This window comes from Microvirga pudoricolor (genome assembly GCF_016892705.1).
Lineage (GTDB): Bacteria > Pseudomonadota > Alphaproteobacteria > Rhizobiales > Beijerinckiaceae > Microvirga > Microvirga pudoricolor.
Genome location: NZ_JAFEMB010000008.1, coordinates 1 through 114,297, shown reverse-complemented (window position 1 = coordinate 114,297; position 114,297 = coordinate 1). Strand labels below are relative to the sequence as shown.

Genomic DNA, 114,297 nt, shown 5'->3' with positions numbered 1-114,297 from the left:
TGCGGGCCATCGGGGCGTCGAACTTCACGCGGGAGCGGCTCGCCTCAGCGCAGCAGATCAGCGCGAAGGAAGGATTGCCGCGTTACGAGAGCCTCCAACCTCTCTACAATCTGTATGACAGGTCCGAATACGAAGCGGACCTCGAGGGCTATTGCCGGGAAAACGAGATCGGGGTCATTCCCTATTACGGCCTCGCGAGTGGCTTTCTCACAGGCAAATACCGTTCGGAAGCGGATTTCGGCAAGAGCCAGCGCGGCGGACGGATGGAAAAGTACCTGAACGACCGGGGGCGTCGGATCCTGGCAGCGTTGGATGCGGTCTCGCGGAAGCATGGAGCGAACCCAGCCCAGGTCGCCCTCGCCTGGCTCATGGCCCGGCCGGGCCTGACGGCCCCGATCGCCAGCGCGACGTCGGTGGAGCAGACCCGGGACCTGATCGCATCAACGCAGCTCAAGCTAGACGGCGAAGACGTCGAGGCCCTCAACCGCGCGTCCTCCTGAGGCCTACAACGAAGCGGGGCCATCAGCCCCGCTCCGGCACTGGTGAGCCGTTATTTCTGGTGCTGGCCAGGATCGCGTTGGCCCTGCTGGGACTGCTTGTTAGCGTCCTGCTGACGGCCTTGCGGGTTGCCCATCGGCTTGTTGGGCTGATTCCCCTGCTGCTGCTGGCTGCCTTTGTTCTTCTGGGTCTGATCGTTTTGATGCTGAGCCATGACGGTTCCTTTCGTCTGTGGACCCAACCCCAGTTACCAACAGCCTTCGGGTTCGGAGGTTCAAGCTTCGCCAGAAATTTAACCTCTAAGCGCCTCAGGAATATCGCTTAACATCCCTGACAAATGCCGCGGCGCACCTTCTCGTCGATCCGCCGCGCCTGGCGGTCCAATTCGCGCTCCCGATCCGTCTTCTGGGGCTCCAGCGTCGCGCCGCCTGTTGCCCGCCCACCACCGCCCGGACCGACGCCTCCCGCAGCATCCGACCCGCCGGCCCGGTTGACGGCACCGGTGGCGGAATTGCCCGTCGCGGGGCTGCCGCTGCTCCCTTCCGTGCCGGGCGGAGGGGTCGGCGCCGACAATGTGCTCGGGGCAGAACCCGGAGAACCCACCCCAGAACCTCCTGGCGTTCCCGAAGTGGCGCCCGCCGAACCGGGTGACCCTACGGAACTTGAAGAGCCGGAAGACCCACCAGAAGACCCGCCCGAGCCGCCAGAACTGGAGCCTCCGCTCTGGGCCAGAGCCGACCCGGCCAGGGCCAGCGTGGCGATCATGGCTGTCGTCGCAAACAGGCGCATCGTTCTCAATCCCGGAAATCCATCGATGACCGTCAACGTCTTGGCTGGCCCAGAGTTGCAGGCCGCCAAACAGCCAAGGTCACTGGGCCGTCGGGATCCAGGACCTGCGGCGGCCCTTGATCGAGGCCATGGGAGGCAAGGACCTCCTCGGCGCTCATCCCCCGGTCGCAAGCTTCGAACAGGGCAATGCCCCCGCGCAGGCGTGAACCATGGGCGCGGGATAGGTGGAATGCGTCGTATCCGATGGCGAGAAAGAGATCGAACACTCTCTTGCCGCCCGGCACCGCCACCCGCCCTCCTTGGGGCAGGACCGTCTCGGCCACGCTGTCCCAGGACAGGGCCGATGGGTTCCACCACCAAGCGTCTGGCCGTTTCTCCAGGCCAGTGGCGGCAGAGGACAGGACGAGCCTGGGGCGGTTGCGTCGGTTGGGATTGGCCTCATGCCCAAGACGTCCGAGCGCGCTCAGGTCGGCTTCGTCGAGCCCGGCCTGGAAATAGGCCCAATCGGCTTCGTTGCGCAGGACGTCCGGCATCCGGCCCCCTTCATCCGCGATCCGGTCGTCATCCGTCACGATGGCATAGCCATGAATCTCGATACCGCTCACCTGGGCTCCTTCATGCGGGACTGTTCCGGCCCCCATAGAGGATGGCGGCTCGCATGAGAACGTAGAGAACACAAGCATTCAGCCCATGCCACAGGAAGTGGGTGCCGATGGGGATGGCCGCACAGGCTGCGGCGTCAGCGGACCGGAAGGCGAGAGACACCGCGAAGACGGAACCCGCGCCTGCGAGCGCAAGCCCAGGTCCTCGCCGGTCGAGGGCCAGACAGGCGAGCCCGACGCCGAAGAGCGCCAGGACGGCGGGAATGTACCCAACCGAGCCGTTCAGTCCCGGGCCTGACAAGAGCCCGAACCAGAGGCGGCCGAAGTTCATGTTGAAGATGACGAACGAACCGGTCGCGAGGCCTGCTCCTACCCGTCCGAGGCCGAGGTAGCGCCGCATCGCCAGGTAGAAATAGCCGTAGATGAACAGCCCGATGGGCACGACGTCAGCGAGCAGCGACCACCGGTTGGCCAAGGTGTGAAACAGAAAACTGCCGATCCCGACGCTGAAGGCGACTGCGATCAGGCACAGGCCGGGCCAGTCCCGCTCCTCCCTGCCCCGCCAGAGCAGGAAGGCGGCCAGTGCCGCCAGGATGAATGCCGCGTTGGATATTGCATTGAGTGGCTCGGCCCAGAACCCGACGCCGGCTCGCTCGCAGTAGTGATCGACAGGGGTAAGCCAGGATTCGGACATGACGGGGCAACCGTGGGGATGAAGGCGCGTTCCACCTTGCCAGCCCGCGATGAAAATCCCATGAAACGTGTGGAAGCCCAGCAGAGACAGAGCCAATGCGGATCGCCACCTGGAACGTGAACTCCATCAAGCAGCGCCTGGAGCATCTTGCAACCTTCGTGCGGAGCGCCGAGCCGGACGTGCTGTGCTTGCAAGAGCTGAAATGCATGGACGAGGCCTTCCCGCGGGCAGAAGTGGAGGGCCTGGGTTACAATGTCGTCACCCATGGCCAGAAGGCCTATAACGGCGTGGCGATCCTCTCGAAGAAGCCTCTAGAGGAGATCCGCCGGGGTCTTCCGGGAGACGAAACGGACGAGCAGGCCCGCTATCTCGAGGGCGTGGTCTCGACCGACGACGGCCGGGTCCTCCGGGTCGCGTCCATCTACCTCCCCAACGGCAACCCCATCGGCACGCCGAAATTCGACTACAAGCTCTCCTGGTTCGACCGCCTGACCCGGCACGCGGAGGGTCTCCTGACGCTCGAGGAGCCGCTGGTTCTGTGCGGGGACTACAATGTGATTCCCGAGCCCAAGGACGCCGCCAATCCGGATGGCTGGACCGGTGACGCGCTGTTCCAGCCCGAGAGCCGCGCCAAGCTGCGAACGCTGACGAGCCTGGGCCTGACCGACGCCGTCCGGGCCTGCAGCGACGGAGAGGGGCTCTATACCTTCTGGGACTATCAGGCGGGCGCATTCCAGCGGAATAACGGCATCCGCATCGACCACCTGCTTCTCTCGCCTCAGGCGGCCGACAGGCTCAGGACCGCTTCGATCCGCAAGGAAGTGCGCGGCTGGGACAAGCCGTCCGACCACGTGCCCGTGATGGTGGACCTCGATATCGACTGAAATCCGGGTTCAGCGCCGCTGCATGTATTGCTCGAGCATCGCCAGCGCGAGCTTGCGGTCGCTTTCTCCTGAGGCCGCGAAGGCCTGCTCGTACAGGTCCGAGATCCACTGCTCCTTGACCGGATCAGCGGCCTCGCGGGCGAGCGTCAGCCACATGAGGCCCCGCGCCCGCTGGCGGGAGACGCCCTGGCCGTTGAACAGCAGCCGCCCGAGCATGGCCTGCGAGGCGTGATGCCCCTTCTCGGCCGCGAGGTTGAACCACCGCGCCGCCATGCGGGAATCCTTCTCGACGCCCGTGCCCTCCATGTAGAGCCGCGCCAGGTTATACTGGGCGTTCGAGTCGCTGTAATACGTGGCCGCGTAGCTGAACATCTCCACGGCGCGGGTCGGATTGGCGCTCACGTAGGTGTTGCTGATGCCGTCGAGGAAATAGGTGCCGAGCGCCACGAACGCGCTCGCGACCACGGGGGCGTTGGGAGAATCCGGGCTCTCGTCGGCGTTCTGGTCCGCCAGCTTGGAAAAGAACTCGAACGCCTTCAGGTCGTCGTGCTGGACGCCGTCACCGTCCGCATACATGCGCCCGAGCTTCCAGAGCGCGAGGGTATGCCCCTGGCCAGCCGCATATTCCAGCGCCTGGGCGGCGCCGCGCTTGTCGCCCGCATTGTAGTCGCGGATGCCGTCGCGAACCGCCTCGCGGGCCGAGCTGTACTTGGAATTGGGCGCGAGCGGCGTCGGACGCGGGGCCGCGTCGAGGGCAAGGGCCGCCCCGGATCCGACCAAGGTGATGCCGAGCGCGGCGGCGATGAGACTAAACGTCCGCATAGGTTTCTTTTTCTGCGGCGCCGCCCGGATGGGTTACGGCCCCATCCCGCGCGGAACCGACGGTTTGTGCATATTTCCAGAGATAGCCGGAGGTCGCGGTCGTCTCGCGCGGGGACCACTCGGCCCGGCGGCGCGCCAGCTCCTCGTCGGACAACTCCACCTCGATAGTGCCCTCGATGGCGTCGAGAACGATCATGTCGCCGTCGCGGATCAGCCCGATCGGACCGCCCACCGCCGCTTCCGGCCCTACATGGCCGATGCAGAAGCCCCGCGTCGCCCCAGAGAATCGCCCGTCCGTGATGAGCGCGACCTTGTCGCCCATGCCCTGACCGTAGAGGGCGGCCGTGGTCGACAGCATCTCGCGCATGCCGGGGCCGCCGCGTGGACCCTCGTAGCGGATCACAAGCACGTCGCCTTCCTTGTAGGTGCGGCTGCTCACGGCCTCGAAGCAGGCCTCCTCGCCGTCGAAGCAGCGGGCCGGACCCCGGAATACCTGCTTCTCCACAGGCATGCCGGCCACCTTCACGATGGCGCCCTCGGGCGCGAGATTGCCGCGCAGTCCGACGACGCCGCCGGTCGGCGTGATGGGCCGGTCGGCGGGCCGGACCACGTCCTGGTCCGGGTTCCATTTCACGCCGGCGAGGTTCTCGGCCATCGTGCGGCCGGTCACGGTCATCTCGTCGCCGTGCATGTAGCCGTGGTCGAGGAGGGTCTTCATGAGGAGCGGGATGCCGCCGACCTCGAACATGTCCTTGGCCACGTAGCGGCCGCCGGGCTTCAGGTCGGCGATATAGGGCGTGCGCCGGAAGATCTCGGCCACGTCGAACAGGTCGAACTTGATGCCGATTTCATGGGCGATGGCAGGCAGGTGCAAGGCCGCGTTGGTCGAGCCCCCGGAGGCCGCCACCACGGTCGCGGCGTTCTCCAGCGCCTTGCGGGTGACGATATCCCGAGGGCGGATGTTTTGGCGGATGAGTTCCACCACCATCTCGCCCGCCATGGCGCAGAACCGGTCGCGGATCTCGTACGGGGCCGGGGCGCCGGCCGAATAGGGCAGCGCGAGGCCGATGGCCTCGGACACGGTCGCCATGGTGTTGGCGGTGAACTGGGCGCCGCAGGCTCCGGCCGACGGGCAGGCCACCTGCTCCAGCTCGGTCAGGTCCTCGTCGGACATCTCGCCGACGGAATGCTTGCCCACGGCCTCGAACAGATCCTGTACCGTCACCTGCTTGCCCCGGAAGGAACCCGGGAGGATCGAGCCGCCATAGATGAAGATCGACGGCACGTTGAGGCGGACCATCGCCATCATCATGCCGGGCAGGGACTTGTCGCAGCCCGCCATGCCCACGAGTGCATCGTAGGAATGGCCGCGCATGGTCAGCTCGACCGAATCGGCGATCACCTCCCGCGACGGGAGCGAGGCCTTCATGCCTTGATGGCCCATGGCGATGCCGTCCGTCACCGTGATGGTGCAGAACTCGCGGGGCGTGCCGCCTGCGGCCGCGACACCCTTCTTCACGGATTGGGCCTGGCGCATGAGGGAGATGTTGCAGGGAGCGGCCTCGTTCCAGCAGGTCGCGACGCCTACGAGCGGCTGGGCGATCTGCTCGCGAGTCAGGCCCATGGCATAGAGGTAGGAGCGGTGCGGGGCGCGTGCCGGTCCCTCCGTCACGTGACGGCTGGGCAACCTCGATTTGTCGATCAGGCGCGCATCCATGGACTCGTACTCTTCCCCAAGCACCCCTCACCCGGAGGACCCTCGGCGGCATATCTCTCTAGTTCCAAAAGGTTAGGAACCGGTGTGATCTGCCACGCACGACGCCGAACACGCAACGATCCTGAAGGGTGAGACAGGGCGGTCTCGGGGCCCGCATTCCTCAGGGGACGGATTGCCGTAAAGCGTTAGGTTTGAAGCACTTAATCCTGCCGTCCCAGGTGCTCCCGGTTTATGGCGGGATCGCGGCGGAGCTTGGGCCAAGAACGGCAAGATCAGGAAGGTTTGAGGGTGTTGCGCCGCAGCAACATTTTTCCGAGCGGCTGGGGGTGCCACGTATCCTCCGCCCCAGCGGGGAAGGTCGGATCGCACGAGCGACCGGGATGGGGGTTGAGACGTCGAAGCGCTCCATCGGTCGCGGGAGCACAAACCTCCTGACCGTCATGGCCGGGCTTGACCCGGCCCACTGGGCCACACGTCACAAGACGTGGATACGTGGCTCAAGGCCGCGCATGACGGCAGTACGAGCGATGTCATCGCTCAGCGGGGTCCCACCCTCATCCGAACGCTATCGCGCCCATCTTCCCGCAAGGGGGAAGGAACAAGGGCATCTATGAATTCGTGAAAGTCTCCGCGGCGGAGCGAGACTCAGCCCTTCGCGCGGATGACCGTGACCTCACGGACCGTGCCTGAGCCGCAGCGATAGGCGATGCCGCGGGTCAGCGCCCAATCTTCGGAGCGCTTTTCGAGGTAGAGGTGCGTACCGCCCATGGCCAGGGTCTGCTCCTGCATGCCGGCCAAGGGCGAGGCGAAACCGGGGCCTGTGGCCAGGATGGGGCTCACCTCGGCAAGGCGCGTGCAGTAGCGGATATCAGCTGGCGAATCGACGGTGTGGATCTGCTCGTCCGGCGACGGGCTGTAGGCGCAAGCCGAGGCCGAAAGAGCAATCAGGGTGGCGAAAAGGGCGCGCTGCATAGGTCCGTGATCCGCTGGTGACCGGTATTCAGCTTAAGCTTAGAGCATGAAGTGCCTCCGGCGAGAAGCCTCCCCGGCCCGACGGGCCGCTTTCCTGAGAGGGTGGTTCTAACCGGCCACAGGTCCGGCTGTTCATCGAGCAGGGTCGCGCACCGTCTCGGTGAGGCCGAAGATCTCCTCGAAAGCGGCGCGCAGGGCCAAATCCACCTCCGGCATCGACACGAGACGGCCGAGGTCGACGAAGCTCGTGACCCCGTGCTGGGAGACGCCGCAGGGCACGATTCCGGAGAAGTGCGATAGGTCCGGGTCCACGTTGAGGCTGATTCCGTGGAAGGTCACCCACCGGCGCACGCGGATCCCCATCGCGGCGATCTTGTCCTCGACGCCCGCACCTTTCTCGGGCCGCGCCACCCAGACGCCAACCCGGTCCTCCCGTCGCTCGCCTTTGACGTTGAAGGCGTCGAGGGTCCGGATGAGCCAAGCCTCCAGTGCCGCCACGTAGCGGCGCAGGTCGGGCGTGCGACGCTTTAGGTCGAGCATCGCATAGGCGACCCGCTGGCCGGGCCCGTGGTAGGTGAACTGCCCGCCTCGGCCGGTCTGGAAGACCGGGAAGCGGTCCGGCTCGATGAGGTCGGCGGACTGGGCCGAGGTGCCGGCGGTGTAGAGCGGCGGATGCTCGACGAGCCAGACCAACTCCCGCGCCGTGCCGTCCGCGATGGCGGCGGCGCGCGCTTCCATGAACGCGACGGCTTGCTCGTAAGGCGTCAGGCCGTCGGAGATCAGCCATTCGACCGGCGCGGCGCCCGCCGCCGCCCGGAGGGCCGTGTCGAGCTGATCGCGGTTTTGTGCCAAGGTCACTCTCGCTCGATGCCGGAGCGAAAAAATTCTGCCCCGATCCAAAAGAAAATATGAGCCGATTTTCGGTCCCGGAGGCCCCTGGCGCATCGTCCGCGCCACCTCCAGGTCCGGTTAAGCTCTTGTCCGCTCTTTCATTTATAACCGATTCAGCCGGGCGCAAGCGCATCCTGCAGGGGATTCAACACCGGGCTTGTGGCGGCCGGATCGATCTGCTAAAGCCCTCGCCTCGTCAGGGGAAACACCCTGATTTCAAAGTTCCGCGGCCATGGCGGAATTGGTAGACGCACTACCTTGAGGTGGTAGCGGGGAGACCCGTGGAGGTTCGAGTCCTCTTGGCCGCACCAAACTTTAGAGAGCGCCCGCAAGGGTGCTGCAAGCAAGGCTCCTTCGGGAGCCTTTTTTGTTGCCCGCACCGTTCGTGAGCCGGAAAACCAGCCTTGTTTCCTGGGCCTGGACAGGGCAGCTAGGCAGCGTTCGCGATTCCCTTCCGCCGCATCGCTCCCGCAAGGGTCCGCCCTAAAAGCCCCGTGGTCTCACCGTTCAAGGACAGGCTCATGCAGGACGTCAACGACCAGACGCCGCCCGAGGGTGCGGTCGCCGAGCCCATGGTCTTCCGCGACGAGAGCGGCGAATTGAACCGGGTCTACGTAGACACCGTCGCGGAGGCCATCGAGGCCTCCGACGCCGCGCGCCTGCGCGAACTCCTGGACGATGTGCACGAGGCCGATCTCGGCGACCTCATCGAGGCGCTGGCGCCCGACGAGCGGCCCCGCCTGATCGAACTCCTGGGGGCCGACTTCGATTTCACGGCCCTGACGGAGGTCGACGACGCGGTTCGCGAGGAGATCCTGGAGGAGCTGGAGACCTCCACCGTCGCGGAAGGCGTGCGAGACCTCGATTCGGACGACGCGGTCCGAATCCTGGAGAGCCTGGACGAGCAGGAGAAAGCCGAGGTTCTCGACCAGCTTCCGGCCCTCGAACGCGTGGCCCTGCAGCGCTCCCTCGACTATCCCGAGGAGAGCGCCGGGCGGCGGATGCAGACCAAGTTCATCGCCGTGCCGCCGTTCTGGACCGTCGGACAGACCATCGACTTCATGCGCGAGACTGACGACCTGCCGGAGACCTTCTACGAGATCTTCGTCATCGATCCCGCCGCCCGCCTTCTGGGCGCCGTGTCCCTGGACCGGCTCCTGCGCTCCAAGCGCCCGGTGACGATCCAGGAGATCATGGACGACGAGCCCGACCGCGTGGTGGCCACCCAGAACCAGGAGGAGGTCGCCCGCCTGTTCGAGCGCTACAACCTCGTCTCGGCTGCAGTGGTGGACGATTCGAACCGGCTCGTCGGCGCCATGATGGTGGACGACATCGTGGACGTGCTCGAGGAGGAGGCGGACGCCGACATCAAGCAGTTGGGCGGCGTCAACTCCGAGGAAGAGCTGTCGGACACGGTGCTCTACACCCAGCGCAGCCGCTTTCCCTGGCTGTTCGTGAACATGTGCACGGCGCTGGCCGCCGCGAGCGTCATCCGCTTTTTCGAAGGGGCAATCGAGCACATGGTGGCGCTGGCCATCCTGATGCCCATCGTGGCCTCCATGGGCGGCAATGCGGGCACCCAGACCATGACGGTGGCCGTGCGAGCCCTGGCGACCCGTGAGCTCGGCAAGGCCAACGCCTGGCGCATCATTCGGCGCGAGGCCATGGTCGGGGTGCTCAACGGGCTCGCCTTCGCGATCATTCTCGGGACGCTGGCGAGCCTCTGGTTCGACACGATCGACCTAGGCCTCGTCATCGGCCTGGCGCTCATGACCGTGCTGCTCTTCGCAGCGTTGGGCGGCATCTTCGTGCCGCTGACCCTCAACCGGCTCGGCGTCGACCCCGCCGTCTCGTCCGGCCCCTTCGTGACGAGCATCACGGACATCGTTGGATTCTTCTCGTTTCTGGGAATCGCGACCTTCTGGTTCGGGATCTGACTCAGATCTCGTCCTGGAACTCCCGGAGAAACCGCTCGAGCCGCTCGTGCCGCTCCCTCGCCAGGTGCGCTCCGGCCTCGGTCCGGAAGCCCGAAGCCAAGTTCAAGAGCTTCGTTCGGAAGTGGTCGACGGCGTAGCGACGGTCATCGTAGGGCCTGTTCCGGGCCTCGGGATCCTCGGGATCGTAGAGCAGGCTGTTCATCCGGCCGGCCGTGTAGAAACAACGCGCCACCCCGATCGCCCCGAGGGCGTCGAGCCGATCGGCGTCCTGCAGGATTCTGGCCTCCAAGGTCTCGGGCTCGATGCCGGCCGAGAAGCTGTGGGCCGCAATGGCATGGGCGACCTGCCCCACCCTGCCGGGCTCCCAGCCGATGGATTCCAGGACCGCCGAGGCCTTGTCGGCCGCCCGTCGCGAGGCCTCGGCTTTCAGGGAAGAGTTCTTCTCGACATGCACGCAGTCGTGGAGCAGCGCGGCCGCAAGCAGGATGACCGGGTCGCCCCCTTCCCGCGCTCGGATCCGCTGGGCACTGCGCCAGACCCTGCGGAGGTGCGCGAGGTCGTGGGACCCGTCTCCGGCGGCATCGAGGCCATGGGGCAGGAGGTTCCCGGCCAAATCCTGGTACGGGGCAAAGTCGTCGAGCGGCACGGCGGACCCTGATGTGAAGCACGGGAAGGCAGGCATCTCACTCGCGGCAGGCCCACGGGAGAGCGTCGTTTCCAACAAAAATCAATAAACTTCTTGTGACTTCTCGGCGCAAGGAAGGATTTCTCAACATCCTGTTAACGACATTCGGTCATCCCTGATGCAATAAGTATCGCGTAATTCTGGTCCCGACGATGAAGCCTCGCCGCCGCCCCGCCCGTCCGAAGAAAGCCAGCACTTTCTCGAAAGTCGTCCGCGCCGTGCGGTTCTGCGCCGTCGCGACCATCGCGGCGGGCCTGGCGTCCTGCGCCGTGGCGCCCACGAGCCGTTATCCCACCAAGGGTGATGTCCGGCCCCACCAGGGCGTGGCCTCCGCTCACGCCCTGCCGATTCACGGGGTCGATATCTCCAAGTGGCAGGGCAAGGTCGATTGGTCGGCCATGCGCAATGCCGGGACGCAATTCGCCTTCATCAAGGCCACGGAGGGCGGCGACCATATCGACGACCGCTTCCTGGAAAATTGGTTCGCGTCCAAGAAGGCCGGCATCCCGCGCGGCGCCTACCATTTCGTCTACTGGTGCCGCCCGGCCCACGAGCAGGCGGCCTGGTTCAAGCGGAACGTGCCCCAGGACCCGGATGCCCTGCCCCCCGTGCTCGACCTCGAATGGAACGGCGAGTCGGTCAACTGCCCCAAGAAAGTGCCCCGCGAGCAGGCGCTGGCCATGATCGACGTCATGCTGCGCGAGATGGAGGCCCATACGGGCAAGCGGCCGATCATCTACACCGACATCACCTTCCACAAGGATATCCTGGAAGGGGCCTATAACGATTATCCCTACTGGATCCGCAGCACCGCCGCCGAGCCGCACCACCGCTACACCGACCGCCGCTGGACCTTCTGGCAGTTCACCACGACGGGCCGCGTTCCCGGCGTGACGGGCGACGTGGACCGCAACACGTTCTACGGCACGGAGAACCAGTGGCGCATGTTCGTGCAGACGTCCTGCGAGCCGCGCGACCTGCGCCGCCTCCAGGCCGCGGGCCTGTGCAACACCGGCGACGTGACCCAGACCGCCAGCATCGACGAGTAACGGCGCGGGCCCTGCCGGGTTAGCCATACTTCGGGACGGGTTGTAGAATCGGCGGCAAGCGGAGGCTTGCCCCATGCCCATAACGCAGCCAAATCTCTGGAACAGCGGTGACGCTTACGAACGCTATATGGGCCGCTGGAGCCGCAAGGTGGCTCCGATTTTCACCGAATGGATCGCGGCCCTACCCGAATCAAGCTGGATCGATGTCGGGTGCGGCACCGGTGCGCTGACATCGGCGATCCTAAGTGCGTGCGAGCCCGCTCGCGTTGTCGCCGTCGACAGCTCCGATGCCATCCTGACGACCGCCGAGGTGGCGCTGGCCGATACCCGTGTCCATTGTAGGCTAGGCGATGCGGCTTCGATCTCGGAGCCGGATGGTCGCTTCGACGTCGCTGTCGCGGGGCTACTGCTCAACTTCGTGTCCGATAAGGAAGCCATTCTTCGCGAAATGGCCCGCGTGACGAGGCCGGGTGGCACGGTTGCGCTCTATGTCTGGGATTATGCCGGACACATGCAGCTGATGCGCACTTTCTTCGATGCTGCCATCGCCCTCGATCCAAGCGCGAGCGCCTTCGACGATGGGATGAAAGCCCCAATCTGCCGCCCTGAACCTCTCAAGTCGCTGCTGACGCAGGCTGGACTGCGGGATGTCGAGGTTCGCGCTATCGACATCCCGACGCCCTTCGACAGTTTCGACGACTATTGGACACCGTTTCTCGGCGGCACTGGTTCGGCACCCAGATATTGCATGTCGCTGAGCGAGGAGGCGCGAGAACGCTTGCGCGAAGACGTTCGCGGCAGGCTCCGGACGGGCCCCGACGGCGAGATCCTACTCGCCGCCAGGGCCTGGGCCGTGAAAGGAACGGTTGCCGAGGGCCCCGGAGTCTATTTCACCTCCGCCTCGTAGATATACAGGGTCGACTTGTCGTCTTCCGGCATGAAATAGCCGCGAAGGCCCGCGTCGCTCGCCTCCATCCAGACCGGGTTATGGGCCATGTCCATGCCGTTGGCGGTCCATAGCAGGATCGGCGTCTGGAAGACAGGGCGCCCGTCCTGGAGGTTGACCAGATCGAGCCCACCGAGGCGGAACGGGTTGGCTTCGGGCGTCAGGCGCATCTCGGTGACGCCGGAGCAGAGCATGCGGTGACCACCGGCGTATTTGCAGTCCTGATAATCGATATAATGCGAGGTGTTCAGGCGGCGGAGTTGCTCCGGGGTGTCGGACGCGTTGGTGGGCTTGCCGTCGGCGCCCAGCGGCCAGCGGTAGAAGCGCCGGGAGCCCCAGCTCACGCCGTGGAGCGAGTTGTCGTCGGTGTCGCGAACGACGCCGCCCACATGGTCGTTGAAGCGGAACATCTCCGTGGCCTCCATGGTCTCGGGGTCGACCCGGTAGACGATGGAGCGGCTGTTGGGCCGATATTCGGCGACCGGCACCCACAGGTACCGCCCGTCGTAATCGATTCCGCCGGGATGGTAGATCGCACCTTCGCCCACCGTGATGTCCTTGATCAGGTTACCCTTCATGTCGATCTTGAACAGGTGCCCAACGCCCTCCCCCGTATCGCGGTCGTAGCCGTCCACCGGCTGGGGAAAGCGCTTGGTGGGGGTCTTGATCTCGACGGACGATACGAACAGCGTGTCGCCGATCTTCACCATGCCCTGGGGGTGGTGGGTCAGGAAGTTGATGGGCACGGCGGAGACCGGCTTCCATTGGGTGCCCCTGGACAGTTTCGTCACCCGCTCGGCCGTCGCCTCCCGGCTCGGATCCGCCGCGAGTGCCGGCGTCACGGCGATCATGGCAAGCGACAGTATCAGTGTTGGCAAACGGCGCATGGGTCTTCCTCCTGGCAGAGGCGATTTGCTTCTGCGACTCTTGTGAGCGCTTCTAACGAGCGCGTGATGTCAGTTTAGTGTGTCGGGCATTTGACGCAACGTAACCCGCATGGCCGCTAGCCCTTGTGGCGACGGGAGGCTATGAGGGCACATCCGAAGCGAAGAGAGACGCCATGACCCTGGACAAAGCCCTCGCCGACGCCCTGCGCGCGACATCCACCGCCACCATCACGACGGTGCTGCTGAAGAAGGGGGTACGCCGCTGCTGGATGCAGGGGCCGATGCCGTATTTCCACGCCGATGAGCGCATCGTGGGCCGGGCCTTCACCCTTCGCTTCGTTCCTGCCCGCGAGGATCTGGCGACACCCGAATCCTGGTCGTCCCCCCGCTCCACCCGCGCCGCCATCGAGGACATGCCCGAGGGCTGCATCGCCGTCGTGGACGCCATGGGCGTGACAGATGCGGGCATCTTCGGTGACATCCTGACGGCCCGGATGAAAAAGCGCGGCGTCGCCGCCCTCGTGACCGACGGGATGGTGCGGGACGCGGCTGGCGTGGAGAGCACGGGCCTGCCGGTCTGGTGCTCCGGCGTGGCGGCCCCGGCCTCCGTTGCGGGCCTCACCTTCGTGGGCTGGCAGGAGCCCATCGGCTGCGGCGGCGTGGCGGTCTTCCCGGACGACGTGATCGTGATCGACGGCGACGGCGCCGTGGTCATCCCGGCCGCCCTCGTGGAAGAGGTGGCGAAGGCCGGAGTCGAGCAAGAGCGCCTGGAGCTGTGGATCATGCGGGAGATCGAGAAGGGCGTACCCCTGCCCGGCCTCTACCCGCCCAATGCGGAGACCAAGGCCCGCTACGAGGCCGAGATGGGCCAGGGCTGAGCCCGGCCTTCAGCACGGCATGTTTTATTACGCATCGAAGATCGGGTGGTTCTTCGCCACCCCGTCCAACCTGCTCGTGAGCCTCATCCTCCTGGGGCTGCTCGTGGCCCTGACGCAGCGTTGGCGGAGGCTCGGCATCGGCTTCGCCCTCGCGATGACCATGGCCACGTTGGCGCTGGGGCTGCTGCCGGTCGCAAACTACCTGCTCCTGCCCCTGGAACGGCGCTTCCCGGCGTTCCAGGACGATGGACAGCCCGTCACCGGCGTGATCCTGCTCGGCGGCTCCGTGGATTCCTCGGAATCCGCGGCCCTGGGCCAGCTCGTCGCCAACGAGTCGGCGGAGCGGGTGATGGACACACTGCTGCTGGCCGCCCGCTACCCCCAGGCCCGCATCCTGATCTCCGGCGGTGGCGGCAACGTGTTCGGGGAGGGCATCGCCGAGGCGCCGATCATCGCGGCCTATTTCAAGGACGTGAAGGTCGAGCCCTCGCGCATCCTGGTCGAGGACCGCTCGCGCACGACGTTCGAAAACGCCATCTTCTCACGGGAGATGGTGGAGCCGAAGCCCGGGGAGCGCTGGCTCTTGGTGACCTCGGCCTGGCACATGCCCCGTGCCGTGGGCGTCTTCCGCAAGGCGGGGTTCGAGGTGACCCCCTACCCGGTCGATTACCGGACTGGCGGCCCCTCGGAGGCCTTCAAGCCTTTCGCCTTCGTGTCCGACGGCCTGCGCCGCCTCGACGTCGCCACCAAGGAATGGGCCGGGCTGATCGGATACCATTATACGGGCCGGACGTCGGAATTGTTTCCAGGACCGTCATCTCCGGCGGATTGAAACCCGCCCCCGTGTGGACCAGAATGCGGGTCGGAGGCCCTCATGACGGCGATCGCAAGGCAACGAAAACTTCTTCAGCAGGCCGTGGCGCTCCTCGCAATCGTTCCCGTTGCCGCGGGGCTCTATGGGGTCCTTTTCGGCCCGTCCATGACGGGTGATGCCGTGAGCGTCTCGGCCGAGAGCCATTTCCGTTACCTGTCGGGCCTCCTTCTCGGCATCGGCCTCTGTTTCTGGAGCACGGTGCCGGGGATCGAACTCAAGACGGGCCGTTTTCGCCTGCTGACTCTTCTCGTGGTCATCGGCGGCCTCGCTCGGCTCCTGGGACTCGGGATGACCGGCATCCCGTCCCTGGTCATGCTCGGCGGCCTGATCCTCGAATTGATCGTCACGCCAGTCCTGTGCCTGTGGCAGGGCCGGATCGCGAATAAGTATGCGGAGATGTTCGGAGTCGCGTGAAGCGCGATCGGCCCTGACCGACAGGGCCCGGCGGTGTATGATGCGCCCATAGGCCTCATGGCCAAGCCGCGCCCCGCATCGGAGGCCGCCTCATGAGTGACGATCACGGCCTGTTCGCCATCCTCCGCCAGTCCGCCGACGGAAGCGTGGTGGATGCCATCGAGGCGTTGGTCCGGAACGCTCCGGACCACCACCTCAACCGCGTCAATGTCCTCGCCTTCGCGGCCCGCCACGGGCTCGAGGCGGAACAGACCATCGCGGCTTTCCTGCACGCGGCGCAGATCGGGATCTTCGAGATGTCCTGGAACGTGCTCTGCCCCGGCTGCGGCGGCGTGCTGGATGCGGGCACGAGCCTGAAATCCGTGAGCCGGGACGAGTACAGCTGCGCCCTTTGCGCTGCGGGTTACCAGCCGACCCTCGACGAGATGGTGGAGGTCACCTTCACAATCGGCCGGCGGGTGAGAAGAATCGCGGCCCACGACCCGGACAGCCTGTCCATGTGGGATTACGACCGGCAGTTCTTCTGGTCCTCGGGCATCGACCTGCCGGAGGATCTCGACGCGGCCTTCGACGATGTGGTGCTGGACGGCGTCGAGCTGCCTGCGGGCGAGCGGGCCCTGTTGTCGCTCCAGCTCCCCGCCGCGTTCGTGATCGTGTTCGATCCGGTCACCCACGCGGCCCTCTTCCTCGATGTCGGAGGCGAGGCGACGCGGGAGCGGCAGACCTTATCCCTCGTCCTGCATGACATCCATCCCCCGCAGCAGACCATTCCGCTGCGGCCCGGCCCCTTGCGTCTGACCGTCGAGAACCGAACCGCCAGGCGCGTGCTGCCGGCGGTTTGGCTCGCCAACGACCGGTTTCACGACATCCTGGGACGCCGTCGCCCGTTCCTGACCGCCAAGCGCCTCCTGACCAACCAGACCTTCCGGGACCTCTACCGGACGGACACCCTCGACATCGACCAGCGCCTGAAGATCACGAGCCTCACCTTCCTGTTCACCGACCTGAAGGGCTCGACGGAACTCTACGAGCGCGTGGGCGATCTCGTGGCCTACGATCTGGTGCGGGAGCATTTCCGGATCTTGAACGAGATCGTGGCGAGCGAGGCAGGCGCCGTGGTGAAGACAATCGGCGACGCCGTGATGGCCACGTTCCCGACGCCCGACCGGGCGGTTGCCGCCGCCCTGCGCATGCGCGAGGCCATGCGGAATCTCAACGAGGCCCGCGGACAGGAGGACCTTCTGCTAAAGATCGGGATCCACGAGGGCCCCTGCCTCGCCGTCATGCTCAACGACCGGCAGGACTATTTCGGTCAGACCGTCAACATCGCGTCACGGGTCCAGAACCTCGCGGTCTCCCGGTCCATCTTCGCGACTGGGCAGGTGGTCGAGAACGCCAAGGCGTCCGAGGTCTTCGAGACGGAGGGCGTGCGACCGAAGGCGCAGGTCGCCTCCCTGCGCGGGATCAACGACCATTACGCGGTCTATGAGATTCCGTGACAACTAGTCCTTGCGGTCACGGGGGCGAGTTCCGATTCAAGCCGCGCCCTTGCCGAGGATCGGTCTCGGTCGCGGCTTGGGATGCCGGGAACACCCCTTCAGTCGCGCCCGCTTTCGTCCAGGCCCATGTCCCGCAGGAGACGCGGCCCGAACTTCGAGCGCAGCTCGCCGAGCCGTTCCTCCGGCAGATCTTCGGATGGAGGATGAAGGGTGGTCTTCGGGAAGCGCCGACGCGCCGTCTGGACGACGTCAACGCGAATGGTGAACCAGACGAGAGGTAATGTGATCTGTATCATCGATACCTGCAGCATGAAGGACGGGAAGGGATGTGGCGTATGCGCATGGTGCAATTTTCAGTGCCATGGGACGCCTCCTTCGGCTGCGGGTTGACGGGTCTGGTCGGCCAGACGGACGGAATTCTACGCGATGACGGATTGATTGGCCAGATCGGGCCGCGACGGGTTCAAATCCCCTTCTCGAACAGGAACTCGTGAGAGCCCGAAATGTCGCCGAGCGGACGCGGCTCGCCGTCGGCACGCGAATATCCCATCCGCTCGTACAGCTTGTGGGCCGCCGTGAAGCGCGTGTCGGACCAGAAGACCAGGCGGTCGGCGCCTTTCGCCCGGCCATAATCCTCCACGATGCGCACGAGCGTCTCGCCGAGCCCCTGGCGGCGCTGGTCCGGGCGGACATAGAGCCGGTGCAGCTCGGCCGTTCCGGCTTCGGGAAAATCGACGGCCACGCAGGCGCGGATGCGTCCTCGTTCGTCTTCAAGGACCCAGAACTGCCCGTCGCCCCGACCGAAGGGTCTGCCTGGCTCCCGCAAGTCCCGCAGGTCGTCATGGGGGTCCACGAAGCAGCCCGGGTAATCCGCAAAGCACAGGGACAGGAGCCCGAAGAGGTCCTGCGCATCCTCGTTCCGGGCCGGCCGCAGGGCAAGGGTCGGGGCGGGGCGCGTCGGCGAGTCGGTCATGGGGTGGCTCCTGGTATGGCTCCTGGGCTTTGGCTGCCTTGCAGGATGGCTGTGGCGGCCGCCTCCAGCATGGCGTGAAGTCGCCGGTAGGACGCGGCTGAAAGATGGATGCCGTCCACCGTGGTGCCCTCCCGAGCGCCGGCGCCATCGCCCTGGAAGGCGGCATGAATGTCTACCACGGTCGCTCCGGCCGCCCGAGCGAGGCGTGCGGCGTGGCGGCTCAGGTCAGTCATGGCGTCGGGGGCATAGAAAGTGGTGAGGCGCTTGCCCAGTTCGACGGGCGGCGGCGTCACGGCGATGAGGGGCAGGCCCGTGGCCGACAGGATGGCGAGGATGCGCTCGTAGAAGCCCGCGACGGTGACCACCTCCGCCGGTCCCTGCCCCTTCTTGGCGTCGTTGGTGCCCACGAGCAGAGCGACGATCCGGGGACGCGCGTTGGCGACGAGACGCTCGACCTTGGGCTCCAGCGCCTCGCACCAGATGCCCGAGAACCCGGCATTCACCACCGGCAGGCCCGCGATGCGGCCCGGATAGAAGCCCTCGACGATGGAATCCCCGAGGAACAGCAGGCCGTCCGGTCCGGCGGCCTGCATGTGTGACCCTATGACGATATCCCGGATCAGCCAATGGGGTGCGAAGGGGTTGGGCTGGTCGGCCACGGCGGGTCCAGGCCGGGATCGATCACTCGATCCCGAGCTTGGCCTTCAGCAGGTCGTTGACGGCTCCCGGATTGGCCTTGCCGCCGGTGGCCTTCATGGTCTGGCCGACGAACCAGCCCAACAGGGTCGGCTTGGCCTTGGCCTGCTCGACCTTGTCCGGATTGGCCGCGATGATCTCGTCGATGGCCTTCTCGATAGCGCCCGTATCGGTCACCTGCTTCATGCCGTGAGCCTCCACGAGGGAGGCCGGATCGTCACCTGTCTTGATGACGAGCTGCAGCAGGTCCTTGGCGATCTTGCCCGAAATGGTCCCGTCTTGAATCAGCTTGACGATGGTGCCGATATGGACCGGGTCGACGCCCGATGACGAAACCGACAGGTTCGACGCATTGGCGTGGGCGGCCAAGTCGCCGAACACCCAGTTCCAGGCGAGCTTCGCGTTCCCGGCAGCCCCGGCGGCCTTCTCGAAATAGGCTGCGTCGTCCGAATCCGCGACGGCCACCCCAGCCTCGTAGGCCGAGACGCCCAGAGCCATGAACCGGGCCTTCTTCTCGTCCGGGAGTTCAGGAAGGTGCCGGGCGAGTTCGTCCACGTAGGCCTGGTCGAATTCCAGCGGTAGCAGGTCCGGATCCGGGAAGTAGCGGTAATCGTGAGCCTCTTCCTTGGACCGCATGGAGCGGGTTTCGCCCCGGCCCGGATCGTAGAGGCGGGTCTCCTGGTCGATGGTGCCCCCATCCTCCAGGATGCCGATCTGGCGGCGGGCCTCCACCTCGATGGCCTGTCCGATGAAGCGGATCGAGTTGACGTTCTTGATCTCGCAGCGCGTGCCCAGCTCCTCTCCGGGGCGGCGCACGGAGACGTTCACGTCGGCGCGAAGGTTTCCCTTCTCCATGTCGCCGTCGCAGGTGCCGAGATAACGCAGGATGGTGCGCAGCTTGGTCACGTAGGCGCGCGCCTCGTCGGCCGAGCGGATGTCGGGCTTCGAGACGATCTCCATGAGGGCGACGCCGGACCGGTTCAGGTCCACGAAGCTCAGGGTGGGATGCAGGTCGTGGATCGACTTGCCCGCGTCCTGCTCGAGATGAAGGCGCTCGATGCGCACCGTGATGGTCTCACCCGACTCGGGCACGTCCACGATCACTTCGCCCTCGCCCACGATGGGGCTTTTGTACTGGCTGATCTGGTAACCCTGGGGCAGGTCCGGATAGAAATAATTCTTACGGTCGAACGTGCTGCGGTGGTTGATCTCCGCCTTCAGGCCGAGCCCCGTGCGGATGGCCTGCCGGACGCATTCCTCGTTGATGACGGGCAGCATGCCCGGCATGGCCGCATCGACCAGGGAAACGTGGCTGTTCGGATCGCCGCCGAAGGCCGTGGAGGCGCCGGAAAACAGCTTGGCCTGGCTCGTCACCTGGGCATGGATCTCCATGCCGATGACGATCTCCCAATCGCCAGTGGCGCCCTTGATGAGCTTTTTCGGATTGACCGGAGCGTTCATGGAGTCCCACGCGCAAAGAAATTCATGTCCGCCCGGAGTAAGAGTCTCCGCCCTGTCCGGTCAACCCCCTCGCGAGTGCAAACCGGCGACGAGCTGGCCGCAAAACGCTGGGAGACCCTCGGGAAATGCCCGGATCGCGACCGTCCTGGGCGGGTGCGGGCTCAGACCCAACCGGCACATGACGTTAAGTAATCTTCACAATTATACACAGTTCTTGAACAGCGAACCTAAGCCTTGATGAAACCCGGTCCAGTTTTGGACGTTGAGTCCCCAGTCAAACGGTCAAGGAGTTCACAATGGCTATGGATCGTGATCCCAACACGTACAACACCGAATCTCAGGTTTACGAGCGCGAGACCCGCGGTTCGAACACCTTAGCTTATCTGATCGGCGGCCTCGTCGTCGCCCTGGGCCTTCTCGCCTTTCTGTTCTATGACGGCGGCACGAATGACGTGAGCACGACGGGCAGCACCACGGCCCCGTCCACGCAGTCGGCCCCGGCCACTCCGACGTCGCCGGCAGCCCCAGCGGCCCCCGCCGCTCCCATGAGCCCGAGCTCCCCGGCCGCGCCGGCCCCGGCTAATCCGCAGTAAAGCGTAGAGTAGAGTTGCGTCGAAGGCCCGGCTTCAAGCCGGGCCTTTTGCTTGCGTGACTGAGGTTGGACGAGTCTTCGGACGGGCCGGCACCGTGATCACGGCCACGCCTGCCACCACGCAGACGAGACCTGCCCAGATCGTGGGGCTGAGGGCCTCTCCCAGGAAGACGGCACCGATGGCCACCCCGATCGGCACGCGAAGGAACGCCTGGGACGTCACGCTCACGGATCCCAGGGTGTGGAGCAGCCGGAAATAGATCGCGAAGGCAAGAGCCGTCGAGAACACCGACAGCCCCAAAAGAGCCGCCAGGGACGCGCCGGACGGGTGGATCGTCCAGGGCCGGTCCATGAGCAGGCTGACGGGCGCCAGGATCACGGCGCCGCAGATCAGCGATCCGGCCGCCGGGGCCATGGGATCGACACCTTTGAAACCCTTCCCGAAAATGGCCGCTCCCGCGTAGCAGGCCGAGGCGACGATGATCGCAACTTGAGCCACCACCTCGCGTCCCAGGCCGTCGAGGGCCTGGACCCCGACGATGAGGCAGGCGCCCGCCAGCCCAAGGGCGACCCCGAGAAGCTTGCGGCCGGAAGTGGGCTCGTGCCGGAACCACAGGGCCGTCATCAGGAAGGCGAAGACGGGGGTCGTGGAGTTGAGGATCGTGGCCAGGCCTGCCTCCACGCTGAGTTCGGCCCAGGCGATGAGGGTGAACGGAATGGCGCTGTTCAGGATCGCCTGAATAAAGAAGCGCCGCCACAGGACCGGGTCGCGGGGCATGGCGACACCCCGCAGGGCCATGACGGCCCAGAGCAACCCACCCGCCAGGGCGGTTCGGGCCGCGATGAACGTGACTGGCGGGATCGTCTCGACCCCGATCTTGATGAAGGTGTAGGCCGCCCCCCAGAGGGTCGCGAGAAGGGCCAGGAGGGCAATCTCGAAGGCCGGGCGGCTGGCCTGGGGCTGGGAGGCATTCATGGGAGCGAGGTCCGGTCTTGGAAAAAGCGCTCGGACATTGTCACGCGGGGCAGGGCCCGTCACGCAAGGATGCTTCGGGGGCGGCCGAAGCGATGGGCCGACGCGACCGTCAGCGCCGGACGAGCCGGTGGGCCATGTAGCCGACGATCGACCAGACCAGAGCCCCGATGGCCCGGACAGGGTAGAAGGTGGGGGTGTCGTGGCTCACGGGCGCCACCCACGGAATGCCGATGGCGGTGACGAGCCAGGACATCAGCACCGCGAATAGGAACGCCGCGATGGCCGCGATGAAGACCTTGCCGAACTGATCCGCCTTCCATCCGAGGAAGAGGGCGGCCAGGATCAGGAAGGGATCGAAGGCCCCCAGCAGCCAAGTGCTTGCCGAGTAGACGGGAGGCGTCACGCTTTCCACCAAGCCTGCGGCAGGGCGATGCGGCCCGCCGCGTCCTCGATCACCTGACCGGCGGCGAAGAGGGTCTCCTCGTCGAAGGCCCGGCCGATGAGCTGGAGGCCGAGCGGCAGGCCCTGGGCGTCGAGCCCGGCCGGAACGGCGAGGCCCGGCAGGCCCGCCATGTTCACCGTCACGGTGAAGATGTCGTTCAGGTACATCTCGACCGGATCGCCCGAGCCCTTCTCGCCGATCCCGAAGGCGGCCGAGGGGGTCGCGGGGGTCAGGATCGCGTCGACGCCGCTGGCGTAAACCTCTTCGAAATCCCGCTTGATCAGGGTGCGGATCTGCTGGGCGCGCACATAATAGGCATCGTAATAGCCCGCCGAGAGCACGTAGGTGCCGATCATGATGCGGCGCTTGACCTCGCGCCCGAAGCCCGCCGCGCGGGTCTTCTCGTAGAGCTCGACGATATCCTTCCCGTTCTCACGCAGGCCGTAGCGGACGCCGTCATAGCGGGCGAGGTTCGAGGACGCCTCCGCCGGGGCCACAATGTAATAGGCCGGCAAGGCGTATTTCGTGTGCGGCAGCGAGACCTCGACGATCTCGGCGCCCGCCGCCCGCAGCCATGCCGTGCCCTGCTCCCAGAGCGTCTCGATCTCCGGCGACATGCCGTCGACCCGGTATTCCTTCGGGATGCCGATCTTGAGACCCTTCACGCCCCGCCCGACAGCGGCCTCGTAATCCGGCACCGGCATGTCCACGCAGGTCGTGTCCTTGGCGTCCGGGCTCGCCATGGAGCGCAGCATGATGGCGGCGTCGCGGACGTTGCGGGCGATGGGGCCCGCCTGGTCGAGGGAGGAGGCGAACGCCACCGTGCCCCAACGGGAGACGCGGCCATAGGTCGGCTTGATGCCCACCGTGCCCGTGAAGGCGGCGGGCTGGCGGATGGAGCCGCCCGTATCGGTGGCTGTGGCCGCGAGGCAGAGGTGAGCCGCGACTGCGGCGGCCGAGCCGCCCGACGAGCCGCCGGGAACGAGATGGGTCCCCTCGATGGACCCGGACGTGCCCGCGCCAACATTCGAGCCCTCGCGGCGCCAAGGCGACACCACCGGCTTGAACGCGCTGGTCTCGTTGGACGAGCCCATGGCGAACTCGTCCATGTTGAGCTTGCCCAGCATCACGGCGCCGTCGTTCCAGAGGTTCCGGGTGACGGTCGATTCGTAGGGAGGCTTGAAGCCCTTCAGGATGTTCGATCCCGCGGTTGTCTCGACGCCTTCGGTGCAGAACAGGTCCTTGATGCCGAGCGGGATGCCCTCGAGGGGCCGGGCCTCGCCTTTGGCGATCCGTTCCTCCGAGGCCTTCGCCATGGCCAGCGCCTGATCGGGCGTCTCCCGCACGTAGGCGTTCAGCGCCCTCGCCTGCTCGACGGCCTGGATATGGGCCTTCGTCAGCTCGGTCGCCGAGAACGTCTTGGCCTTGAGGCCGTCGCGGGCCTCGGCGAGGGTGAGATGGGTCAGTTCGGTCACGGTTCTGATCTCTGCTTCAGCGTCATGGCCGGGCTTGACCCGGCCACCCACGCTTTTTCCTGTTGGAGATCCCCGGGTCGCGCTGCCGCCTGCCCGGGGATGATCGAATAGCAGGCGCGCCGCCGCCTACTCGATCACCTTCGGCACGAGGAAGAAGTTGTCCTCCGTCGCGGGGGCGTTCTGGACGATCTTGTCGGCATAACCGCCATCGGTCACGCCGTCCTGGCGCTTCTTCATCACCAGGGGGGTCACGGACGTCATCGGCTCGACGCCCTCCACGTTCACCTCGTTGAGCTGCTCCACGAAGGACAGGATCGCGTTGAGCTCGCCCTGGAGATGCGGCACGTCCTCATCCGTCACGGCGATACGCGCCAGATGGGCGATCCGCCGGACCGTTTTCTGATCGACTGACATGAAAGCCTGTAGCCCTTTGAAATCGTTGAACGGGCCTATAACACCCGCCCGCCTCAGGTCGCAACGGCGGATGTGGGGCTGGGCCGGGGCGCGATCAGCTCTCCCCCCCACAAGGGGGAGGGAATCCGCGCAGCACCCCTCTAAATCGTCACCCCCACGGTCTTGTGCGGCACGATCACCTGGGTGCCCTTCCCGTCCATGGCGGCCACGAACCGGTCCGCCGTCGGGTCGATGATGGGGAATGAGCCGTAATGGCAGGGGATTGCCGCCTTGAGCTTGAAGAAGCGCTGGACGGCCAGCGCCGCCACCTCGCCGCCCATGGTGAACCGGTCGCCCACCGGCACCATGGCGACATCGGGCCGGTGGATCTCGTTGATGAGAGCCATGTCGCCGAAGATGTCGGTGTCGCCCATATGATAGATCGTCGGCTCCCCGGACGCCTTCACGACGACGCCGCAGGCCGGGCCGAGGGGATAGTTCACATCCATCTCCGACATGCCCGAACCGTGGTCGGCATGGACGAGGGTGACAGTGAAGCCGCCCTGATCCGTCGTGCCGCCGGTGTTCATGGGATCGAAATTCTCGATCCCCTGCTTGGCGAAGTGCATGCACAGCTCGTAATTGGTCACGACCTTGGCACCGGTTTTCTTCGCGATATCGACTGTGTCGCCCACATGGTCACTGTGGCCATGCGTCAGGAGGATGTGGGTCAGGCCGTCCGAGGCCTGCTCGATTGAGCCTTCGAAGGCCGGGTTTCCAGTGAAGAACGGGTCGATGAGGATGACCTTATCGGCGAAATCGAGACGAAAGGCCGAATGGCCGAGCCAGGTGATCTTCATGGGAATACCTCGTTCATGACCCAGGGTTTGACGCACGGGAAGATGGCGCGCCGGGCCGATCCGGCCATCCCTCCCGGAGCCTGAAAGCGCCCGACGCGGGAACCGAACGACCGGCCAAGCTTTTAAGAGGGCAAGCAACACATTTACAATCGGAGGATCGCCATGCGCCGCAGCTCCCTCGCAAGCCTGGCTTTTGTGACAGGTCTGGCCGTCACCGCAAGCGCCCATGCGGTGGAGGTCTCGATCTCCTGCAGCGCGCTGGGGCAGGAATACGAGATCTGCAAGCAGGGCGTCGACGCCTGGGCCAAGAAGACCGGCAACAATGTCAAGATCGTCTCGACCCCGAACTCCGCCACCGAGCGCCTCGCGCTCTATCAACAGCTTCTGGCGGCCAACGCGCCCGATATCGACGTCTTCCAGATCGACGTGGTCTGGTCGGGCATCCTGGGCCAGCACTTCACGGATCTGACGCCGAAGGCCGGAGCCACCATCGACCAGAATTTCCCGTCCATGATCGAGACCAGCAAGGTGGGCGGCAAGCTGGTAGCCATGCCGTGGTTCGCCGATGCGGGCCTGCTCTACTACCGCAAGGACCTCCTGGAGAAGCACAAGAAGCCCGTGCCCCAGACCTGGGCCGAGCTGAGCGAGACCGCGAAAGCCGTCCAGGACGCGGAGCGGCAGGGCGGAAAAGGCGATTTCTGGGGCTTCGTCTGGCAAGGCCGGGCCTATGAGGGCCTAACCACCAACGCGCTGGAATGGATCGCATCCAATAACGGCGGCACCATCGTGGACGCCAAGGGCGACATCACGGTGGAGAACCCGAAGGCCGCCGAGGCCCTGAAGCTCGCGGCGGGCTGGGTCGGCACCATCACGCCCGAGGGCGCGCTGAACTACACGGAAGAAGAATCCCGAGGCGTGTTCCAGGCGGGCAATGCGCTCTTCATGCGCAACTGGCCCTATGCCTGGTCCCTGGCCCAGGGCGGTGATAGCGCCATCAAGGACAAGGTCGGCATCGTGCCCTTGCCTAAGGGCGGCGCGGACGGTCGCAACGCGGGCACGCTCGGCGGCCAGCTCCTGGCGGTCTCGCGCTACTCGAAGAACGTGGACGCCGCCACCGATCTCGTCCTGTACCTGACGGGACCGGAGGAGCAGAAGCGCCGGGCGATCCAGGGCTCGTTCAACCCGACGCTGCCGGCTCTGTTCAAGGACCCGGAGGTCACCAAGGCCAACCCGTTCATGGGCGACCTGCTCACCGTGTTCACCAACGCGGTCGCGCGGCCCGCCGCCGTGACGGGCGACAATTACAACAAGGTCTCGACGGAGTTCTTCAACGCCGTGCACAATGTTCTGTCGAAGAAGGCCGAGCCCGATCAGGCGCTGTCGCGGCTCGACCGCGACCTGAAGCGGATCAAGCGCAGCGGCTGGTGAGCCCATGAGCCAAATCGTGGGTCAAGCCGCGCTCCCCGTCTCCGCTCCCGCCTTTGAAAATATGCGGGAGCGCCCTTCCCGCCTTACGCGCTCCAAGGTCCGAGCCGCCTGGATCTTCCTGGCCCCGACCCTGATCATCCTGGCCCTCATTGCGGGCTGGCCACTGGCGCGGACGATCTGGTTCAGCTTCACGGATGCCAGCCTCAACAACCTCTCGGATTACGAGTTCATCGGGTTCGAGAACTACATCGCCAATTATGACGGCGAGTGGTTCGGGATCCTCACCGATCCGGCCTGGTGGCGGTCGGTCTGGAACACCGTCTGGTTCACGCTTGTGTCCGTCTCCATCGAAACCGTGCTCGGCATTGCCGTCGCGCTCATCCTGAACGCCGCATTTCCAGGCCGCGGACTGATGAGGGCCATCATCCTGATCCCTTGGGCCATTCCCACGGTGGTGTCGGCCAAGATGTGGAACTGGATGCTGCACGATCAGTTCGGCGTCATCAACGACCTTCTCCTGCGTCTCGGCCTGATCGCCGCGCCGATCACCTGGACGGCCAATTCCGACACCGCGCTCTGGGCCGTCGTGATGGTGGACGTGTGGAAGACGACGCCCTTCATGGCGCTCCTGATCCTCGCCGCCCTCCAGATGCTGCCGGGCGACATCTACGAGGCCGCCAAGGTGGACGGGATCCATCCGGTGCGGGTCTTTTTCAAGGTGACGCTACCGCTGATCCGACCCGCTCTTCTCGTCGCCGTGATCTTCCGGGCGCTCGATGCCCTGCGGGTCTTCGACCTGATCTACGTGCTCACGTCCAACTCCAAGGATACAGCGTCGATGTCGGTCTTCGCTCGCCAGCAGCTGGTGGACTTCCAAGAGGTCGGGCTCGGATCGGCGGCGTCGACCCTGATCTTCCTCATCATCGCCCTCCTCATCGTCGTGACCATCGCGGCGGGTCGGGTGCGGCTGGGCGGAGAGACGCTATGACAATCCTGCTCCGCCTCGGCTTCTGGGCGCTCGTCCTCGCCATCGCTGTGTTCTCGCTGTTCCCGTTCTACTACGCGATCATGTCGTCGCTACGAACGGGGAGCGAGCTGTTCACGGTCGCGTATTGGCCGACGCGCCTTGATTTTTCGAACTACATCGCGGTCTTCGACCGCCAGCCCTTCGGCCGCAACATCCTCAACTCGATCATCGTGGCGGGATCGGTGGTGGCCGTCTCCCTGGCCTTGAGCCTGACGGCGGCTTACGCCTTCGGACGCGTCAACTTCCGGGGCCGCACGATCCTGCTCATGACGATCCTCGGCGTTTCCATGTTTCCGCAGGTGGCGGTCTTGTCGGGGATGTTCGAGCTGATCCGCAGCTTCGGGCTCTACAACACCCTGCCGGGGCTGATCCTGGCGAATCTCATGCTCACCCTGCCCTTCACGGTCTGGGTGCTGACCACCTTCATGCGGGAACTGCCCAAGGAGATCGAGGAAGCGGCGTACGTGGACGGCGCAACGCCCTTCATCGTCGTGCGGCGGGTCTTCCTGCCGCTCATGGCGCCCGCCGCCGTTACCACGGGGCTCCTCGCTTTCATCGTCTCGTGGAACGAGTTCCTGTTCGCTCTGACCTTCACCCTCACCAACGAGCGCCGCACGGTGCCGCCCGCCATCGCGCTCATGAGCGGTTCCAGCGCCTATGAGCTGCCCTGGGGCACCATCATGGCGGCCTCCGTCATCGTGACGGTGCCGGTCGTGGCGCTGGTGCTCGTGTTCCAGCGTAAAATCGTGGCGGGGCTGACCGCAGGCGCCGTCAAAGGCTAATCAAGGAGATCCCGATGGCCGATATCGTCCTAAAAGGGGTACGCAAATCCTTCGGCAACGCCAAGGTGATTCACGGGGTCGATCTCGACATTCGCGACGGCGAGTTCATCGTTTTCGTCGGGCCCTCAGGCTGCGGGAAATCCACGCTTTTGCGGCTGATCGCGGGACTGGAGGACATCACGGCAGGCGATCTCTTCATCGACGGCGAGCGCGTGAACGATCTCCCGCCCGCCAAGCGCGGCATCGCCATGGTGTTCCAGTCCTACGCGCTCTACCCGCACATGAATGTCTACGAGAACATGGCCTTCGGCCTGGAGCTGGCCAAAGCCTCCAAAGGCCAGATCGAAGAGCGCGTGCGCGAGGCCGCCCGGCTGCTCCAGATCGACAACCTGCTCGAGCGCAAGCCCAAGGAACTCTCGGGCGGCCAGCGCCAGCGCGTCGCCATCGGCCGCGCCATCGTGCGGGACCCGAAGGTTTTCCTGTTCGACGAGCCGCTCTCGAACCTCGACGCGGCCCTGCGCGTGAACACCCGTATCGAGATCGCCAAGCTCCACACGGATACCAGCGCCACGATGATCTACGTGACTCACGATCAGGTCGAGGCCATGACCCTCGCCGACCGGATCGTGGTGCTCAACGCGGGCCGGGTCGAGCAGGTCGGCACGCCGCTCGAATTGTATCATCGGCCCGCCAACCTATTCGTGGCCGGCTTCATCGGCTCCCCGCAGATGAACTTCCTGAAGGGGCATGTCTCGGGAGCCTCCCAAATCCGCCTGGCGGACGGCCTGACAATCGCCGCACCCTTGGCGAACGGCCTCCGCTCCGGAGACGACGTGACCCTCGGCGTGCGGCCCGACCACGTTCGCTTGAGCGAGACCGGCCTAGCGGGCCGGGTCGCCCTGGTCGAGGAGCTGGGCGAGAACCACCTGCTCTATGTGGATCTCGACGCCCTTCCGGGCTGCCGCCTCACCGCGCGGGCGCCAGGGGACGCGCGCCACAAAGCCGGTGACCGGATCGCGGTGGAGTTCGACCGCGAGGCCTGCCACCTCTTCGACTCGACGGGCCAGGCGGCTCAGCTCCGGGAGCGTTCGGCATCCGCCCCTCGTGAAGGCGCGCTGACCTAGGGCGCTTTCGCCTGTTCCATCAGGGGCGTATAAGCTCGGCTCAAGCCGAGGAGACCTTCGTGACGAACCGGGACGTGGAATTGCTGGCGTTGATCGACGGGCTGGCGCCCCGGGCGCGGCTGATGGGAGTGGATCTTGGAACCAAGACCATCGGGCTGGCGCTGTCGGACGTGGAAAAGCGTATCGCGACGCCGCTGGAAACCATCAAGCGGGTGAAGTTCACGCCCGATGCGGCCCGGATGAAGACCCTCGTGGACCAGCATGGCGTGGGCGGGCTCGTGATCGGCTTGCCCCTCAATATGGACGGCACGGAAGGCCCGCGCTCGCAGGCGACGCGCGCCTTTGCCCGTAATCTCGGCCCCATCGCCGGCTGCCCGATCCTGTTCTGGGACGAGCGCATGTCGACCATGGTGGTGACACGTACGCTTTTGGAGGCGGACGCTTCGCGCGCCAAGCGGGCGGATTCGGTGGACAAGATGGCGGCCGCCTACATCCTGCAGGGGGCACTGGACCGCTATGAGCGCGTCCTGACCGCACGGGAGGATGCGGAGGACGATGGCTCTCATGCCCCCGGCATGGATGCGCCGCCCACCGGCGGCGCTCCCGACGCCTGACCCCGCCTAGAAGCCGTTGCGCCGGTTCCAGGCCCGGATTTGGTCCTTCTGCATCTCCTTCTGGGCCTCGCGCTGGCCTTTCACGTAGTCTTTCATGGCCTCCTTTCGGCTGCCGCCGTAATAGGCGGGAGGCGGCGGCGCGGGACGATAGCCGTATTGCGGAGGCGGCGGCGGTCGATACCCAGGAGCCGGTGGCGGCCGGTAGCCCGGAGGCGGCGGGTAATACCCCCGGCGCGGGGGCGGTGCGTCGTAATAGGCGCGTGGCTGGGGCTGGTAGTAACCCCGGGGCGGCGGAGGTGGCTCGTCGTCATCGTCGAAGAAGAACTGCACCGGCGCGATCACGCTCGTGCCCGTCGCCTTCACGACAGGGAGCGGACCCGCTTGCGCCGCGCCGAGCCACAGGCCCGCAGCGACGGCTCCCAAAACCCATTTGCCCACCTTCATCGGTCTCACTCCTGCCGGTGGCTGCCTCGCCGCCGGTTCATGGTTCGAATCTGTCATAAAGTCCCGCAATTGAACAAATGCTGAATCACGCAGCGTCAGGCAAGACATAATGCAATAAAATTTCACCCATGAGGCAGCGATCCGCTTCGACACGCGTGTCGTCCTGTCCTTCCGTCATCGCCTTAACGGTTTCGATGCAAAGTTCCGCTACGTCTGGCGGACCATCCCCTCCGGCCTCGGACACCGGTGACATGCACCGGACAGGGCTTCCCGCGCAGGACCATATCGATGAGCGGCCATCACCTAGTCGTGCAACCGGACCATGGGGTCGAACCCGTCATCCGGTTCCTCAGGAGCGCCACCTCCACCGCCCTCATCAAGCAGTTCACCTTCAACCATCCCGCCCTCTTGGACGAGGTGCTGGCCCTGCACGAACGCGGCGTGAAGGTTCGGGTGCTGCTCAACGGCGCCAAGGCCACAGGGGAGCGCCTCAACGACGACTTCTTCAATAGGCTCAAGGAACGCGGAATCGACGTGGCCTGGAGCAATCCGGCCTTTCTGGTCACGCACGAGAAGACGGTCGTCGTGGATTCCGAGCGGGCCCTGATCGCGACCTTCAATTTCATGGAAAAGTACTTTTCCGAGACCCGCGATTACGGCGTGTTCGTCAGCGACCCGGCGATGGTCTCGCAGATCGTGGCCTGCTTCGAGCGCGACTGGAACCGCGAGACGTATCATCCGCATGAGGAGGCAGGTCTGGGCTGGAGCCCCGGAAACGCCCGTCACGTGATCTCCAGCCTCATCGACGGGGCCCATCACACCCTCGACATCCAGCATCCGAAATTCGCCGAGCCGCTGGTCTTCGAGCGGATCGCGGCGGCGGTCGAACGGGGCGTGAAGGTGCGCGTTCTCTGCGGCGGGAAGCACGGCCTGCACCAGCCCGACATGATGTATTCCTTCGCTTTATGGAATCTCGGCCACCGGATGGGCGCTCGCGTGCACAAGCAGAAGAACCTGCGCGTTCATGCCAAGCTGATCGTCGCCGATGGAAAGCGCGCCTTCCTGGGCTCTCAGAACCTCGACCAGCCGGCTTTCGACCTCCGGCGCGAGGTTGGCGTCCTCCTCCACGAGGCCAAGACGATCCAGGACGTCCTGGAGGTGTTCGAGACCGATTGGAGACAGTCCGTCCGGTACGAAGCGCCTTACCCACTGGATGCGGCAAGCATCGCCGAAAGCCAGGATTTCGAGCATGACCCTCTCCTTGCCCACGACTGAGCCCGCGGCGCGGCCGGGCCTCGTCGAGCTTGCCCTGGTCTTCAACAAGATGACGCTGGCCAGCTTCGGCGGAGGCCTCAGCGCCTGGGCGCAAAGGCTCATCGTGGAGGACAAGCGATGGCTGAGCGACGAGGAGTTCCTGAGCGCCTACACGCTGGCCCGCGTGATGCCGGGCGCCAATCAGATCAATTTCGCGATCTATGTGGGCAACCGCTTCCAGGGCGTACCGGGCGCCGTCGCCGCCGTGCTCGGCCTCACGGGCATCCCCTTCTGCATCATCGTGGCTTTGGGCTATGCCTATGTGCACTATCACAGCACCCCTGCCCTCCAGGACATCCTGCGCGGCATCGCGGCGGGCGCGATTGGGCTGACATTCTCCATGGGGCTGAAAACTGGAGAGAAGTTTTTCCGCCAGCCCGTCGCTCTCGTCTTCGCAGCGCTCGCCTTCGCGGGATCGATCATGCTCCGGATGCCGCTGCTCGCCGTGCTCGCGATCCTGATCCCGCCTGCCTTCCTGGTCGCCTGGCGGCGGCCGTCACGCGGATGACCCCGCCGTGAAGCCGGGCATCCTCCTCCAGCTTGTCAGTTTCTTCGGATTGCTGTCGATTCTCTCGGTCGGCGGAAGCAACAGCGTCGTCCCCGAAATGTCGCGCAAGGCCGTTCAAACCGAGCATTGGCTGAGCGCCGACCAGTTCACGGATCTTTTCGCCCTCTCCCAGGCCGCCCCAGGACCGAGCAACCTGATTGTCGCGTTGCTGGGTTACCAGGTGGCCGGCTTCTGGGGTGCCCTCGCGGCCCAGCTCGCCATGATCGTGCCGGCCGCCATCGTTATGGTGCTGGTGTCGAAAGTCTGGGTCTCCACTGCCGGCAGCCGCTGGCATCTCGCCCTTGAACAGGGCCTGACCCCGATCGCCATCGGCCTGATCATCGCGAGCGGTTGGACCATCGCCGAAGGGAGCGGCCTGGACATTCCCGGTTACGCTCTCGTAGCGGCCTGCACAGTACTCTTCTGGAAGACACGCATCAACCCGATCCCGGTCCTGGCCCTGGCGGGGGTGATCGGGTGGCTGGGGCTGGTCTAGGAGATTGCTCCCAGCAGGTAGAGCGCGACGCCGGCCGCCGAGGATCCGAGCAGGGTGACAAGCATTCCGGCCCGAAGCCAGAACACGGCGATCAAGCTGGCGGCGCTGAGCAGAAGCGCCCACAGGTCGAGGCTGGCAGGCACCGGCGCGTCGAAGCGCAATCCGAAGCCGGTTATGGAGACGGTCTGCTGGAACAAGGTGTGGACCGCGAACCAGATCGCCAGGTCCAGGATCACGCCCACGACGGCTGCGGTGATTGCCGAGAGCGCCCCATGGAGGAATCGGTTGCCCCGGAGCTTTTCGATGAATGGCGCCCCGAGGAAGATGAAAAGGAAGCACGGCAGGAACGTGACCCATGTCGCCAGCAAGCCTCCCAGGATGCCGGCGATGAGCGGGGAGAGCTCGCCAGGGTCACGGAAGGCTCCCATGAACCCGACGAATTGAAGGACCATGACAAGCGGACCGGGCGTCGTCTCAGCCATGCCGAGACCATCGAGCATCTCGCCCGGCTGGAGCCAACCATAGGTTTCGACGGCCTGCTGAGCCACGTAAGCCAGGACCGCATACGCGCCGCCGAAAGTCACGACGGCCATGGTCGAGAAGAACGTGGCGATCCGGCTGAAAACATTGTCCGGCCCCAGCATCACCAAAAGAGTGGCGACAGGGACGAGCCAGAGGCTGAGGCAGACCACGGACACGCGCACCGCCTGGGCCACATTCGGGTGGCCATGCTCGGGCATCTCTCCGCCGAGCAGCGTGTCCGCGTCCGCCACCTGCGCACCGATTTGCGCCGACCCATGCGGGCTTCGGGCCTGAAAAGCGACGTGCCCCACCCGTCCGCCAAGATATCCAATGAATCCAGCCGCCAAGATGATGGCCGGGAAGGGAACACCGAAGAAGAAGATGGCGACGAAGGCCAGTGCAGCCAACCCAATCATGGCGCTGCTTTGAAGAGCCCGGCTCCCGACCCGGATGACCGCCTGGAGAACGATGGCCAGTACGGCCGCCTTCAGGCCGAAGAACAAGGCGGAGACGATGCCGACCTCGCCGAGCACCGCATAGAGGATGCTCAAAGCCATGATCGAGACGGCACCGGGAAGGATGAAGAGACCACCCGCGATCACGCCGCCGAGGGTTCGGTGCATGAGCCAACCGACATAGGTCGCGAGCTGCTGGGCCTCAGGACCGGGTAGCAACATGCAATAGTTCAACGCGTGGAGGAACCGTCCCTCCCCCAGCCACCGCTTTTCCTCGACCAGAATGCGGTGCATGACCGCGATCTGTCCGGCCGGTCCGCCGAAGCTCAACATCGCGATGCGGGCCCAAACCTTGACCGCCGCTCCGAGGGATACCCCGTGCGGAGCCGACACATCGCGGTGTGACGAGCCCACTCTCTCCAATGGCATCTACGACTCGCTGCGCTCGAACTTGGTTCTTAAGATTTTGCGTCGGACAACGGTCTCGCTAAGGCCGCGCAACCACTACCTGCCAAATTTTGCTGGACGATTTGGATGGAGCGGAAGTGGCTGGGGGACCTGGATTCGAACCAAGACTAACGGAGTCAGAGTCCGCTGTTCTACCATTAAACTATCCCCCACCGAAGCCCTTGGAAAACTTCGCCTTTCGATGATCGTCGTTCCGATCCGAGGCAAAGATACGGCGAGGGCGGCGCGTGGTGGCGCTGAGATAGGGGGTCTTGCCCCGCGTGTCAACAGGTTTGGGAGGCCGGATAGGCATGCGTCCCGGGCCCTTTTTTCCCGCCCGACCCAAACCCGGATCCATCCGGCCCCATCATCCGGAAAGCGGCTCTCGCTCGAAGAGACGAGCCTCTCGGCAGGTCGCCGGCGTCACTCAGAGGCTCCAGAACCTTCCTTCAGACCTGAATGTCACAACGATTCAGTTCTACCTATTTGTGGCTAAACGCCAGGTTATTGCATGGATTTGCGGGAGTTCCGAGAAGTCGACGGAGTTTTCTAACCAGAACGCGAGTTTCATAAGTATCTGACAAAAATGAATTTTATCGACTTCAGCCAAGCTCGGAAATGGCGAACATTCGAGAAGACCGGACGGGTTGAATGATCCGTCCCTGCAAGCCCGATCGATCGCTACAACTTTCGCACTGGTGCTCAAACGCTAACAAATGCGTAGTCTCGACGCCAAGTTGCATTGGAAGGATTGGTCACGTCTGAAGTCCGGCAGCCCCTCTGAGCTGTGATATCTGCGAAAGCGGGCAGCATCACCCTCTCAGAGCGTCAGCGAACCGAACCTTTACGGGACCTGTCCCGACACCCATCCAGTGAGCCGGAGCGGCCCCGTGTTCCCCAAGATCCGAGTCGGTATCGTCGACGATCATCCTCTGTTCCGAGAGGGCCTTGCCCATACGCTGGAACGATACGGGGATTTCGAGATCGTCGGGACCGGCGGCTCCGCCGACGAGGCGGTTCGGATGGCCCAGAGCCTCCGGCCGGACGTTATGGTCTGCGACATCTGCATGCCGGGAGGAGGCTTGGCGGCCGTCGAGGAGATCGCCGCGACGGGGTCCGGCAAGGTCCTGGTTCTGTCCATGAAGGACGATACCGAAACGGTCAGCGCTGCGCTCGGCAAGGGCGCCTTCGGATACCTGCTGAAAGGGAGTGGCGGCGTGGAGCTCGCGTCGGCCATTCGCGCGATCCACCAGGGCGACCGGTACCTCACGCCCTCCCTTGCGGTGCAATTGCTCAGCCGGAGCGCCATCCGGACGGCGGAGCCTCCGGTCCGCGATCCCCTGGCGGGCCTCACTCAGCGCGAGAGCCAGGTCCTGTCCATCATGGTCGAAGGACGCAGTAACAAGGAGATCGGCAATAAGTTGGCCTTGAGCGAGAAAACCATCAAGCACCACGTGACCCGAATCCTCCAGAAGCTCTCGGTCCGCAACCGGGTGGAGGCCGTTCTGATGGCCTCGCGGCGGCGGCAGAACGAGAACCGCGTGAACTGATCGTCAGTTCGACGCCCGCTCCAGCCCCTGGATCGCCCCATCGAGAATGAGCTGCCGCAAGCCGTCACGGTGCTCGCGAAAAGCGCCGACGATCATGTCGTCGAACCCGAGACTGACTCCTATTTCGTCGTGGACGACATCCAGGACCCGCAGAAGTCCCGCCGACGACAGAACACCCTGCTCGAGGCTGAGGACATGAACGAGGGAATCGACCACGAGCCTCTGGGCCGTGAGCATGGCTGATAGCCGCTCGACCAATCCATGGATGGACTCTTCGTCCCAGTCGCATGGGGCTCGCCTCTCCGACATGTTCACGGCCTTCCTGGTGGTCCGAGAGGTGAATGCGAGGTTCCGAAGAACCTCGCACGACAGACATCATGTCACGGCCTCCCGTGGCCGGGCGGGCTATTCCTCGCGGAATGCTCGCATGGCATTGTCGGTCAACGGCTTGGTCAAGTAGGAGAGAACGGTGCGATATCCGGTCTGGATGAAGCCTTCCACCGGCATTCCCGGGAGCAGCTTCGAGCCCCCCAGTTTGCTCCACTCGCCATCCGCGATCGTGATCCGCACGGGATAATGCGACAGGCCGCTGCGCTCGTCCGTTACGAGATCGGCCGCGATGCGCGTCACGCGTCCCATGATCTCCGGCGTCGTGCGCTGATTGAAGGCGGACAGGCGAAGCACCGTATCGAGACCCTGGCGAAGCTGATCGATATCCTGAGGCGCGACCTTGACTTCGATCGACAGCGCGTCACCCTCGGGCATGACTAGCATGATCGTATCGCCGGGCGCAATGACGCCGCCCACCGTATGAACTACTGACTGGTGAACGATCCCGTCCTGCGGCGCCCGAATGTCGATCCGCTTCAATTGATCGTCAGCCGCAACCTTGCGCTCCACCAGCTCCGCGACCTTCGCCTGCAACTCGCGAAGTTCAGTCGAAACCTCGCTGCGCAGGTCCTGCTCGATCTGCATGACCTGCAGCTCGGTTTCGCTGATACGGCCCTTGGCTTGAGCAATGGACGAAATCAAGGCGCCTCGCTCGCCCCGTAGGCGGGTCTCCTCGCGTTTGAGGGAGTTGAGACGCGTGATTGGCACCAGGTTCTTGCGCCACAGTTCCTGCACGCCGGTCAGCTCGTCCTGGATCAGCTTAATCTCGTCTGCCTTGGCGGCTGCCTGCAACTGTGTCCCGTCAATCTGCTCCTGAAGCTGCGCGATCCTCTCCTTGAGCTGGGATTTCTGACCGCTGCGGGCCAAGTGGCGGTTGTCGAACAGGCGGCGTTCGCCACTGATCAGGCCCGCGAGCTCAGGATCGGCGGCGCGGACCATCAGATCTGCCGGGAAGCGGACCTGATCCTGACCATCGCGTTCCGCCTCGAGCCTTGCTCTGCGGATGGTCATTTCGTCGATGCTTTTGGTGACCATGGCACGGTTTGCACGCGCTACCGTCTCGTCCAGGCGAACAATAACGTCACCAGCTTGAACGTGGTCGCCATCGCGGGCGAGGATCTCGCCGACCACACCGCCCGTGGGGTGCTGCACCTTCTTGACGTGGCTGTCCACGACGACCGTCCCTGGCGCCATGACGGCTCCCGACAGCTCGGTGACGCAGGCCCATCCTCCCAACCCGCCGACGAGAGCGACGGCGCCACCGAGGGCGAGGCGTGTGTGCCGGCGGATCGATGCGCGGGCGGGGGATGGAGAGGACTTGATCATGACACGGCCTCACGAATTGACGCGACATGCGTCGCCGGATTGGGTTGCTGAGGGTCACCGGACGGCACCGGACGAATGACCTTGCCGATCACCTCGTCCTTCGGACCGAAGCTGCGCACGCGGCCCTCGTCCATGATGAGAAGATGATCCAGCCCGGCGAGGGCGCTTGGTCTGTGGGCGATGACCACGACGACGCCGCCGCGCGCCCGGATCCCTAGAATGGCTTGAGTGAGGGCATGTTCGCCTTCGCTGTCCAGGTTCGAATTCGGCTCGTCGAGAACGACCAGGAACGGGTTGCCGTACAGCGCCCGTGCCAGCCCGATCCGTTGACGCTGGCCGCCGGACAGACCCCCTCCCCCCTCCCCGATCTGCGTCTCGTATCCGTCGGGCAGTCGCAAGATCATGTCGTGCACGTCCGCGGCCCTGGCGGCCGCGATGACGGTCTCGGGCTTCGGGTTCGGGTGGAAACGGGCGATGTTTTGGGCCACCGTCCCGGCAAACAGAGCGACGTCCTGCGGGAGATACCCGACATGAGCTCCCAGATCTTCCGCACTCCACTGTTCGAGCGCTGCGCCGTCGAGGCGGACCTTTCCACGCCACGTCGGCCAAACGCCCACCAGCATGCGGGCAAGCGACGACTTGCCGGATGCGCTTGGGCCGATGATGCCAAGACCCATGCTGGCTTTGAGCTCGAAACTCACATCCTGGACGGCAAAACGTTGGCTCTTGGGGGCGCCCGAGCCCGCGCTCTCGACTGACAGGCTGCCCCTGGGCGCCGGAAGCTTGATCGCTTCCGCGCCTTGCGGGGCGTCTGCCAGCAGCTGGCCCAGGCGGGCCCATCCCTGACGCGCGGAAACGAACCCCTTCCAGTTGGCGATGGACAGTTCCACGGGTGCGAGCGCTCGCGAAACCAGGATCGATGAAGCGATCATGATACCGCCGGTCGCCTGGCCGTCGATCACCAAATAGGCGCCGACACCAAGGACGGCGGATTGCAGCAGCATGCGCAGAACCTTCGAAAACGCCCCAAGCCCGCCCGACACGTCCGAGGCGCGCTGCTGGTGCGCGAGATACCGCGCGTTCGCATCGGCCCAGAGCGCTCCGATCCGGCCGGCCATCCCCAAAGCCCGCACGACCTCGGCATTGCGGCGCGCGCCGTCACCGATGCCGTTCCGCACGGAGGCTGCGCCCACGGCATTCTTGGTCGCGTGTCGGGTCATGACGTCGGTGGCGACTGTGATGGCGACCAGAACTGAGGCACCCGCGACCGTCACCCAACCGAGCAAGGGATGAAATGCGAAGCAGATGAACAGGTACAGCGGAATCCACGGCAGATCGAACAATGCGGATGGGCCGCCCCCGGCCAGGAAAGCGCGAACCTGATCGAGATCGCGCAGCGGCTGCTGGCCATCGCCCTCGCTTTTCCCACTGAGCGGAGCGGCGACTTGGCACTGGAAGACACGCTGGCTCAACTCTTCGTCGAGAGATGCGCCGACTCGGGCGAAGATGCGGCCACGCACCATGTCGAACAGGCCTTGGAAGGCGTAGAGAACGACGATGATGACCGATAGGCCGATGAGAGTGGGGATGCTGCGGCTCGGCAGAACTCTGTCATAGACCTCCATCATGTACAGGGAGCCCGACAGGTAGAGAATGTTGATGAGGCCGCTGAGAAGGGCGACGCTGAGAATGGCCCCGCGGCAGGAAGCGAAAAGACTGGGACGCTGCCCCTGTGTGGATCGTGTCATCGTCGCGGCCCTGACGTTGATGGTGGTGATTGTGGAGAAACTTTTTCTGAGACCCCATATCGGTAGCGAGGAAAGGACCCGCCGGGAGCGCGGGGTCTGATGTCCCGGCGGGTCTCTGTCAGTGGCTCAGAACGCGAAGTCCTTGCTGTCGAGCTGGGCGATCGACACACCCTCCAGCACAAGCACATCGCTACCGTGACGGATCTCCACGTCGTTGCCGACTTGGTCCAGGGCCAGGTCCGAGATCCCATTCACTTTCCCGAGGCCACTCACATCGATCATGTCTTCGCCGTTGCGGAAGTCGGTAACGAAGTCGCGTCCCATGCCCTTCTGGAACACGAAAGTGTCTTCGCCCGATCCTCCCGTCATCCGGTCGCCGCTACCGGATCCACCGGCCAGCCGGTCGTCGCCCAACCCACCGAACAGACGGTCTTGGCCCCCACCGCCTTTTAGGACATCGTCGCCAGCGCCGCCGCGAAGGACGTCGTTACCGCCGTTGCCTGCCATGCGGTCGTCACCGGCTCCGCCATCGAGACGGTCATTGCCTTGGCCGCCAGAGAGACGGTCGTCACCCTGGCCACCCTTGAGACGGTCGTTGCCGGATCCTCCCCAGAGCTTGTCGTGACCGTCATGACCATGCAGACGGTCATCCCCGGCACGCCCAACGAGGCTGTCGTTGCCGTCCCCGCCCGAGAGGCGGTTGTGACGGGCGTTGCCTTGCAGAACCAGATCCTCGACCACGGAAGCCATGGGCGGACGCACTGGGTCAGGCCCCGCCTGCTCGGGGATGCTTGGAGCCGGTCCTGGCTCCACTGGATCCGGAGTGACGACCCCTTCCTCCACCGAGACCGAGGCTTCCGCGAGGGTCGGACGGCCATCGCACTTGAACGTCACCGTATGGGCGCCGCATGCGATTGTCGTCGTTCCATCACCGTTTTCGGTCCACGTATAGTCATCCGCCTTCCTGCCAGGCTCCAGTTCGATCACATCCTGGGGCCTGAGCGTCCCGACGATGGTGTCGCTGCCGCCCTTGGACCGGAACACGACCCGGTGAGCGGACGTCAGTTCGGAGATGTCCACCGTGTCAGAGCCCTCGTCGCCGAGGATCGTGATGGTATTCAGGCGCAGGTTCGTCCCGGAGAAATCGCCGAAGATCTGGAAAGTGTCGCCTCCCGCTGCGCCCCCCGCACCGGCAGGGTCGAAGCCGTTGATCCTGATCTCCTCGATTTCGGCCAGCTCGGCGATGACGGATGCGCCGTTCGTGCCGTTTCGCGTGACAATAATCTCGGTCGAAGCCGCGATCCCGAAGAGCGTGTTGCCCGGTACCGCATCGAAAGCCGCCCGTGTGTAGATCCGGTACGTCTCCGCCGTGGCGTTGCCATTGATCACGAACGTGTCTCCGGCCGAGCCTTCCGTCCCGCCATTGACCACGTCGCGGCCGTCCGTCGCACCTGTCGTGTTGGCGTTCCAGATGATCGTATCATCACCGCCGGAGGCGTTGATCGTGTCGTTCCCGAGGTTCCCGTCGATAATGTCGGCGCCGTTGGTGCCGTTGATGGTCGTGCCGGTGTTGCTACCAGAGATCACTGTCGGGGCGTTCGGGGCAAGCAGGAAGTCACTGACGGTGATGCCTGTGACATCGAGCTCCTCCAGACGGATCGTCCCCATGATGTTGTTCTCGGCGTCCCGAACCGTGATTAGGGTGTCGTCGACGGTCCCGTCTTCGATGTCCTGAAGTTGAACTCTGGTGCTGAAGTTCGCCGCCGTCACGCCAAGTGCGCTCAGGTCGATCAGATCCTGTCCTCCCTGGGCATTGGCGTCGAAGCCGTTGATGATGTCATTGCTGAAGCCGCTTGCCGTGTACCGGACGACGTCATTCCCATTACTGACGTCGATCGTGTCATTACCGGCGCCTCCGATGATCGTGTCGGTATCGTTCCCGGTGCCGCCGCTCAGGACGTCGTCCCCGGTTCCACCATCGATGAGGTCACTGCTGTCGCCGCCATTGACGGTATCGTTGCCGCCGCCGCCGAAGAGCTGGTTCGATGCGTTGTTACCGTTGATGACGTTGGCCAGATCGTTTCCGATACCATTGACGGCGTTGGCTCCGGTCAGGGTCAGGTTCTCGAGATTGGCTCCCAAGGTGTAACTCTGATCGGACTCCACCGTGTCGGTGCCGCCACCGGCGACCTCGACGATCACGTCCCCTGCCGTGACCACATACGTGTCGTTACCTGCACCTCCCGCGAGGGTGTCGATGCCGGCACCGCCTTGCATGCGGTTGCCCAGGTCGTTGCCGGTTCCATTGAAGGTGCCTGCTCCCGTGTAGGTCAGGTTCTCCACGTTGGCGCCGAGGGTGTAGATCGCGAGGTCGGTCTGGACTTCGTCCGTGCCACCGTTCGCCACTTCGACTACCACATCATCGGCGTCGTCGACGGAATAGGTGTCGTTTCCAGACCCGCCGACCATGACGTCGGCACCCAGGCCGCCGACGAGCGTATCGTTCCCTGCGCCGCCGACAAGAAGGTCGTCGCCGTCGCCGCCGTCGAGGTTGTCACTGCTGTCATGACCGAAGAGCAGGTCATCTCCCGCGTCCCCCGCCAGGGCGTTGGCGCCAGCAGATCCGGCAAGAAGAGTGTTCTCTCCCGCATTGGCGGTTCGTGTACCGGTGTCGTCCTGGCTCACAACGTAGTCTCCGTCGAAAGCATAGCCTTCGTAGGATGCGCCGTTGAGGTTGATGCGCTCGACCGCTTCGCCCGCCGTCTCGAAATGATCGGCGACCGTGACCTGTTGGCCGTTGAACTGGAGCACGAGGTCTCCACCCGCTCCCTCGAAGACGTTGAGCCCGGTCAGGGTGCCAGCTCCAATAACGATCCGGTCGTTGCCGCTCGTTTCCTGGATGAGATCAGTGCCATCGCCGAGGTTGATTACATATGTGTCGTCACCACTGCCACCGTTGAGCACTTCCTGCGTTGTGGCAGTGATCACCAGATTGTCGATGTAGAAGTTCTCATCTCCACCGAAAATGCCCGTGTCGAAGGTGCCAACCGCCCGGAAGCGGATTGCGGTGTGAGACAGGCTCAGCGACGTCGAGAACGGGTTCGATACATCACCACCGAGAGTGGCGAGCACATCCCAACTCGTGCCATTGAAGGCTTCGACAACGACGTTCTCGCCCTGATCCAGGTCGTCGGCCTGATAGTCGAAGGACAACGTTGCTGATGTTACGCCTGCTAGGCTGAAGGATCGCTGGATAGTCTCGTTTCCGCCGGTTCCGGTCGCGAACTGCAGCCGACCACCACTGATCCGCACGTCCCCGCCAGTGGGTCCACCCGCGTCGTTCGTTTCAGTCCACCCGCCGTTGAACGAGCCGGTGCCGTTGTTGTCCGTATAGGACGCTTGGCCATCGAAGTTGTCGGCGAAGGTGACGGACGTGGCTGCCGGGTTCGTGCCGCCAATCAGAATGTCGTTTCCTGCGCCACCGTTGAGAACGTCGCTTCCGCCCTTGCCGACAATGAGGTCAGCTTGATCGGTGCCGTTGAGAACCTCAGCAGCATCGGTACCCTCGATGACATTGAGGATGCTGGTGCTGAACTGGAGCTTCTCGATGTTGCGGATGGTATCCCGGCCGTCCGAGCGCATGTTGGGCTGCGTCTCGTCCTCCGGCAGGTCGTCGTTGCCCGGGGGTTGAACAAATCCCGTATGGGAGACGAAGATGCTGCCGTCCGAGTTGGTGCCGAAGCTGTAGTTTGCCACCACATCGGTGTAGACCGCAGTGTCGATGTCGCCAGTCTTGTTCCCGCTAACGATCTCGCGGACGATCTCGAGTTGGCCCGGATTCACCGTCCGGTCGAACATGAGATCCGTCAGCAAACGACCACCGAGCTGGGGGACAGCCCCCTGGATGGGCTCTCCGTTCATATAATCGGCTTCGCGATAGACCTTCCCGGCCATCTCGTCGACCGTGTAGGCGACACCTTCTTCAACGAAGCGAATTCGGACGTTGAGCCACTTGTCGCCATCGATGATGTCGTTTCCGGCCAGTCCTTTGATGATGTCACTACCGCCGCCGCCGAGCAGAATGTCGGAGGCATCGGCAGTGCTGAGGATGACCCGCTCCTGGTTTCCGTTCTCGTCGAGCACCGGAACGGTTTGGCCGTTGACCACCCTCGTCACCGGAATGCCGGTGCCAAGATGTGCAACCAACCCGGAGAGACCGTTGATGAGCGCGACGTTCTTGGCCAGTAGGTCGTTGGAGTAGGAGCTGAGCGGCGAGTCTGGTCCTGGGATCGCGGCCGTTCCCTCCGCCTCGGCTCGCGTGTTCACCGGCACGGCGCGGCCCGTGAGGGTGTCACTGTTCTTCCAGCCAGAGAGCCCTTCGACGAGGTCGAAGCGGTCCCGCAGGATGAAAGCCTCCTGAGTGTCGAAGATCGGGATACCGAGGTCGGAGTTCGCAGCATGGCTGTCGCCCTTGTGTACGGCCCAATCGAAGCCCGCCATGCCGTTGGAACGCTGGATGCCCTCGGAATTCTGGAACATGATGTCGTCGCCGGATTCGCCGTCATAATCCGTGTCGCCACTGCCGCCGTTCAGAACGTCATGGCCGATGATCGTCGAGTTGAAGAACAGCTCTGAGTTCTCTCCAGCGAGAGTATCGAAGCGCTGCCCTCCCTCGATCCAGTCGTCGCCCTCGTTCCCAAGCAGGAAGTCGCCGCCGGTGCCGCCAAGAATAAAGTCGTTGCCTGTGCCGCCGAACGCCTCCTTGCCGTCTGGACCGGTAACGATGAAGTCGTTTCCTTGGTTGCCGAAGATCAGCGACAGGCCCGATCCGCCATGGATCACGTCGTTTCCTTCATTTCCGTGAAGGAAATCGGCCTCGCCGATATCCGTGCCGGCATTGGTGATGATGTCGTCACCTTGTCCTCCGAACACCTTGTCGACACCGTAGCCCGCCTCGATCTTGTCGTCCCCACCCTTGCCCCAAATCGCGTCGTCACCGCCGCCCGCCACGATCGTGTCGGCACCCTCGGTACCGCCGATCACGAAATGCTCGTTGCTGTTGACGCGGATATACTCGGCGATGCCGTCGTTGTTGGAGTCGATGCGCTCGACGAGCTTGCTGAATCCGCCCAGGAAAGGATCGTCCGAGGTCGGGTCAGCTCCCAACTGCTTGCTGATGTCCATCTCCAGCTGAGGCATTTGGAAGGCGGAGAACAAGTTCCCCGGCAAGGCCGTGGAGTTCTCGTCGCCGAGATCCGTATTGCGCATCACGAGTTCGGCGAAGGTGTTGTTCTCAAGCTCGTTCAGAAGATTGAGGCCCTGCGTCCGGGAAAGGTAGTAGAACCGGTCCGCGTCCTGAAGGTTTTCCATGGTCATCTGGAAGACAAAGCTGAAGGTCGATCCCAGCATGCCGCCGAAGGCCATCTTCTTCTCGGCAAGCCCGCCGATCCAGAAGTCGATGTCGTTGAGGCCGCCGAGCTTGGGATCGTTCGCGTACGCCCCGATCCCGTTGAGAAAGTCCAGTCGATCGGCCGGCGCCCCGGCGCCGCCGAGCACCAGCAAGGTGGCCGCCTCGCGGAGCTGCTCGATGGTCTTCGGGTTCGTTTGCGTGTTTTCGAGCGATGAATGGGTGCCGTAGGCCGCGATGAAGTTGATGATCGAGGCCGGATTCTTGAGGTTCAGGGCAAAATCGGCCCAGCTCTCATACGGCTTGAGCAGGGTGTCACCCGTGGCTTCGAAGAACTTGGTGCGAGCGGTCTGCAGGGATGGCATGCCGACATCACGGCCGCGGGCCAGATTGATCGTCGCTAGGTCCAGTGGAATGCCAAGAAGCTGGTTCCGAAGAACATCGGTGACGAACTCGTCGATCTCGCTGCCCGTTTGGCGGCTCATGCCCCGGATGATGGCGCCCGAAGCCGCCTCGGCATCGCCCAGGGAGTCATACATGACCGGGTTGAGGAACCCGTCGAAGAGGGACACATCGGAGACGACGGGCTTTCCGTCCACCATTTTGATGATACCGATATCCTGCCGCAGCATCGAGTGGCCGAAACGATACACCACGTGGGCGAACTCGGCTGCGATGCTCGGATTGATGTCGGCGGAGGGTTCGAAAACGAAAGCGTCGATATCCGGCTGCATCATGCGGCCGAACTCCTCGAAGACAAGGTGCTGGTACTCCATCTCGTTGGTGAAGCGGCCCACCTGGAACAGGCGCTCGCCGTCCCAGTGCAAGGTTTCGGCCAAGCTCAAGAGAGCCGTGGGGTTCCCGCTCGTCACGATCGCGTATTGACCGTCCGTCAGGTCAGTCAGGAGCCACTCGTTGATGAAGGCACGGTCCATGGACTGAAGCGCCATAGCCTTGGTCATATCGACCACGCGGTTGTGCTCGGAATGAAAGACCTGGTGGACTGCCGTCAAGGCGATGTTTTCGTTGGCGCGTCCATCACCCGCGATAAAGTGGCGATCAAGCAGCTCATTGTCATACGCAGTCGCCCCGCGCTGCCCCTGTGGACCGGCAGTGCCGTCCGCATTGAAGTAGCCGAGCCCCGTGTCACTGTCCTGCACGAGGTTGCCGGACGAATTGACGACTGGGACGGCCGCGTGAGCGATGTCGTCCAGGAAGGCGTGCCCCGTCAGAACGACGCCTTGCACACTGACTGGAGCCGCCGGATTGCCCTCCCGCAGGATGTCGTCGGCCGTGCCGAGTTTGCCGTCCGGACCCATGCCCACGACAAGCTGCGGATAGCCGTTCGGGCCCGGGATGAAGTTGCCGTAGGGGTCCGCGGCGATGAGCGGAATATTCCCGACGTTGAGATCGGTGAGCTCGATGCCCAGGACCGTTTTTGCCTGGTGTTTGAGATCCGCCCATGTCGCGAGGCCGCCCCTTTCACCCTCTAAAAGATGACCCGTGGCCATCGGCTTGCCGTCAGGGCCAAGGATGTATTCGCGCATGAAGACCTGCTTGGAGGCCGTCGATGCGTAAGTCTGATTCTGATCGACCCAAGGCGTCGTCAGGTTCTTCGGTCCAAGGCCGTCATCGGCCGTGCCCAACACTCCATCCGCTCCCGGATTGACGCTCACGCGAGTCAGCGGAATATAGTTCTGGCCTCCCGGAACATAGAGCGGGTCGTCCGGAGACAGGGGCACGTAGACCGTGCCATTTCCACCCTTTGCGACGAGATCCAGGCCATGATCGAAGAACTGGCCGAAAATGGTCATCCAGCCGTTGAAAGGCGACGATAGGCCTTCATCCGGGGAGACGTTCGGAAGGAAGACCGTGTTGCCGTCCATCTCAACGCCATAATGCGCGAGCTTGTCGGCGAGGAAGGTTTTGGCGGCTGTATGTTCGGCCGAGGGCTCTGCTCCACCGGTCGGCGCCGAAGCCTTCACGGCCTTGTGTGCGGCCACGATTTCACCCAAAGCGTTCATCAAAGCCGGCCCGGACATACCCGCATGGGTCAGCCCTGCAGCGATGGCGGCCGGGTTGTCGAGGGTCTGGTCGACCACGAGATTCGAGATGATGCGAGGATCCGCATCGATGACCGTGCCGCTGCCGGGGCCCGGCTGGGAGCCCGTACGACCGCCGGCATTCGCGTAGTCGTTGTTAGTGTACCAGCTGACGCCTGTATCGTCGGCCGTGCCCATCACGCCATCGGCTCCTGGACCGTTGGGCATGGGATTGAAGTCGTACCGGTCCCCATCGGCATCGTTCATGTATTGCGGGGTGAAGATGCCAGGGAACGCTTGATCCGACGCGCCCCAGTTCTCACGTCCGGGCAGGAGATTGTTGTAGCTCCCGTCAACGGTCCGAAGTCCATAAGGCAAGAGATGAGCCTGGGCCAAACCGTCATTGCCATTGTAGCCTGCGACCAGGGTAGCAAGATCACCGCCGGCGGCGTGCGCCTCCGCGATCTTGATCTGCTTCAGGATGAATTCGAGATCGTGCTTGATGAGTTGTACCATGGCCGTGCTCCTGCCCCGTTGGCATCCATGAGTGGATTGATAGAAGGGAACATCAGCCTCAGGCTCAGCGAAATACGGACTGTGGTCCCGGTGGCAGGTCGGGGTTAATCCGTCACTTTGGTCTGGCCTAGCATCGGACCTTGGTCGGGGGACATCGGATTAAGTCATTATAAATAAAGAACTTTATCTGCCCGCTCTCGACTTGTTTCTGACCGGACCGTCGCTTGGCCAGGGTCGGGTGCGTGAAGACCTAGTCCTTATGGATAGCGCGTTACGAGTGGTCGCCGTGCAGCTTCGCGGGTAGATTGCAAGGATCGGGCACGCGCCCTGCCAGGGCGGTCGCCATAACGAGCGTTGGATTTGAGGGCGATGGAAACTGTCGCGGCATTCCGATCGGTCACCCGTGGATTTGAGAACAATCTTGCTCGCCAGTTCATGTTGGTCGCGACCTTCGTGCTGCTGGTCGGGATGCTCGCCCAGGGATTATGGGTCACACGCAAAATCGAGGAGGGCGTCACGGATGTCGCTGCCGCATCCGCTGCTTTGCATGTGAACGGCTTTATTGCGCCCCACATCCTTGAACTGCGCGACGGCGATAGCCTGTCTCCCGCCGCGATCGACTCGCTCAATCAAGCCCTTCAGAGCATGATGGTCCGGTCGCAGATCAGCATGGTCAACATCTGGAAGCGAGGCGGACTCATCGCCTATAGCAGTCAACCCGATCTGATCGGCAGGCGCTTTCCCGACAATCCGAACCCAAGCCGGGCCTGGAAGGGAGAGGTTGTCACAGTCTTCGACGATCTCATCTACGAGGAGGATGCGCAAGAGCGCTCGCGCGGCAAGACGGTGATGGAAGTCTTCGCGCCTATAAGGGACTTCGCGTCCGGCGAGGTCATCGCGGTGCTAGAATTCCACGAGCAGGCAGATCGGCTTGAAGCCGAACTGACGCAAGCACAGTGGCACAGTTGGGCCGTGCAAGGTCTCATCACGGCTTCCATGCTGGGAGCTTTGTTCTCCATCGTCTTCGATGCCAGCAAGACTATAGATCGGCAGAGAATCGCGCTTGCAGACCGGGTCCGCCAGCTCTCGGACCTGCTTCACCAGAACGAAGCGCTGAGATACAAGGTCGAACGCGCTGCACAGAACGCCGCCGAGAATCTGGAGAGAGGCGTGCGGCGTATCGGGTACGACTTGCATGACGGCATAGCGCAACTGATCGGCACGGCGTTGCTGCGCATTGATCACGTTAAAGGGGCGGACCCCGACTCGTCTGACAACATCGCCAGGATACAGTCTATTCTCGGCGACGCGCTCAAGGATGTCCGGAACCTCTGCAAGGGGCTTCTCCTGCCGGAGATCCAGTCCCTGGGGTTGAAGGACGCCCTGGGCCACATGGTGACGACCCATGAGCGCACAACAGGATCGACGGTCCAAGCGAGCCTCGGCGCACTGCCGGAAAAGGTGCCGGATTATGTGAAAGCGTCCTTATGCCGTTTCCTGCAGGAAGCCCTGAACAATTCCTACCGTCATGCGAAAGGCATGGGACTCCGCGTCTCGGCCGCCACCGATGACAGCATGGTGGTTCTCAGCGTGTCGGACGACGGACCTGGCATGAGCTTCTCACCCAAGCAAAGCGAAGCGCGGTTCGGACTAAAGAGTTTGATGGACCGCATCGAGAGTGTGGGCGGTCACATGTCCATCGAGAGCAGGCCTGGGCTGGGCACCAGCATCACGGCAAGCCTCCCACTAACGAAGTGGACGGGGGATGAGCGATAGAATCACGCAGATCGTCGTCATTGACGACCACCCCATCTTTCGAGACGGCGTCATCTACGCGCTTTCGTGTGAAGCCGACTTTCGGGTCGTCGGCGAAGGCGAAAGCGCCGACGATGCGATCCTGCTCTGCCGGGACGCACGCCCTGACCTAGCCCTGATCGACATGACGATGCCGGGCGGCGGCGTTCAGGCCATCACGCGCATCAGGGTCGAGTACCCGTCGATCCGGATCCTCGTGCTCACCGTCGAGGACGGCGTCGGGCACGTGACCGGCGCCTTGGGCGCCGGCGCACATGGCTACCTGCTCAAAGGCGTGGGGAGTGCGGAACTCGTCGAAGCTGTAAGGCAGGTCGCCAGGGGTGGAACCTACGTGCCGCCCGTCTTCGCCGCCAAGCTGCTGCATGCCAGAACCCAGGAAGTTCCGCCGCAGCCCATGACGCCAGCAGAACCCCTCACGGAGCGCGAAGAAGAGATCCTCGATCTGCTGGGACAGGGGCGAAGCAACCGCGAGATAGGACTGAAGCTAGGGCTGGCGGAAAAGACCGTGAAATGGCATGTGACGAGTATTCTCGAGAAGCTCGGCGTCGAAAATAGGCTACAGGCGGCCATGTTCGTCTCAGGCAGGAAGAACTAGAAGACTCGGGTGGATCTGTCGTCATGACGTCTGCGCAAGTCGTTGCGGGCCGCCATCAGCCTGAACCGTCTCGAGCTTTTCCGGTTTCTGGCGTCAGGCCGGCCTTGGCAGCGAGCAAGACCAGTTCAGGCAGATTGCTCACGTTGAGCCGCTGCATCACGCGGGCTCGGTAGATCTCCACGGTCCTCGGGCTGAGTCCTAGGTCTGCTCCGATGGTTTTATTGCTTCCGCCCGCCAGCAAACGCTCCAAAACCTCCCGCTCTCGCTCGGGCAACGACTGGATGCGCGCTTTGGCCTGGTCCGTCGCCTCGTCCCGGGCTTCCGAAGCAAGGACCTGCCCGGTCACGCTCGCGACCGCCATCAGGAGATCGTGAGGCTGATAAGGAGCGTTGACGAAGTCGGCCGCCCCGGCTTTCATCGCCTTGACGCCCAGCATCGAATCGTCCCGCATGTCTCCCACGACGATGACCGGCAGGTCGGCGCGCTGAGACCGGACCTCCCGCGGAACCGACAAGCCTCCGGAACTCGCTTGGCGGATGTCGCAGACGACGCATCCGGGCGCCAGCATCGCCACGACCGACAGGAAGCTCGCACTGGACGTGAAGACTCGCACATTGTAACCCGCGTCGCGCAGGATCCCATGAAGACTGTCCGGCGATGCCTCGTCCCCATCGATCACGTAGACGAAGTGCCCACCTTGGCGGGTCACATCCTGCATGATGGCGCCGATCTGACGAACGCGGCTCTTGTCGTCCAGGATGGGGAAGAACGTGCCGCGAAGCCAGCGGATCTGATGATCCGGACGTATGATCCGATATTCCTCGACTGAGACGTCCCCGAGGCTGGTCCGATCGAGTCCCTGTCCGACACGCTCGCGATCCTCGGGATGGATCGCGTTGATCCAGTCAATGCGGGTCTGAGGCGGTTTGACCGAAGGTCCCCAAATCTGAGACGGATTCGAGCCAAGCTGTGTCAGGGTATCCGTCCCCAAATCCAGCATCCATAGGGTATGCACGGAGTGTGTGGCGAAGAGCCGAAGACGCTCTTCGCTCTCCTTGAGCCTCGTTTCGGCTTCGCGGCGCTCCGTTACATCCTGCCCGACCTTCAGGAAACGTTTCGGCTCGGTCCCACCGCCGAGGGATCGCGTCCATCCATCGATGAACACGCGCCTGCCGTCCTTGCGGATATGCCAACGCACGTTCGGGGCCTGACCCGTCTTCTGCGCCTCGGCCCGTTCCTTATCGGGTATGGAGGCGGCCCGGTCTTCCGGCGTGAAAGTCATCGCTGCGTCTTGGCCGATGGCTTCCTCTGCGGTCCAGCCATAGACCGATTCCGCTCCAGGCGACCAAGTCTGGATTCGTCCGTCAGAATCCATCGTGAAGATGGCGTAGTCGAGCGCGCCCTCCAAGATCAGCCGTTGCCGCTCCGCACTCTCGCGCAGGGCCTCTTGGGCCTTTCGGCGATCTTCTATGTCCCGGAGCGACACCGACACCCCACCGCTGGCCGTGGGTGCGAGACTCACCTCTATCCAGCGTCTAAGAACCGGCGAGACGACCTCAAGATGCTCTGCACGGCCTGTTCTCATGACCCGTACATGGGCCTCGTAAGGCTCGGAGCCGACCGCTTGGGGAAAGCATTCCAGGAAAGGGCGGCCGAGCAGGTCTTCGGCTCTCTTGCCCCACAGCTTGAGGGCCGATTGGCTGGCAAACAGGAAGTTCCAATCCCGGTCCAGCGCATAGAAAGCCTCGCCGATGCCCTCCAGTACGATGCGCAGCTTCGTCTCGCTCTCGCGAAACGCTTCCGCGCCCCGCTTGAGGGCATCGATGTCACTGATGACGACGGCAGCCCCGACAGCACCGCCGTCATGGCCCGTGAGTGGGACAGCCGAAACGCTGGTCCATATCTCGCGCCCGGTCTCATCCGTGCAAAGCATTTCCATTCCAAGAACGGCCTCGCCGCGCAGCGCGCGGGCTCCCGGGAAATCCATGGGCTCAACGGATCCTCCAGTGGGGTGCCATGCCCGCCAGCCCACAGAGCCGGATTTGTCGCAGGAGGGTATGACGCCGCTAGGGAGGAATTGGCGCAGTTGAGCGTTGGACAGGCTGAGGCGACCGTCCTTTGCGACGACTCCGACCCCCAACGGCAGCGCAGAAAAGATGCTGGTCAGCCGCTCCTGGCTTTCCCGCAGGACGGCCTCGCGTTCCTGTAGCTTTGTCTCCGCCTTATGCCTATCAGTCGTCTCGAACAGGGTAACGAGAACGCCCCTCACCTCGCCGTCATCGCTCCGGATCGGTGAGTAGGATAGGGTAAACCACGCATCCTCCACCCTGCCGTTCCGGTCGAGCGGATAGAGGGCATTTTCGAAGGAGCAGGTCTCGCCGCCCCGCACCCGCTCATAGATCGGCTCATTGATGTGCCATACTTCGGGCCAGCATTCCCTGGTCGGCTGCCCAAGACCGCCCGGATGCTTCCTGCCCATGAGGTCGCGATAGCCGTCGTTATAGATTTGGATTAGGTCTTCGCCGTACAGGAGGATCATCGGAAAGCCCGCAGACAGGGCGATCTCAACGACGCTCTTCAGCCATGAAGGCCAGGCATCACGGTTCCCAAGAGGGGTCGCGCCCCAATCAAACCCCTGGATGCGGCGAGCCATCTCTCCGTTGCCAGAGGGCCGGCCCGAAGTGAAATTAGGCAAGCCTACCTCACGAACGAAACTGTCCACGAAATAGCATGTTCGTTCGCTACGAGGCCTCCGGAGGAACCCTTAGGGTATATCCCTGCTTTGCCAAAGCCCAAGCAGGTTGTTGGCTCCACAGGCCATCGAGGCGGTTTGGAGGACTTGCGTCCCTTCACGTCGTGAAGTGGCAATCGATGAATGCCAGCCCCGGAGCGCAGAGTGTTGGAAGCGTACGTACGACCTCCAGCAAGAGACAGCGGTACGCATCCACGATGGGATTTATCTCGCTCGGAGCCGGCAAAAGACGTGCCGCCGCCGCTCGTACCTCAATGCAGTGGCTGCCGATGACTCGTCACCCTGCCTAGCTACAAGAACCCGGCAACTCCCTAAGTGACAGCCACAGCGATCGCGGTTCCAATAAATGATAAGACCATTTAAGAGAAGTGGATTGGCATAACCATGATCGCGACGCCGTCCGGCGGATCGATTGCTACGGTTGATTGCTAAACCATTCCGAGTGTTCAGTAGATTATGTCTCTTGGTCCGACTTTCAACGTTTCGAGACCACTAGGCCATGGCGACGACCGATGTTTTGATCTTTAGGAAAAGCGAGCCTGGCGAATGAGCAACATGGTCGCGCTGCTACCTCCATCGGGCAACTCCTCCCCTTCCCGCCCCCATTGCCTGATCGTCGAGGATCAAGTTCTCGTCGCCCTCTCGATCGAAGCCTACCTTGAGGAGACCGGCTTCGAGATCGAGGGGCCAATTCGATCGGGCTCGGAGGCGCTCTTCTGGCTGCGCGCTCATACCCCACAGGCCGTTATTCTCGACTACGGTTTAGCGGACGGATCATGCACGGCCCTCGCTCGCGAATTGCGCCGACGTGATATCCCGTTCCTAGTCTACTCGGGATATCGACTTGGGTCCGATCTGCCCCTGGAACTCCACGGTGTTCCATGGATCGAGAAGCCCTGCCGTCGCGAAGAACTGATGACGGCTCTCCAAACCATCCTCGTCGGCCACGTTCGGGCGAGCATCGGATTTGCCTGACCGCCCGACCCTTCAACTTTCCGGATCCTCTATCATTGTATCGCGAGACGACGCGGGATGAGTGAGACTTGCCATGCCACGGAGGAAGACACAGATGTCCAGGGAACTCGTCGCGATGCCTAAACCATTCGCCCGGAGGCAGGCGCGTGTCCTGGTGCTCTCGAGATCTCCATTAATGAGCGCGGGGCTCGAGCATGTCATCACCGGCAGCGGCTTTGAGATCATGCCATCCGGCGAGACCCACTTGGTGGGACGGGCGGAGATTGTTCTTATTGAGGCGGACGAACAGATCGAAGCAACAATGGCCGTCGTCGATCGTATCCGATCGGTCCATCCCAGCGCCAGCATCGTGACGCTCGGGGTCAACTTCGACCTGGATACCTTGGTGTCACTCCGGGACGCCGGCGTGAAGGGGTTTTGCCTTTCGTCCATGAAGCCAGAGATTCTGACCAAGGCGCTTGAAATCGTTGCAGTCGGCGGCTCCTTCCTCCCCTTCGAGCTCCTTGGAGACCTCCTCAAGCACAGACCCGCCTCTTATCCGGTTGCGCAGGGGAGCGCGAAGTGCAGCACGGAAACGCACCCTTCCATCCTTAAACTGTCCCTCCGCGAGGCCGAAATTCTCCGCATGATCATGGGAGGCGTCTCGAATAAGTTCATTGCGCGTGAGCTCGCTCTGGCGGAGGCAACGGTTAAGGTTCACATGAAGGCGATCATGCGCAAGATCGGGGCTTCCAACCGCACCCAGGCCGCCATGTGGGCGAACGAGCACCTGACCAGCCACAGTCCCGGCAAACCCTTGTTTGGGAGCTTCAGCCAGGAACATGATCTCGTCCGATAGGCCATCTGCTAAGCGATCAGAAGAATAGATGCACATATCCTGAAAACAACATTTGCATATTCAGCCCAGCTAGACACGGTTGCGTTAAATTGCCCAGATCATAGCATCACGCACAATAAGGCATCACGCTGCAAGACCATAGGATTCCGGCGCTAATGGCGTCAACGACAGTCAATCCGATGGTGTTTATTGAGGTGGCTGCTGTGCTAAACTGCATCAGATCTGGACAGGACCACCTTGTCTTCGTTACCATCGCGGATACAACTAGGGACACAGATTATCACGAAAGGCGTTCTCATTCGGTGAGTGCGCCAAGGCCTTGAAGCACATACTGCCTTGAGCAAGCAGCCAAGCGAAGGATTTGCGGCCGGTCCTCCGGTCACCACGATCAACCGTTGCTGGAGCGTCGAGATGGCAGATTTCATCGCTTGCGTTGTTGTGACGTACAACCGGAAGGAGTTGCTGGTCGAGTGCCTACAAGCACTGCGCCAACAGCTTCGCCCTGTCGATCGCATCATTATCGTCGACAATGCGAGCACTGACGGCACACGGCTGCTCCTCGCCGAAATGGGCATTCTGTCGGCGCCGGACGTAGACTACATCGAACTCTGCGACAACGAAGGCGGCGCAGGCGGCTTCTACTGGGGAATCCGGTACGCTTTCGATCTGGGGGCCGATTGGGTCTGGCTCATGGACGACGACGTCGAACCCGCACCCGACGCCCTTTCCGTTCTTGTAAGCCACACCGGTAAGCCCAATGTCGGGTATCTGTGCAGCTGTGTCCGTGCGGGAGACGGATGCACGTCGATGAACATGCCCGTTGTCGACATGAACCGGGGTGGCTCGTCCTACCCTCGATGGGACACGCACCTGGACGAGGGACTGGTTCGAATCTCGTCAGCGACTTTCGTATCGGTGCTGGTGAGCCGCAGGGCCGTGGCTCAATGCCAGTTTCCACTGCGACGCTTCTTCATTTGGGGCGACGACCTGGAATACACGCGGCGCATCCGCGAGGCCGGCTTCGACGCTTTTCTGGTTGGGGCCAGCAAAGTCCTCCACAAGCGTGCAGCGATCGGAGAGCTGTCGCTCGTGACCGAAGATAATCAGCGCCGGATCGCCATGTTCCGCTTCCTCTACCGCAATACCTTCTGGACCTCGGCCAAATACGACGGGATCGAAGGTCGATTGAAGCATATCGCGGGTGTCGGGCTGGTTGCCCTCAAGATTATCGCGCGAGCCCCGGACCGACGACTCAAGCGACTGAGCGTTCTGACGCAAGGGATCCTCCTTTCCTACACGCAAAACCTCGAAAACCAAGCCGACTGGGATTTCGATTCGGCGACGACGAACATTCGCAACCACCACAGTGACATCGCTTTCGCGCACGACTCCTTTACGGCTCAGGCTTAGCGGGCCGACTGCCGCTGTCCGGCAATCGAGGCAAGAAACATGGATATCAGCTGCGTGGTTCCTACCCATGGACGACCGGATCTCCTGCGGGTTTCCCTAGGCAGTATCCTGGCGCAAAGTAAACCCGCCGCCGAGATCGTCGTGGTGGACGACCTCGGAGACGATCGGACGGCCGCGACCGTCCACGAACTCCAGAAAACGACGCAAATCCCCCTTCACCTCGTGGTGAATCATGTCCAGCCCGGCGCCTGCGGTTCACGCAACCTGGGAGCCACCAAAGCGAGGCATGACACCATGGCATTTCTCGACGATGACGACATTTGGTACGCCGAGTACCTGGAAAGGGTGGCGGGGCGGTTTGAGCGCGGGGACGTCGACGTGGTCGTCGCAGGCCTCCTGCGCCGTGACCTTGACGGCACCCTGCAGTCTTTGACCACCCGTGAGGGGCTGACGCCCGATACCCTCTTCGATCAGCGCTCCTACATGACTGGCAGCAACGTCGCGATCCGGAAACGTGCGTTCGAAAAAGCGGGAAGGTTCGATCCGGCTGTCCCTGTCTGGAACGACTACGATCTGTTCATCCGCATTGTTAACGGCGCGATCCCTTATGCGGTCCTCCCGGAAACTCTTGTCGAGTGGCGCGAGCATCCCGGCGACCGCATCACCAGACCATCGCTGCGCAGGGCGAGCGGGCTCGAGACATTCGTGCGGAAGCACCATGATCAGATCCCTCCAGCGTTCCGGCAGGAGCTTCGGGCGATGGCCCTGGGCATTCGGCGGCGGCATACGACAAGTATCCTGCACAAGGCTGCGCTCGCACTCCAACTCGCGCGCGTCATCGGTTTCGGGGAGGCGACGAAGAGGATCGTTCGGAAGACTGCACGCTCCAAGGGCCTTTCTCCTCTATGAAGATGGATCACCACGAGGTCCATCGGCGGGCTCGCAGGGGCACCTGGTACACGCTCTCTCAGCGTGGCCTCGGAATCGTCGTCAACTTTCTGTCCAGCATCACATTCGCCCGCCTGCTGCCCCCTGCCGAGTTCGGAATTGCCGCAATGGCGACGGTTCTCTTCGGATTTCTCATCGTCTTCCGAAACTTCGGCCTCTCGTCGGTGACTGTCCAGCGCGCTGAGATATCCGACGACGAAGTCAGCTTCCTGTTCTGGGTCAACGCATTTACCACCGCTGTCCTGGCGCTCGTCGCCCTTCTGGCGTCCCCCTTCGTAGCCGAGTTTTTCGACCAGCCCCGGATCGCGGACATCATGCCGGTCGTGTGCATCGGGTTCCTGATCGGCGGATTGTCCGCGCAGCATAACGCTCTCCTGCGTAGGGAGTTGCGTTTCGACAGCGTGGTAAAGGCAGAGAGTGCCGGACTCGTCGCGGGATTCATTGCCGGGCTGATGGTTGCGCTGTGGCGACACGATGCGTGGGCGGTGGTTGCGGCGGGCCTCGTCCATTCCTTGGTGGCTTCGCTCCTGAACGTGATGGCGGCGCGATGGCGCCCGAGCCGTCCGCGCCTGGTGTCCGCTGCAGGTGAGTTTCTTCGGTTCGGCGCGAACCTGACAGTCTATTCATCCCTTTTGACGTTGTCGCAGAACGTCGCGCCGCTCGTTATCGGGCGGATCATGGGGGCGGCCACTCTCGGACTCTACAATCGTGGATATCAGTTATTTCTCATCCCCAACACTGCCCTGATCCAGCCGGTCATGTCGGTCATGATGCCTGTCTTCAGCCGGCTGCAGGATGATGAAACCGCATACCGGAACACTTACTTGCTTTTGGTGGAGCGACTGTCCTGCCTTCTCCTGCCGGCGGCCATCGGCCTCTATTTCGTGGCACCGAGCTTGACTCGCGTCCTGCTCGGTCCAGGCTGGGAGATGTCCGGCGTCGTTCTCGCTTGGCTTGCCCCCGCCTTGGCCGCGCAGAGCATCACCGGCCCGGCCGGGCCGTTGATGATCAGCCAGGGCCGGTCGAAAGACCTGCGAAGTTGGGGCATGATCGACGCAGCTCTGCGGGCAGCCGGTACGCTCATCGGGCTGCAATTCGGCATCCTGGGCGCTGCCGTTGGCTTCTCAGTAGCGGCCCTCCTGTCGATCCCGCTGATTGCGTGGCTGATCGGGCGCCAGGGTCCGGTCGCCTTCGCCGATCAGCTCAAGGCGGGAGCCAGCGCCCTGCCTGTTGCCCTTGGCGTTCTCGTTTCCTGCATTCTGGCGAGCCATGCGATCGCCGACGCCCGTTGGCCCAATGGCGTGGCGTCTCTCCTCGTGACGACGTGTGCCGGCTTCGGCGGGGGATTGGCGCTCGGTCTCTGCGTGCGCCGGACGCGAACGATCATCCTCGATCTCATTAAGCAGGTTCCCGTGAGACGTTGGCTGACCAGAGGGCGGGCTTAAAGATCTTCCTCTGGTTTGCCCTTCGATTTCATTCATCGCAAGCCGGGATTCACCTGAGGTTCAAGATCGCTCGAGGCGTGAGACGGCCTAAGAGATCGGCGCTTCGATGGTCTTCCAATTGGCCGCTAGGCGCAGCAGTTCGGGCATCGAGCCGATCAGGCTGTCGGCTCCAAGTTCATCATGAGGCTTGTGGCTGTAGCCATAGGTGACCGCAACGGCGTAAACGCCCGCCCCATGGGCCGCCTCCACATCGTGATAGTTGTCTCCGACCATGATGGCCCGCCCGGGTGCGATGCCCAATCGATCCAGCGCTGCGCGGATCGGTGCCGGATTCGGCTTTCGTTCGGCCAGCGTGTCGCCCCCGATCACGACTCCGAAATGGTCCCTCAGACCGAGATCGTGGAGGATCCTGATCGTAGCCGCGTAGGGCTTGTTGGTAACGACCGCCAGTGGGATTCCGGAACGGCGCAGCGTATCCAGGGTCTCGGCGACGCCGGGGTAAACTTCCGTATGCCGCGAGGCGCTCACTTCATAAAACGAAAGGAAGCGGGCGACCAAGTCCGGGTGATGAGACAGGTCTCCTCCCACGGCGATCACGGCTCGCTCCACGAGCTTGGCCACTCCATCGCCGATCATAGCCTTGACTTCGGCGAGGCCGAGCCCGCGAAATCCTTCCTCGGCTAGGAGTATGTTGATGGCCGCCTGGAGGTCGCGGGCGCTGTCGACGAGCGTTCCGTCCAGGTCGAATACGATAGCTCCCAAGGAGGTCATGCAGCCGTCCCAGCATTCGCGAACCGGTTGTACATGGCCCCGCCACGCGGCAGCCCGTTCCCGTGGCGCAACTGCCAGACCGTCTGCCACGGGATGGGAAGAGGGGCGACGGTGCCCCTCAGGCCGGCAGGACGATCACTTTCGTCTTGACCGGAGTCCGCTCGTACAGATCCAGCATATCCGGCGTGAGGAGACCGACGCATCCGCTGGTTATGCCCGAGCCGATAGACTCGGCGTCAAGGCTCGCATAGATCGTGTACAGCGTGTAAGCGCCATTCTGGTAAAGGTAGAGCGTGCGTGCGCCCAGCGGGTTATCGAGGCCACCCGGCATGCCCCCGGCATACTTGGCCGCCTCGGGCTGGCGCTTGATCATCTCCTTCGGAGGCGTCCAGGTCGCCCACTCCGCCTTGCGCCCGACATAGGCATCGCCGCTCCAGCGGAACCCGTCACGGCCGACATTGGCGCCATAGCGCGTGGCAGCGCCATCGCCCTCGATGCGGTAGACGTAATAATTGGCAGGATCGACGATGATCGTACCGGGTGCCTCCCGGGTGTCGTACCGGACGGTCCGACGGTAATATTTGGGGTTGACCTTGCTCACATCGATCGCTGGGACGGGAAACTTCTCATTGGGCAGCGGTCCATAGACTTTCGACGCCTCGGCAAGGCTCATGCCATCGGACGTGGCGCAGCCAGCGAGGCTCAACGTTCCGATCCCGATGGCGGAGCCGAACATGAACGACCTCCGGTTGAGGAATCCCGCCTGCCCCACGGGCGACGCCGCCTCGTCTGCTGCGCCGATACCAGCGTTCCCACCGTTGATCATCATAATAAAGTCCTATCCGTTGTTCCCTTATCCAGCGAGAACATTGCTGCCCAAGGCCGGCTCGACGGGTTGTCGGCGCGGAGATTGCCGCATCAGAACTTGACTGGCAAGCACGCGCGCCCGCCGCCATGTCCCACAGCCGCGTAGCGCGATCCAGCACCCCGGATATTTTTCCTAAATTTTTCGCCGCAATGGGCAGACTCTGGCCCTCTCATCGCCGCCTGGAATCCCAGAGCCCTCGCTTGACCAAGGAACCCGGCCGGCACTTCACAACCAGCGTCACTTTCTTCGACGCTCAAGCCCTTGAAGTGAAAGATTATGCCTATTGCCAAGCTAACCAACTGACACATTTCGTGGTTTGTTTGCTTTCGTTCATCTGCGACAGGCTATTGGACATGCGTGCCGCGTTCCTAGGCAATTATCTGGCAGGGGCGGTGACCCGCTCCACCGCCAAGGTCAGGCTTGGACATGTCCCCGACATTGAAGCGCCAGCAGGAGAGTTGATATGACACGCTGGCGGAGACACGCGCTTATTGCCATGGCGGCTTGTGCCGCCGCGATCCCCCTTCGCATCCAAGTCGAACTGGGTCATGGGACCTACCTGCCTGTTCTGGGTGGGGCGGCCTTTGCGGAAGGTAGCGATGGCGCCAATGGCAACGGAAACGGCGGCGGCAATGGCGGTGGGGCGGGCAATGGAGCCGGCGGCGGCAAAGGCGCTGGCGGCAGTCCCGGCGGGAGAGGTTCCGATGGAAAGGGCGGCAGCCCGGCCGGTGGCGGCGGAGGCGCTGGGCCAGGGGGCGGCGGCCATGGCACCGCCGGCGGCAATGGAGGCGGCGCGAAGGGCGGCGGGTCGGGGAACTCGGGGGCTGGCGGCGGCGCCAACGGCAACAATGGCAATGGAAACGGCGGGGGCAAAGGTGGTGGCAACCAGGGCGGAGCTGGAGGTCAAAGCGGAGGGGGCAAAGGTGGCGGGAATCAGGGCGGCGCTGGAGGGAACGGAGCTGGAAACGGTAAAGGCGGCAGCGGCGGAGGCTCTGTTGGTAATGCTGGGAACGGCCATGGCAATGGCGGCGGCAGGAGTGACAATCCCGGAAATGCAGGGTCCAAAGCCGATAGCCCTGGGGGCGGCATAGGCAACGGCGCTGATCGCGGAAACGGCTCGGGCCACGGCCATGCAGGCGGGTCCGATCGCGGGAACAATGGCCCCTCCGGCGGCGGCACCGCTGGGCAGGCCAGCAGCGGCAAGGCCGGCTCCGCGGGTGGGGAAAAGGCTGGCTCGACCTCAGGCGGCCGGGCGAATGCTGGCGGCACGGGCCGCGCAAAGGCTGGCGCCGCCAGCGCCACGACCGCCCCGACCGACAAGAGCCAACGGACGACGGGTCGGCCCTCGGCGCCCAAGTTTGCGACTGCCGTGAACAGAGATAAGCCCACGACATCCAAAATCCGGCCTTCCGGCCAAGCCCCGGTCGCAGCTCGGCAGCCGGCCCAGCCGGCGGCCTCGACTCCGGTCAGATCGGTTCGCGTGGCGAACGCAGAGGAGGTCGATCCTCGTCCTAAACCGCGTCGCTCGTCCCGATCCATCGTCGCATCAGGGCTGTCGCAGTCGGACCTGGCTCGGCTGACCAGCCTAGGCTTTCGGATCGAGGCCCAAACCGAGGGCCGCATTGCGCCAAAGGTCATTCGCCTCGAGGTCCCACGCGGGGTCTCGGTTGCACGGGCTCGGCAACGGGTACGCCTCGTGGCTGTCGAAGCCGCAGTGGACCTCGACCAATATTACTACCTCGACGATCATCAGGCGGCCTGTAAAGGCATAGAGTGCCAGCCCCCTTCGAGCGTCGAGTGGAATTCGCTCGTGAAGTGGTCCGGCCCGAATGCATCTTCGTGCGGGACCGTCCCGCTCATCGGCATGATCGACACGGGCATCGCAGTTGGGCATGACGCACTGAAGGATCAGTCCATCGAGGCCCTGGCTCAACCCAGTCCCCGTTCCCTTGCATCTCTGAAGGACCATGGGACGGCCGTGGCGGCTCTCTTGGTCGGAAAACAGGGAAGCGAAACGCCTGGGCTGCTGCCCCACGCCCGGCTGCTGGCCGTGGATGCGTTTTATCGCGACGGCAACACGGCCGACAGGACGGATGTCACATCGCTTGTCTCTGCTATTGAGACCCTGGCCGAGCGCGGCGTTCGGGTAATCAACATGAGCCTATCCGGTCCCGCGAACGAGGTTCTGCAGAAGGCGATTGCAGCCGCCCAGGCCAAAGGCATCGTGATCGTTGCGGCCGCGGGCAATAACGGGCCTGGCGCGGAGCCCTCCTATCCTGCTGCCTATCCGGGAGTCGTTGCGGTCACGGCGGTCGATCACGACCTCAAGGTCTATCGTCGTGCCACACAAGGGTCCTATATCGACTTGTCCGCGCCTGGGGTGAATGTCTGGACCGCCTCAGCCGAAGGCACCGGTAGGTCGCGCACGGGCACGTCCTACGCGACCCCGTACGTGTCGGCCGCCGCCGGCATGCTGTTCGCTTCGCATCCAACCCTTGACGCCAAAGGTCTACAGGCCCGCCTTGAAGACTTTGCCCGCGACCTCGGTAAACCGGGACGCGATCCTACATTCGGGTTCGGTCTCGTCCAAATGGCAGGCTTATGCCAGGAGCCTGGAGTGGCGCCAGCGATCGCAACCGTAGCCGACCCGAAGATTCGTTTACCGGACGTAGAACCAAGGCAGGACGTCCCCTGAGCGCCAAGACTTGCAGGTACGCGGATGCCGCTGATGCGACCTTCTGCACGCAGAAGCGAGGTGGCACTACAGGGACAGCGCGCCAATCTTGTCGCTTGCTCATCGAACAAGACACCCATTGTCACATCGATGGGTGATAAGGTCTGATGCGCTCCGAACCTTGAAAAGCGTTTGGACTGAAAGTACTTTCTGCTGAACGTGGGAAATTCGAGCACCGTATTGAACCGCCGCAACTATTCTCACTCACCGCCAGTTTCCGATAGGCCGGCAGGGCCGAGCATCGGCTTCCATGGCCGTTGACTGGCCGGCCATGTTCGTGCCCGAGCATGCGATCGCTGAGATCGTACTGCGCGGGACGATCATGTATTTCGTCCTGTTCTCGATCCTGCGGTTCGCCCTCAAGCGGCAGTCCGGCACAATTGGCATCTCGGATCTCCTCGTCATCGTGCTCATCGCCGATGCGGCCCAGAATGCCATGGCCAACGAATACAAGTCGATCACGGAGGGTGCTCTCCTCGTGTTCACCATCGTATTCTGGAATGTCGCGCTGAACTGGCTCGGCTACCACATCCCACTCGTCCAGCGCTTCCTGAGACCCGCGCCCCTGCCGCTGGTCGAGGATGGACGTCCCATCCGTAGGCACCTGCGCCAGGAAATGATCACGATGGATGAGTTGGCGAGCCTGCTGCGGGAGCAGGGTGTCGAGGACATCGCCGAGGTCAAGCGGGCCTTCATGGAGGGGGATGGCCGGATCAGCGTCATCCGCCAGGACGGAGAGTCGTGCGACGCTCGTGGGACGGACCGCACGGTCACCTGATCCCGTCGGCGGGGTCGGGTTTGGAAGCGTGGCGATACTCCGGCCCATTATTCCAAGATAACGCTATCAACGCCGGGTCCGACCCGAGCCGACAGGGAAGCTCCAACCGGCAGCGCAGACGAAACGCAACGATCCGTCCATCGGGCCGGAATGGATCCGAGGCCGGGAAGTCATTGTGCCGATCGTCCATTCCCGTACTCAGGTCCGCGAGGCCTCGAACCGTCGCCATGCTTCTTCGAATTCCGCGAAGCTCTCCACCCTTGCCCGCATCGGCGCCAGGATGACGTCCTCGAAGCCTCGCAACTTTCCGATGCAAGCCGCGAGATCCGGGACGACTTCAGGCGGGATGACTACGGCGCCGTGGCGATCGGCATGCACGAGGTCACCTGTGGAAATCGCCAAGCCGAAAATGGTCACAGGCTCTCCGACGGTCACCACATGTACGAAGCCGTGGCTCGGACCGACGCTGCCCGCAACGACGGGAAAGCCCTCTGGCAGATCTCCGAGATCGCGCATGACTCCGTTGGTGAGCGCGCCCGACAGGCCGAGCGCCTTATGTACTGTCGTGTTGACCTCACCCCAATAGGCTCCGATGCAGTCGGGGTAGTCGAGATCCTCGACCACCGCGACGGATGGCTTGGGCGCGTCGTACATGGCCTTGTAATAGGCCATGCGACGCGCACGCACGGATTCGGGTGGGTCCATGGAGGGAGCACGGGCCCTCAACTGCGCCGTGACCGCGTAGCCGACCATCGGGGGTTCGGCGGGCGCGCTGGCGAGCATCGTCCCACGCGTGAAGGCATTAAACCCGCGCTTTCCCTGCGCGACTTCGATGGCGTTGCAGACAGTCGGGGTGTCGCAGCCCCGAAGGAGTTCGAGGAGTGTTGGGTTCATCAGTCCTCCAGCCAGCGGCGCAGAGCCGCAATTGTCGGGATGGGGTTCTCTAAGGGCGGCAGATGTCCGGCGCCGGGCACGATCACCAATCGCGACTGCGGCATCAATGAGTGCATGAGTTCGTGTCGGTCGATGGGGCAGAGGCGATCATCCTCGCCCATCAGCACAAGGGCCGGGCGACGGAAGCGGGCCAGCACGCTCTGGCGGTCGGTCCGGTCGCGCAGAGCAAGGGATTGTCGTATGAAGATGTCCGGTCCCAGCTCGAGCGCCATCTGCATGCACAGCGCAAGGATCGACGGATCGTTGGCCCGTGGCGAAAGGTAGTTCGGCTTCATTTCGTCCCGCAGAACGCCTCCCAGATCACCGGCCTGCGCGCGCTCGATCTGCGCCGCCCGCCGTCGCTTGACCTCGTCCACCTCGGCGCGTGGGTTCGTGTCGAGGAGTGCGAGCCGCTCGATCCGCTCCGGCGCTTGCTGCAGCATCTCCATGGCAACGATGCCACCCATCGAGAGGCCAGCCAAAGCAAAGCGGGGTGGCGCATCGCGCAAGATGGCCGAGGCCATCCCGGCGGTCGTTGTCCCCTCGACCGGGAGGGCGTGATGGACGGACCGCGCCGTGAAAGCGGAAGAAGTCTCCCCCCACATCCGCGCGTCGCACATCATGCCCGGTATGAGCACCAGCGGGATCATACGGCGCGGCGCGCCCCCTCCTTGAGCGCCGCGAGCTTCGCCCAGGCGATCTCCGGATCGACGGCGCCGAAGCCCGCGAAGGTGCCGAAGCCGCAGTCGGAGCCGGCGATGACTCGCTCCTTTCCAAGAATGGACGTAAATCGGTCGAGCCGTTGCGCCACCAGGTCCGGGTGTTCTACGAAGTTCGTGGTACTGTCGATGGCACCTGGCACAAGGACCTTGTCGTCCGGAATTTCATCTGCACGATCCCGAAACACGGTCCATTCGTGGCCGTGCCGGGGATTAGCCGTCTCGAAGAGAATATAACGGGCCGGAACGTTCATCAGAAGGGGGAAGACCTTCGCCATGTCGATATCGCAGACATGAGGCCCCTCGTAGTTGCCCCAGCAGATGTGAAGGCGAACGCGCTCACGGGGCAGGCCGTCGAGAGCTCGCTCCAGTGCTTCCACATGGGTCGCTGCAATTTGCAGGAACTCCTCGTCCGACAGGTCGGGAAAGAGCATGTGACGGCTCAGCGCGAGATCGGGGCAATCCAGTTGCAGGTCGAGGCCTGCCTCGATGATCGTGCGGTATTCCTCGTGCATGGCCTCCGCCAGGGCGCGAAGATAGGCGTTCCGGTCTGGGTAATAGGCGTTTTGGAGGAAAAGCGAGATCACGCCCGGTGATGCGGCATTCATGAAGCCGCGTTCAGCCCCGTGGGCAGCCATGGCCGCTTTCAGATTTGCAATGTCCTTGGAGAGTTCGCCCTGCCCCTTGGACGCGACCGGCCCGACGCATTGCGGCCGCGCGTATTGGGGGGTGCCGCCGCTCTTTCCCAATCGGTCCAGGAACGAGGGATAGAGTTTCAAGTCGGCAGGCGCGTTGCGCGGACTATCGCCGGCGAAGCCGGTATAGCGGTCCTTCACATAGGTCGCGTAGCTGATCTTCGAGCATTCGCCGTCGCTGACGATGTCAATGCCAGCCTCTCGCTGGCGGCGGACATTCTCCATCACGGCCTCGGCCATGCAAGCGTCGAATGCATCGGCGTCGTATTCCTGTCCGCGCTCGCGCGCGAACAGGTAATCGACGACGGTTTGGGACCGCGGCAGCGATCCGACATGTGTGGCTAACAGCGCCATGTCATTTTCCCCTTACGAAAGCAGACGGCCCGTCGCACCGGCGGCATCATCGGTGTTGTAAACGCGGTAGAGGCTGGCCTCACCCGTCATCGAGGGAGAGAGGGAGTGCTTCAGTCCCGGCGGAATTGCCGCGGTGTCGCCGGGATTGAGAACAGTATGCCCGCCGTCCCAAGTTAACCGCCAGTGACCCCGAACCGGCATCAGGACCTCATGCCGGTCGACGCTGTAGGAGCCTTCTGGAACGGAGTTGCGCGAAAGCATCTCGACCTCGAAGCCGGGACGGTCCTTGAGAACTCCGTCCGCCCCGATGACCTTGGCGGGCTGACGATCCGAGAGCGCCATCAGGTCCCAGTAGCGAGCTACGTAGTTCGGCACGACCTCCGCCGTAGTCGGCTCGGGAAAGACCTTGAGCTCTTCGTCCGTCAGCAGAGCCATGGGCGCCACGCCCTCCGGGAGCGACTGACCCTTTTTCGAGTCATAGAGCTTGCCGTTGCTGCCCAGCACGAGACCGTGATCGCGGGCATCCTCAATGACCTGAGGCGCCCAGACGACGCCTCCGCCGGCGTCGTCGCCGCCCAGGATCGCCATGATCATCCCGTAATCGGTGCCGATGTTCTCGAAGCCGCGGAAGATCCCGGTCGGGATGTTGATGATGTCGCCCTCCTCCAGCACGACCTCGCCCGCGTTGCCCCAGCGGCCCCAAAAGAAGCGCCAGCGCCCCTTCAGGACGAAGAACACCTCCGCCGTGCGGTGCACATGAAGGCTGTTCCGGCACTTCGGCGGCTGGCCGGCGGCGCCGATGTTGAAACCCGGCGTCTCGCGGATATGCACGTGCTGGTCCGGGCTTTCGCTGACCCCGCCGCCGATGATGGTGAAGTTCTCCTTCTGGTTCGAGCCCGGCGTATGGGCGTCGATGAAGGCGGTCTTGCAGGGGCGCAGGTCGCCGTAGCGGACGATGCGGGCTTCCATTTCTTCCAACGTCATAGATCACCTGTGTGTAGGAGGATTTGCTTCCAGATCGCCACCTCGTCGAAGAGGGCGAACTCCCGGCGCAGCCCGACGCCGCCGGCGCCGAAGGGACCGTATTCGGCATGAGCCATGCCCATGACATGGACCCTGGCGCCGCTTGGCCGCCCGAACATGCCCCAGCCGTCATGCGTGCCGTCGAGGGACCACCGGATCGCGGCGCGCGGTGGCATCATCCCGCCCTGCATGCCGATCCGGTGGTGAATCCTGAAGAGCGCGGACGGGAAGGATGAGCGAAGGCCGAGCCAGAAATCGGCGAGCTGGCGGTGGCCGATCAGGGTTTGGGCACCGGGAAACTCGCCGATCGCGGCCCGGTCGTAAGCCGCCATCGCATGGGCGAAGTCCGCCTGCATGATCCGCTCCAGCGTCTCGGCATAGCGATGACCCCAGGGGTCGTCGTTGCCCGAGCCTTTATAGAGCCCCTGCACATCCATCTCGGGCGTGAAAGGCCGCGACGCCGTGTCCGGTCCGCCCTCGCGTTCGATCAGGAGCCGCGCGAAGGTCTTGGGGTCTCCGCCGAGCTGGCGCACCAGCCCCCCATTGTCGCGCACGAGCCACTCATCATAGATCGTCCCGTCTTTCGCGGCGCAATCCGCGATGACGCGAACCGTGAAGCGCCGGCCGGAAGCCACTCCGAAGAATCCGTCGTGCCGGTGGGTGCCTGTCGATATGATACGATGGGAGGACAACCAGCCGCTCGCTTCGCCGCCGGACCAGATCACGTCCTCTCCCAGGAGTTCCCGGTCCGGGAATTCGTGCAGTGTCGCCATCGTCGAAGCAATGACGCCTGCATTGCCGATGGCGACGCCCATGGGCGTGCGGACCGGAATGTCATGGCTGTAGCTGCGGTGGAGGGTGGCGATCCCGCGATCTTCCCAGATCTCACGGGTGATGCCGAGGATGTAGTCGGGAAAGTCCTGCCAACGGTTCCAAAACTCTGTCATGGCCTCTCTCCCTCGGACAGGCGCGCGGATCCCCGGATCATCAGAGGGCCGTCGATACGGGTCTTGCGCGGCGTCCGGTCTCCCGACAGGTGGCCGAGTAGCACTTCGACTGTGGCGGCGACCATGCGGTTCACCGGCTGGCGGATGGTGGTCAGCGCGTAGGCGGGCCAAGACGCCATCGGTACGTCGTCGTAGCCGATCACCGAAACGTCGTTCGGGATCGACAGGCCAAGCCCGAAACGCAACTCGTCCATGACCGCGAAGGCCATGTGGTCGTTGCCGACAAAGATTGCATCGGGCCTCGTTCCGGCGCTGCACAGATCCCGCGCGGCGGCGGCGGCCGTCTTTCGGTCATACATCCCATCGACGAGGGCATGCGGGCGACGCCCCGCCTCTTCCATCGCCAAGCGAAAGCCCGTGGCGCGGTCGCGACCGGTCGAGGAGCCCTGCCAGCCCATGATATGGGCGATGCGCTCGTGCCCGGCCGCGATCAGAAATTCGGCCGCCCGCCGTCCCCCGGCGATGTTGTCGGACGTCACCTCGCTCAAGCCATCGTCGTCCTGCCCGCGGTTGAACATGACGACCGGGATGCCCAGGGCCGACAGGCGGCTCGTGATATCGTTCGACAGACCCACCGACGCCGTGATGATCCCGTCCACCCGGTAGTCGATCAACTCCTGGACGACCTCGGTCACCTGTTCCGTATGGTTCTCGGCCATGAAGACGAGGATGTGATAACCCTCCGCCTGCAGGACACGGGAGAGCCGCTCCAGCGCCATCGGATAGAACTGGTTTTCGAGATAGGCGACGACGAGGCCGATCATGCGCGTCCGGCCCGTGATCATCGCGCGCGCCAGCGGGTTCGGTCGGTAGCCGAGCTGCTCGGCCGCGGCCTGCACCTTGGAGATCGTGTGCTTCGATGCCGATGCACCGGGGGTGAAGACCCGGCTGACCGCGGATTGGCTGACCCCGGCGAGCCGGGCCACGTCCAGAGCCGTGACAGGGGTGCTCGTCTGCGTCATTCGGCGGTCCATCCGCCGTCGATGATCAGATGCGTTCCCGTCATCATGGCGGAGGCGTCCGATGCGAGGAACACGACCGGCCCCATCAGGTCCTCCACCTCGCCCACGCGTCCGAGCTTGATTTTCGACAGGATCCAGGCCTTGCGTTCAGGGTTTTGCAGCGTCTGCTCGCCCAACGGCGTGCGTATGAACGTTGGGCAGAGCGTGTTGATGCGAATGCCATGCGGCGCCCATTCCAGGGCCATGGCCTTTGTCATGCCCTCCAGCGCATGTTTGCTGGCGGCATAAACCGCCCGCTCGGGCCCGCCCACATGCCCCATCTGGGAGGAGATGTTGATGAGGCTTCCGGGCTTGCCTGCAGCGATGAGTCCCCGCGCGACTTCGCGGGTCAGGAAGAAGGCCGCCCGCAGATTGACCGCCATCACCGCGTCGAAATCCTCCGCGCTCGCCTCCAGGGCCGGCGTATGCCGAGCAAGGCCTGCCGAGTTGACAAGAACCTCGAACGGGCCTTGCGCCTGAAGAGCCTCACGGATGGCAGGGAGTTCGGTGATATCGGCCGCCAGAATGTTGGCCTTGCCGCCCTCCGCCCGGATCTGGTCGCGTACCTGTGCCAGCGTAGCCTCGCGGCGGGCCAGCAAGGTCACCTCGGCCCCGGCCTCCGCGAGGGCGACGGCCGCGCCGAGGCCGATTCCCGACGAGGCCCCTGTCACCAGTGCCCTGCGTCCGTCCAGTCGGAACGAAGGAGTGCGTGGCAGGTTCATTCCGCCGCCACCCCGTACGGCACATTCTTGCCACCGTACCGGCGCACCCGGATGTTGCACTGCTCGGCATGGCCGACGAAGCCCTCCAGCATGCACAGGCGCGAGCCATATTCCCCAATCAGCGTCGCGGCCTCATCGGTGAGCACCTTTTGGTAGCTGTGTGTTTTGAGGAACTTGCCGACCCAGAGTCCGCCGGTGTAGCGCCCGGCCTTCTTCGTGGGCAAGGTGTGGTTGGTGCCGATCACCTTGTCCCCGTTGGCCACATTGGTGCGCGGGCCGAGGAACAGGGCGCCGTAGCTGTGCATGTTGTCCAGGAACCAATCGTCCCGGTCCGTCATCACCTGCACATGCTCGTAGGCCATGTCGTTGGCGACCGCGAGCATCTCCTCATACGTGTCGCACACGATGATGTCTCCGTAGTCGCGCCAGCTCACCGAGGCGGTCTCGGCCGTGGGTAGAACGGTGAGGAGGCGCTCGATCTCCGCGAGGGTCTCATGCGCGAGACGGGCCGAATTGGTAATCAGGCAGGCCGGCGAATTGTAACCGTGCTCGGCCTGGCCCAGGAGGTCTGTCGCGCAGAGTTCGGCGTCCACCGTCTCGTCGGCGATCACCATCGTCTCGGTGGGACCGGCGAAAAGATCGATGCCGACGCGGCCGTAGAGCTGGCGCTTGGCCTCGGCCACATAGGCGTTACCAGGCCCGACGAGCATGTGGACGGGCTCGATCGTCTCCGTTCCCAGCGCCATCGCGCCCACGGCCTGAATCCCGCCCAGCACGTAAATCTCATGCGCACCGCCCAATTGCATTGCCGCGACGATCGCCGGGTGAGGAGCTCCCTTGACCGGAGGCGCAGCGGCCACGATCCGCGGCACGCCCGCCACGCTCGCGGTCAGCACCGACATATGCGCCGAGGCCACCATGGGAAACTTGCCCCCAGGCACGTAGCACCCCACCGACTGAACCGGAATGGTGCGGTGTCCAAGGATCACGCCCGGCAGCGTTTCCACCTCGACATCGGTCATGGTCGCGCGCTGCGCCTGAGCGAACCGCCGGATCTGGTCCTGCGCGAAGCGGATATCCTCCATGTCGCGTGGAGACACCTGCTGCATGGCCGCCTCGATCTCCGAAGGCGTGAGCCGGAACGACGCCGGGGCGTAGTTGTCGAAACGCTGCGAGATTTCGCGCACCGCCGCATCGCCTCGGGCTGCGATGTCTTCCAGAATGCCTTCGACGGTCGAACGCACCTTCGCATCGTCCTCGGCGCGGGCTTTCTCGGGTTTACCGGACTTGATCCGCTGGATGGCCATGGCACGGTCCTTATGAAAGGCTGATCGGGTGGAGGATCGTCGCCGGGTGGCGGACGTGAGCGATCACGACGCGCTCCTTGGCAGGCGCTCGCCGGAACTGGCATCGAACAGGTGACAAACGGAGGCTGGGATCCTCGCCGCGAGGGGCTCGCCGATGCGGCCCTGAAAATCCTTCGGCGCCTTGATCGCTACTAGGCTCTCGCCTGCCTGCACGGTCGCCATGGAGGCGTCTCCCAGAAGCTCCAGAGAGTAGATCGGCGCGGCAACCTCGCCGGCTTGCGCCACGGCCGCATCCTCCGCCCGGAACCCCAGATGCACCGGTCCATCAGCGGCGCCGGCAAACCCTGGAATGCGCACGTTCCGACCCTCGAAGACGCCGCCTCGGATCTCCCCGCGCAGAAGGTTCATGGCGGGATTGCCGATGAAGCCGGCCACGAAGGTGTTCGCCGGCCGGTCGTAGATCTCCAAGGGGGTGCCAACCTGTTGGACAACGCCCTTGGACATGACGACGACGCGGTCGGCGAGCGTCATCGCCTCGATCTGATCATGGGTCACGTAGATCGTCGTCGTCTTCAGTTCGTGGTGCAGGTTCTTAATCTGCGCGCGAGTCGACACCCTCAGCTTGGCGTCAAGGTTCGACAGAGGCTCGTCCATCAGGAACACCTTCGGCTTGCGCACGATGGCCCGCGCAAGCGCCACGCGCTGGCGCTGGCCGCCCGAGAGAGCCGCGGGCTTGCGGTCGAGAAATTCCGTCAGCTCGACCGTCGTCGCCGCCCGCATCACCCGCTCGTGATGTTCCGCCTGCGGGATCTTCCTCACCTTGAGCGGGAAACGGATGTTCTCGTAGACCGACATGGTCGGGTAGAGCCCGTATGACTGGAAAACCATGGCGATGTCGCGGTCCTTGGGCTCGAGCCCATTTACCTTCGTCCCGCCGATCAGGATGTCGCCTTCGCTAGCGTCCTCGAGCCCTGCGATCATCCGCATGGTCGTGGTCTTTCCGCAGCCGGAGGGGCCGAGCAGGACGAGGAACTCACCGTCCGCGATATGCAAGTCCATCGCCTTGACGCCGACAAAGCTGCCCCAACGCTTCGACAGACCTTTCAACTGAATGTCGGCCATGGTTCAGCCTTTCACCGCGCCGGCGGTCAGTCCGGAAACGATCTGACGCTGGAAGAACATCACGAGGAGGAACAGGGGCGCGGTGACCGAGATCACGGAAGACACGGCGAACATGACGTTACCCTTGGTTTGGGTCGTGCCCAGGAAGCTCGCGATCTTGGGGATCATGGTTTGGTTCTCCTTGGACAGGAGCATCGCCGTGACGGCGAAGTCGTTGTAGGCGAGAAGGAACGAGAACAAGCCCGTCGTGATCACGCCCGGCCACATGACGGGAATGATCACATGCCGAAACGCCTGGAAGCGCGAGCACCCGTCCATCATGGCGCTCTCGTCCAGATCCTTGGGAATGTTGCGGAAGAACGACGTCAGCATCCACAGGGTGAAGGGCTGGTTGATCGCCACGAGGACGATGATGGCGGTGGGCAGGTGCCCCCACAGATTCCACTCGAAGAACGGCAGCAGGTACCCAGACACGAGGGTGATGGGCGGCATGGCCCGGAACACGAGGGAGACCAGCAGGAGCCAGAAGGCGTAGCGGTAGGGCGAGCGCGAGAGCGCGTATCCGCCGAGCGTTCCGAATGTCAGGGAGATGCACACGACGCACACCACGACGATGAGCGAGTTCATGGCGGCTCGCCAGAACTCCTCCTGCACCCAGGCCCCGTAATAGCCGCTGCCGGTGAATGAGCTCCCCGTCTCGGAGACCGTCAAAGGCCCGGTGAGAGCGTTGAGCCAGTCGGCCTTCGAGAAGAAATCTCCCTCGACCTTGAAGCTTCCCCACAACGTCCAAAGGAATGGGAACGCCGCGACGATGAGCCAGAGCACAAGGAAGCTCGACATGACGACCCGAAGGGTCAGGGGCCGGCGGTCTGCGACGCGCGTTGTCATGCCCGCACCCTCCCGAAGGCGTGCCAGGTGCGCACGAGCACCGGCGAGAGCAGGACGATGATGCCCGCGATCGTGAGCACGGAGGTCGCCGCCGCCGACGACAGGAGCCGCGTCTCTCCGCCAAGGTCGGAATAGATGAAGTAGCTCAGCGATTTGGCGTGTGCCCCGGCGCTGAAGCTGACGATCGGCTCGAAGACCCGGAAATTGTCCATGATCTTGATCAGGGCCATGAATGTGGTCAGGGGCAGGAGGTGGGGCAGGATGACATACCGGATCCGCTCCCACCGGCTCGCTCCGTCGATCATGGCGCTTTCCAGGGTATCTCCAGGCACGGTTTGAAGGCCGGCATAGTAGATCACGAAAGCGAAGGGTGCCGACGACCAGACGCCGTAGACGATGAGCATGGCCCACATCAGTGGAGTTGATGCCTTGACCGACAGGCCCGGATCACCCGCGAGCGCCTGCAGGGCGGCGCCGAGGATGCCGCGCGCATCGATCATCCAGAACAGGATGAGGGCCCCCACCAGCGGCGTCACGATCATCGGAAGAAGCGAAACGAAGATCACCGGACCCCGAAACAGCCGCGGCAGGCCGTTGACGGCAAGCGCGATGATCAGGCCGAGCACCAGCGACAGCGGGGTCACGAGTGCCGTGTAGGTCAGCGTGAAGCTCAAGGCGTCATAGAAGGGCAGATTGGTCACCTGCCCGAAGAAATTTCCAAGTCCGGAGGCGTTGCGCCAGATCCCAGCGACCTCCGCGAAGGCCAGATGGTTGCGATCGGTATAGATGCTCGGCCCCACGAAGCGTCCCATGGGCTCCGCTTCTCGCAGCGCCCGCGTGGCTTCCTGGTCGATCTGCGTCGCCTTCGAGCAGCCGAAGAGCGTGCAGTTCTCAACCTCGCGGATCACCTGTTCGTGCGGCGCGAAAACCGACTGCGTCAGCACCGACACGATGGGCATGGCGATGAAGAGGAACATCGCCATACCGGAGGGCAGGAAGAACCATAGGAATGTTTTATGCTTCATGGTTCAGCACGCGTTACGCATGGGAAAAGAAGAGAGGCCCAGGCCGTGGGCGATGCCTATTTCAGGAAGCCTTTTTCCTTGGCGGCCGCCGTATAAGTCGCCTCGATGTCGGAGAGCGTCGTCTGGGCGTCGGCCTTACCGCTGAGATAGCGGGCGACATTCTCCCCGATGGCGGCGTGCAGCAGCCCCATATAGGGCAGCATGGGATAGGGCTTGGCGCCACTTGCCATGGTCATCATCACGCCCTGGTTGACGGGTGCCGGCTTGTAGCCATCGATCATCCACACGGCCTGGCTCATCGTCGTATCGTTCAGGACCGCGGGGCTCGTTCCGGTCTTCAGGGCGACGAAGGTGGCGGCCGCATCCGCGTCCGAAATGTTCCTGGCGACGGTCCAGCCGTCCCACCACAGCGTCGTCGCCGGGATCTTGCCGCCCGCGATGGTCATCGGCGCGCCGACCTTGGTGTTCTCGTAGACCTCCGGCGTGGACCCCTGCTTGTCCATGAGCACTCCGGTGCGCGAGCCCCACATGTTCATCAAGGCGACGTTGCCCGCCTCCCATTCGGCGGACGTCGCATTGGAATCGTGGGTCAGGAAGTCCGGGTTCATGTAGCCCGTGAGCTTCTTCATCAATTCCAGCGCCGCCACGCCCTGGTCGTTCTTGACCGATGCGGTCGGCGTGCCGTCCTTGAACAGCTCCCCGCCCAAGGCCATGTAGATGTTGATGAATTCGAGCCCCAGATTGTAGCCCGTGGCGTAGGCGCCGCCGACCGGGTTCTTCATGATGCCGGCGGCGCGAATCTTCTCGGCCGCTTCGAGCAATTGCTCGTAGGTCTTGGGCGGCTCCATGCCGATCTTCTTGAGCACGTCGTCGCGATAAACGAGATGCTGCGCGTTAGCCATGAAGGCGACGGCCACGACCTTGCCATTGACCGTGATCAACTGGCGCTTGGGAATGTCCTGGCCGTACTTGGCCACGAGGTCGTCCAGGGGCCGAATGACGTTGCCGTTCAAGAGCGGCGTAATGGACGATGTCGCCACGATGGCGCTGGTATACTCCGCCGGGTTGCCCTGCATGCCCGGAAGATTGATCTTCTGGTGATCGGCGGTCAGGTTGGCCTTCACCGTCACCTTATCGTTGGCGCAGGTCGCGGCGGCTTTCGTGACGGTGTGGATGGCCGGAAATTCGTTGCCCACGACGGACACGCGACCCGCGATGTCGCCGCAGCTGGCAGATACGGCTCCCGCTGACAGAGCGAGCAAGGATGACGAGAACAGCGCCGATTGGAACAGGCGCTTCAGGCTGATGGTCATGCGGTTACCTCCCAGTAACATGCCCAGGCGGATCCTCTTGTTTCTTGGTGTTTTCGGAGGATCGATGGGGTATGGTTGCAATTATTGCAAACGTATGCAAGGAATTTTTTTCTGGTTTTCTTGAGCGCTGCGGCAGCGGGTGAAAGGGGTGTCGATGACCCGGCTTTCTGACACGGAGGGCACCTCGACCGAGGCTCTACGCCGCTCCTTCCTAGCCAAGCTTCGAGGCCTCGCGGAGGCCGGGCCGAATAAGCTGGAGGACGCTCTTTCAAGCTTGGCCGTCCAAGCGGCGCAATGGCGCGTTGCACACCCTATCAATGGCCTCTCAGGAAACGGGGCCGCGCTGACGGAGCTGTGGGCTCCCCTGAAGGCCGCCTTTCCGGATCTGGAGCGCCGCGACATGATTTTCGTCGCAGGCGCTTATCAGGGTCGTCAGTACATCGCCGCCGTGGGCCATTATTGCGGTACCATGGCCGGGGATTGGCTTGGAATCCAGGCTAGCAACAAGACGGTCTATCTCCGTTATGGAGAAGTCTGGCAGATCGGGCCGGACGGGCGCGCCATCCAAGCCAATCTCCTTTGGGACGTGTTGGATGTGATGCGTCAGGCTGGCGTCTGGCCGCTCGCTCCTACTCTCGGCGTGCCCGAGATGTGGCCAGGCCCTCTCACGGCGGATGGCGTCAGACTGGCGCCATCCGCGCCTGACCAGGGACAGGCGAGCATCGCTCAGACCCTGGCGATGCACAAATCGCTGGCGGAGCACGACGACCGCAACAGCCTGACCCGACAGAGCCTCATCGACATGCCCCAGCGGGAGCATTGGCACCCGAAGATGATGTGGTATGGCCCGGCCGGCATCGGCACGACCCGTGGGCTCGATGGATTCGTCGACGGGCACCAATTGCCCTTCCGCATCGCGTTTCACCGCCCGCAAGGGACTTTCGAGGAAGTTACGGCCGAGCGCGAGCGACATGGTGCGGGCCATTACATCCGCATCGGGGATGGCCCCTACTCCGTCACCGGCGGATGGCCGTCAGTATACGCGGTGCATGCCGGAGGAGGCTTCTGCGGCCTCCCCCCGAGCGGAAAGCCCGTCTTCATGCGCGTGATGGACTTTTATCTTCACCACGAAGGTTTGATCCGCGAAAACTGGGTTCCCCTCGACATGCTGCATCTTCTAAAACAGATGGGGGTCGATCCCCTCGCACGGATGTCCGAGGTCCTTCGACGCTGAACCGCTGCCCCGCGACGAAGGCGCAGTGTCTCCGAGCAAGGTTCGTCTCGCGCTCCTCCTCGATCGGGCCCGAAGAGAGATCATGAGTTCGGCATCTGGCCCAAAGTGCAGCCTAACCCCGCCGAACTCACTTTTATGGCGAGCGCAGTCACAAGCGAATACGCTTTCAAGGCTCATGCGGATCGTTAGCCCGCGCGGTAGCGCTCGAGTACCTTGCGATTGAGGGATACACCGAGACCGGGTCCTTTCGGCACCGGAACCTTCCCGTCGACAAGTTGATGGCGCTCGCCCACGACAGGATCACAGAGCTCGGTGCGCAGCGGGTTCTCATAGTACATGCTCTCATATGTCCGAAACGTCTCGGCTGCCGCGGAGATGTGCAGGCTTGCGGCTGCGCAAATCGCACCTGACAAGCCCATGTGCGGTGCAAAGGCTGTGTGATGAGCAGCCGCCAATTCCGCGATGCGCCACGTTTCCGTGATGCCGCCGGACCGTGCGATGTCCGGCTGGATCAGGCCAACGGACCGGTCGGCGAGTTTGGTGAGAGCTTCTCCTGACACGTAATCGGCCTCGCCGGCCGCGAGCCTGATCGGTGAGCGTCGAGAGAGAAGCTTGTAACCCTCTCGATCGTGGGCAACGATCGGTTCCTCGAAAAAGTCGTATCCTGCGTCGGCCAGGCCGTGAGAGACACGCAGAGCATCGTCGACGTCGAATGCCCAATTCCCGTCTGCGTACAGCCGGATCGAGTCTCCGACCAAGCGCCTCACGAAATGAGCTCTTGCGATCGCGTCCTCGACGGGGTTGCCTATCTTGATCTTAATTTGATTATAGCCGGCGTCGAGAACCAGTTGCACTTCCTCGGCAACGGACTTGTCATCGGCCCACATCACCGAGGATGCATAAGCCTGCACCTCCGTTCGACCCATCCCACCCAAGAGACGATGCACCGGCAGCCCTGTGGAATGACCCATGATGTCCCATAGGGCGATGTCGATTGCGGCGATCGCTTCCACGATCTGCCCTCCAGGCTGGCCAGAAATGGTTGCTCTCATGGCTTTCCAGAGCGCCCGCCGGTCCCGGGCATCGCGCCCGATGATCCTCGGGGCGAGCAGTTGATCGACGAAGGCGGCATGAAGGCGAGAACTGATGCGGCAAAAACCTTCGCCAAGACCGATGATCCCATCGGTCGTTTCCACTTCGACGACCAGGATCTCCGAGATTTGGTGCGCCCCCTTGGACGATTTTTGCGGCACGGCGAGGCGAACGCTCAGAGGGTGCGCTCGAACGCTCTTGATTGTAAGAGGACGGTCGGAGTCTAGGTCATGCGGGAATGGTTTGGAGAGGACATGTTCGCCCACGCGAGACTTCCTTCATGCGGCCTGGCTCGATGCCGCCAGGTGAGGCGCGATTTGTAAGTTTAAACTTTACAAATTACAAGTTTGCCACTATCTTGTTTGAAATTGGGCTTGTCAAGCGTGAGGGGCATTTCGGTCCTCGCTCTCTTGAAGCTACAGTACAACATCAATCGAACGCGGATTGCGAGCGTTCTATGAAGGGGACTTCGATATGTCGGCAGATGCGCCGCAGATCGCTTCAGGTGGGCGAAGGACCGAAAAGGTCTACAGGGCCCTTCTCGCGGACATAAAGGAAGGGCGCTACGAGGCGCACAGCAGGCTTCCTACGGAAAACGAACTTGCTGAAACGTTTGCGGTTTCGCGACCGGTCGTTCGAAATGCGCTCGCTCTCCTCAAGCAGCAAGGCTTGGTTCGGTCCATCCAGGGCTCCGGCACGGTCGTCATCTTCGGCCTGGAACAACCCGCCCATGAGCAAGCGGCCGGCGCCATGCTTGGCGGTAGCGTCCGGGATCTCCAGCGCTGCTTCGAGTTCCGGATCCTGATCGAGGGGGAATCGGCTTATGCCGCAGCCCTAAGACACAATCCCCGAACGCTCGAGCAGATGGCTGACTGCGTCTACGCCACTCGTGGCGCCACGGCTCCGCCCAGCGCTGAACAGACCTACCAGACCTTCGATTTCCATCGCGCGGTGACCGATGCGGCCGATAACGTCTTCCTGCAGCAATCCTTGGAACTCATTGAAGGATCGGCTGGGTTTAAGGCATATCTGTCGCGACGGCGGAGGAAGGGCGGCGCCTATCACGACCATAGTCAAGTCAACTCGGAACATATCGAGATTTTCCATCTGATCGAGCGTCGCCAAGCCTCCGAGGCGCGGGATGCCATGCGCGGCCACATCCAAAGAGCGCATGACAGCTTCATGGGACGGATACCGCTGACGGACCGCGATGACCTCTGAAATATCTGTTTGACAAATTCGTTAAAGTAGTTTGACATATATGGATGTTGTTATTAAGTTGTGATTTATTCGCAACTGCCGTGGAAAAGAACGTCACATGAAGCGGGTTTCCGTATCCGATCTCAGGAGCCAGCGCTGGTTCGACGCTCCAGGGATTCGTTCTTTCAATGTACGAACCCGCGCGTTGCAGATGGGCTATTCGCGCCGCGATTTCGAAAAGAAGCCCGTGATCGCGATCCTCAACACCTGGAGTGACTTTGCCCAATGCCACTCGCACTTCAAGCAGAGGGTCGAGGAGGTCAAGCGTGGCGTCCTCCAGGCCGGCGGACTGCCGATGGAGCTTCCGGCCATGTCGCTGAGCGAGACGATGGTGAAGCCCACGACCATGCTCTACCGAAACTTCCTCGCAATGGAAGCCGAGGAGTTGATTTGGAGCCATCCCGTCGACGGGGTCGTGCTCATGGGTGGATGCGACAAGACGACCCCAGGCCTCATCATGGGCGCGGCTTCGGCGGGTCTGCCCGCAATTTTCGTCCCGGCGGGGCCGATGTTGACAGGACGCTACCGTGGCCGCCCGCTCGGGAGCGGCAGCGACAATTGGAAGTATTGGGACGAGCGACGCGCGGGGACGATTAGCGAACAGCAGTGGCACGACATGGAAGCGTCCCTCGCACGTTCGCCTGGACACTGCATGACGATGGGCACGGCGTCGACGATGACAAGCGCCGCAGAAGCGCTTGGATTGACGCTTCCGGGAGCTGCGTCCATTCCAGCCGTCGATTCCGCCCATGCTCGTATGGCATCCGATTGCGGGCGCAGGATCGTCGAGCTTGTTTGGGAAGATGCACGCCCGCAAAGTATCGTGACGCGAGCGTCCTTTCTCAACGCCGTGGCAGTCCTGATGGCTCTCGGAGGATCGACAAACGCCGTCATCCACCTGATCGCCATGGCGGGGCGGTTTGGGATCCCATTGACACTACAGGATTTTGACAACGTCTCTCGTAGTACTCCCGTCCTCGCCAACTTGCGTCCGTCCGGCACATACCTCATGGAGGATTTCTACTATGCGGGCGGGTTACGCGGCCTTATGAGCCGCATGACGGATCGCCTTGATCTGACGTGTCGGACCGTCAGCGGATTGTCTCTGGGTGAAGCGCTACAGGGAGCCGAAGTCGTGGATGATGACGTCATCCGTCCACTCGACAAACCCGTTTCGCCTGAGGGTGGGATCGCAATCCTGACCGGCTCGCTTGCCCCCGATGGAGCTGTCATCAAGCATTCCGCAGCCTCGCCGGATCTGATGAAGCATCGCGGCCGAGCGGTGGTCTTTGCCGATCGTGACGACCTCGCCCGACGCATAGACGACGAGAATCTGGACGTTGACGAGACTTGCGTGCTGGTCATGAAGAACGGCGGCGCCGTCGGTGCGCCAGGTTTACCTGAATGGGGCGCCTTGCCAATACCCAAGAAGTTACTGGCCAAGGGTGTCCGTGACATGGTCCGGATCTCCGACGCTCGCATGAGTGGGACGAGTTTCGGCACCTGCGTCCTCCATGTTTCCCCCGAGGCCGCACGCGGTGGTCCGCTGGCTCTCGTGCGGGACGGCGACCTCATCGAGCTCGACATCCCGGCGAGGCGGATCGAACTTCATGTAACAGCCTCTGAACTTGCGCGGCGTCGAGAGGAGTGGGCGCCCCCTACCCCGTTCTTCACCCGTGGTTACGGGCGCCTCTTCGCCGAACATGTCACCTCGGCGGATCAGGGCTGTGACTTCGACTTCCTTCACGCAGGAGCCCCGACTCCGGAACCGAAAATCTACTAGAGCGAGAACGAACAATGCAGGTTGCAGACGCAGCGATCGCTGACACCTTCCGTCGTGTCTCGACGGCGACGCTGGCGACAATCCTCTCTCAGCTAGGGCTGACACGCGTCTTCATGTACGGTGTCGCTCCCCTCCCGGGTTCGCGCCCTAGGCTCGCGGGTCGCGCTTTTACGATGCGAGCCGTCTCGTCACGAGAGGATAAGCTTGTACAGGACCGGTCGAGGCCGCCCGAGGTGAACCTGCAGCGACGCGCCGCTGAGGAGTGCGGAACCGGTGACGTGCTCGTAATCGATTGTCGCGGCAATGCCCAAGGTGCGAGCGGAGGACTTATTCTCTTCGAGCGCATGCGGGTGCGGGGCTGCGCCGGAGTTGTGTCAGACGGCGGCGTCCGTGACGCCTACGACATCGTCGAGACGGGATTTCCGGTCTACGCGAAGTCCGTCTGCCCTCCCAACAGCCTTGTCGCGCACCGTTTCGTGGAGCTGCAGGTACCTGTGACCTGCGGAGAAGTCGCCGTCTATCCCGGCGACTTCATCGTCGGCGATCCAGATGGCGTTATCGTCGTGCCTGCGGAGATCGCTGCGGACGTCGCAAGTGAGGCCTTGGCCTACGAAAATAAGGAAGAGTTCATTATCCGCCGCATTCGGAGTGGCGCCAGCATCTATGGGACGTATCCGCTCACAGGGGATGGCCTGGCCGAGTACGAGGCCAGCCGCAGGAGCACGGACTGAAGGTCCAGCGACATCACAAAAAGCTAAATGTTCGAGAGGGAGGAAGAGAATGAGATCATTTTTACTCGCCGCCGCAGTGATGGTGTCCGTTCCCCTGTGGCAAAGCCCGGTCGCAGCAAAGATCCTTCGGGTCGCGCCGCCGTCACCCGTGGTTGATCTCGATCCCCATGGTCCGAACGGAACGTTGCGTGATACCCTGATGGCCAATCGGCAGATCTATGACCCGTTGGTCGAGTTCAACAACGGCGAGCCTGTTGGACGGCTCGCAACGGCATGGCAACAACCCGATCCCTTGACATGGATTTTCACCATTCGCGATGGCGTCAAGTTCCACGATGGCCAGGCGTTGACATCCGCAGACGCTGCAGCGTCGATCGAACGGCTTGCAAAGCAGAAGGGTGGACTTGCTCCGCTCTGGACTTCCCTGGACAAAGTGGAGACGCCAGATCCACGCACGCTCATCGTCCGGCTGAAGGAGCCCGTTGGACCGTTTCTGCGCAATGTCTCCTTGCTTCAGATTGTGCCGGCCAGCAGTGCCAAAGAAGCGGGTGACAAGTATGGTGCGGCTGTTCGGCTTCCGGGGACCGGGGCGTTCAAGGTCAAGTCGTTCAGACCTGGGCAAGTCCTCGAGCTCGAGGCAAACACAAGCTATTGGGACAAACCACCGAGCCTGACCGGTATCGTCATTCAGAATATTCCGGAACTGACGGGCCGGGTGACAGCTCTCGTGAACAACGAAATCGACCTGACGTGGTTTCTGCCGGACGATCAGGTCACAGCTCTCAAAAAGAACGCCGACCTGACGGTGAGTGTCGCCCCGTCGGCAATCTACTATTACAGCTGGTTCAACCCACAGCGCAAACCCTTCAATGACCCCCGCGTTCGGCAGGCGCTGTGGCACGCGGTGGACGTGAAGAGTGTCGTCGCTGATCTCCTCCCGGAGACCGGGGAACTTGCGCGGGCACCTATCACGTCGGTCGTGTTTGGTTACTCGCCGAAGACACCTTACGCCTATGATGTCGAGAAAGCCAAGAAGCTCCTGTCCGATGCCGGCCTACCGAACGGGTTCACAACCGAGCTGCAATACTCACCCTCCCAAGGCCCTGAGATCGAGCAACTCGCCTTGGCTTTCATTTCTTACTGGAGCAAGATCGGCGTGACCGTCACGCCGACACCTTTGGAGAACCCGGTTTGGACAAAGAATCTTCGTGATCTCAACTGGGACATGACGATGTCGACCAACCCGTCATTTACGGAGGATGCCGACTACACCCTCGGCCGCCTGTATACGACGAAACGGAGCGGGTACGAGAGCCCTGAGGCATCGAAGTTCTTGCTGGCCGCCCAGCGTGAAGTCGACCAAGGAAAGCGGAAAGAACTCTACGACCAGGCCATCGACGTTCTTTGGAGTGACGCTCCTGGCATCTTCCCAGCGGAGCTCAAGGCCGTCTACGCGTATCGGAAGAGCCTGTCGAACGTCGATCTGTCGGCCACTTATACGCCGAGATTTCGGGGAACCGAGGCGCGATGACGCTCGCTGAACCGATGGTGGCCAGACCAATCACCCGGGAGCCTGCCATTGCGGTGGCGGGCCTCTCCATTACGGCGCGCGATGACGCCGGATCTTCCCTGCCTTTGGTGAAGGACATCTCCTTTACATGTAACGCCGGAGAGGTCACCGCGCTCATTGGTGAATCCGGAAGCGGCAAAAGCCTGACGGCAACGGCGCTGCTCGGGCTGCTCGATCCGGACGTGTACGATGTCAGGTCCCATGCTCTTTCAGTGGCCGGATATCCCGCGGCGCCCCACGACCCAGAATCGCTTGCGCCGATCCGCGGGCGCAAGGTCGGTTACATCGTTCAAGATCCCGGGGCGGCCTTGGATCCGACCATGAAAGTTGGCGACCAGCTCGCAGAGCTCTTCATGATCCATCGAGGCATGAGCCACTCGGACGCCCGACGCGAAGTCATTCGCTTGCTGAACCTCGTTCGCATTCCCAATGCAACGGCCCGCGCCGATGACTACCCTCACCAATTCTCCGGTGGCATGAAGCAGCGTGTCATCATAGCGGGTGCGGTTGCGCTCTCCCCCGAGGTTCTGATTGCCGACGAACCGACAACGGCTTTGGATGTGACGGTTCAGGCGGAAATCCTCACGCTCATCGACGACCTGCGCAACGAATATGCCATGGGGGTTCTGCTGATCACACACGACCTCGGGGTCGTTTATCAGGTCGCCGATCGTGTCCTTGTCATGTATGCCGGACGGATCGTCGAAAAAGGCGAGGTTGAGGCGATCTGCTCGACGCCGGCTCATCCGTATACGGCTGGTCTTCTGGTATCCGTACCAGATTTGTCGCGCACTGGAGCCGTGTCCGCTGCCATACCGGGCAGTCCTCCCCGACCTGGCCTCGACCGAGGATGCCCATTCGCCCCACGATGCTTCCAGGCACAATCCGTTTGCGCGACAGACTTGCCGGTGTTGCAGCAGAGCGGTCATACGATGGCAGCCTGCCACTTCCCGATCAGCGATGGGGTAAGGCATGGCTAAAACGCTTTTATCCATCGAAGATTTGGAAGTCACCTTCCGGGTCCCCGACGCCACAGGACAGTCCCGACGGCTCGTCAAGGCCGTGCGTGGCGTATCGCTCCATGTCGCACGTGGCGAGGTCCTAGGAATAGTTGGTGAATCGGGGAGCGGAAAGTCGACCGTCGCTCGCACGATCGTTGGACTGAACCAGCGGACAGCGGGGACGATCAAGGTCGCGGGAAGGGAACTGACGGTCACCCGAGGCTCAGCGGCGCGAGCCGGTGTGCAGATGGTCTTTCAAGACCACGCCTCCACTCTCAATCCATTTCAGACCGTTGGACGCATCCTGGACGATGTCATGCGGGTCGCGCAGCCCGGTCGCTCCGCTGCGGAACGACGCGCGACAGCACAACAGCTCATGTCACGCATCGGTCTGGATGTTTCGGCCTTGGAGAGAAGGCCAAGCAGTTTCTCGGGCGGGCAAAGACAACGAATTTCCATCGCCCGTGCCCTCACTGCGGAGCCGCGGCTCCTCCTGTGCGACGAACCCACATCGGCCCTTGACGTTTCGGTTCAGGCTCAGATCCTGGCTTTGCTCGAGACGCTTAAACGGGATGGGCTGACCATGGTCTTTATCTCGCACAACCTTGCCGTGGTAAGACAGGTCGCCGACCGGATCGCGGTCATGTACGCGGGCTTGATCGTCGAGCAAGGACCGGCGGCCGAGCTGATCGAAGCTCCTACTCATCCCTATACCCGTGCCTTGGTGGATGCCGCCCCTCTCCTTACGAAGCGTGGAAGTCTACTTGCACAAAGCAAGGATCTCCGAATGACGAGAGACATCTCGGTCGCTGTCCACGGCTGTCCATTTGCCAATCGGTGTCCGCGCGCCGATACGGCATGTTCGGCTCTTCCGCCGTTGGCCGAGGTGAAACGGGATTGGTCTTCGCGCTGCCACCATCCTGTCTTGGACGACGGGGGCAACGATTCACGAGAACTCCTGGCAGTCGTCGGCGCGCGGGGGAGATCATGATATCGTATGTTCTTCGCCGGATCGTAATCGCGATCCTGACGACGATGGCGGCCGTCACCGCAACGTTCATCATGCTCCGGATCGCGCCTGGCGATCCCATCGCGGTTCTCCTTGGGGACATGGCCAGTGATGCCGAGATCGCCGATGCGCGGCAGGCCTATGGCCTAGACCTCCCGATCTGGCAGCAGCTCATGGTTTACCTAGGCAGAGCGAGTACTTTGGATTTCGGGCAGTCGATTGCGCAGGGCACTTCCGTCCGTGAGCTCGTGCTGTCTCATTTCCCCCACACCTTGCTGCTTGCGGCTTCCACGATGCTGGTCGTGATCATCTTGGCGCTGCCCATCGGGATCTACACTGCGGTAAGAAAGGGGCAATCTGCATCCCACGCGACAAACGCTGCATCCCTCGTGGCGCTGTCGCTTCCCGAATTCTGGACCGGGATCGTCATGATCCTCATCTTCTCTCGAATGCTGCGCTGGTTGCCGAGCGGCGGTGCCGAGAGCGGTTGGTCGCTGATCATGCCGACCATAACGTTGGCACTGCCGCTGATCGCCGTGAATCTGCGTCTCATGTCGACCGAGACGATCAATGTGCTGCGGGCGCCCTACATCACCATGGCTCGCGCACGCGGCCTTCCGCGTGGATCGATCTTGCGTCGGCACGTCATTCGAAACGCTCTCATCCCGGTCGTGACCGTCGGTGGCATCCAGTTGGGCCACCTCCTTGGCGGCGCCGTTATCGTGGAAACCGTGTTCAACTGGCCAGGTGTGGGACAGTTGCTGATCCGCTCGATAGGGATCCGAGATTATCCGGTCGTGCAGGGCTGCCTCATCTTGATGACATTCTCGGTCATCGTCACCAACATGCTCGTCGATTTTGCTTATCGCCTTATCGACCCACGCTTTCGGAGGGGCTGACATGCGTCGATCGTCGTGGAAGACCCTCATCGGTCCAGGCGTCTTGCTCGCCTTCGTGATCCTAGCGGTTCTCGGGCCCATGCTGATCGACTTTGACCCGGTTTCGGTCAATACGCGCCAGCGCCTGCTTCCTCCGCTCTCCCGGCTGCCCGATGGCTCCTATGCCATCTTCGGCACAGACCAGCTCGGCCGTGACGTTTTGGCTCAGATCCTTGTCGGCGCTCGCGTGTCGCTCGGCATCGCGATTGCATCGGGGCTGTTTGCTGCCCTGGTTGGCGCTGCGGTCGGAATTGCTGCCGGTTGGACAGGCGGGTCGACCGGCGAGGCAATCATGCGCGTGATCGACGTACAGCTCTCGTTTCCCTCGATCTTGATCGCGGTGTTCCTGGCTGCCTTCATCCCCGCGAGCATCTTGACGGTCATCGTCGTCCTTGCCGTCACGCGATGGGCCGCGATAGCCCGTCTCGCTCGGGCGATCACTCTCAAGGTCACCTCTCAAAGCTACGTTGAGTCCGCGCTGGTGTCGGGTCTTCCCACCTGGCGTATCATCACGAGCTGCGTGCTCCCTAATCTCGCCGCGCCCCTTCTAGTCCTTCTAACAGCCGATTTGAGCCTGATCATCCTCGCAGAAGCCTCGCTCGGATATGTCGGCCTGGGAACGCCGCCCAGCGTGCCCAGCTGGGGCCGTGTCATCGCGAACGGCCGAAATTTTCTCGATAACGCCTGGTGGATTTCGACGATACCGGGTGTCGCGATCTCTCTGCTCGTTATCGCGATCGGATTGACGGGCGAATTGTTGAGGCGCCATTTCGCGCGCGATGGTTGGACCATGCTGTGACCGGGTTATACCTAGGAACATCGCACGAGCGTTTCCATCGATTTGGCCCATGGTCTCAAGAAAGACGGTTATGCGAAGCGATGATCATGTGAAGTCACTCCATATCGGCTTTATGATGAAGTGGCAGTCCCATGAGCGCGCATTCATTGAGCGATCCTGTCCACCTGCGATCGTCTGCCACTTCATCGAGGGCAACCCGCAAGACGATCTCGCAACAATTGCATTACTCGATGTTCTTGTGGTCGGGACCCATCCCGTTCCAGCGGAGTTGATCGACGCCGCTCACCGGCTTCGACTCATTCAGCGATGGGGAACAGGGCTCGACAATATCGATCTCGCGCATTGTCGGAGGCGTGGCATCGCCACGGCGGAGCTGCCTGGCGTCAACGCCCGGAGCGTTTCCGAGTTTATCATTTGCGCGATACTGGCCTTGCTTCGTCGTCTTCCGGATGTGACTTCAGCCTGGGCTGAGGGTCAATGGCTCACCGGTCCTCAACGAGGGGCAACCCATCGGCTCGAAGGGAAAACGGTCGGCCTTCTCGGCTTTGGCGCGATTGGGCAGGACGTCTCTCGTCTCTTGAAAGGCTTTGCGGTCGAGACAATTTATCATGATCTGATCGCGGTTGCTCCGGACCGAAGCTGCGCTCGCCCCGTCGACAAGGACGAGCTTCTGGCCAAGGCGGACGTTGTCTGTGTTCAACTCCCTCTGACGGCGCGGACGTATGGCGTAATCGGCGAAAACGAGATCGCGCTGATGAAACCGTCGGCTATCGTGATCTCGGTATCCCGGTCCGGTGTCGTCGACGAAGCTGCGGTGCGCGCGGCTGTGCGCTCCAACCGTCTTTTCGCCGCGAGTTTCGATAATTTCGACGAAGAGCCCTTGCGGAGCGATAGGATTCGGGCGGAACCTCGAATTCTCGCGACACCTCACATGGCGGGGGCGACGGTTGAAGGTTTCCAGGCCTTGGTCAGGGCATGTTTCGAGCGTGCTTTGGCGCTTCGAGGACTTGAGGCGGATGCGCCACGCTGAAGGACGTCGGATCAGCCACCTCAGACTCCGACAGATACCCTGTCTATCAGACCCGATGGGGTAATTGACCTGAAACAGCCGCACCTTTGTCAGGAAAATAGACTTATCGCTCTCCTGTCCGGAAAACGTGATCGGTTCCAAGGTCGTTGAGACCACATGTCTGAGTCCGAGACGGCCGGCAGCCCTTAAAGGTATTGGTGAGCGGGGTGGGGTTCGAACCCACGACCATTCGATTAAAAGTCGAATGCTCTACCACTGAGCTACCCGCCCTAACGACCAACGGTCCCCGGTGAAAAGCTGTGAACTTCGATGGTGGAGCGTGAAACCCACTCCTTAGAAGTCAGATGCTCCACCGGCTGAGCTACGCGCTCCCAGAGGTCAGCTGGGACATAGGGGCTCCTGGGATGCGGGTCAATCGAAAAGGCCTGGCGGAATGGGCCATCCCCTCACTTTGTCTCGATTGCGGGGCTCCGGCGAATTTCCTAGGGTCTGCCTCATGTTAGAAACGGGTCCAGCGCCGGGCCCGCCTAGGACCTCTCCGCAGCCGGGCTGCTCCGCCCGCGGCGGAGGGTGCCATCCGAACCACCTGAGCCATTCCGATGACCGATCCTCGCCTGCCCTACCTCGCCGACTTGGAGCGCAAGATCCGCTGGCTTTCAAGCTGGACGATCCACAACGCCAATCACGTCCGGCCGAACCTGGACGGTCTGAAGGTGGGCGGCCATCAAGCCTCCTCGGCCTCGCTCTCCACCATTATGACGGCCCTGTACCTGGCCGTGTTGAGGCCCGAGGACCGGGTGGCGGTCAAGCCCCATGCGAGCCCCATCTTCCATGCGATCCAGTACCTGCTCGGTCATCAAACCCGGGAGAAGCTGGAGAATTTCAGGGGGTATAAGGGCGCCCAATCCTACCCGTCCCGCACCAAGGACATCGACGATGTGGACTTTTCCACGGGCTCGGTGGGATTGGGCGTTGCCCAAACCCTCTTTGCCAGCTTGGCGCAGGACTACGTGAGGGCCCATGGCTGGGCAGGCGATCGTCCCGAGGGCCGCATGGTGGCGCTGGTGGGCGATGCCGAGATGGACGAGGGCAACATCTTCGAGGCGCTGCTGGAGGGCTGGAAGCAGGGCCTGCGTAACACTTGGTGGGTCATCGACTACAACCGCCAGAGCCTCGACGCCGTGGTGCGCGAGGGCCTGTATTCCCGCTTCGAGGCCCTGTTCCGCTCCTTCGGCTGGGATGTGGTGATCGTCAAGCACGGGGCGCTCATGCGCGAGGCCTTCCAGGAGCCCGGCGGGGAGCGCCTGCGGGACTGGATCGATTCCTGCCCCAACCAGCTCTATTCCGCTCTCACCTTCCAAGGCGGAGCGGCCTGGCGCAAGCGCCTCCTCGACGATCTGGGCGATCAAGGATCGGTGACCCGCCTCATCGAGAGCCGCTCCGACGAGGAGCTCGCGGCCCTGATGAGCAACCTGGGCGGGCACGACCTGCCAAGCCTTCTGGAAGCCTTCGAGTCCATCGATCACGACCGGCCGACCGTGTTCATCTGCTACACCGTCAAGGGCTTCGGCCTGCCTCTGGCGGGCCACAAGGACAACCATGCGGGCCTGCTCACCCCGGCCCAGATGGAAGGCTACAAGGCCGCCTCTGGGGTCAGGCCCGGCCATGAATGGGACCGGTTCGAGGGCCTGTCCGTGCCCGCGCCGGAGTTGGAGAGGTTCCTCTCGGAGATCCCGTTCAACAGGAAGGGCCGCCGTCGGTTCGAGGCCGCCGCCGTGCCGGTGCCATCGCAACTCGCGACCCCGAAGCAGCCCTCCCAGTCCACCCAGCAGGGTTTCGGCCTCATCCTCAACGAGTTGTCCCGGTCCGAGCTTCCCCTGGCAGACCGGATCGTCACCACCTCGCCCGACGTAACGGTCTCGACCAATCTGGGGGCTTGGGTAAACCGGCGTGGGCTCTTCGCCCGGCAGGAGATGAAGGACCTCTTCAAGGCTGAGCGCATCCCCTCCACCTTTACCTGGGATTTCGGACCCAAGGGCCAGCACATCGAGCTGGGCATCGCCGAGATGAACCTGTTCATCCTGCTCTCGGCGCTGGGGTTGTCCCACTCCCTTTTCGGTGAGCGCATCATCCCCATCGGTACGCTCTACGACCCCTTCATCTCCCGCGGTCTCGATGCCTTGAACTATGCCTGCTACCAGGACGCCCGCTTCATCCTGGCCGCCACCCCCTCCGGCGTCACCCTGGCGCCTGAGGGCGGCGCGCATCAATCCATCGCCACACCCCTCATCGGCATGGCCCAGGACGGTCTGGCCGCCTTCGAGCCCGCCTTCGTGGACGAGCTTTCCGTGATCCTGCGCTGGGCCTTCGACTATCTCCAGCGCGGCGGGGACGACGAGCCCACGGAGCGCGATGTCTCCGAGAGGTCATGGCTGCGCGACGAGACGGGCGGCTCGGTCTACCTGCGCCTATCCACCCGCACCATCGACCAGCCCCAGCGCGAGATGAGCGAGGATCTGGCGGATGATATCGTCGATGGGGCCTACTGGATGCGCAAGCCCGGCCCCAACGCCCAGGTGGTCGTGGCCTATACGGGCACGGTGGCGCCGGAGGCCATCGAGGCCGTCGGCCTGATGGCGGAGGACCGCCGCGATGTGGGCCTGCTCGCCATCACCTCCGCCGACCGGCTCAACGCAGGCTGGACCGCGGCGCAGCGGGCCCGGGAGCGTGGCCTCGTCCATGCCCGTTCCCACATCGAGCGGCTGCTGGCCGAGGTGCCGGCCCATTGCGGGCTGGTGACCGTCATCGACGGGCATCCTGCAACCCTGGCTTGGGTCGGCTCCGTCATGGGTCACCGCACCCGGTCGCTCGGTGTGGAGCATTTCGGCCAGACCGGGACCCTCCAGGACCTTTATCGCCATTACGGAATCGATGCTCAGGGCATCGTGGCGGCCGCTGAGATGATCTCGCCGGGCCGGCCGATCCGTTATCTGAAGGCGATGGGGTGACGACCATCGCGCGCCGCACCGGAGCGTGAGACCAAGGTTGACATCCCGCCTCCGTCCCGCGATCACCCGCCGATGACCGAACTCGCCGACGATAGGGTCTGGCGGCAATTTGCCGTTGGGTTTGCCGCGACAGCCCTGGGACTGTTCGCGCTCCTGTTCGGCTTCATCGTGATCATGGACCCGTTTGGACTGCGCGCCGCGCCAGGGCGCCCGCTGACACCGATCATGGACGTCAACCAGCGCTTCATGTACCCGCAGCTGATCCGGAGCGGGCGCTACGACTCAGCCGTGTTCGGCACGTCCACGGTGCGCCTGCTCGATCCGGACCGGCTCGGCCGGGCTCTTGGCGGCCGGTTCATGAATCTGGGCATGAACGCCGCCACCCCCTGGGAGCAGATGCAGCTCGCCAACCTTTTCCTGCAGAAGAATACGACCCCGAAATCCCTGGTTTTCGGCCTCGACACGACTTGGTGCGAGGAGGATGCGGACGCCAAGAAGCTGACCTTCCGAGCCTTCCCGCCTTGGCTCTACGATGACGACCCGCTCAACGACTACCCGGAACTGGTCAACCTGACGGCCTTGGAGGTCGCTGGACGCGTGGCCCTGAACCGCCTGGGTCTCATGGTGGCGCGCATCCCGCCCAACGGGTATGAAATCTTCGTTCCGGACGACGCGAGCTACGACTTGGAGCGAGCCCGATTCCACCTGAATCAATGGCAACCGCCGCCGGCGCCCGCCAGGCCCGTTCGTCTCGACCGAAAGGGTGCGGCGGCGCTCCATCTTCCCGCTTTGGCGTGGCTGGGAGACACCCTGGCGCGGGTGCCCGCCTCCGCATCCGTGACGCTGGCCTTTATGCCCAACAATGTGCGGGCGCAGCCGCAGGCCGGAACGCGCGAGGCGGCGGTCGATCGGGTCTGCAAGGATCGCATCGCCTCCATCGCCAAGCACCACGGGGCGGCCCTGGTCGATTTCCGCGTCCGATCGCCCGTCACGGAGGAGGATTCGAACTACTGGGATCCGCTACACTACCGCATCGGAATTGCGAACCGGGTGGTGGATGGCCTCGAGACGGCGCGGGCCACCGGACGAGATGCGCCCGACGGCTTTTATCGCGTGCTCAGTCCTCCCCGCCCGTAGCTATGTTATCCACGGGTTCGGGCACTGGCTCGGCAAGGCCGTCCCGCTCGCCCCTGGCCCAGTTTTCCTTCACCTCGCCCACGTAATCCGCGAAGCGCCCGTCGGCGATGGATTTGCGCAAGCCCGCCATGAGGTCCTGATAATAGGCCAGGTTGTTCCAGGTCAGAAGCATCATGCCGAGGATCTCGTTGGAGCGGACGAGATGATGGAGATAGGCGCGCGAATAGGTGTTGGATGCGACGCATTTCGATTCGACGTCCAGGGGGCGCAGATCCTCCGCATGCTTTGCATTGCGCAAGTTCATGCGGCCATACTTGGTGAAAACCTGTCCATGGCGCCCGGCGCGGGTGGGCATCACGCAATCGAACATATCGACGCCGCGGCGCACCGCCTCCACGATGTCGTCGGGAGTGCCGACTCCCATGAGATAACGGGGCTTCTCCTTGGGCAGGTGAGGCTCCACGGTCTCGATCATGCGCAGCATCACGTCCTGCGGCTCGCCGACGGCGAGCCCACCGATGGCATAGCCCTTGAGGTTGAGTGCCGTCAGTTCACGGGCGCTCTCCACGCGCAGCCGCTCGACGGCTCCCCCCTGCACGATGCCGAACATGGCCTTGCCGGGCTGCTCGCCGAAGGCCACGCGGCAGCGCTCCGCCCATCGCAGGGACAAGCGCATGGCCTTCTCGGCCACCTCGTCCGTGCAGGGCAGCTTCACGCATTCGTCGAGCTGCATCTGGATGTCCGAGCCGAGCAGCCCTTGGATTTCGATGGAGCGCTCTGGGGTCAGGACATGTGTCGAACCGTCGATATGCGACTGGAAAGTCACCCCGGTCTCGTCGATCTTGCGCAACGATGCCAGGGACATCACTTGGAAGCCCCCTGAATCCGTGAGGATCGGATAAGGCCAGTTCATGAACTGGTGCAGCCCGCCGAGCCGCGCGACCCTTTCGGCGCCCGGACGCAGCATGAGATGATAGGTATTGCCCAGGACCACGTCGGCGCCCAGCGCCTTGACCTGATCCGGGTACATGGCCTTCACGGTCGCGGCGGTACCCACCGGCATGAAGGCAGGAGTGCGGATGACGCCGCGCGGCATGCGGATTTCACCCGTGCGCGCCGTGCCGTCGGTTTTATTGACCGTAAAAGTGAACTGATCCGTGGTCATGGTGCCCCTTTAACCCTGGTCCGCCCGAAACAGCAAACTGGCATCGCCGTAGGAATAGAACCGATATCCTTGGCCGATGGCCTGCGCGTAGGCCGCCCGCATGCGCTCCAACCCCGCAAAGGCCGAAACCAGCATGAAGAGCGTCGAACGTGGGAGGTGAAAGTTCGTTAGAAGCACGTCCACAGCCTTGAAGCGGTAGCCTGGCGTAATGAAAATCGACGTGTCGCCCGCGAATGGCGCCATGGTGCCGTTTTCGCGGGCTGCACTCTCGAGGATACGGAGCGAGGTGGTCCCGACCGCCACGATCCGCCGTCCCTCCGCTTTCGCGGCGTTGATCGCCCCTGCGGTCTCGTCACTCACTGTGCCCCACTCGGCATGCATGCGGTGATCGGCTGTGTCGTCGGCTTTGACCGGCAGGAACGTCCCCGCGCCCACATGGAGTGTAACGAACCGGCGCTCGATACCCCGTTCTTCGAGACGGCGGAGCAGCTCGTCGGTGAAATGAAGGCCTGCGGTCGGAGCCGCGACGGCGCCCTCGTCCCGGGCATAGATCGTCTGGTAATCGGCCGCGTCCTGGGTGTCGGTGGGACGCTTTCCGGCGATGTAGGGCGGGAGCGGAAGTTCGCCGAGCCGCGCGATGGCCTCATCAAGGGCGGAACCCGAGAAAGCGAAGCGGAGGGTGACGTCACCGCCCTCACCTTTCGCTTCGACCTCGGCATCGAGCCGGGACAACTCGCAGACCATGCCCTCGGAATCCTCGCCGAAGCGGATCCTGTCACCCACGTTCAGCTTCTTGGCCGGGCGGGCGAAGGCGCGCCACCGATCCGCACCCTCGCGCTTGTGAAGCATGATCTCGACGCGGGCTGCCGTCTCGTCGCGCATCCGGAGGCCGTAGAGCCGCGACGGGATCACCTTGGTGTCGTTGAGAACGAGCACGTCGCCCGGCCGCAGCAGGTCCGGCAGGTCGCGCACCTGCCTATCGTCCGATGCAGCGTCCGGCCGCACCACGAGCATGCGGGCGGCGTCCCTTGGCTCGGCGGGGCGAAGGGCGATCCGGTCTTCCGGCAATTCGAAATCGAAGAGGTCGACGCGCATGAGGGTCCTTGGTCGAAGCGCGGGGTTATCGGCGCGAACAGGGCGGGGCGTCAATGGTTCCGGCTGGCGTTCAGGGCTGCCATTCCGGCTGGGCAGGCGATCCCGGCCGGAACAAGGCCGAGACGGTGCCGTTGGGCTGCGGCTCAGATCCGAGGCTGCCATGCGCTTTCTTCCGACACGTCTCCACGGCACGATCGACTATCTGTGGGGCTTGGCGCTCCTGTCGACGCCCTGGATTTTCGGCTACGCGGATGTCACGGCAGCCAATTGGATCGCAGTCACCTTCGGGGCCGGTGCTATCCTCTATAGCGCGGTCACGGATTACGAACTAGGCCTCCTGCGCGTGCTGCCGGTTCCGCTCCACCTTCTGATCGACGGCATCGGCGGGTTGATGCTGGCCATTTCGCTCTGGCTTTTTGGCTTCGCGGATCGGGTGTTCTGGCCACATCTGGGCTTCGGGCTGTTTTCCGTCGCGGCCAGCCTAGTCACACGGACCGATCCGATGCAGCCTTCCGGATACCGCACCCATTAGGATCGCTATGAGATCGGCCGCCCATGCCGGAGATATTGACCGGAGATCATTTGTTATGTTGTAATATTTATGATTTCTCACTGAGGCCAGCCGTGACATATTCCGCCACCCTTCGAGGGAGACTCGACCACGTTTGGCATGTGGCAGCGAGACTCGAATGCCGCCATGGCATCGAGAGCGCGACCCTCGCCGGCGCTTCGGCGATGGCCTATCTCGCGCTCGCGTCCCTGACCAGCGCCCTCCTGATGGTCCTGTCCGACGCCCACTGGTTCGGCAGCTTCCAGGACCCTTATCAGACCGGGATCGTCGTGACGGCTTACGGGGCCGCAGTGTCGATCCCCGCCATCCTGTCGCTCCTGATCTGGAACCGGAATGGCGCCGGACAGGCCTGGGCGGGACTGGCCTGCAGCGCACTGGCGTTGGGAATCTGTGCGGCCCCGCTCGACGGCTGGACCGTAGGATCGCTTCTTGCCGTGGCCGCATCGCTTCAAGGCCTGCGAGGGGCCTATGCGGCGCGCGGCCTTCCGGCCGCGCTGGCGGTTCGACCGGCCTAGTGTAACAAAAAAGCCCTCCAGGGGAGGGCCTTCTCGAGATTACGCAGCGTCGGCCGCGACCTTCATGGAGACGATCCGGTCCGGATCGCGCACAGGCTCACCGCGCTTGATCTTGTCGACGTTGTCCATGCCTTCGGTCACCTTTCCCCAAACCGTGTATTGCTTGTCCAGGAAACGGGCATCGTCGAACACGATGAAAAACTGGCTGTTGGCCGAGTGAGGGGCGCTGGTGCGGGCCATTGAGCAGACGCCTCGCACGTGGGGCTCGGCGTTGAATTCGGCCTTCAGGTCGGGCAGGTCCGATCCGCCGGTGCCGGTGCCGTTCGGGCAGCCGGTTTGGGCCATGAAGCCCTCGATCACCCGGTGGAAGGCGATGCCGTCGTAGAAACCCTTGCGAGCGAGGGTCTTGATGCGCTCCACGTGGCCGGGCGCCAGGTCCGGACGCAGCTCGATGACGACGCGGCCCTTCGTGGTCTCCAGGATGAGGGTGTTCTCTGGGTCTGCCATAAAAATCTCCTTGAAGCAGCCATGTAGGCCATGGGGGTGCCCCTCTACAAGGGGCAGGCTGTTATTGCGGGCGGGGATCGATGAAGCGGATGTTGAAGGGGCGGCCCGCATTGGCGGCCCCGAAACCGCTCGAGAACGGCAATGGCGTGCATCGCGCAAGCGCCGAGCGGGCGGAAGCAACGAAATCGTTCCGCCCGTCCTTGGCTCGGTCCGCCCGGTTGTACGTAACCTGCGGCTCGCCGAAGAGGCTCCCATCCCGCCGGAAGGATACCCTAAGGGTGACCTCCTGCCCCGACCCCGCCTGCCCATCCGGCAATGTCCAGCAGGCCTGGAGCGCCTGGAAGACCGCACCGAGCGTGTCGATCCGGGAGACACGCGCCGTGTCCGCCCGGTAGCGGATGTCGCCTCGCCGGCTCTCGGGCAGGGCCATTGGAGGTTCCAGGAGCTCCTGCCGCTCGTCCGGGTCGCCGAACGGCAGGAAGTCCTGGGCATGGGCCACACCGGCGCAGGCAAGGAGCACCAAGACGCCCCTGCCCGCGAGGCCCCAAGCCATCAAAACACCCTTACTTGGCGTCTGCCGCCAGCTGCATCTTGACGATCTTGTCAGGGCCGGAGACCTGGCCGTTGTTGGCGGCAGTGCCTTTCTTGACCTTGTCGACGACATCCATGCCGGACACGACCTCGCCGAAGACCGTGTACTGGCCCGTCAGCGGGCCACAGCCCTCGTAGCAGATGAAAAACTGGCTGTTGGCCGAATCCGGGCTGGCCGACCGGGCCATCCCGACGGTGCCGCGCTTGTACTGGGTCGAGCTGAACTCGGCCGGAATGTTCGGTAGGTCGGACTTGCCGGTGCCGGTGCCGGTCGGATCGCCGGTCTGGGCCATGAAGCCCGGGATCACGCGGTGGAAGGGGACGCCGTCATAGAAGCCCTGCTTCGTCAGAGCCTTGATCTGCGCCACGTGCTTGGGCGCCAGGTCCGGCCGCAGGCGGATCGTGACCCGGCCGTCCTTCGTGTCGAGATACACCGTGTTCTGCGGATCGGGGGCCTGCTGGGCCATGGCCGAGGTCAGGCCGGCGGGAACGAGACCGGCCATCACGATGGCTCCGGTGGCAAGCAGACGCTTCATTCGATGTCTCCGTATTGTGAGCGGCTTTATCGCCGCGTGTATTTGGCTTTCAGGCGCTCGGCGACAAGTCCGGGCACGAAGGCCGAGACGTCGCCGCCCATTCCGGCGATTTGGCGCACGAGCGTGGCCGTGATGGGGCGAACGAGGGGCGAGGCGGGGAAAAAGACCGTTTGGACCTCCGGCGCCATGGTAGAATTCATGGCCGCCATCTGCATCTCGTAATCGAGATCCGTACCGTCCCGAAGCCCTCGGACGATGACCGTCGCTCCAAGGCGCCGGGCGGTATCCACGGCGAGGTCGTCGAAGGTCGCGATCTCCAGGTTCGCCCCTTCGCGCTCCGCCACCGGCCCGCAGACGGCCTTGAGCATTGCGGCTCGGTCTTCGGGGGAGAAGACCGGAGCTTTCGATGAGTGAACCCCGATGGCGACGATGATCGTATCGGCAATCCGGCATGCTTGGCGGACCACATCCACGTGACCGTTGGTGACCGGGTCGAAGCTGCCGGTATACAGAGCGATGCGTTTGGAACCCATGTAGCTGCCCGCAGGCCCGAGCGGCCCGTTTCTCCTTCAGGGGTTAACGCCTGTCAAGCTTTGGGGCAAGAGTGCGGCGGCGCACAGAAACCTGGACCGTTCCACGCGAGAAGGATGGCGACCGCAAAGGAGGTCGCCATGATGCTTCGCCTCGCTATCGTTTTCATTACCGCCACCGTCGTCCTGGCACCCGCCGCCATGACGACGCTCTGAGGCGCTTCTTCGTCCTTGCGGGGCCCCTGGGACGGGATGAACCCTCACCTGCCCCGGATCTCCGCCGCGTCCGCGTCGGCGGCCAAGTCGCTCATGCCACCGGGTGCCGGTGCGAGCGCGAGGCCGAGCCTGGACCTCACCGTATCGGCGATGCGGATCGCAAGGGCTACGATCGTCAGCGTCGGGTTTGCAAAGCCGCCGGTCGGGAAGACGCTGCTGCTGGCCACATAGAGGTTGTCGATCCCGTGCACTCGGCAATCTCCATTGACCACTCCCTGGCGCGGGTCATCACTCATCCGCGTCGTCCCCATGTAATGACAAGTCGACGATGTGATCTCGACGGGACGTCCCTCCTCCCGCGCGATGTCGAAGCGGCCGAGGCCGGCCTGTTCAAGCTCGGAGGCGAAGACATCCTGGGCCCGCATCGTGGCTGCTATGTCCCCCTCGTGCCAGCGCCAGTCCACGGTCATCTTCCGCATTCCCAGGGCATTGCGCTCAAGAGCGAGCCTAACGCGATTGTCCGCATGAGGTGCCTGTTCGGCCTGATGCACCACCTCGCACACGCCGAAACGGCTCGCGTGATCGGGCCGAGCCGACCAACCTCCCCGTGTGATGTTCGACTTCGGGCGGGCGAGGCTGTCGACCCCACGTTTTGCAAGGCCGTCGAGGCCCATCACGGCATCCAGCACCGTCCGGCTCCCTGGAAGCGCCTTGCGTTGCCAGGAGCGGCGCAGGTGCAGGCCCGCCTCGAAGCCCCGGCGCTGGCGCGGCGTAAGCCTGACGTGCTCACGATAACCTGCTTCGCGCGGGAAGAGCATCATGCTGAGATTCAGCAGATTCTCCTCGCGTAGCGCCCTGTCGGTCAATTGCAGGTGGCCCATGATGGGCGTCCCCCGCACGCTCCGCAGGTCGTAGAGCGACATGGCGGCGAACAATCTTCGTGAGGACGGAATGAAATCGCCGCCGAACAGCAGCGGATGATCCATGAGATAGCGGCCTACATTGTCATGACGGTTGCCAAGGCCGCCGCTCTGTACCGCGTCGGAGGCGAGAAGCAACCCGGCGCTCGACAGGCCGCCTCCGGCCAGCACCACGTAGCCCGCCTCCACCGTGAGGCTCTTGCCGGCCGATGACGCCGCTCGCACGCCCGTCACGTGGCTCGCATCCGTGCTCGTCAGCAATTCCAGGGCCGTCACATGGTGGTAGATGATGGTATGATCGGAAATGCTCAGCCGCCGAAGTCCCTCTCCCAGAAAGGCCTGGGCGTCGCCGAACTGGAAGATCGAGGTCTGAACCCGGTGGCTCGACAGGGGCAGTTGGCGCGCCCAGGGCTCCTCCCAATCCTGAACGGAATAGCCCAATGGCGGCAGGCCGAAGGCGAGCTGCGCACGGATGCAGTATCCCATGAGATCATTGTGGGACAATGGCCAGCCGCTACCGGGAATCCACGGTCTTGCCTCAAGATCGGCCGCCGCGAGCGGCAGCAGGCGTACCCCGCTCCGGCTGCGTGACGTGCGGATGTGCCAGGCATGGGCGGAGCCCCCGAGCTGGCGTGCGATCTTGACCTTCGAGTTCCCGATCCTGGACGGTGGCGACACCGCATCCGCCGTCTCGCCCGCGGGCTTCTCCGGCCCTCCGCTCTCGAGCAGGACCACACGAAGGTTCGTGCCGCTCAGTTCCGACGCAAGGGCAAGGGCGGCAGGACCGGCTCCCACAATGCATATGTCGCAGGCAATTCTGGTCTTGTCGTTGAGTTCTCTGGCATCGACCATCATGGGACCCCTCCCGATGCGACGACGTGGCAATCCCTCAAGCCCGAATGGTTCACTCCCCGCGTGTCGATCGCGGTCGGCCGGCAGGCCCCGCCCATCGCAAGCGGGTGTCCCGGGCCGGGCTGAGGAGATCAGGCGGCGTTTCGGATCGCCGGTCCGGGTGGGCCGGTGGCATATTGCCGGATAGGCCAGGAACCGCCGGTCGGAGGCGCGTGGCTTTGCAGGCTCGGCGCCGGAAAGCCGACGAGGCGGCGCGCGGGCGTCCGCTCGAGAAGCAGGTCACCATCGATATGATTGGGTTGAACGTGCTCCTGCGCGAATTCCTCACCGCTCTCATCATTGATGATCGAGGCGCTCCGGCAGTAATCCTGGACGCTCGCCTGGATATGTGTTTCCGGGAGCGGAGCGAAATGCTTCGCGTCCGACACACCGCCGAGCAGGCAATAGATGATGAACGTCAGGACCAATATGCCGAAAGCTCGGATATGCGTCCCTGCGCGCATCATCAGACCAGATCTCGCAAACTTAGACCGTTCATTGCTGGTCTCGATGTCGGGATAACTGCCTTGATCCAGCTTATCTCAATGCTGCAGGCCTGCAATACTTCCAGTTGACTTGGGCGCGCGGCTGATCCGGATATTAGGGATTATCGCAGGTTGAAGCCTCCCTCGGGATCGAACAGGGAAGCGTCGTTACCAAGCGTCAACCTCGTCCGTTATTGAATTACAAACCATAGGGAGAGGAATCGGTCGGCGCCCTACATTTCGCCGTATTCGGCGGCATGTTTTTCGGCGAACATCATTGCATCGACACCCTGCGTTCCGGTCTGTGCCATGAAGCTTCGCCTCAGCATCGTCTTTGCCATCGCGGCCCTCGTACTGGGCCCGGCCGCCGTCTCGGCAGGTGTCGCTTTTCCCTAGGGCTAGTCCCCAGGGCGCGCGGTCTGAGCACATGAAAAAGCTCCGCCGGGCCGTGCCGGCGGAGCTTTCAACGATCCTCATATGCGCTTCGGCGGCTATTCGTCGCCAGCCTCACCCGCATCCGCAAAATCCGCCTCGCCGTCTTCGGTATCCTCGCCCTCGATGTGCTCCACCGAGACGACACGTTCCTTGCCCTTGGTCGAGAAGACCGTCACGCCCTGGGAGCCACGGCCCACGGTGCGGATGCCGTTGACCGGAACGCGGATGAGCTGGCCAGCATCGGTGACGAGCATGATCTGGTCGCTCTCCTCGACCGGGAAGGACGCCACGAGGTTGCCGTTGCGGGCGTTGACGGCCATGGCCGTGATGCCTTTGCCGCCCCGGCCGGTGATGCGGTACTCGTAGGACGACGTGCGCTTGCCGAAGCCTTTCTCCGAGAGCGTCAGAATAAACTGCTCGGCTGCGCTCATCTGGGTGTAGCGCTCCATGGAAAGCGCTTCGCCCGCGACGTTCTCGTCGTCGGCCTCCACCGCATCTCCATTGCCCTCACCGGTCGACTGCTCGCCCATGACGGCACGGCGCATCTTGAGGTAACCGGCGCGCTCCTCGCCCGACGCCTCCATGTGACGCAGGATCGCCATAGAGATGATGTCGTCGCCCTCGGCCAGATTGATGCCGCGTACGCCCATGGAGTCGCGGCCTTTGAACACGCGCACCTCCGGGACGGCGAAGCGGATGCACTGCCCCTTCGCTGTCGTCAGCAGCACGTCGTCATTCTCGGAGCAGATCTGCACGTCGACGATGGACTCGCCCGCATCGATCTTCATGGCGATCTTGCCGGCTCGGTTCACCTGCACGAAGTCCGACAGCTTGTTCCGTCGCACCGTACCCCGCGAGGTCGCGAACATGATGTCCAGCTTGTCCCAGGACGCCTCGTCCTCGGGCAGCGGCATGATCGTGGTGATGCGCTCGTCCTGCTCCAAGGGCAGCATGTTGACGAGGGCCTTACCCTTGGCATTGGGAGCCGCCAGCGGCAGGCGCCACACCTTCTCCTTGTAGGCCTTGCCCTTCGACGAGAAGAACACCACCGGCGTGTGGGTGTTGACCACGAACAGCCGCGTGACGAAATCCTCGTCGCGGGTCGCCATGCCGGAGCGGCCCTTGCCGCCGCGACGCTGCGACCGGTAAGTCGAGAGCGGCACGCGCTTGATGTAGCCCGCATGCGATACGGTCACGACCATATCCTCGCGGGCGATCAGGTCCTCGTCGTCCACGTCGGACGCCCAGTCCATGATCTGCGTGCGGCGCGGGGTGGCGTAGGCATCGCGGACCTGGGTCAGCTCGTCCTTGATGATCCCCATGATGCGGGCGCGGGAGCGCAGGATCTCGAGGTAATCGGAAATTTCGGCCGCGAGCTTGGACAGTTCGTCGCCCACCTCGTCGCGCCCGAGGGCGGTGAGGCGCTGCAGGCGCAGGTCGAGGATGGCGCGGGCCTGCACCTCGGACAGCCGGTAGGTGCCGTCATCGTTGATCCGGTGGCGCGGATCGTCCACGAGCGCGATGAGGGGCGCGATGTCCTGGGCCGGCCAGTCGCGGCCCATGAGGGCCTCGCGGGCTGCGTTCGGATCCGGCGCGGTGCGGATGAGGCGGATCACTTCATCGATATTGGCCACCGCGATGGCCAGTCCGCACAACACGTGGGCGCGCTCGCGGGCCTTGTTGAGCAGGAACTTGGTGCGGCGGGAAACGACCTCCTCGCGGAAGTCGACGAAGGCGCGCAGCAGGTCCTTGAGCGTCATGAGCTCCGGACGGCCGCCGTTGAGCGCCACCATGTTGGCGCCGAAGCTCGTCTGGAGCGGCGTGTAGCGGTAGAGCTGGTTGAGCACCACGTCCGCCATGGAGTCGCGCTTGATCTCGATCACGATGCGCATGCCGTCGCGGTCGGATTCGTCGCGCAGGTCCGAGATGCCCTCGATCTTCTTCTCGCGCACCAGTTCGGCGATCTTCTCGATCAAGGAAGCCTTGTTCACCTGATACGGGATCTCGGAGACGATGATCGCCTCGCGATCCTTGCGGATCTCCTCCACCTCGGACTTGGCCCGCATGATGATGGAGCCGCGGCCCGTCGTGTAGGCCGAGCGCACGCCCGTGCGACCGAGGATGAGGCCGCCCGTGGGGAAATCCGGACCTGGAATGATCTCGATCAGCTCCTCGGCGGAGATGTCCGGGTTCTCGATGAAAGCCATGCAGCCGTCGATCACCTCGCCCAGGTTGTGTGGAGGCATGTTGGTGGCCATGCCGACCGCGATGCCGCCGGCGCCATTCACGAGCAGGTTCGGGTAGCGGGCCGGCAGCACCTCCGGCTCGTGCTGGGATTCATCGTAGTTCGGTCGGAAGTCGACCGTGTCCTTGTCGATGTCCTCCAGCAGCGGCATCGCCGCGCGGGTGAGACGCGACTCGGTGTAGCGCATGGCCGCCGGGGGATCGCCGTCGACGGAGCCGAAATTGCCCTGGCCGTCCACCAGCAGGAGCCGCATGGCGAAGTCCTGCGCCATCCGCACCAAGGCGTCGTAGATCGATTGATCGCCGTGCGGGTGATACTGACCCATCACGTCGCCGACGATGCGGGACGATTTCACGTGCTTCTTGTCCGGCGTGTAGCCGCTCTCGTTCATCGCATACAGAATGCGGCGATGAACCGGCTTCAGCCCGTCGCGGGCGTCCGGGAGAGCGCGGCTCACGATCACGCTCATGGCGTAATCGAGATAGGAGCGCTTCATCTCGTCGACGATGGAAATCAGCTTCACGTCGCTCGCCGGCGGTTCGCCCGAGGCGCCGCCCACCGGAATGTCGTTCTGATCGGTCAAGACTGGTCTTTCTGTGATCGGCTACCGGTCCGGTGGAGCCGCTTGAAGCCGCTCGCTTTCGACACCTTGCTATAGCCTTCTCGAATCCAAGGAAAATCAAGTTCTTAGATGGGCTAGAACCGCACTTTTTTCAAGTTTTTTGACAGGTTATCCAGAGGGATCCAATCATCCGAAAACGGCCCATCTTCCAATGACTTGGCGGCTCTGCCCACCTGTTGCCCGGTCGCTGCGCGGATCTGACCCCATCCGGCCGCCCGTGCATCGGTGGTCGGCGACCGACGGTTTGTGTCGCCGAGGCCCTGAAAAGGCGGGATTATGCCCGTAGCAGCAGTGCCGTGGTGTCGTCGCTGAGCTTGAAGCGGGGATAGAGCTTTCCGGCGGGATCTCGCTCGGTCTCGATCTCACGCGCCTTGTGGGCCAAGGCTTCCAGGCCCGTGGCCAGGGCAGCCTCCACCAGGCCCCTGGCGTCCCAATGGCGGTAGAGGTCCACCAGGGCCGAGAAGCCGTCGCTGGCCAGCAGGATCACCGTACCGTCTGGGCAGGGGGCGGTATCGTGGCGCAGCTTGTCGGCGGCCCTGGGGTCGAGGCTGAGAAGCGCGGGGGCCTTGCCGCTCGCCTTCTGGCGCTCCCGGCGCCCGCCGAGCCAGGCCAGGAAGGCGGGCTCGTCCAGGATGGCCGTGGGCCCCGCTCCGGTCTCGGCGAGAAGTTCGGCCGCTTTGGCAGCTTCCAGATCCCGCAATTCAGGCCCCTCCCCTAAGGTCAGCACCGTCCCGTCGGGGTGGCGGATGAAGGCCGTGGTGTCGGCAAAGGTCCACACGTCGACAACCTCGCCCCGCCGCCGCACGAGGGTCATGGCGCCCAGCGGCCACGTGACGAAATCGTGCCGGGCCTCGGGTGCCACGGCCATGAAGGCCATGCGGGCCTCCTCGATCACGTGCCGCACCAGAGCGTGGCCGTCCGTGGCGCTCGGTGCCAGGTTCGACAGGCGTTCATTCGCGAAATGAGCAAGCCACGTGGCATCGCTTTTCGGATGCATGATCGGCTTCGTGCCAGGGAAAATCGAGGTGTCGATGATCCAGGCCCAATCCCCGGACGCGCCGCAGGTGTCCTCGTTGGCCTTGGCGGGGTCGCCCGGCAGGCTGACGCGATCCAAAACCGTGAACATCGTTGCGGCCCCCCTCGCCAAAAACGTCGCTAGAGGCCATAACGCGGAACTCGCAGGGAGGTCCAGCCGATGTTTCTCGACTACGTGTCCACCGCCCTCGTGACCCTTCTGGTCATCCTGGACCCGGTCGCGCTCGCGCCGATCTTCATCTCGCTGACCCAGGGCATGACGGCGGACGAGCGCAAGCGGGTGGCGATCCGGTCCTCCCTCATCGCCTTCTTCATCCTGGCCTTCTTCGGCCTCGGCGGCGAGATCCTGCTGCGGCTCCTGGGCGTCGGCATCCCGGCCTTTCGCATCTCGGGCGGCCTGCTGCTGTTCTGGATCGCCTTCGAGATGGTGTTCGAGCGCCGCAACGAGCGCAAGCAGCACACCGCCGACATCGCCATCACGGAGGACCACATCCGCAACGTCGCCGCGTTCCCGCTCGCGATACCGCTTATGGCCGGCCCGGGCGCCATCACGGCGGTCATTCTCCTGGCGGGACGCGCGGACGGCAATGTCGGCTACCTGGCGGCCCTGATCACCCTCATCGCACTGGGCGTGTTGTCCTGCTTCGTTGTGTACCTCACCGCCGGCCGCGTGGCGCGGTGGCTCGGGGTCACCGGCAACATCGTGCTGAGCCGCCTTCTCGGCGTCATCCTGGCGGGCCTCGCGGTTCAGTTCATCATCAACGGGGTGACCGACATCGTCACGTCGACGCGCCCCTGAGCGGCTCGGCGAAGCCCCTGAAGGCTTCCGCGACACGGCGATAGGTCTCGCGCTTGAAAGGAACCACCAGGTCCGGGACGCAATCCAGACGCTCCCAGCGCCATTCGCTGAACTCGGGCTCGGCGCCATTCTGACCCTGGGTCACGTCAATCTCGTCGTCGTTTCCCGTGAAGCGGAAGGCGACCCATTGCTGCCGCTGGCCCCGGAACGGGGACAGGCGGTGAGGCGGGCCGTCATAGGGCGGAAAATCGTAAGGCAGCCATTCCGTGAGCGTGCCGACAGGGTCCGCGCGTCTGACGCTCGTCTCCTCCCACAATTCGCGCCGGGCCGCCGCCAGAAGGTCCTCGCCGGGATCGATCCCGCCCTGGGGCATCTGCCATTCGCAGCCCGGCAGAACGATCTCCGGTCCGTCGTCCCGCAGGCGCCGGGCGACCAGTACCCTGCCCTCGTCGTTGAAGAGCGCGATGCCGACATTCGGGCGGTAGCCTGGTACCACGCTCAAAGGGTTTCCAGCAGCCGGCGCATGAGCTGACGGCGCGGCGCGATGGACGAGACGATCCCGTATTCCTGGAGGGTATGGGCGCCATCGCCGTCGATCCCCAGTCCGTCCAGGGTCGGGATCCCGAGCGCCGCCGTGAAATTGCCATCGGATCCGCCGCCGACCTTGTCGCAGGTCACCAGGTCGAAGCCGATCTCGGCCGCGAGGCCCCGCGCGTGGTCGAACAGCCGGCTCGTGCCCTCGGAGCGCTCGTAGGGCGGGCGGTTCATGTCGCCGGTGATCGTGAGCTTGAATGCGGGATCCCGGGGCTTGAGGCCCAAGATCGCGGCCGCCATGGCCTCCCCGTCCGCCACGGTCTCGACCCGCAGGTCGACCGGGAAGCGGCAATGCTGCGGGATCGTGTTCACGGCCGTGCCACCCTGGATCATCCCGACCGTGGTCGTGATGCCTCGCCCGTAATTCGTCAGAGCCTCGATGGCCAGGATTTGCGCCGCAGCCTCGTGGATGGCGTTGCGTCCCTCCCGGTGCCGGGAACCCGCATGGGCGGGGCGGCCCTCCACGTGCACGTCGAAGCGGCCCACGCCCTTGCGGGAGGTCACGATCCTGCCGCCGTCGCGGGCCGGTTCGGTGACCAGCGCCACGGCGGAGCGGCGGGCCAAATCCTCGATGATCGGCCGGGTCATCGGGCTGCCGATCTCCTCATCCGGGGTCACGAGAAAGGCAATGGGGCGACCCGCGCCGCCGGCCGCCGCCACGTTCCGGAAGGCCTCCAGGGCCAGCCAGGCGCCGCCCTTCATGTCGTAGATGCCGGGCCCGTAGAGCCGATCGCCCTCGATGCGAAGCGGCAGATCGCTCTCGAGGGTGCCAACCGGGTGCACCGTGTCGAGATGGGACATGACCAGGATGCCGGGCACCTCAGTCTGCGGCCCGGCGCGAAGGAGGAGCGCGTCTCCCAGACCCTGCTGCCCGGGGATCCTCTCGACGGCCACGGGAGCTCCCGTCATCTGGGCCACGACGAGATCCATCATCATGTTCACCCCTGCCGGTTCGTGCGTGGGGCTCTCGGTGCGAACCCAGGTCAGGAGCGTGTCGAGGTTTGGATCGGTCATGGGGGGGGCGGCCTTATCAAAACCCGCGCTCGATACGCCCGGCAGGCCTAAACTTCAAGGTGTCCGGCGCAAGGGCGGCGACGCCGCCGAACCGAGCCGTTCAGCCGCAGTTCATGCCCATACGTAATACTATAATGAATTGGCAACGACTCGACTCTAGGGTCCCGATTCTCTGCACGGCGTAAGGTTCATCATGGTTTACAAGCTCGGCTCTTATGGGCCCGAATTCCTGGAAGGGACGCAGTTTTCCGATACCCTGATCGGCGATGCGGAAGCGATCACCGGCGGCGGTGCGCGGGACCGGATCCACGGCTACGATGGCGCGGACTTCCTCTACGGCGATGCCAGGACCATCGCGGGACGCGGACGTGGCGGCGCGGATTCCATCTGGGCCGGTGGCGACCACGACACCGTCTGGGGCGACGCGGCGAGCCTGAGTTCCCGGGCGCGGGGCGGCGGCGACACGATCTGGGGCGAAGCTGGGATGGATACCGTCTACGGCGATGCGCGCACCATGACGTCCGGCGCCCGCGGGGGCGCGGACCGCATCCATGCCGGGGATGACATCGATACCGTCTACGGCGACGCCTACAGCATGAAATCCCGCACCATCGGCGGCAGGGATTATCTCTACGGGGAGAACGGAAACGACAAGCTTTACGGCGACGCCAATACCATGAGCCAGGACACGCGGGGCGGAGCCGATGTCCTGTCCGGCGGCAACGGCAACGATCTCCTGTACGGCGACGCCTACAAGATGACCCACCGGGCGATCGGCGGCCATGACAGGCTCTACGGCGACGCGAACGACGATACGCTTTACGGGGATGCCCGCACGCTTCAGAACTCCGCCGTGGGAGGAAACGACTGGCTCAGCGGCGGATCCTCGAACGATATCCTCTACGGCGACGCCTGGCAGATGACCGGAGCGGCCCGCGGAGGCTTCGACAGCCTGTATGGCGGCTCCGGTAACGACAAGCTGTATGGCGACGCGCTCGAATTGTACGATTTCACCCGCGCCGGGAACGACAGCCTGTTCGGAGAGAGCGGCGACGACCAGATGCATGGGGACGCCGTCAACTTGAGGGGTTTCGCGTTCGGCGGGAACGATACCCTGGAGGGCGGCAACGGGAATGACACCCTTTACGGGGATGCCGTCACGCTCCTCGGAAATGCGGCCGGCGGCCACGACCTGCTCAGTGGCGGACAGGGCGACGACATCCTCTACGGCGACGCCCGCACGACCGAACTGTTCGTCGCTTACGGGAACGATACCCTTTATGGCGGCGCCGGCAACGACCGGCTGATCGGCGACTCCTCCTACGGCGGCACGGGCAACGATTTCCTGAACGGCGGGGCCGGGAACGACACTCTCGACGGCGGCGGCGGGCGCGACATCTTCGCGTTCGACTACGCGTCCGGCAAGGACGTCATCCTGTACTTCCGCCCCGGCGAGGACCAGATCGACCTGAGGGCGTGGCGTTTCGGATCCTTCGACAAGCTGAGCCTGAACGACCGGGGCGCCTACACGGCCCTCTACCTCGAGGGCGGCAACCACACCATCAGGCTCGACGGGGTCTCGAAAGCCTCCCTGTCGGCGGCCGACTTCATCCTGTGAGTCGGAACCGGCCCAGCTCTCAGAGCCAGCCAAACGTGAGCGCCGCGACGGCCAGGTATCGGGCTGTCTTGGCGATCGCCACGAGCGCCACGAAGATCGGCAGCGGCTCCCGCATCACGCCCGCCACGATGGTGAGCGGATCACCGATGACGGGCATCCAGCTCAGGAGGAGCGTCCAGCGGCCATAGCGGTGGTACCACGCCTCCCCCCGCGCCATCGCGTCGCGGGAGACCGGGAACCAGCGGCGGCCCTCGAAATGCGCCAGGAACTGGCCTAGAAACCAGTTGACGATCGAGCCGATCACGTTCCCGACGCTCGCGACCGCCACCAGGGCGGTCCAGGGATGGCGCTCCGTCAGAAGCAGTCCGGCCAACACGATCTCCGATTGGAACGGAAAGATCGTCGCGGACAGGAGCGCGGCCGCGAACAGCCCGGCATATTCGGGCAGGCCGCTCATCGGCCGGCTCCGGGAAGCGCGGCGGACGCCGCGCCTCTCACCTCTCGCATCAGGCCTAGAACGGGATGTCGTCGTCGAGATCGTTGAAGCGCGATCCGCCGCCGCCGGACGGAGCCGGAGCCGGTCGGCGTTCCATGGGGGAGGAGCGCCCGAAATCGCCACCTCGGCTGATCTGGCCGCCGCCCTCCTCGTCCCCGTACTCGCTTCCGCCGCCCTGACCTCGGGAGTCGAGGATGGTGAGCTCGCCGCGGAAGCGCTGCAGCACGATCTCGGTCGAGTACTTCTCGATCCCGTCCTTGTCGGTCCACTTGCGGGTCTGAAGCTGGCCCTCGAGATACACCTTCGAGCCCTTCTTGAGATACTGCTCCGCCACACGGCCCAGGTTCTCGTTGAAGATCACCACCTGGTGCCACTCGGTCTTTTCCTTGCGCTCGCCCGAGTTCTTGTCCTTCCAGGTCTCCGAGGTCGCTATGCGAAGGTTCACCACCGGGTTGCCGTCGCCCAGACGGCGCACCTCGGGGTCACGCCCCAGATTGCCCACCAGGATCACCTTGTTCACGCTGCCCGCCATCGGAGCCACTCCCATCTCTTGAAGGCCTGTTCTGGGGTCGCCTCCCGGCCACGGCAAGGCGGCCCGTGGGTTCTGCACAGGCCTGTCCCCAACAAATGCCCCCTCGCCCGGCACCTCGCTCGTGATGGGCCAGGAATCCAAGCTTGACAGGAGTTGTTGAGCCGCTTGCTGGCCGTACACTCTTTGTTCTAGGATAAAGTGGATGGAATCACCGGGTCCGGGTTGCGCCGGTCTGGGGGCGTTCACATATTCGGGATCCGGCGCGACGGGCCGGCACTCCTCTACAAGCTGGGCAGACGATGGCCAAACTCGACGATCTTTTCAACCGCGCCAAGGCGGGTGACCCCAACGCGCGCGTGATTTCCGTGCGCGGGGCGCGGGAGCACAACCTCAAGAACGTCGATCTGATGGTGCCCCGGGACAAGTTCGTGGTGTTCACGGGCCTGTCCGGCTCCGGAAAATCGTCCCTGGCCTTCGACACGATCTACGCGGAGGGCCAGCGCCGCTACGTGGAATCGCTGTCCGCCTATGCCCGCCAGTTCCTGGAGATGATGCAGAAGCCGGACGTAGACCAGATCGACGGTCTGTCGCCCGCCATTTCCATCGAGCAGAAGACCACCTCGCGCAACCCGCGCTCGACGGTGGGCACAGTCACCGAGATCTACGATTACATGCGCCTGCTCTGGGCGCGGGTCGGCATTCCCTATTCGCCCGCCACCGGTCTGCCCATCGAGAGCCAGACCGTGAGCCAGATGGTGGACCGGGTGCTGGAGCTGCCGGAGAAGACCCGCCTGTTCCTGCTCGCCCCCGTGGTGCGCGGCCGTAAAGGGGAATACCGCAAGGAAATCGCCGAGTACCAGAAGAAGGGCTTCCAGCGCCTGAAGATCGACGGCGAGTACTACGCCATCGACGAGGCCCCTGCCCTCGACAAGAAGTTCAAGCACGACATCGACGTGGTGGTGGACCGGATCGTGGTGCGGGGCGATATCGGCGCGCGCCTGTCGGAATCGCTGGAGACGGCGCTGGACCTCGCGGACGGCATCGCCGTCATGGAATATGCCGACGAGAAGGACGACAAGGGCCAGCCGAAGCGCTTCACCTTCTCGTCCAAGTTCGCCTGCCCAGTCTCCGGCTTCACGATCCCGGAGATCGAGCCGCGCCTGTTCTCATTCAACAACCCGTTCGGGGCCTGCCCGACCTGCGGCGGCATCGGCCACGAGATGCGGATCGACCCGGAACTGATCGTCCCGGACGAGACCGTCAGCCTCAAGCGGGGCGCTATCGCGCCGTGGGCCAAGTCCACCTCGCCCTATTACGGCCAGACCCTCGAGGCCATCACCAAGCACTACAAGGCCTCCATGTCGAAGCCCTGGGCCGACCTGCCCGAGAAGGTGCAGGACGTGATCCTTTACGGCTCGGGCCGGGACGTGATCCGCATGGCCTATGACGACGGCATGCGGGCTTATGAGGTGAAGAAGCCCTTCGAGGGCGTCATCACCAACCTGGAGCGGCGCTACAAGGAGACGGATTCCGACTGGGCCCGCGAGGAAATCTCCCGCTTCATGAGCGAGACGCCCTGCGAGGCCTGCGGCGGAAAGCGCCTCAAGCCCGAGGCGCTCGCGGTGAAGATCAGCGGTTCCGATATCGGCGACGCCACCGCGCTTTCGGTAAAGGACGCGCGCGCCTGGTTCGACGCCCTGCCCAAGAAGCTCACCAAGAAGCAGAACGAGATCGCGGGCCGCATCCTGAAGGAGATCCGCGACCGCCTGTCCTTCCTGGTGGATGTGGGCCTGGAATATCTGACGCTTGCGCGCTCGTCCGGCACCCTGTCGGGCGGCGAGAGCCAGCGCATCCGGCTGGCGAGCCAGATCGGTTCCGGCCTTACGGGCGTTCTCTACGTGCTCGACGAGCCCTCCATCGGCCTGCACCAGCGCGACAACGAGCGCCTGCTCGTGACGCTCAAGCGCCTGCGCGACCTCGGCAACACCGTGATCGTGGTGGAGCATGACGAGGACGCCATTCTCCAAGCCGATTACGTGTTCGACATCGGCCCCGGCGCGGGCATTCACGGCGGCAAGATCGTGGCCGAGGGCACGCCGGACGAGTTGATGGCGAACAAGAAGTCGCTCACCGGCAAGTACCTCACGGGCGAGATGACCGTGAAGGTCCCGACCGCCCGCCGCAAGCCCAAGAAGGACCGCATCATCAAGCTGGTCGGCGCGCGCGGCAACAACCTGAAGGACGTGACGGCGGAGATCCCGCTCGGCACCTTCACGTGCATCACCGGCGTGTCCGGGGGCGGCAAGTCGACCCTCGTGATCGACACGCTCTACAAGGCCGTGGCCAAGAAGCTGAACGGCTCCCTGGAGCACCCGGCGCCTTTTGAGCGCATCGAGGGCCTGGAGCATCTCGACAAGGTCATCGACATCGACCAATCGCCCATCGGCCGCACACCGCGCTCGAACCCTGCCACCTATATCGGCGCCTTCACGCCCATCCGCGAATGGTTCGCCAACCTGCCGGAGGCGAAGGCGCGCGGCTATCAGGCCGGCCGCTTCTCCTTCAACGTGAAGGGCGGGCGCTGCGAGGCTTGTTCGGGCGACGGCGTCATCAAGATCGAGATGCACTTCCTGCCCGACGTGTACGTCACCTGCGACGTGTGCAAGGGCAAGCGCTACGACCGCGAGACCCTGGAAGTGAAGTACCGCGAGAAGTCCATCTCCGACGTGCTCGACATGACCGTGGAAGAGGCCCGCGACCTGTTCAAGGCCGTGCCGTCCATCCGCGAGAAGATGCAGACGCTCGCCCGCGTCGGCCTCGACTACGTGCATGTGGGCCAGCAGGCCACCACGCTCTCCGGCGGCGAGGCGCAGCGCGTCAAGCTCTCCAAGGAGCTGTCCAAGCGCGCCACCGGCCGCACGCTCTACATCCTCGACGAGCCGACCACGGGCCTGCATTTCCACGACGTGGCAAAGCTCCTGGAAGTGCTGCACGAGCTGGTGGACCAGGGCAATTCCGTGGTGGTGATCGAACACAACCTCGAAGTCATCAAAACCGCCGACTGGGTCATCGACATGGGCCCCGAAGGCGGCGACGGCGGCGGCCAGATCGTCGCCCAGGGTACCCCTGAGGACATCGCCAAGTCGAAGGAAAGCCACACGGGGCGGTTCTTGAAGGAAGTCCTGGCGCGGCGGCCGCTGAAGAAGGAGAGCGGCAAGAAAGTGACGCGGGAGGCGGCGGAGTAGCTTCTCCAATAATCCTACTTGTCGTACATCCTATAAGAGTAGGCAGCTTTCATCGCTTTCTGTTCTTTAGTCAATCCTCGGTAGAATGCAGGAAAATTGCTCATAGCATGCTTGAGCGCTTCCAAAGTGTAGGGTATGTGCACAACACAAGCTTTGTCGCGAACTATTGCCGGGCATAGCTCATTGTCTTGTCCGTTATTTTTATTCAGATTAGCTACAATAATCGGGAGGCCCATTTCGAGAGCAAGTTCTAACTCCCACCGTACGTATTTATAGAGATATTTTGTTTGCTCACCAACTAACACTACAACTGCTGTGGACCGGCTCATTCTACGACGCAGATTAGATTTGACATAGTTTTCGTCTTGGGCGCGACCAGTCATAGCGTCTAGGTCATGTGCATTTTGGTATTCGAAGTTGATATTTTTATTTGCCTTCCACCCATTCATATAGGCGTAGGCCCATTTATCATTGTCGCCGTCGAAAACGACATATGCAGCACCACTCATTTATAACTCCCTCAATCTGATTGCCGCGCAATCCAAAGAGTGTGTTCGCGTGAAAACGCCTTCTCTGCATCGTTCACAAATTCAGAGAATTCTTCGTCGGTTGAAACGCCATCAGCTTTTGGCCGGATCAAACCAATCTCATGAGCAGCGACGGTGTAAGCCGCAGCGAGTTCGTTGAATTTCTTTATCTGCATCCAACCAACAGCTGATGCAGCGATCACGATGAGTGGTTCGATCGGCCAATGCACCCACTCAGGCCTAGCAATGCGGGTTAAAACCATACAGCCCGCGAGGAAGTAAACTACACCACTGACTGCAATCCAAATCTTTGCGCTATCTCGATTGAAAGTCGCTTTTCTACTATACCAAATCCGTTGTTCATCTACACGGTGCTGAAGGTAGAATTGCATGCGATCAACAAGACTTAGTGAACGAACATCCCCCATCTTCTCCGTGATCTGGTGATTTCCCGACCAATCACTTGTTATCTCTCTCGCGGTTTCCTTGTTCTCGCGAAACATCTCGTGCAATTCGTCACGAAACCTAAGCTTAGCTCCAGCGTCATTTGCCTGGAAAGGCGCTGCATGCATCATATAGCGCCATGTAAGTGTCTTAACGCTTTCAGCGAGTGCACGACACCGATACCACTGTTGCTCCGGCTTACTCTGAGCGCGAACGAGCAAGATCAACAATCCGATGAAGAAAACGCCCGCGTAAATTAAATTATATATGACATCATTGAAAAAACTCATTGAGAACAGCGACGCGAGAAATAGCACTACGTATTCGCTACGGATCAGCCGCAGGAATTTTCTTTGATACTGGTCGGACCCTCCATCGGCGTCTAAGAAAAGGGCCGGATAATCCATATGGTTCATCGACGGTTATAAGTCCTCACAGCTCAGCTTGTGAACTTTAGTTCTCCATTCGTTCTTTGTAAAGCCGATGAATATGGCCACGCTATAATGATGGAGAGGATCACGGAACGATCCTAAAACTCCTCGGCTTAATCTATCAGATTTTGAGCAACGCCAGCGGTCGCCTCCCCTCTCGATAGTCTTTGCCTTGTTTCTGCCCAGCATTTCCTCAAGCCAACAAGGATTTCTACTGAACGTTTAATGTTACCAACCCCTAGCGCCCTTCCTTATCTTGCACTGCATGGCCTATCGACCGTCAGCGCTCTCGGGTTGAAGCCCTTACGATTTCCCGCAACCCCCGCATCACGATCGACGTCACGCCCAGCACCGTCGCCGGCACGGCGATCAGCCAGAGTGCCTGAATCATCTCTGGCCATGTATGGAATTTCGAGAGCCAGTCGGCCCAGGCGGAATAGGGTTGGTCCATCGCGTACTCCCCTGATGTAAGGCGACCACCAGCGGGGCTGGTGGTCGGGGAGCGACTGTGTTGAGTGTCAAG

Annotated in this window: 104 protein-coding genes, 3 tRNA genes and 1 pseudogene (1 of these 108 only partly in view); 48 read left to right on the top strand and 60 right to left on the bottom strand. The window is 63.5% G+C overall.

Annotated features, from left to right (window positions below):
- Positions 1-500, top strand: partial view of an aldo/keto reductase gene (locus ILT42_RS20785; protein WP_204217810.1) — the 3' portion only. 448 nt of this gene lie to the left of the window's left edge; 500 of the gene's 948 nt are visible here — the last part of the coding sequence; the start codon falls outside the window, past its left edge; it ends in the stop codon at positions 498-500.
- Between the two features lie 50 nt (positions 501-550).
- Here the strand turns inward: ILT42_RS20785 and ILT42_RS20780 are convergent, their stop codons facing one another.
- The 4 genes from ILT42_RS20780 to ILT42_RS20765 all read right to left on the bottom strand — a co-directional run bounded on the left by ILT42_RS20780 (position 551) and on the right by ILT42_RS20765 (position 2,583).
- Positions 551-712 (bottom strand): hypothetical protein, encoded by a 162-nt coding sequence (locus ILT42_RS20780; RefSeq protein ID WP_204217809.1) that lies wholly within the window; start codon positions 710-712, stop codon positions 551-553.
- 107 nt (positions 713-819) lie between these two features.
- The gene (locus ILT42_RS20775; RefSeq protein WP_204217808.1) at positions 820-1,101 is read right to left on the bottom strand and encodes a hypothetical protein; all 282 of its coding nucleotides are present in this window, start codon (positions 1,099-1,101) and stop codon (positions 820-822) included.
- Between the two features lie 218 nt (positions 1,102-1,319).
- Positions 1,320-1,892 (bottom strand): hypothetical protein, encoded by a 573-nt coding sequence (locus tag ILT42_RS20770; RefSeq protein ID WP_204217807.1) that lies wholly within the window; start codon positions 1,890-1,892, stop codon positions 1,320-1,322.
- Between the two features lie 10 nt (positions 1,893-1,902).
- Positions 1,903-2,583, bottom strand: coding sequence for a hypothetical protein (locus tag ILT42_RS20765; protein WP_204217806.1), 681 nt, complete (start codon positions 2,581-2,583; stop codon positions 1,903-1,905).
- A 95-nt stretch (positions 2,584-2,678) separates the two neighbouring features.
- On the opposite strand from ILT42_RS20765, the gene xth reads away from it, so the two are divergent.
- Positions 2,679-3,467, top strand: coding sequence for an exodeoxyribonuclease III (gene xth, locus ILT42_RS20760; protein ID WP_204217805.1), 789 nt, complete (start codon positions 2,679-2,681; stop codon positions 3,465-3,467).
- A 9-nt stretch (positions 3,468-3,476) separates the two neighbouring features.
- Here xth and ILT42_RS20755 read toward each other — a convergent pair whose 3' ends face one another.
- From ILT42_RS20755 to lipB, 4 genes are all read right to left on the bottom strand, one after another.
- On the bottom strand, positions 3,477-4,289 hold the full coding sequence (locus ILT42_RS20755; protein ID WP_204217804.1) for a tetratricopeptide repeat protein: 813 nt from the start codon (positions 4,287-4,289) through the stop codon (positions 3,477-3,479).
- Positions 4,276-6,006 carry a dihydroxy-acid dehydratase gene (ilvD, locus tag ILT42_RS20750; RefSeq protein WP_204217803.1) on the bottom strand — a complete coding sequence of 577 codons (1,731 nt, stop codon included), beginning with the start codon at positions 6,004-6,006 and terminating at the stop codon, positions 4,276-4,278. The genes ILT42_RS20755 and ilvD overlap by 14 nt, the downstream gene beginning before the upstream one ends.
- Before the next feature lie 645 nt (positions 6,007-6,651).
- Entirely contained in the window at positions 6,652-6,978 is a 327-nt protein-coding gene (locus tag ILT42_RS20745; protein WP_204217802.1) for a hypothetical protein, read from the bottom strand.
- 132 nt (positions 6,979-7,110) lie between these two features.
- On the bottom strand, positions 7,111-7,830 hold the full coding sequence (gene lipB / locus ILT42_RS20740) for a lipoyl(octanoyl) transferase LipB (protein WP_229428819.1): 720 nt from the start codon (positions 7,828-7,830) through the stop codon (positions 7,111-7,113).
- Between the two features lie 265 nt (positions 7,831-8,095).
- On the opposite strand from lipB, the gene ILT42_RS20735 reads away from it, so the two are divergent.
- Together ILT42_RS20735 and mgtE are read left to right on the top strand one after the other, a co-directional pair.
- Positions 8,096-8,180 (top strand) — tRNA-Leu (locus ILT42_RS20735).
- 210 nt (positions 8,181-8,390) lie between these two features.
- Positions 8,391-9,806 carry a magnesium transporter gene (mgtE, locus tag ILT42_RS20730; protein WP_204217800.1) on the top strand — a complete coding sequence of 472 codons (1,416 nt, stop codon included), beginning with the start codon at positions 8,391-8,393 and terminating at the stop codon, positions 9,804-9,806.
- Between the two features lies 1 nt (position 9,807).
- On the opposite strand, the gene ILT42_RS20725 is transcribed toward mgtE, so the two are convergent.
- On the bottom strand, positions 9,808-10,488 hold the full coding sequence (locus ILT42_RS20725) for an HD domain-containing protein (protein WP_229428818.1): 681 nt from the start codon (positions 10,486-10,488) through the stop codon (positions 9,808-9,810).
- A gap of 155 nt (positions 10,489-10,643) precedes the next feature.
- On the opposite strand from ILT42_RS20725, the gene ILT42_RS20720 reads away from it, so the two are divergent.
- Positions 10,644-11,540: a glycoside hydrolase family 25 protein gene (locus ILT42_RS20720; RefSeq protein WP_204217798.1), complete on the top strand. Its 897-nt coding sequence runs from the start codon at positions 10,644-10,646 to the stop codon at positions 11,538-11,540.
- A gap of 73 nt (positions 11,541-11,613) precedes the next feature.
- The gene (locus ILT42_RS20715) at positions 11,614-12,447 is read left to right on the top strand and encodes a class I SAM-dependent methyltransferase (protein ID WP_204217797.1); all 834 of its coding nucleotides are present in this window, start codon (positions 11,614-11,616) and stop codon (positions 12,445-12,447) included.
- On the opposite strand, the gene ILT42_RS20710 is transcribed toward ILT42_RS20715, so the two are convergent.
- On the bottom strand, positions 12,426-13,373 hold the full coding sequence (locus ILT42_RS20710; RefSeq protein WP_204217796.1) for a DUF6454 family protein: 948 nt from the start codon (positions 13,371-13,373) through the stop codon (positions 12,426-12,428). The genes ILT42_RS20715 and ILT42_RS20710 overlap by 22 nt on opposite strands.
- A gap of 173 nt (positions 13,374-13,546) precedes the next feature.
- Between ILT42_RS20710 and ILT42_RS20705 the strand changes: the two genes are divergently transcribed.
- From ILT42_RS20705 to ILT42_RS20690, 4 genes are all read left to right on the top strand, one after another.
- Positions 13,547-14,251, top strand: coding sequence for a ribonuclease activity regulator RraA (locus ILT42_RS20705; protein WP_204217795.1), 705 nt, complete (start codon positions 13,547-13,549; stop codon positions 14,249-14,251).
- A 19-nt stretch (positions 14,252-14,270) separates the two neighbouring features.
- Positions 14,271-15,083 (top strand): YdcF family protein, encoded by an 813-nt coding sequence (locus tag ILT42_RS20700; RefSeq protein ID WP_204217794.1) that lies wholly within the window; start codon positions 14,271-14,273, stop codon positions 15,081-15,083.
- A gap of 42 nt (positions 15,084-15,125) precedes the next feature.
- A complete protein-coding gene (locus tag ILT42_RS20695) occupies positions 15,126-15,539 on the top strand; it encodes a DUF4345 domain-containing protein (protein WP_204217793.1) in 414 nt (137 codons plus the stop codon).
- Positions 15,540-15,631: 92 nt separating this feature from the next.
- Positions 15,632-17,038, top strand: a complete 1,407-nt coding sequence (locus ILT42_RS20690) for an adenylate/guanylate cyclase domain-containing protein (protein ID WP_204217792.1) — start codon at positions 15,632-15,634, stop codon at positions 17,036-17,038.
- A 98-nt stretch (positions 17,039-17,136) separates the two neighbouring features.
- Here ILT42_RS20690 and ILT42_RS20685 read toward each other — a convergent pair whose 3' ends face one another.
- From ILT42_RS20685 to gatB, 4 genes are all read right to left on the bottom strand, one after another.
- A complete protein-coding gene (locus ILT42_RS20685) occupies positions 17,137-17,334 on the bottom strand; it encodes a hypothetical protein (protein WP_204217791.1) in 198 nt (65 codons plus the stop codon).
- A 167-nt stretch (positions 17,335-17,501) separates the two neighbouring features.
- A complete protein-coding gene (locus tag ILT42_RS20680; protein WP_204217790.1) occupies positions 17,502-18,011 on the bottom strand; it encodes a GNAT family N-acetyltransferase in 510 nt (169 codons plus the stop codon).
- Positions 18,008-18,670, bottom strand: a complete 663-nt coding sequence (locus ILT42_RS20675; protein WP_204217789.1) for an SGNH/GDSL hydrolase family protein — start codon at positions 18,668-18,670, stop codon at positions 18,008-18,010. Before ILT42_RS20675 ends, ILT42_RS20680 begins: the two co-directional genes overlap by 4 nt.
- A 22-nt stretch (positions 18,671-18,692) precedes the next feature.
- The gene (gene gatB, locus ILT42_RS20670) at positions 18,693-20,168 is read right to left on the bottom strand and encodes an Asp-tRNA(Asn)/Glu-tRNA(Gln) amidotransferase subunit GatB (protein ID WP_204217788.1); all 1,476 of its coding nucleotides are present in this window, start codon (positions 20,166-20,168) and stop codon (positions 18,693-18,695) included.
- Positions 20,169-20,464: 296 nt separating this feature from the next.
- On the opposite strand from gatB, the gene ILT42_RS20665 reads away from it, so the two are divergent.
- Complete coding sequence (locus ILT42_RS20665; RefSeq protein ID WP_204217787.1) at positions 20,465-20,761, top strand: hypothetical protein; 297 nt, start codon at positions 20,465-20,467, stop codon at positions 20,759-20,761.
- A gap of 33 nt (positions 20,762-20,794) precedes the next feature.
- Here the strand turns inward: ILT42_RS20665 and ILT42_RS20660 are convergent, their stop codons facing one another.
- The 5 genes from ILT42_RS20660 to ILT42_RS20640 form a co-directional block, all read right to left on the bottom strand.
- Complete coding sequence (locus tag ILT42_RS20660; protein WP_204217786.1) at positions 20,795-21,736, bottom strand: DMT family transporter; 942 nt, start codon at positions 21,734-21,736, stop codon at positions 20,795-20,797.
- A gap of 109 nt (positions 21,737-21,845) precedes the next feature.
- A complete protein-coding gene (locus ILT42_RS20655) occupies positions 21,846-22,139 on the bottom strand; it encodes a hypothetical protein (RefSeq protein ID WP_204217785.1) in 294 nt (97 codons plus the stop codon).
- Complete coding sequence (gatA, locus tag ILT42_RS20650) at positions 22,136-23,653, bottom strand: Asp-tRNA(Asn)/Glu-tRNA(Gln) amidotransferase subunit GatA (RefSeq protein WP_204217784.1); 1,518 nt, start codon at positions 23,651-23,653, stop codon at positions 22,136-22,138. The genes ILT42_RS20655 and gatA overlap by 4 nt, the downstream gene beginning before the upstream one ends.
- Before the next feature lie 126 nt (positions 23,654-23,779).
- Positions 23,780-24,067: an Asp-tRNA(Asn)/Glu-tRNA(Gln) amidotransferase subunit GatC gene (gene gatC / locus ILT42_RS20645; protein ID WP_204217783.1), complete on the bottom strand. Its 288-nt coding sequence runs from the start codon at positions 24,065-24,067 to the stop codon at positions 23,780-23,782.
- Between the two features lie 140 nt (positions 24,068-24,207).
- Positions 24,208-24,906, bottom strand: a complete 699-nt coding sequence (locus tag ILT42_RS20640) for a metal-dependent hydrolase (RefSeq protein WP_204217782.1) — start codon at positions 24,904-24,906, stop codon at positions 24,208-24,210.
- A 162-nt stretch (positions 24,907-25,068) separates the two neighbouring features.
- Here ILT42_RS20640 and ILT42_RS20635 point away from each other — a divergent pair, with 162 nt between their 5' ends.
- The 5 genes from ILT42_RS20635 to ruvX all read left to right on the top strand — a co-directional run bounded on the left by ILT42_RS20635 (position 25,069) and on the right by ruvX (position 29,881).
- Positions 25,069-26,334, top strand: a complete 1,266-nt coding sequence (locus ILT42_RS20635) for an ABC transporter substrate-binding protein (protein WP_204217781.1) — start codon at positions 25,069-25,071, stop codon at positions 26,332-26,334.
- A 61-nt stretch (positions 26,335-26,395) separates the two neighbouring features.
- Positions 26,396-27,322, top strand: coding sequence for a carbohydrate ABC transporter permease (locus ILT42_RS20630; protein ID WP_229428828.1), 927 nt, complete (start codon positions 26,396-26,398; stop codon positions 27,320-27,322).
- Positions 27,319-28,143: a carbohydrate ABC transporter permease gene (locus tag ILT42_RS20625; protein ID WP_204217779.1), complete on the top strand. Its 825-nt coding sequence runs from the start codon at positions 27,319-27,321 to the stop codon at positions 28,141-28,143. The genes ILT42_RS20630 and ILT42_RS20625 overlap by 4 nt, the downstream gene beginning before the upstream one ends.
- 14 nt (positions 28,144-28,157) lie before the next feature.
- Entirely contained in the window at positions 28,158-29,267 is a 1,110-nt protein-coding gene (locus ILT42_RS20620) for an ABC transporter ATP-binding protein (protein WP_204217778.1), read from the top strand.
- A 122-nt stretch (positions 29,268-29,389) separates the two neighbouring features.
- Positions 29,390-29,881: a Holliday junction resolvase RuvX gene (ruvX, locus tag ILT42_RS20615; RefSeq protein ID WP_204217933.1), complete on the top strand. Its 492-nt coding sequence runs from the start codon at positions 29,390-29,392 to the stop codon at positions 29,879-29,881.
- Between the two features lie 6 nt (positions 29,882-29,887).
- Here the strand turns inward: ruvX and ILT42_RS20610 are convergent, their stop codons facing one another.
- Positions 29,888-30,325 (bottom strand): hypothetical protein, encoded by a 438-nt coding sequence (locus tag ILT42_RS20610; RefSeq protein WP_204217777.1) that lies wholly within the window; start codon positions 30,323-30,325, stop codon positions 29,888-29,890.
- Positions 30,326-30,613: 288 nt separating this feature from the next.
- On the opposite strand from ILT42_RS20610, the gene ILT42_RS20605 reads away from it, so the two are divergent.
- The 3 genes from ILT42_RS20605 to ILT42_RS20595 are packed head-to-tail and all read left to right on the top strand — an operon-like array spanning position 30,614 to position 32,682.
- Positions 30,614-31,600 (top strand): phospholipase D-like domain-containing protein, encoded by a 987-nt coding sequence (locus ILT42_RS20605; protein ID WP_204217776.1) that lies wholly within the window; start codon positions 30,614-30,616, stop codon positions 31,598-31,600.
- Positions 31,575-32,147: a chromate transporter gene (locus ILT42_RS20600; RefSeq protein ID WP_204217775.1), complete on the top strand. Its 573-nt coding sequence runs from the start codon at positions 31,575-31,577 to the stop codon at positions 32,145-32,147. Before ILT42_RS20605 ends, ILT42_RS20600 begins: the two co-directional genes overlap by 26 nt.
- A gap of 7 nt (positions 32,148-32,154) precedes the next feature.
- Entirely contained in the window at positions 32,155-32,682 is a 528-nt protein-coding gene (locus tag ILT42_RS20595; RefSeq protein WP_204217774.1) for a chromate transporter, read from the top strand.
- Here ILT42_RS20595 and chrA read toward each other — a convergent pair.
- The gene (gene chrA / locus ILT42_RS20590) at positions 32,679-34,088 is read right to left on the bottom strand and encodes a chromate efflux transporter (RefSeq protein WP_204217773.1); all 1,410 of its coding nucleotides are present in this window, start codon (positions 34,086-34,088) and stop codon (positions 32,679-32,681) included. The two genes, ILT42_RS20595 and chrA, sit on opposite strands and share 4 nt — an antisense overlap.
- Before the next feature lie 117 nt (positions 34,089-34,205).
- A tRNA-Gln gene (locus ILT42_RS20585) sits at positions 34,206-34,279 on the bottom strand.
- A 717-nt stretch (positions 34,280-34,996) separates the two neighbouring features.
- Here ILT42_RS20585 and ILT42_RS20580 point away from each other — a divergent pair.
- Positions 34,997-35,656: a LuxR C-terminal-related transcriptional regulator gene (locus tag ILT42_RS20580; RefSeq protein WP_204217772.1), complete on the top strand. Its 660-nt coding sequence runs from the start codon at positions 34,997-34,999 to the stop codon at positions 35,654-35,656.
- Between the two features lie 3 nt (positions 35,657-35,659).
- Here ILT42_RS20580 and ILT42_RS20575 read toward each other — a convergent pair whose 3' ends face one another.
- From ILT42_RS20575 to ILT42_RS20560, 4 genes are all read right to left on the bottom strand, one after another.
- Positions 35,660-35,965: a hypothetical protein gene (locus tag ILT42_RS20575; RefSeq protein ID WP_204217771.1), complete on the bottom strand. Its 306-nt coding sequence runs from the start codon at positions 35,963-35,965 to the stop codon at positions 35,660-35,662.
- A 96-nt stretch (positions 35,966-36,061) separates the two neighbouring features.
- The gene (locus ILT42_RS20570) at positions 36,062-37,372 is read right to left on the bottom strand and encodes an HlyD family type I secretion periplasmic adaptor subunit (RefSeq protein ID WP_204217770.1); all 1,311 of its coding nucleotides are present in this window, start codon (positions 37,370-37,372) and stop codon (positions 36,062-36,064) included.
- Positions 37,369-39,120, bottom strand: a complete 1,752-nt coding sequence (locus tag ILT42_RS20565) for a type I secretion system permease/ATPase (protein WP_204217769.1) — start codon at positions 39,118-39,120, stop codon at positions 37,369-37,371. The genes ILT42_RS20570 and ILT42_RS20565 overlap by 4 nt, the downstream gene beginning before the upstream one ends.
- A gap of 126 nt (positions 39,121-39,246) precedes the next feature.
- Positions 39,247-47,085 (bottom strand): peroxidase family protein, encoded by a 7,839-nt coding sequence (locus tag ILT42_RS20560; RefSeq protein ID WP_204217768.1) that lies wholly within the window; start codon positions 47,083-47,085, stop codon positions 39,247-39,249.
- A 369-nt stretch (positions 47,086-47,454) separates the two neighbouring features.
- On the opposite strand from ILT42_RS20560, the gene ILT42_RS20555 reads away from it, so the two are divergent.
- On the top strand, positions 47,455-48,861 hold the full coding sequence (locus ILT42_RS20555; RefSeq protein WP_204217767.1) for a sensor histidine kinase: 1,407 nt from the start codon (positions 47,455-47,457) through the stop codon (positions 48,859-48,861).
- Positions 48,851-49,495: a response regulator gene (locus ILT42_RS20550; protein ID WP_204217766.1), complete on the top strand. Its 645-nt coding sequence runs from the start codon at positions 48,851-48,853 to the stop codon at positions 49,493-49,495. Before ILT42_RS20555 ends, ILT42_RS20550 begins: the two co-directional genes overlap by 11 nt.
- A gap of 55 nt (positions 49,496-49,550) precedes the next feature.
- Here the strand turns inward: ILT42_RS20550 and ILT42_RS20545 are convergent, their stop codons facing one another.
- The gene (locus ILT42_RS20545) at positions 49,551-52,148 is read right to left on the bottom strand and encodes a PAS domain S-box protein (protein WP_204217765.1); all 2,598 of its coding nucleotides are present in this window, start codon (positions 52,146-52,148) and stop codon (positions 49,551-49,553) included.
- Positions 52,149-52,793: 645 nt separating this feature from the next.
- On the opposite strand from ILT42_RS20545, the gene ILT42_RS20540 reads away from it, so the two are divergent.
- The 5 genes from ILT42_RS20540 to ILT42_RS20520 all read left to right on the top strand — a co-directional run bounded on the left by ILT42_RS20540 (position 52,794) and on the right by ILT42_RS20520 (position 57,863).
- Positions 52,794-53,222 (top strand): response regulator, encoded by a 429-nt coding sequence (locus ILT42_RS20540; protein ID WP_204217764.1) that lies wholly within the window; start codon positions 52,794-52,796, stop codon positions 53,220-53,222.
- Positions 53,223-53,316: 94 nt separating this feature from the next.
- Positions 53,317-54,060 carry a LuxR C-terminal-related transcriptional regulator gene (locus tag ILT42_RS20535; protein WP_204217763.1) on the top strand — a complete coding sequence of 248 codons (744 nt, stop codon included), beginning with the start codon at positions 53,317-53,319 and terminating at the stop codon, positions 54,058-54,060.
- A gap of 411 nt (positions 54,061-54,471) precedes the next feature.
- Positions 54,472-55,470, top strand: coding sequence for a glycosyltransferase family 2 protein (locus ILT42_RS20530; RefSeq protein ID WP_204217762.1), 999 nt, complete (start codon positions 54,472-54,474; stop codon positions 55,468-55,470).
- Positions 55,471-55,509: 39 nt separating this feature from the next.
- A complete protein-coding gene (locus ILT42_RS20525; protein ID WP_204217761.1) occupies positions 55,510-56,379 on the top strand; it encodes a glycosyltransferase family 2 protein in 870 nt (289 codons plus the stop codon).
- Positions 56,376-57,863, top strand: a complete 1,488-nt coding sequence (locus tag ILT42_RS20520) for a lipopolysaccharide biosynthesis protein (RefSeq protein WP_204217760.1) — start codon at positions 56,376-56,378, stop codon at positions 57,861-57,863. The genes ILT42_RS20525 and ILT42_RS20520 overlap by 4 nt, the downstream gene beginning before the upstream one ends.
- A gap of 87 nt (positions 57,864-57,950) precedes the next feature.
- Here ILT42_RS20520 and gph read toward each other — a convergent pair whose 3' ends face one another.
- Positions 57,951-58,634, bottom strand: coding sequence for a phosphoglycolate phosphatase (gph, locus tag ILT42_RS20515; protein WP_204217759.1), 684 nt, complete (start codon positions 58,632-58,634; stop codon positions 57,951-57,953).
- Between the two features lie 118 nt (positions 58,635-58,752).
- On the bottom strand, positions 58,753-59,463 hold the full coding sequence (locus ILT42_RS20510; RefSeq protein ID WP_229428817.1) for a L,D-transpeptidase: 711 nt from the start codon (positions 59,461-59,463) through the stop codon (positions 58,753-58,755).
- 239 nt (positions 59,464-59,702) lie between these two features.
- On the opposite strand from ILT42_RS20510, the gene ILT42_RS20505 reads away from it, so the two are divergent.
- From ILT42_RS20505 to ILT42_RS20490, 4 genes are all read left to right on the top strand, one after another.
- Complete coding sequence (locus ILT42_RS20505) at positions 59,703-59,969, top strand: hypothetical protein (RefSeq protein WP_204217758.1); 267 nt, start codon at positions 59,703-59,705, stop codon at positions 59,967-59,969.
- Between the two features lie 141 nt (positions 59,970-60,110).
- A complete protein-coding gene (locus ILT42_RS20500; RefSeq protein ID WP_204217757.1) occupies positions 60,111-60,593 on the top strand; it encodes a hypothetical protein in 483 nt (160 codons plus the stop codon).
- A 623-nt stretch (positions 60,594-61,216) separates the two neighbouring features.
- Positions 61,217-62,197, top strand: a complete 981-nt coding sequence (locus tag ILT42_RS20495; protein WP_204217756.1) for a S8 family serine peptidase — start codon at positions 61,217-61,219, stop codon at positions 62,195-62,197.
- Between the two features lie 289 nt (positions 62,198-62,486).
- A complete protein-coding gene (locus ILT42_RS20490; RefSeq protein WP_204217755.1) occupies positions 62,487-63,014 on the top strand; it encodes a DUF421 domain-containing protein in 528 nt (175 codons plus the stop codon).
- A 198-nt stretch (positions 63,015-63,212) separates the two neighbouring features.
- Here ILT42_RS20490 and ILT42_RS20485 read toward each other — a convergent pair whose 3' ends face one another.
- From ILT42_RS20485 to ILT42_RS20430, 12 genes are all read right to left on the bottom strand, one after another.
- Entirely contained in the window at positions 63,213-63,908 is a 696-nt protein-coding gene (locus ILT42_RS20485) for an RraA family protein (RefSeq protein WP_204217754.1), read from the bottom strand.
- Positions 63,908-64,597: an alpha/beta fold hydrolase gene (locus ILT42_RS20480; RefSeq protein WP_204217753.1), complete on the bottom strand. Its 690-nt coding sequence runs from the start codon at positions 64,595-64,597 to the stop codon at positions 63,908-63,910. The genes ILT42_RS20485 and ILT42_RS20480 overlap by 1 nt, the downstream gene beginning before the upstream one ends.
- The gene (locus ILT42_RS20475) at positions 64,594-65,715 is read right to left on the bottom strand and encodes a cobalamin-independent methionine synthase II family protein (protein WP_204217752.1); all 1,122 of its coding nucleotides are present in this window, start codon (positions 65,713-65,715) and stop codon (positions 64,594-64,596) included. The genes ILT42_RS20480 and ILT42_RS20475 overlap by 4 nt, the downstream gene beginning before the upstream one ends.
- A 12-nt stretch (positions 65,716-65,727) precedes the next feature.
- Entirely contained in the window at positions 65,728-66,699 is a 972-nt protein-coding gene (locus tag ILT42_RS20470; protein WP_204217751.1) for a cupin domain-containing protein, read from the bottom strand.
- Positions 66,696-67,685: a nuclear transport factor 2 family protein gene (locus tag ILT42_RS20465; protein ID WP_204217750.1), complete on the bottom strand. Its 990-nt coding sequence runs from the start codon at positions 67,683-67,685 to the stop codon at positions 66,696-66,698. The genes ILT42_RS20470 and ILT42_RS20465 overlap by 4 nt, the downstream gene beginning before the upstream one ends.
- Positions 67,682-68,707, bottom strand: a complete 1,026-nt coding sequence (locus ILT42_RS20460) for a LacI family DNA-binding transcriptional regulator (protein ID WP_204217749.1) — start codon at positions 68,705-68,707, stop codon at positions 67,682-67,684. The genes ILT42_RS20465 and ILT42_RS20460 overlap by 4 nt, the downstream gene beginning before the upstream one ends.
- Complete coding sequence (locus tag ILT42_RS20455) at positions 68,704-69,468, bottom strand: SDR family NAD(P)-dependent oxidoreductase (protein ID WP_204217748.1); 765 nt, start codon at positions 69,466-69,468, stop codon at positions 68,704-68,706. Before ILT42_RS20455 ends, ILT42_RS20460 begins: the two co-directional genes overlap by 4 nt.
- Positions 69,465-70,775: a histidinol dehydrogenase gene (gene hisD, locus ILT42_RS20450; RefSeq protein WP_204217747.1), complete on the bottom strand. Its 1,311-nt coding sequence runs from the start codon at positions 70,773-70,775 to the stop codon at positions 69,465-69,467. Before hisD ends, ILT42_RS20455 begins: the two co-directional genes overlap by 4 nt.
- Before the next feature lie 63 nt (positions 70,776-70,838).
- On the bottom strand, positions 70,839-71,897 hold the full coding sequence (locus tag ILT42_RS20445) for an ABC transporter ATP-binding protein (protein WP_204217746.1): 1,059 nt from the start codon (positions 71,895-71,897) through the stop codon (positions 70,839-70,841).
- A gap of 3 nt (positions 71,898-71,900) precedes the next feature.
- Complete coding sequence (locus tag ILT42_RS20440) at positions 71,901-72,785, bottom strand: carbohydrate ABC transporter permease (RefSeq protein WP_204217745.1); 885 nt, start codon at positions 72,783-72,785, stop codon at positions 71,901-71,903.
- Positions 72,782-73,810, bottom strand: coding sequence for a carbohydrate ABC transporter permease (locus ILT42_RS20435; protein WP_204217744.1), 1,029 nt, complete (start codon positions 73,808-73,810; stop codon positions 72,782-72,784). The genes ILT42_RS20440 and ILT42_RS20435 overlap by 4 nt, the downstream gene beginning before the upstream one ends.
- Positions 73,811-73,866: 56 nt before the next feature.
- Positions 73,867-75,123, bottom strand: coding sequence for an ABC transporter substrate-binding protein (locus ILT42_RS20430; protein WP_204217743.1), 1,257 nt, complete (start codon positions 75,121-75,123; stop codon positions 73,867-73,869).
- A gap of 154 nt (positions 75,124-75,277) precedes the next feature.
- On the opposite strand from ILT42_RS20430, the gene ILT42_RS20425 reads away from it, so the two are divergent.
- The gene (locus ILT42_RS20425; RefSeq protein ID WP_204217742.1) at positions 75,278-76,357 is read left to right on the top strand and encodes a nuclear transport factor 2 family protein; all 1,080 of its coding nucleotides are present in this window, start codon (positions 75,278-75,280) and stop codon (positions 76,355-76,357) included.
- Between the two features lie 185 nt (positions 76,358-76,542).
- Here the strand turns inward: ILT42_RS20425 and ILT42_RS20420 are convergent, their stop codons facing one another.
- On the bottom strand, positions 76,543-77,715 hold the full coding sequence (locus ILT42_RS20420) for a mandelate racemase/muconate lactonizing enzyme family protein (protein ID WP_204217741.1): 1,173 nt from the start codon (positions 77,713-77,715) through the stop codon (positions 76,543-76,545).
- 208 nt (positions 77,716-77,923) lie between these two features.
- On the opposite strand from ILT42_RS20420, the gene ILT42_RS20415 reads away from it, so the two are divergent.
- The 9 genes from ILT42_RS20415 (at position 77,924) to ILT42_RS20375 (ending at position 87,570) form a co-directional block, all read left to right on the top strand.
- Positions 77,924-78,670, top strand: coding sequence for a FadR/GntR family transcriptional regulator (locus ILT42_RS20415; protein ID WP_204217740.1), 747 nt, complete (start codon positions 77,924-77,926; stop codon positions 78,668-78,670).
- A gap of 97 nt (positions 78,671-78,767) precedes the next feature.
- The gene (araD, locus tag ILT42_RS20410) at positions 78,768-80,492 is read left to right on the top strand and encodes an L-arabinonate dehydratase (protein ID WP_204217739.1); all 1,725 of its coding nucleotides are present in this window, start codon (positions 78,768-78,770) and stop codon (positions 80,490-80,492) included.
- Positions 80,493-80,506: 14 nt separating this feature from the next.
- A complete protein-coding gene (locus ILT42_RS20405; protein WP_204217738.1) occupies positions 80,507-81,223 on the top strand; it encodes an RraA family protein in 717 nt (238 codons plus the stop codon).
- 49 nt (positions 81,224-81,272) lie between these two features.
- Complete coding sequence (locus tag ILT42_RS20400) at positions 81,273-82,754, top strand: ABC transporter substrate-binding protein (RefSeq protein ID WP_204217737.1); 1,482 nt, start codon at positions 81,273-81,275, stop codon at positions 82,752-82,754.
- Complete coding sequence (locus ILT42_RS20395) at positions 82,751-83,773, top strand: ABC transporter ATP-binding protein (protein ID WP_204217736.1); 1,023 nt, start codon at positions 82,751-82,753, stop codon at positions 83,771-83,773. The genes ILT42_RS20400 and ILT42_RS20395 overlap by 4 nt, the downstream gene beginning before the upstream one ends.
- Entirely contained in the window at positions 83,766-84,785 is a 1,020-nt protein-coding gene (locus tag ILT42_RS20390) for an ABC transporter ATP-binding protein (RefSeq protein ID WP_204217735.1), read from the top strand. Before ILT42_RS20395 ends, ILT42_RS20390 begins: the two co-directional genes overlap by 8 nt.
- A 44-nt stretch (positions 84,786-84,829) precedes the next feature.
- Positions 84,830-85,702: an ABC transporter permease gene (locus ILT42_RS20385; protein ID WP_204217734.1), complete on the top strand. Its 873-nt coding sequence runs from the start codon at positions 84,830-84,832 to the stop codon at positions 85,700-85,702.
- Between the two features lie 79 nt (positions 85,703-85,781).
- The gene (locus ILT42_RS20380) at positions 85,782-86,540 is read left to right on the top strand and encodes an ABC transporter permease (protein WP_204217733.1); all 759 of its coding nucleotides are present in this window, start codon (positions 85,782-85,784) and stop codon (positions 86,538-86,540) included.
- Positions 86,541-86,610: 70 nt separating this feature from the next.
- Positions 86,611-87,570, top strand: coding sequence for an NAD(P)-dependent oxidoreductase (locus ILT42_RS20375; RefSeq protein WP_204217732.1), 960 nt, complete (start codon positions 86,611-86,613; stop codon positions 87,568-87,570).
- 195 nt (positions 87,571-87,765) lie between these two features.
- Here the strand turns inward: ILT42_RS20375 and ILT42_RS20370 are convergent.
- A tRNA-Lys gene (locus ILT42_RS20370) sits at positions 87,766-87,840 on the bottom strand.
- Between the two features lie 329 nt (positions 87,841-88,169).
- Between ILT42_RS20370 and ILT42_RS20365 the strand changes: the two genes are divergently transcribed.
- Positions 88,170-90,578 carry a hypothetical protein gene (locus tag ILT42_RS20365; RefSeq protein WP_204217731.1) on the top strand — a complete coding sequence of 803 codons (2,409 nt, stop codon included), beginning with the start codon at positions 88,170-88,172 and terminating at the stop codon, positions 90,576-90,578.
- 72 nt (positions 90,579-90,650) lie between these two features.
- On the top strand, positions 90,651-91,715 hold the full coding sequence (locus ILT42_RS20360) for a hypothetical protein (protein ID WP_204217730.1): 1,065 nt from the start codon (positions 90,651-90,653) through the stop codon (positions 91,713-91,715).
- Here ILT42_RS20360 and tgt read toward each other — a convergent pair.
- Both tgt and queA read right to left on the bottom strand, forming a co-directional pair.
- Entirely contained in the window at positions 91,696-92,880 is a 1,185-nt protein-coding gene (tgt, locus tag ILT42_RS20355) for a tRNA guanosine(34) transglycosylase Tgt (protein WP_204217729.1), read from the bottom strand. The genes ILT42_RS20360 and tgt overlap by 20 nt on opposite strands.
- Positions 92,881-92,889: 9 nt before the next feature.
- A complete protein-coding gene (gene queA, locus ILT42_RS20350; protein WP_204217728.1) occupies positions 92,890-93,975 on the bottom strand; it encodes a tRNA preQ1(34) S-adenosylmethionine ribosyltransferase-isomerase QueA in 1,086 nt (361 codons plus the stop codon).
- A gap of 160 nt (positions 93,976-94,135) precedes the next feature.
- On the opposite strand from queA, the gene ILT42_RS20345 reads away from it, so the two are divergent.
- On the top strand, positions 94,136-94,507 hold the full coding sequence (locus ILT42_RS20345) for an SPW repeat domain-containing protein (protein WP_204217727.1): 372 nt from the start codon (positions 94,136-94,138) through the stop codon (positions 94,505-94,507).
- A gap of 140 nt (positions 94,508-94,647) precedes the next feature.
- Positions 94,648-95,061, top strand: coding sequence for a hypothetical protein (locus tag ILT42_RS20340; RefSeq protein ID WP_204217726.1), 414 nt, complete (start codon positions 94,648-94,650; stop codon positions 95,059-95,061).
- A gap of 39 nt (positions 95,062-95,100) precedes the next feature.
- On the opposite strand, the gene ILT42_RS20335 is transcribed toward ILT42_RS20340, so the two are convergent.
- The 8 genes from ILT42_RS20335 to ILT42_RS20300 form a co-directional block, all read right to left on the bottom strand.
- A complete protein-coding gene (locus ILT42_RS20335; RefSeq protein ID WP_204217725.1) occupies positions 95,101-95,568 on the bottom strand; it encodes a peptidylprolyl isomerase in 468 nt (155 codons plus the stop codon).
- A 61-nt stretch (positions 95,569-95,629) separates the two neighbouring features.
- On the bottom strand, positions 95,630-96,121 hold the full coding sequence (locus tag ILT42_RS20330) for a cell envelope integrity protein TolA (RefSeq protein ID WP_204217724.1): 492 nt from the start codon (positions 96,119-96,121) through the stop codon (positions 95,630-95,632).
- A gap of 10 nt (positions 96,122-96,131) precedes the next feature.
- Positions 96,132-96,662 (bottom strand): peptidylprolyl isomerase, encoded by a 531-nt coding sequence (locus ILT42_RS20325; protein ID WP_204217929.1) that lies wholly within the window; start codon positions 96,660-96,662, stop codon positions 96,132-96,134.
- 59 nt (positions 96,663-96,721) lie between these two features.
- Entirely contained in the window at positions 96,722-97,228 is a 507-nt protein-coding gene (gene coaD / locus ILT42_RS20320) for a pantetheine-phosphate adenylyltransferase (RefSeq protein ID WP_204217723.1), read from the bottom strand.
- Positions 97,229-97,485: 257 nt separating this feature from the next.
- The gene (locus ILT42_RS20315) at positions 97,486-99,216 is read right to left on the bottom strand and encodes a GMC oxidoreductase (RefSeq protein WP_204217722.1); all 1,731 of its coding nucleotides are present in this window, start codon (positions 99,214-99,216) and stop codon (positions 97,486-97,488) included.
- A 128-nt stretch (positions 99,217-99,344) separates the two neighbouring features.
- The gene (locus tag ILT42_RS20310; protein WP_204217721.1) at positions 99,345-99,719 is read right to left on the bottom strand and encodes a hypothetical protein; all 375 of its coding nucleotides are present in this window, start codon (positions 99,717-99,719) and stop codon (positions 99,345-99,347) included.
- Positions 99,720-100,228: 509 nt separating this feature from the next.
- Positions 100,229-103,000 (bottom strand): DNA gyrase subunit A, encoded by a 2,772-nt coding sequence (gyrA, locus tag ILT42_RS20305; RefSeq protein ID WP_229428816.1) that lies wholly within the window; start codon positions 102,998-103,000, stop codon positions 100,229-100,231.
- A 313-nt stretch (positions 103,001-103,313) separates the two neighbouring features.
- On the bottom strand, positions 103,314-104,165 hold the full coding sequence (locus ILT42_RS20300; protein ID WP_204217720.1) for a hypothetical protein: 852 nt from the start codon (positions 104,163-104,165) through the stop codon (positions 103,314-103,316).
- A 69-nt stretch (positions 104,166-104,234) separates the two neighbouring features.
- Between ILT42_RS20300 and ILT42_RS20295 the strand changes: the two genes are divergently transcribed.
- Positions 104,235-104,873 carry a MarC family protein gene (locus tag ILT42_RS20295; protein WP_204217719.1) on the top strand — a complete coding sequence of 213 codons (639 nt, stop codon included), beginning with the start codon at positions 104,235-104,237 and terminating at the stop codon, positions 104,871-104,873.
- On the opposite strand, the gene ILT42_RS20290 is transcribed toward ILT42_RS20295, so the two are convergent.
- Both ILT42_RS20290 and ILT42_RS20285 read right to left on the bottom strand, forming a co-directional pair.
- Positions 104,854-105,375, bottom strand: coding sequence for an RNA pyrophosphohydrolase (locus ILT42_RS20290; protein WP_204217718.1), 522 nt, complete (start codon positions 105,373-105,375; stop codon positions 104,854-104,856). The genes ILT42_RS20295 and ILT42_RS20290 overlap by 20 nt on opposite strands.
- Positions 105,372-106,481, bottom strand: coding sequence for a M20 family metallopeptidase (locus tag ILT42_RS20285; protein ID WP_204217717.1), 1,110 nt, complete (start codon positions 106,479-106,481; stop codon positions 105,372-105,374). Before ILT42_RS20285 ends, ILT42_RS20290 begins: the two co-directional genes overlap by 4 nt.
- Positions 106,482-106,674: 193 nt before the next feature.
- Between ILT42_RS20285 and ILT42_RS20280 the strand changes: the two genes are divergently transcribed.
- Positions 106,675-108,099: a calcium-binding protein gene (locus ILT42_RS20280; RefSeq protein ID WP_204217716.1), complete on the top strand. Its 1,425-nt coding sequence runs from the start codon at positions 106,675-106,677 to the stop codon at positions 108,097-108,099.
- Between the two features lie 19 nt (positions 108,100-108,118).
- Here the strand turns inward: ILT42_RS20280 and ILT42_RS20275 are convergent, their stop codons facing one another.
- Both ILT42_RS20275 and ILT42_RS20270 read right to left on the bottom strand, forming a co-directional pair.
- On the bottom strand, positions 108,119-108,556 hold the full coding sequence (locus ILT42_RS20275; RefSeq protein WP_204217715.1) for a YqaA family protein: 438 nt from the start codon (positions 108,554-108,556) through the stop codon (positions 108,119-108,121).
- Between the two features lie 55 nt (positions 108,557-108,611).
- Entirely contained in the window at positions 108,612-109,127 is a 516-nt protein-coding gene (locus ILT42_RS20270; RefSeq protein ID WP_204217714.1) for a single-stranded DNA-binding protein, read from the bottom strand.
- Between the two features lie 299 nt (positions 109,128-109,426).
- Here ILT42_RS20270 and uvrA point away from each other — a divergent pair, with 299 nt between their 5' ends.
- A complete protein-coding gene (gene uvrA / locus ILT42_RS20265; protein WP_204217713.1) occupies positions 109,427-112,372 on the top strand; it encodes an excinuclease ABC subunit UvrA in 2,946 nt (981 codons plus the stop codon).
- 14 nt (positions 112,373-112,386) lie between these two features.
- Here uvrA and ILT42_RS20260 read toward each other — a convergent pair whose 3' ends face one another.
- From ILT42_RS20260 to ILT42_RS20250, 3 genes and pseudogenes are all read right to left on the bottom strand, one after another.
- Positions 112,387-112,881, bottom strand: a complete 495-nt coding sequence (locus ILT42_RS20260) for a TIR domain-containing protein (RefSeq protein WP_204217712.1) — start codon at positions 112,879-112,881, stop codon at positions 112,387-112,389.
- Between the two features lie 11 nt (positions 112,882-112,892).
- Positions 112,893-113,750: a DUF4231 domain-containing protein gene (locus ILT42_RS20255; RefSeq protein ID WP_204217711.1), complete on the bottom strand. Its 858-nt coding sequence runs from the start codon at positions 113,748-113,750 to the stop codon at positions 112,893-112,895.
- A 304-nt stretch (positions 113,751-114,054) separates the two neighbouring features.
- Positions 114,055-114,297, bottom strand: a pseudogene (locus tag ILT42_RS20250) (hypothetical protein); the annotation flags it as partial.

Coding starts and splice junctions, on each gene's coding strand:
- ILT42_RS20780 (WP_204217809.1), bottom strand. CDS start 712: ATGGCTCAGCATCAAAACGATCAGACCCAGAAGAACAAAGGCAGCCAG.
- ILT42_RS20765 (WP_204217806.1), bottom strand. CDS start 2,583: ATGTCCGAATCCTGGCTTACCCCTGTCGATCACTACTGCGAGCGAGCC.
- xth (WP_204217805.1), top strand. CDS start 2,679: ATGCGGATCGCCACCTGGAACGTGAACTCCATCAAGCAGCGCCTGGAG.
- ILT42_RS20755 (WP_204217804.1), bottom strand. CDS start 4,289: ATGCGGACGTTTAGTCTCATCGCCGCCGCGCTCGGCATCACCTTGGTC.
- ilvD (WP_204217803.1), bottom strand. CDS start 6,006: ATGGATGCGCGCCTGATCGACAAATCGAGGTTGCCCAGCCGTCACGTG.
- ILT42_RS20745 (WP_204217802.1), bottom strand. CDS start 6,978: ATGCAGCGCGCCCTTTTCGCCACCCTGATTGCTCTTTCGGCCTCGGCT.
- mgtE (WP_204217800.1), top strand. CDS start 8,391: ATGCAGGACGTCAACGACCAGACGCCGCCCGAGGGTGCGGTCGCCGAG.
- ILT42_RS20725 (WP_229428818.1), bottom strand. CDS start 10,488: ATGCCTGCCTTCCCGTGCTTCACATCAGGGTCCGCCGTGCCGCTCGAC.
- ILT42_RS20720 (WP_204217798.1), top strand. CDS start 10,644: ATGAAGCCTCGCCGCCGCCCCGCCCGTCCGAAGAAAGCCAGCACTTTC.
- ILT42_RS20715 (WP_204217797.1), top strand. CDS start 11,614: ATGCCCATAACGCAGCCAAATCTCTGGAACAGCGGTGACGCTTACGAA.
- ILT42_RS20710 (WP_204217796.1), bottom strand. CDS start 13,373: ATGCGCCGTTTGCCAACACTGATACTGTCGCTTGCCATGATCGCCGTG.
- ILT42_RS20705 (WP_204217795.1), top strand. CDS start 13,547: ATGACCCTGGACAAAGCCCTCGCCGACGCCCTGCGCGCGACATCCACC.
- ILT42_RS20700 (WP_204217794.1), top strand. CDS start 14,271: ATGTTTTATTACGCATCGAAGATCGGGTGGTTCTTCGCCACCCCGTCC.
- ILT42_RS20695 (WP_204217793.1), top strand. CDS start 15,126: ATGACGGCGATCGCAAGGCAACGAAAACTTCTTCAGCAGGCCGTGGCG.
- ILT42_RS20690 (WP_204217792.1), top strand. CDS start 15,632: ATGAGTGACGATCACGGCCTGTTCGCCATCCTCCGCCAGTCCGCCGAC.
- ILT42_RS20685 (WP_204217791.1), bottom strand. CDS start 17,334: ATGATACAGATCACATTACCTCTCGTCTGGTTCACCATTCGCGTTGAC.
- ILT42_RS20680 (WP_204217790.1), bottom strand. CDS start 18,011: ATGACCGACTCGCCGACGCGCCCCGCCCCGACCCTTGCCCTGCGGCCG.
- gatB (WP_204217788.1), bottom strand. CDS start 20,168: ATGAACGCTCCGGTCAATCCGAAAAAGCTCATCAAGGGCGCCACTGGC.
- ILT42_RS20665 (WP_204217787.1), top strand. CDS start 20,465: ATGGCTATGGATCGTGATCCCAACACGTACAACACCGAATCTCAGGTT.
- ILT42_RS20660 (WP_204217786.1), bottom strand. CDS start 21,736: ATGAATGCCTCCCAGCCCCAGGCCAGCCGCCCGGCCTTCGAGATTGCC.
- gatC (WP_204217783.1), bottom strand. CDS start 24,067: ATGTCAGTCGATCAGAAAACGGTCCGGCGGATCGCCCATCTGGCGCGT.
- ILT42_RS20640 (WP_204217782.1), bottom strand. CDS start 24,906: ATGAAGATCACCTGGCTCGGCCATTCGGCCTTTCGTCTCGATTTCGCC.
- ILT42_RS20635 (WP_204217781.1), top strand. CDS start 25,069: ATGCGCCGCAGCTCCCTCGCAAGCCTGGCTTTTGTGACAGGTCTGGCC.
- ILT42_RS20630 (WP_229428828.1), top strand. CDS start 26,396: ATGCGGGAGCGCCCTTCCCGCCTTACGCGCTCCAAGGTCCGAGCCGCC.
- ILT42_RS20625 (WP_204217779.1), top strand. CDS start 27,319: ATGACAATCCTGCTCCGCCTCGGCTTCTGGGCGCTCGTCCTCGCCATC.
- ILT42_RS20620 (WP_204217778.1), top strand. CDS start 28,158: ATGGCCGATATCGTCCTAAAAGGGGTACGCAAATCCTTCGGCAACGCC.
- ruvX (WP_204217933.1), top strand. CDS start 29,390: ATGGGAGTGGATCTTGGAACCAAGACCATCGGGCTGGCGCTGTCGGAC.
- ILT42_RS20610 (WP_204217777.1), bottom strand. CDS start 30,325: ATGAAGGTGGGCAAATGGGTTTTGGGAGCCGTCGCTGCGGGCCTGTGG.
- ILT42_RS20605 (WP_204217776.1), top strand. CDS start 30,614: ATGAGCGGCCATCACCTAGTCGTGCAACCGGACCATGGGGTCGAACCC.
- ILT42_RS20600 (WP_204217775.1), top strand. CDS start 31,575: ATGACCCTCTCCTTGCCCACGACTGAGCCCGCGGCGCGGCCGGGCCTC.
- chrA (WP_204217773.1), bottom strand. CDS start 34,088: ATGCCATTGGAGAGAGTGGGCTCGTCACACCGCGATGTGTCGGCTCCG.
- ILT42_RS20575 (WP_204217771.1), bottom strand. CDS start 35,965: ATGTCGGAGAGGCGAGCCCCATGCGACTGGGACGAAGAGTCCATCCAT.
- ILT42_RS20570 (WP_204217770.1), bottom strand. CDS start 37,372: ATGATCAAGTCCTCTCCATCCCCCGCCCGCGCATCGATCCGCCGGCAC.
- ILT42_RS20565 (WP_204217769.1), bottom strand. CDS start 39,120: ATGACACGATCCACACAGGGGCAGCGTCCCAGTCTTTTCGCTTCCTGC.
- ILT42_RS20560 (WP_204217768.1), bottom strand. CDS start 47,085: ATGGTACAACTCATCAAGCACGATCTCGAATTCATCCTGAAGCAGATC.
- ILT42_RS20555 (WP_204217767.1), top strand. CDS start 47,455: ATGGAAACTGTCGCGGCATTCCGATCGGTCACCCGTGGATTTGAGAAC.
- ILT42_RS20550 (WP_204217766.1), top strand. CDS start 48,851: ATGAGCGATAGAATCACGCAGATCGTCGTCATTGACGACCACCCCATC.
- ILT42_RS20545 (WP_204217765.1), bottom strand. CDS start 52,148: ATGGCTCGCCGCATCCAGGGGTTTGATTGGGGCGCGACCCCTCTTGGG.
- ILT42_RS20540 (WP_204217764.1), top strand. CDS start 52,794: ATGAGCAACATGGTCGCGCTGCTACCTCCATCGGGCAACTCCTCCCCT.
- ILT42_RS20535 (WP_204217763.1), top strand. CDS start 53,317: ATGTCCAGGGAACTCGTCGCGATGCCTAAACCATTCGCCCGGAGGCAG.
- ILT42_RS20530 (WP_204217762.1), top strand. CDS start 54,472: ATGGCAGATTTCATCGCTTGCGTTGTTGTGACGTACAACCGGAAGGAG.
- ILT42_RS20525 (WP_204217761.1), top strand. CDS start 55,510: ATGGATATCAGCTGCGTGGTTCCTACCCATGGACGACCGGATCTCCTG.
- ILT42_RS20520 (WP_204217760.1), top strand. CDS start 56,376: ATGAAGATGGATCACCACGAGGTCCATCGGCGGGCTCGCAGGGGCACC.
- gph (WP_204217759.1), bottom strand. CDS start 58,634: ATGACCTCCTTGGGAGCTATCGTATTCGACCTGGACGGAACGCTCGTC.
- ILT42_RS20510 (WP_229428817.1), bottom strand. CDS start 59,463: ATGATGATCAACGGTGGGAACGCTGGTATCGGCGCAGCAGACGAGGCG.
- ILT42_RS20500 (WP_204217757.1), top strand. CDS start 60,111: ATGGCAACGGAAACGGCGGCGGCAATGGCGGTGGGGCGGGCAATGGAG.
- ILT42_RS20490 (WP_204217755.1), top strand. CDS start 62,487: ATGGCCGTTGACTGGCCGGCCATGTTCGTGCCCGAGCATGCGATCGCT.
- ILT42_RS20485 (WP_204217754.1), bottom strand. CDS start 63,908: ATGAACCCAACACTCCTCGAACTCCTTCGGGGCTGCGACACCCCGACT.
- ILT42_RS20480 (WP_204217753.1), bottom strand. CDS start 64,597: ATGATCCCGCTGGTGCTCATACCGGGCATGATGTGCGACGCGCGGATG.
- ILT42_RS20475 (WP_204217752.1), bottom strand. CDS start 65,715: ATGGCGCTGTTAGCCACACATGTCGGATCGCTGCCGCGGTCCCAAACC.
- ILT42_RS20470 (WP_204217751.1), bottom strand. CDS start 66,699: ATGACGTTGGAAGAAATGGAAGCCCGCATCGTCCGCTACGGCGACCTG.
- ILT42_RS20465 (WP_204217750.1), bottom strand. CDS start 67,685: ATGACAGAGTTTTGGAACCGTTGGCAGGACTTTCCCGACTACATCCTC.
- ILT42_RS20460 (WP_204217749.1), bottom strand. CDS start 68,707: ATGACGCAGACGAGCACCCCTGTCACGGCTCTGGACGTGGCCCGGCTC.
- ILT42_RS20455 (WP_204217748.1), bottom strand. CDS start 69,468: ATGAACCTGCCACGCACTCCTTCGTTCCGACTGGACGGACGCAGGGCA.
- hisD (WP_204217747.1), bottom strand. CDS start 70,775: ATGGCCATCCAGCGGATCAAGTCCGGTAAACCCGAGAAAGCCCGCGCC.
- ILT42_RS20445 (WP_204217746.1), bottom strand. CDS start 71,897: ATGGCCGACATTCAGTTGAAAGGTCTGTCGAAGCGTTGGGGCAGCTTT.
- ILT42_RS20440 (WP_204217745.1), bottom strand. CDS start 72,785: ATGACAACGCGCGTCGCAGACCGCCGGCCCCTGACCCTTCGGGTCGTC.
- ILT42_RS20435 (WP_204217744.1), bottom strand. CDS start 73,810: ATGAAGCATAAAACATTCCTATGGTTCTTCCTGCCCTCCGGTATGGCG.
- ILT42_RS20430 (WP_204217743.1), bottom strand. CDS start 75,123: ATGACCATCAGCCTGAAGCGCCTGTTCCAATCGGCGCTGTTCTCGTCA.
- ILT42_RS20425 (WP_204217742.1), top strand. CDS start 75,278: ATGACCCGGCTTTCTGACACGGAGGGCACCTCGACCGAGGCTCTACGC.
- ILT42_RS20415 (WP_204217740.1), top strand. CDS start 77,924: ATGTCGGCAGATGCGCCGCAGATCGCTTCAGGTGGGCGAAGGACCGAA.
- araD (WP_204217739.1), top strand. CDS start 78,768: ATGAAGCGGGTTTCCGTATCCGATCTCAGGAGCCAGCGCTGGTTCGAC.
- ILT42_RS20405 (WP_204217738.1), top strand. CDS start 80,507: ATGCAGGTTGCAGACGCAGCGATCGCTGACACCTTCCGTCGTGTCTCG.
- ILT42_RS20400 (WP_204217737.1), top strand. CDS start 81,273: ATGAGATCATTTTTACTCGCCGCCGCAGTGATGGTGTCCGTTCCCCTG.
- ILT42_RS20395 (WP_204217736.1), top strand. CDS start 82,751: ATGACGCTCGCTGAACCGATGGTGGCCAGACCAATCACCCGGGAGCCT.
- ILT42_RS20390 (WP_204217735.1), top strand. CDS start 83,766: ATGGCTAAAACGCTTTTATCCATCGAAGATTTGGAAGTCACCTTCCGG.
- ILT42_RS20385 (WP_204217734.1), top strand. CDS start 84,830: ATGGCGGCCGTCACCGCAACGTTCATCATGCTCCGGATCGCGCCTGGC.
- ILT42_RS20380 (WP_204217733.1), top strand. CDS start 85,782: ATGCTGATCGACTTTGACCCGGTTTCGGTCAATACGCGCCAGCGCCTG.
- ILT42_RS20375 (WP_204217732.1), top strand. CDS start 86,611: ATGCGAAGCGATGATCATGTGAAGTCACTCCATATCGGCTTTATGATG.
- ILT42_RS20365 (WP_204217731.1), top strand. CDS start 88,170: ATGACCGATCCTCGCCTGCCCTACCTCGCCGACTTGGAGCGCAAGATC.
- ILT42_RS20360 (WP_204217730.1), top strand. CDS start 90,651: ATGACCGAACTCGCCGACGATAGGGTCTGGCGGCAATTTGCCGTTGGG.
- tgt (WP_204217729.1), bottom strand. CDS start 92,880: ATGACCACGGATCAGTTCACTTTTACGGTCAATAAAACCGACGGCACG.
- queA (WP_204217728.1), bottom strand. CDS start 93,975: ATGCGCGTCGACCTCTTCGATTTCGAATTGCCGGAAGACCGGATCGCC.
- ILT42_RS20345 (WP_204217727.1), top strand. CDS start 94,136: ATGCGCTTTCTTCCGACACGTCTCCACGGCACGATCGACTATCTGTGG.
- ILT42_RS20335 (WP_204217725.1), bottom strand. CDS start 95,568: ATGGCAGACCCAGAGAACACCCTCATCCTGGAGACCACGAAGGGCCGC.
- ILT42_RS20330 (WP_204217724.1), bottom strand. CDS start 96,121: ATGGCTTGGGGCCTCGCGGGCAGGGGCGTCTTGGTGCTCCTTGCCTGC.
- ILT42_RS20325 (WP_204217929.1), bottom strand. CDS start 96,662: ATGGCCGGTCTCGTTCCCGCCGGCCTGACCTCGGCCATGGCCCAGCAG.
- coaD (WP_204217723.1), bottom strand. CDS start 97,228: ATGGGTTCCAAACGCATCGCTCTGTATACCGGCAGCTTCGACCCGGTC.
- ILT42_RS20315 (WP_204217722.1), bottom strand. CDS start 99,216: ATGATGGTCGATGCCAGAGAACTCAACGACAAGACCAGAATTGCCTGC.
- ILT42_RS20310 (WP_204217721.1), bottom strand. CDS start 99,719: ATGATGCGCGCAGGGACGCATATCCGAGCTTTCGGCATATTGGTCCTG.
- ILT42_RS20300 (WP_204217720.1), bottom strand. CDS start 104,165: ATGTTCACGGTTTTGGATCGCGTCAGCCTGCCGGGCGACCCCGCCAAG.
- ILT42_RS20295 (WP_204217719.1), top strand. CDS start 104,235: ATGTTTCTCGACTACGTGTCCACCGCCCTCGTGACCCTTCTGGTCATC.
- ILT42_RS20285 (WP_204217717.1), bottom strand. CDS start 106,481: ATGACCGATCCAAACCTCGACACGCTCCTGACCTGGGTTCGCACCGAG.
- ILT42_RS20280 (WP_204217716.1), top strand. CDS start 106,675: ATGGTTTACAAGCTCGGCTCTTATGGGCCCGAATTCCTGGAAGGGACG.
- ILT42_RS20275 (WP_204217715.1), bottom strand. CDS start 108,556: ATGAGCGGCCTGCCCGAATATGCCGGGCTGTTCGCGGCCGCGCTCCTG.
- ILT42_RS20270 (WP_204217714.1), bottom strand. CDS start 109,127: ATGGCGGGCAGCGTGAACAAGGTGATCCTGGTGGGCAATCTGGGGCGT.
- uvrA (WP_204217713.1), top strand. CDS start 109,427: ATGGCCAAACTCGACGATCTTTTCAACCGCGCCAAGGCGGGTGACCCC.
- ILT42_RS20260 (WP_204217712.1), bottom strand. CDS start 112,881: ATGAGTGGTGCTGCATATGTCGTTTTCGACGGCGACAATGATAAATGG.
- ILT42_RS20255 (WP_204217711.1), bottom strand. CDS start 113,750: ATGGATTATCCGGCCCTTTTCTTAGACGCCGATGGAGGGTCCGACCAG.